Annotated in this window: 102 protein-coding genes, 1 tRNA gene and 1 pseudogene (1 of these 104 running past the window's edge); 37 read left to right on the forward strand and 67 right to left on the reverse strand. The window is 38.0% G+C overall.

The window, feature by feature from the left end; all coding sequences use genetic code 11:
* Positions 1 to 295: 295 nt before the first annotated feature.
* The 5 genes from BFP77_RS00005 to BFP77_RS16870 form a co-directional block, all read right to left on the reverse strand.
* On the reverse strand, positions 296 to 2,350 hold the full coding sequence (locus BFP77_RS00005) for a hypothetical protein (protein WP_143751800.1): 2,055 nt from the start codon (positions 2,348 to 2,350) through the stop codon (positions 296 to 298).
* Positions 2,351 to 2,663: 313 nt separating this feature from the next.
* Positions 2,664 to 3,191, reverse strand: coding sequence for a hypothetical protein (locus BFP77_RS00010; RefSeq protein WP_099572042.1), 528 nt, complete (start codon positions 3,189 to 3,191; stop codon positions 2,664 to 2,666).
* A gap of 148 nt (positions 3,192 to 3,339) precedes the next feature.
* Positions 3,340 to 4,224 (reverse strand): hypothetical protein, encoded by an 885-nt coding sequence (locus BFP77_RS00015; RefSeq protein WP_099572043.1) that lies wholly within the window; start codon positions 4,222 to 4,224, stop codon positions 3,340 to 3,342.
* A 33-nt stretch (positions 4,225 to 4,257) separates the two neighbouring features.
* Positions 4,258 to 5,343 carry a hypothetical protein gene (locus BFP77_RS00020; protein WP_143751801.1) on the reverse strand — a complete coding sequence of 362 codons (1,086 nt, stop codon included), beginning with the start codon at positions 5,341 to 5,343 and terminating at the stop codon, positions 4,258 to 4,260.
* A 103-nt stretch (positions 5,344 to 5,446) separates the two neighbouring features.
* Entirely contained in the window at positions 5,447 to 5,605 is a 159-nt protein-coding gene (locus BFP77_RS16870; protein WP_180272270.1) for a hypothetical protein, read from the reverse strand.
* Between the two features lie 275 nt (positions 5,606 to 5,880).
* Between BFP77_RS16870 and BFP77_RS00025 the strand changes: the two genes are divergently transcribed.
* The gene (locus BFP77_RS00025; RefSeq protein WP_099572045.1) at positions 5,881 to 6,948 is read left to right on the forward strand and encodes a tyrosine-type recombinase/integrase; all 1,068 of its coding nucleotides are present in this window, start codon (positions 5,881 to 5,883) and stop codon (positions 6,946 to 6,948) included.
* Between the two features lie 15 nt (positions 6,949 to 6,963).
* Here the strand turns inward: BFP77_RS00025 and BFP77_RS00030 are convergent, their stop codons facing one another.
* Entirely contained in the window at positions 6,964 to 7,578 is a 615-nt protein-coding gene (locus BFP77_RS00030; protein ID WP_099572046.1) for a hypothetical protein, read from the reverse strand.
* Positions 7,579 to 7,617: 39 nt separating this feature from the next.
* A complete protein-coding gene (gene dcm / locus BFP77_RS00035) occupies positions 7,618 to 8,844 on the reverse strand; it encodes a DNA (cytosine-5-)-methyltransferase (protein WP_099572047.1) in 1,227 nt (408 codons plus the stop codon).
* A gap of 129 nt (positions 8,845 to 8,973) precedes the next feature.
* Between dcm and BFP77_RS00040 the strand changes: the two genes are divergently transcribed.
* Positions 8,974 to 10,158: a C40 family peptidase gene (locus tag BFP77_RS00040; RefSeq protein WP_099572048.1), complete on the forward strand. Its 1,185-nt coding sequence runs from the start codon at positions 8,974 to 8,976 to the stop codon at positions 10,156 to 10,158.
* Positions 10,159 to 10,250: 92 nt separating this feature from the next.
* Here the strand turns inward: BFP77_RS00040 and BFP77_RS00045 are convergent, their stop codons facing one another.
* Both BFP77_RS00045 and BFP77_RS00050 read right to left on the reverse strand, forming a co-directional pair.
* Entirely contained in the window at positions 10,251 to 11,231 is a 981-nt protein-coding gene (locus tag BFP77_RS00045; RefSeq protein ID WP_099572049.1) for an MBL fold metallo-hydrolase, read from the reverse strand.
* Positions 11,231 to 12,745 carry a S10 family peptidase gene (locus tag BFP77_RS00050; RefSeq protein ID WP_099572050.1) on the reverse strand — a complete coding sequence of 505 codons (1,515 nt, stop codon included), beginning with the start codon at positions 12,743 to 12,745 and terminating at the stop codon, positions 11,231 to 11,233. Before BFP77_RS00050 ends, BFP77_RS00045 begins: the two co-directional genes overlap by 1 nt.
* An 88-nt stretch (positions 12,746 to 12,833) precedes the next feature.
* On the opposite strand from BFP77_RS00050, the gene BFP77_RS17075 reads away from it, so the two are divergent.
* The 6 genes and pseudogenes from BFP77_RS17075 (at position 12,834) to BFP77_RS00075 (ending at position 15,975) form a co-directional block, all read left to right on the forward strand.
* Positions 12,834 to 13,187: a DUF5009 domain-containing protein gene (locus BFP77_RS17075; RefSeq protein WP_218963436.1), complete on the forward strand. Its 354-nt coding sequence runs from the start codon at positions 12,834 to 12,836 to the stop codon at positions 13,185 to 13,187.
* A 7-nt stretch (positions 13,188 to 13,194) separates the two neighbouring features.
* Positions 13,195 to 13,941, forward strand: a complete 747-nt coding sequence (locus BFP77_RS00055) for a DUF5009 domain-containing protein (protein ID WP_218963437.1) — start codon at positions 13,195 to 13,197, stop codon at positions 13,939 to 13,941.
* Positions 13,942 to 14,054: 113 nt separating this feature from the next.
* Positions 14,055 to 14,813, forward strand: a pseudogene (locus tag BFP77_RS00060) (3-keto-disaccharide hydrolase); the annotation flags it as partial.
* 19 nt (positions 14,814 to 14,832) lie between these two features.
* Positions 14,833 to 15,378, forward strand: coding sequence for a DinB family protein (locus BFP77_RS00065; RefSeq protein ID WP_180272271.1), 546 nt, complete (start codon positions 14,833 to 14,835; stop codon positions 15,376 to 15,378).
* Positions 15,379 to 15,436: 58 nt separating this feature from the next.
* A complete protein-coding gene (locus BFP77_RS00070) occupies positions 15,437 to 15,679 on the forward strand; it encodes a hypothetical protein (RefSeq protein WP_099572052.1) in 243 nt (80 codons plus the stop codon).
* Positions 15,661 to 15,975, forward strand: a complete 315-nt coding sequence (locus BFP77_RS00075) for a type II toxin-antitoxin system RelE/ParE family toxin (protein ID WP_099572053.1) — start codon at positions 15,661 to 15,663, stop codon at positions 15,973 to 15,975. The genes BFP77_RS00070 and BFP77_RS00075 overlap by 19 nt, the downstream gene beginning before the upstream one ends.
* A gap of 121 nt (positions 15,976 to 16,096) precedes the next feature.
* Here BFP77_RS00075 and BFP77_RS00080 read toward each other — a convergent pair whose 3' ends face one another.
* Genes BFP77_RS00080 through BFP77_RS00100 form a run of 5 tightly spaced genes read right to left on the reverse strand, consistent with a single transcriptional unit; the run spans position 16,097 to position 22,525 of the window.
* Complete coding sequence (locus tag BFP77_RS00080) at positions 16,097 to 17,725, reverse strand: S41 family peptidase (protein WP_099572054.1); 1,629 nt, start codon at positions 17,723 to 17,725, stop codon at positions 16,097 to 16,099.
* Positions 17,706 to 18,098 (reverse strand): ribonuclease P protein component, encoded by a 393-nt coding sequence (gene rnpA, locus BFP77_RS00085; protein WP_099572055.1) that lies wholly within the window; start codon positions 18,096 to 18,098, stop codon positions 17,706 to 17,708. Before rnpA ends, BFP77_RS00080 begins: the two co-directional genes overlap by 20 nt.
* A complete protein-coding gene (locus tag BFP77_RS00090; protein WP_373604809.1) occupies positions 18,099 to 19,964 on the reverse strand; it encodes a M1 family metallopeptidase in 1,866 nt (621 codons plus the stop codon).
* Positions 19,965 to 19,973: 9 nt separating this feature from the next.
* Positions 19,974 to 21,608, reverse strand: coding sequence for a S8 family peptidase (locus BFP77_RS00095; RefSeq protein ID WP_099572057.1), 1,635 nt, complete (start codon positions 21,606 to 21,608; stop codon positions 19,974 to 19,976).
* A gap of 44 nt (positions 21,609 to 21,652) precedes the next feature.
* Positions 21,653 to 22,525, reverse strand: coding sequence for an MBL fold metallo-hydrolase (locus BFP77_RS00100; protein WP_099572058.1), 873 nt, complete (start codon positions 22,523 to 22,525; stop codon positions 21,653 to 21,655).
* 109 nt (positions 22,526 to 22,634) lie between these two features.
* Here BFP77_RS00100 and BFP77_RS00105 point away from each other — a divergent pair, with 109 nt between their 5' ends.
* Entirely contained in the window at positions 22,635 to 24,839 is a 2,205-nt protein-coding gene (locus tag BFP77_RS00105; RefSeq protein WP_218963438.1) for an amino acid permease, read from the forward strand.
* Between the two features lie 103 nt (positions 24,840 to 24,942).
* A complete protein-coding gene (locus BFP77_RS00110; protein WP_099572060.1) occupies positions 24,943 to 26,778 on the forward strand; it encodes a cation:proton antiporter in 1,836 nt (611 codons plus the stop codon).
* 69 nt (positions 26,779 to 26,847) lie between these two features.
* On the opposite strand, the gene lepA is transcribed toward BFP77_RS00110, so the two are convergent.
* A complete protein-coding gene (lepA, locus tag BFP77_RS00115; RefSeq protein WP_099572061.1) occupies positions 26,848 to 28,644 on the reverse strand; it encodes a translation elongation factor 4 in 1,797 nt (598 codons plus the stop codon).
* A 211-nt stretch (positions 28,645 to 28,855) separates the two neighbouring features.
* On the opposite strand from lepA, the gene BFP77_RS00120 reads away from it, so the two are divergent.
* Entirely contained in the window at positions 28,856 to 31,267 is a 2,412-nt protein-coding gene (locus tag BFP77_RS00120; RefSeq protein WP_257212805.1) for an outer membrane beta-barrel family protein, read from the forward strand.
* 85 nt (positions 31,268 to 31,352) lie between these two features.
* On the forward strand, positions 31,353 to 33,758 hold the full coding sequence (locus BFP77_RS00125) for an outer membrane beta-barrel family protein (RefSeq protein ID WP_099572062.1): 2,406 nt from the start codon (positions 31,353 to 31,355) through the stop codon (positions 33,756 to 33,758).
* Here BFP77_RS00125 and BFP77_RS00130 read toward each other — a convergent pair whose 3' ends face one another.
* Genes BFP77_RS00130 through BFP77_RS00145 form a run of 4 tightly spaced genes read right to left on the reverse strand, consistent with a single transcriptional unit; the run spans position 33,759 to position 37,264 of the window.
* Positions 33,759 to 33,962, reverse strand: coding sequence for a hypothetical protein (locus BFP77_RS00130; RefSeq protein ID WP_099572063.1), 204 nt, complete (start codon positions 33,960 to 33,962; stop codon positions 33,759 to 33,761).
* A gap of 27 nt (positions 33,963 to 33,989) precedes the next feature.
* A complete protein-coding gene (locus BFP77_RS00135; RefSeq protein WP_099572064.1) occupies positions 33,990 to 35,384 on the reverse strand; it encodes a radical SAM protein in 1,395 nt (464 codons plus the stop codon).
* Positions 35,356 to 36,207 (reverse strand): prolipoprotein diacylglyceryl transferase, encoded by an 852-nt coding sequence (locus BFP77_RS00140; RefSeq protein ID WP_099572065.1) that lies wholly within the window; start codon positions 36,205 to 36,207, stop codon positions 35,356 to 35,358. The genes BFP77_RS00135 and BFP77_RS00140 overlap by 29 nt, the downstream gene beginning before the upstream one ends.
* The gene (locus tag BFP77_RS00145; RefSeq protein WP_099572162.1) at positions 36,128 to 37,264 is read right to left on the reverse strand and encodes a TolB family protein; all 1,137 of its coding nucleotides are present in this window, start codon (positions 37,262 to 37,264) and stop codon (positions 36,128 to 36,130) included. Before BFP77_RS00145 ends, BFP77_RS00140 begins: the two co-directional genes overlap by 80 nt.
* A gap of 31 nt (positions 37,265 to 37,295) precedes the next feature.
* On the opposite strand from BFP77_RS00145, the gene BFP77_RS00150 reads away from it, so the two are divergent.
* Together BFP77_RS00150 and dusB are read left to right on the forward strand one after the other, a co-directional pair.
* Positions 37,296 to 38,522 (forward strand): M28 family peptidase, encoded by a 1,227-nt coding sequence (locus BFP77_RS00150; protein WP_099572066.1) that lies wholly within the window; start codon positions 37,296 to 37,298, stop codon positions 38,520 to 38,522.
* 35 nt (positions 38,523 to 38,557) lie between these two features.
* Positions 38,558 to 39,556 carry a tRNA dihydrouridine synthase DusB gene (gene dusB, locus BFP77_RS00155; RefSeq protein WP_099572067.1) on the forward strand — a complete coding sequence of 333 codons (999 nt, stop codon included), beginning with the start codon at positions 38,558 to 38,560 and terminating at the stop codon, positions 39,554 to 39,556.
* Here dusB and BFP77_RS00160 read toward each other — a convergent pair.
* On the reverse strand, positions 39,548 to 40,753 hold the full coding sequence (locus tag BFP77_RS00160) for an ABC transporter permease (RefSeq protein WP_099572068.1): 1,206 nt from the start codon (positions 40,751 to 40,753) through the stop codon (positions 39,548 to 39,550). The genes dusB and BFP77_RS00160 overlap by 9 nt on opposite strands.
* Positions 40,754 to 40,756: 3 nt before the next feature.
* Positions 40,757 to 41,149, reverse strand: coding sequence for a 30S ribosome-binding factor RbfA (gene rbfA, locus BFP77_RS00165; protein WP_099572069.1), 393 nt, complete (start codon positions 41,147 to 41,149; stop codon positions 40,757 to 40,759).
* A 64-nt stretch (positions 41,150 to 41,213) separates the two neighbouring features.
* Here rbfA and mce point away from each other — a divergent pair, with 64 nt between their 5' ends.
* Positions 41,214 to 41,618, forward strand: a complete 405-nt coding sequence (gene mce / locus BFP77_RS00170) for a methylmalonyl-CoA epimerase (protein WP_099572070.1) — start codon at positions 41,214 to 41,216, stop codon at positions 41,616 to 41,618.
* Between the two features lie 58 nt (positions 41,619 to 41,676).
* Positions 41,677 to 41,750: transfer RNA gene (locus BFP77_RS00175), tRNA-Ile, on the forward strand.
* Between the two features lie 89 nt (positions 41,751 to 41,839).
* Here BFP77_RS00175 and BFP77_RS00180 read toward each other — a convergent pair.
* Complete coding sequence (locus BFP77_RS00180; RefSeq protein WP_099572071.1) at positions 41,840 to 42,931, reverse strand: Fic family protein; 1,092 nt, start codon at positions 42,929 to 42,931, stop codon at positions 41,840 to 41,842.
* A 150-nt stretch (positions 42,932 to 43,081) separates the two neighbouring features.
* On the opposite strand from BFP77_RS00180, the gene BFP77_RS00185 reads away from it, so the two are divergent.
* Positions 43,082 to 43,894 carry an endonuclease/exonuclease/phosphatase family protein gene (locus BFP77_RS00185; protein WP_099572072.1) on the forward strand — a complete coding sequence of 271 codons (813 nt, stop codon included), beginning with the start codon at positions 43,082 to 43,084 and terminating at the stop codon, positions 43,892 to 43,894.
* A gap of 3 nt (positions 43,895 to 43,897) precedes the next feature.
* Here BFP77_RS00185 and BFP77_RS00190 read toward each other — a convergent pair whose 3' ends face one another.
* The 11 genes from BFP77_RS00190 to BFP77_RS16880 form a co-directional block, all read right to left on the reverse strand.
* Positions 43,898 to 45,034: a DUF4236 domain-containing protein gene (locus tag BFP77_RS00190; protein ID WP_099572073.1), complete on the reverse strand. Its 1,137-nt coding sequence runs from the start codon at positions 45,032 to 45,034 to the stop codon at positions 43,898 to 43,900.
* 119 nt (positions 45,035 to 45,153) lie between these two features.
* Positions 45,154 to 46,179 (reverse strand): MBL fold metallo-hydrolase, encoded by a 1,026-nt coding sequence (locus tag BFP77_RS00195; RefSeq protein ID WP_099572074.1) that lies wholly within the window; start codon positions 46,177 to 46,179, stop codon positions 45,154 to 45,156.
* A gap of 5 nt (positions 46,180 to 46,184) precedes the next feature.
* Positions 46,185 to 46,877, reverse strand: coding sequence for a hypothetical protein (locus BFP77_RS00200; RefSeq protein ID WP_099572075.1), 693 nt, complete (start codon positions 46,875 to 46,877; stop codon positions 46,185 to 46,187).
* Between the two features lie 60 nt (positions 46,878 to 46,937).
* Positions 46,938 to 47,849, reverse strand: coding sequence for a hypothetical protein (locus tag BFP77_RS00205; RefSeq protein WP_099572076.1), 912 nt, complete (start codon positions 47,847 to 47,849; stop codon positions 46,938 to 46,940).
* Between the two features lie 6 nt (positions 47,850 to 47,855).
* Entirely contained in the window at positions 47,856 to 49,118 is a 1,263-nt protein-coding gene (locus BFP77_RS00210; protein WP_099572077.1) for an ABC transporter permease, read from the reverse strand.
* 1 nt (position 49,119) lies between these two features.
* Positions 49,120 to 49,524 (reverse strand): hypothetical protein, encoded by a 405-nt coding sequence (locus BFP77_RS00215; protein WP_099572078.1) that lies wholly within the window; start codon positions 49,522 to 49,524, stop codon positions 49,120 to 49,122.
* A gap of 47 nt (positions 49,525 to 49,571) precedes the next feature.
* Entirely contained in the window at positions 49,572 to 49,832 is a 261-nt protein-coding gene (locus BFP77_RS00220) for a hypothetical protein (RefSeq protein ID WP_099572079.1), read from the reverse strand.
* A 352-nt stretch (positions 49,833 to 50,184) separates the two neighbouring features.
* Entirely contained in the window at positions 50,185 to 50,328 is a 144-nt protein-coding gene (locus tag BFP77_RS16875) for a hypothetical protein (protein ID WP_099572081.1), read from the reverse strand.
* Positions 50,329 to 50,450: 122 nt separating this feature from the next.
* Complete coding sequence (locus BFP77_RS00235; RefSeq protein WP_099572082.1) at positions 50,451 to 51,116, reverse strand: response regulator transcription factor; 666 nt, start codon at positions 51,114 to 51,116, stop codon at positions 50,451 to 50,453.
* A gap of 11 nt (positions 51,117 to 51,127) precedes the next feature.
* Positions 51,128 to 52,720 (reverse strand): tetratricopeptide repeat-containing sensor histidine kinase, encoded by a 1,593-nt coding sequence (locus BFP77_RS00240; RefSeq protein ID WP_180272272.1) that lies wholly within the window; start codon positions 52,718 to 52,720, stop codon positions 51,128 to 51,130.
* Positions 52,721 to 53,155: 435 nt separating this feature from the next.
* Complete coding sequence (locus BFP77_RS16880) at positions 53,156 to 53,311, reverse strand: hypothetical protein (RefSeq protein ID WP_180272273.1); 156 nt, start codon at positions 53,309 to 53,311, stop codon at positions 53,156 to 53,158.
* A gap of 374 nt (positions 53,312 to 53,685) precedes the next feature.
* Between BFP77_RS16880 and BFP77_RS00245 the strand changes: the two genes are divergently transcribed.
* The 3 genes from BFP77_RS00245 to BFP77_RS00255 all read left to right on the forward strand — a co-directional run bounded on the left by BFP77_RS00245 (position 53,686) and on the right by BFP77_RS00255 (position 57,579).
* Positions 53,686 to 54,435: a hypothetical protein gene (locus tag BFP77_RS00245; RefSeq protein ID WP_099572084.1), complete on the forward strand. Its 750-nt coding sequence runs from the start codon at positions 53,686 to 53,688 to the stop codon at positions 54,433 to 54,435.
* Positions 54,436 to 54,908: 473 nt separating this feature from the next.
* Complete coding sequence (gene mobC, locus BFP77_RS00250; protein WP_099572085.1) at positions 54,909 to 55,292, forward strand: plasmid mobilization relaxosome protein MobC; 384 nt, start codon at positions 54,909 to 54,911, stop codon at positions 55,290 to 55,292.
* A gap of 1 nt (position 55,293) precedes the next feature.
* Positions 55,294 to 57,579, forward strand: coding sequence for a relaxase/mobilization nuclease domain-containing protein (locus tag BFP77_RS00255; protein ID WP_099572086.1), 2,286 nt, complete (start codon positions 55,294 to 55,296; stop codon positions 57,577 to 57,579).
* Positions 57,580 to 57,843: 264 nt separating this feature from the next.
* Here the strand turns inward: BFP77_RS00255 and BFP77_RS00260 are convergent, their stop codons facing one another.
* The 14 genes from BFP77_RS00260 to BFP77_RS00325 all read right to left on the reverse strand — a co-directional run bounded on the left by BFP77_RS00260 (position 57,844) and on the right by BFP77_RS00325 (position 75,250).
* Positions 57,844 to 58,827 (reverse strand): hypothetical protein, encoded by a 984-nt coding sequence (locus BFP77_RS00260; protein WP_257212806.1) that lies wholly within the window; start codon positions 58,825 to 58,827, stop codon positions 57,844 to 57,846.
* 3 nt (positions 58,828 to 58,830) lie between these two features.
* Positions 58,831 to 60,318 carry a serine hydrolase domain-containing protein gene (locus BFP77_RS00265; RefSeq protein ID WP_099572088.1) on the reverse strand — a complete coding sequence of 496 codons (1,488 nt, stop codon included), beginning with the start codon at positions 60,316 to 60,318 and terminating at the stop codon, positions 58,831 to 58,833.
* Positions 60,319 to 60,433: 115 nt separating this feature from the next.
* On the reverse strand, positions 60,434 to 61,759 hold the full coding sequence (locus BFP77_RS00270; RefSeq protein ID WP_218963439.1) for a serine hydrolase domain-containing protein: 1,326 nt from the start codon (positions 61,757 to 61,759) through the stop codon (positions 60,434 to 60,436).
* A 376-nt stretch (positions 61,760 to 62,135) separates the two neighbouring features.
* Positions 62,136 to 63,863 (reverse strand): helix-turn-helix domain-containing protein, encoded by a 1,728-nt coding sequence (locus tag BFP77_RS00275; protein ID WP_099572089.1) that lies wholly within the window; start codon positions 63,861 to 63,863, stop codon positions 62,136 to 62,138.
* 293 nt (positions 63,864 to 64,156) lie between these two features.
* The gene (locus BFP77_RS00280; RefSeq protein WP_143751803.1) at positions 64,157 to 65,809 is read right to left on the reverse strand and encodes a S41 family peptidase; all 1,653 of its coding nucleotides are present in this window, start codon (positions 65,807 to 65,809) and stop codon (positions 64,157 to 64,159) included.
* A complete protein-coding gene (locus BFP77_RS00285; RefSeq protein WP_218963440.1) occupies positions 65,806 to 67,080 on the reverse strand; it encodes a M20 metallopeptidase family protein in 1,275 nt (424 codons plus the stop codon). Before BFP77_RS00285 ends, BFP77_RS00280 begins: the two co-directional genes overlap by 4 nt.
* A 217-nt stretch (positions 67,081 to 67,297) precedes the next feature.
* Positions 67,298 to 68,119 carry a LytTR family DNA-binding domain-containing protein gene (locus tag BFP77_RS00290; RefSeq protein ID WP_099572092.1) on the reverse strand — a complete coding sequence of 274 codons (822 nt, stop codon included), beginning with the start codon at positions 68,117 to 68,119 and terminating at the stop codon, positions 67,298 to 67,300.
* Between the two features lie 69 nt (positions 68,120 to 68,188).
* Positions 68,189 to 68,464 (reverse strand): hypothetical protein, encoded by a 276-nt coding sequence (locus BFP77_RS00295; RefSeq protein ID WP_099572093.1) that lies wholly within the window; start codon positions 68,462 to 68,464, stop codon positions 68,189 to 68,191.
* 117 nt (positions 68,465 to 68,581) lie between these two features.
* Positions 68,582 to 69,904, reverse strand: coding sequence for a tyrosine-type recombinase/integrase (locus BFP77_RS00300; RefSeq protein ID WP_099572094.1), 1,323 nt, complete (start codon positions 69,902 to 69,904; stop codon positions 68,582 to 68,584).
* A 389-nt stretch (positions 69,905 to 70,293) separates the two neighbouring features.
* Positions 70,294 to 70,962: a DUF6790 family protein gene (locus tag BFP77_RS00305; RefSeq protein ID WP_099572095.1), complete on the reverse strand. Its 669-nt coding sequence runs from the start codon at positions 70,960 to 70,962 to the stop codon at positions 70,294 to 70,296.
* 25 nt (positions 70,963 to 70,987) lie between these two features.
* Positions 70,988 to 72,487 (reverse strand): CRTAC1 family protein, encoded by a 1,500-nt coding sequence (locus tag BFP77_RS00310; RefSeq protein ID WP_099572096.1) that lies wholly within the window; start codon positions 72,485 to 72,487, stop codon positions 70,988 to 70,990.
* Between the two features lie 9 nt (positions 72,488 to 72,496).
* Entirely contained in the window at positions 72,497 to 73,450 is a 954-nt protein-coding gene (locus tag BFP77_RS00315; RefSeq protein WP_180272275.1) for a serine hydrolase domain-containing protein, read from the reverse strand.
* The gene (locus BFP77_RS00320; protein WP_099572098.1) at positions 73,378 to 73,992 is read right to left on the reverse strand and encodes a hypothetical protein; all 615 of its coding nucleotides are present in this window, start codon (positions 73,990 to 73,992) and stop codon (positions 73,378 to 73,380) included. Before BFP77_RS00320 ends, BFP77_RS00315 begins: the two co-directional genes overlap by 73 nt.
* 133 nt (positions 73,993 to 74,125) lie before the next feature.
* Positions 74,126 to 75,250 (reverse strand): helix-turn-helix domain-containing protein, encoded by a 1,125-nt coding sequence (locus BFP77_RS00325; RefSeq protein ID WP_099572099.1) that lies wholly within the window; start codon positions 75,248 to 75,250, stop codon positions 74,126 to 74,128.
* Positions 75,251 to 75,468: 218 nt separating this feature from the next.
* Between BFP77_RS00325 and BFP77_RS00330 the strand changes: the two genes are divergently transcribed.
* Both BFP77_RS00330 and BFP77_RS00335 read left to right on the forward strand, forming a co-directional pair.
* Positions 75,469 to 76,575, forward strand: a complete 1,107-nt coding sequence (locus tag BFP77_RS00330) for a helix-turn-helix domain-containing protein (RefSeq protein WP_099572100.1) — start codon at positions 75,469 to 75,471, stop codon at positions 76,573 to 76,575.
* 116 nt (positions 76,576 to 76,691) lie between these two features.
* Positions 76,692 to 77,447, forward strand: coding sequence for a CPBP family intramembrane glutamic endopeptidase (locus tag BFP77_RS00335; protein ID WP_099572101.1), 756 nt, complete (start codon positions 76,692 to 76,694; stop codon positions 77,445 to 77,447).
* Positions 77,448 to 77,995: 548 nt separating this feature from the next.
* On the opposite strand, the gene BFP77_RS00340 is transcribed toward BFP77_RS00335, so the two are convergent.
* Entirely contained in the window at positions 77,996 to 79,339 is a 1,344-nt protein-coding gene (locus BFP77_RS00340) for a sugar porter family MFS transporter (protein ID WP_099572102.1), read from the reverse strand.
* Between the two features lie 62 nt (positions 79,340 to 79,401).
* Between BFP77_RS00340 and BFP77_RS00345 the strand changes: the two genes are divergently transcribed.
* Positions 79,402 to 80,154 (forward strand): SDR family oxidoreductase, encoded by a 753-nt coding sequence (locus BFP77_RS00345; RefSeq protein WP_257212807.1) that lies wholly within the window; start codon positions 79,402 to 79,404, stop codon positions 80,152 to 80,154.
* Positions 80,155 to 80,156: 2 nt separating this feature from the next.
* Here the strand turns inward: BFP77_RS00345 and BFP77_RS00350 are convergent, their stop codons facing one another.
* The 4 genes from BFP77_RS00350 to BFP77_RS00365 all read right to left on the reverse strand — a co-directional run bounded on the left by BFP77_RS00350 (position 80,157) and on the right by BFP77_RS00365 (position 88,726).
* Positions 80,157 to 82,901: a PD-(D/E)XK nuclease family protein gene (locus BFP77_RS00350; protein WP_099572103.1), complete on the reverse strand. Its 2,745-nt coding sequence runs from the start codon at positions 82,899 to 82,901 to the stop codon at positions 80,157 to 80,159.
* Positions 82,902 to 82,973: 72 nt separating this feature from the next.
* Complete coding sequence (locus tag BFP77_RS00355) at positions 82,974 to 84,317, reverse strand: OmpA family protein (protein WP_099572104.1); 1,344 nt, start codon at positions 84,315 to 84,317, stop codon at positions 82,974 to 82,976.
* Between the two features lie 113 nt (positions 84,318 to 84,430).
* Positions 84,431 to 85,624, reverse strand: a complete 1,194-nt coding sequence (gene kbl, locus BFP77_RS00360; protein WP_099572105.1) for a glycine C-acetyltransferase — start codon at positions 85,622 to 85,624, stop codon at positions 84,431 to 84,433.
* A 3-nt stretch (positions 85,625 to 85,627) separates the two neighbouring features.
* Entirely contained in the window at positions 85,628 to 88,726 is a 3,099-nt protein-coding gene (locus BFP77_RS00365; RefSeq protein ID WP_099572106.1) for a UvrD-helicase domain-containing protein, read from the reverse strand.
* Between the two features lie 120 nt (positions 88,727 to 88,846).
* Here BFP77_RS00365 and BFP77_RS00370 point away from each other — a divergent pair, with 120 nt between their 5' ends.
* A complete protein-coding gene (locus tag BFP77_RS00370; protein ID WP_099572107.1) occupies positions 88,847 to 89,455 on the forward strand; it encodes a superoxide dismutase in 609 nt (202 codons plus the stop codon).
* 571 nt (positions 89,456 to 90,026) lie between these two features.
* Here BFP77_RS00370 and BFP77_RS00375 read toward each other — a convergent pair.
* Both BFP77_RS00375 and BFP77_RS00380 read right to left on the reverse strand, forming a co-directional pair.
* A complete protein-coding gene (locus tag BFP77_RS00375) occupies positions 90,027 to 91,925 on the reverse strand; it encodes an amidophosphoribosyltransferase (RefSeq protein ID WP_099572108.1) in 1,899 nt (632 codons plus the stop codon).
* Between the two features lie 41 nt (positions 91,926 to 91,966).
* Entirely contained in the window at positions 91,967 to 92,893 is a 927-nt protein-coding gene (locus tag BFP77_RS00380; RefSeq protein WP_099572109.1) for a PfkB family carbohydrate kinase, read from the reverse strand.
* A 306-nt stretch (positions 92,894 to 93,199) separates the two neighbouring features.
* On the opposite strand from BFP77_RS00380, the gene BFP77_RS00385 reads away from it, so the two are divergent.
* Genes BFP77_RS00385 through BFP77_RS00395 form a run of 3 tightly spaced genes read left to right on the forward strand, consistent with a single transcriptional unit; the run spans position 93,200 to position 96,251 of the window.
* Positions 93,200 to 94,906: a hypothetical protein gene (locus BFP77_RS00385; protein WP_099572110.1), complete on the forward strand. Its 1,707-nt coding sequence runs from the start codon at positions 93,200 to 93,202 to the stop codon at positions 94,904 to 94,906.
* Entirely contained in the window at positions 94,903 to 95,337 is a 435-nt protein-coding gene (locus BFP77_RS00390) for a hypothetical protein (protein WP_099572111.1), read from the forward strand. Before BFP77_RS00385 ends, BFP77_RS00390 begins: the two co-directional genes overlap by 4 nt.
* Before the next feature lie 8 nt (positions 95,338 to 95,345).
* A complete protein-coding gene (locus tag BFP77_RS00395; RefSeq protein ID WP_143751804.1) occupies positions 95,346 to 96,251 on the forward strand; it encodes a hypothetical protein in 906 nt (301 codons plus the stop codon).
* A 5-nt stretch (positions 96,252 to 96,256) separates the two neighbouring features.
* Here BFP77_RS00395 and BFP77_RS00400 read toward each other — a convergent pair whose 3' ends face one another.
* Positions 96,257 to 96,892 carry a ribonuclease H1 domain-containing protein gene (locus BFP77_RS00400; protein ID WP_099572113.1) on the reverse strand — a complete coding sequence of 212 codons (636 nt, stop codon included), beginning with the start codon at positions 96,890 to 96,892 and terminating at the stop codon, positions 96,257 to 96,259.
* Between the two features lie 27 nt (positions 96,893 to 96,919).
* Positions 96,920 to 97,537 carry a phosphoribosylglycinamide formyltransferase gene (gene purN / locus BFP77_RS00405; RefSeq protein WP_099572114.1) on the reverse strand — a complete coding sequence of 206 codons (618 nt, stop codon included), beginning with the start codon at positions 97,535 to 97,537 and terminating at the stop codon, positions 96,920 to 96,922.
* A gap of 295 nt (positions 97,538 to 97,832) precedes the next feature.
* Between purN and BFP77_RS00410 the strand changes: the two genes are divergently transcribed.
* From BFP77_RS00410 to pyk, 5 genes are all read left to right on the forward strand, one after another.
* Complete coding sequence (locus tag BFP77_RS00410) at positions 97,833 to 98,066, forward strand: acyl carrier protein (RefSeq protein WP_008269813.1); 234 nt, start codon at positions 97,833 to 97,835, stop codon at positions 98,064 to 98,066.
* Positions 98,067 to 98,174: 108 nt separating this feature from the next.
* Complete coding sequence (gene fabF, locus BFP77_RS00415) at positions 98,175 to 99,425, forward strand: beta-ketoacyl-ACP synthase II (protein WP_099572115.1); 1,251 nt, start codon at positions 98,175 to 98,177, stop codon at positions 99,423 to 99,425.
* A 12-nt stretch (positions 99,426 to 99,437) separates the two neighbouring features.
* Positions 99,438 to 100,175, forward strand: coding sequence for a ribonuclease III (gene rnc / locus BFP77_RS00420; RefSeq protein WP_099572116.1), 738 nt, complete (start codon positions 99,438 to 99,440; stop codon positions 100,173 to 100,175).
* Between the two features lie 111 nt (positions 100,176 to 100,286).
* Positions 100,287 to 100,751, forward strand: a complete 465-nt coding sequence (locus tag BFP77_RS00425; protein ID WP_099572117.1) for an IPExxxVDY family protein — start codon at positions 100,287 to 100,289, stop codon at positions 100,749 to 100,751.
* 2 nt (positions 100,752 to 100,753) lie between these two features.
* Positions 100,754 to 102,196 (forward strand): pyruvate kinase, encoded by a 1,443-nt coding sequence (gene pyk / locus BFP77_RS00430; RefSeq protein WP_099572118.1) that lies wholly within the window; start codon positions 100,754 to 100,756, stop codon positions 102,194 to 102,196.
* 67 nt (positions 102,197 to 102,263) lie between these two features.
* Here the strand turns inward: pyk and BFP77_RS00435 are convergent, their stop codons facing one another.
* On the reverse strand, positions 102,264 to 102,788 hold the full coding sequence (locus BFP77_RS00435; RefSeq protein WP_099572119.1) for a PAS domain-containing protein: 525 nt from the start codon (positions 102,786 to 102,788) through the stop codon (positions 102,264 to 102,266).
* A 187-nt stretch (positions 102,789 to 102,975) separates the two neighbouring features.
* Here BFP77_RS00435 and BFP77_RS00440 point away from each other — a divergent pair, with 187 nt between their 5' ends.
* The 3 genes from BFP77_RS00440 (at position 102,976) to BFP77_RS00450 (ending at position 105,168) form a co-directional block, all read left to right on the forward strand.
* Positions 102,976 to 103,824, forward strand: coding sequence for a helix-turn-helix domain-containing protein (locus tag BFP77_RS00440; RefSeq protein ID WP_099572120.1), 849 nt, complete (start codon positions 102,976 to 102,978; stop codon positions 103,822 to 103,824).
* Between the two features lie 276 nt (positions 103,825 to 104,100).
* On the forward strand, positions 104,101 to 104,649 hold the full coding sequence (locus tag BFP77_RS00445; RefSeq protein WP_099572121.1) for a carboxymuconolactone decarboxylase family protein: 549 nt from the start codon (positions 104,101 to 104,103) through the stop codon (positions 104,647 to 104,649).
* Between the two features lie 96 nt (positions 104,650 to 104,745).
* Positions 104,746 to 105,168 (forward strand): plastocyanin/azurin family copper-binding protein, encoded by a 423-nt coding sequence (locus tag BFP77_RS00450; protein ID WP_099572165.1) that lies wholly within the window; start codon positions 104,746 to 104,748, stop codon positions 105,166 to 105,168.
* A gap of 56 nt (positions 105,169 to 105,224) precedes the next feature.
* On the opposite strand, the gene dinB is transcribed toward BFP77_RS00450, so the two are convergent.
* On the reverse strand, positions 105,225 to 106,328 hold the full coding sequence (gene dinB / locus BFP77_RS00455) for a DNA polymerase IV (protein WP_099572122.1): 1,104 nt from the start codon (positions 106,326 to 106,328) through the stop codon (positions 105,225 to 105,227).
* Between the two features lie 49 nt (positions 106,329 to 106,377).
* Between dinB and BFP77_RS00460 the strand changes: the two genes are divergently transcribed.
* Positions 106,378 to 106,854: a CYTH domain-containing protein gene (locus tag BFP77_RS00460; RefSeq protein WP_099572123.1), complete on the forward strand. Its 477-nt coding sequence runs from the start codon at positions 106,378 to 106,380 to the stop codon at positions 106,852 to 106,854.
* On the opposite strand, the gene BFP77_RS00465 is transcribed toward BFP77_RS00460, so the two are convergent.
* Together BFP77_RS00465 and BFP77_RS00470 are read right to left on the reverse strand one after the other, a co-directional pair.
* Positions 106,847 to 107,335: a hypothetical protein gene (locus BFP77_RS00465; protein WP_099572124.1), complete on the reverse strand. Its 489-nt coding sequence runs from the start codon at positions 107,333 to 107,335 to the stop codon at positions 106,847 to 106,849. The genes BFP77_RS00460 and BFP77_RS00465 overlap by 8 nt on opposite strands.
* A gap of 47 nt (positions 107,336 to 107,382) precedes the next feature.
* Positions 107,383 to 107,844: a hypothetical protein gene (locus tag BFP77_RS00470; RefSeq protein WP_180272276.1), complete on the reverse strand. Its 462-nt coding sequence runs from the start codon at positions 107,842 to 107,844 to the stop codon at positions 107,383 to 107,385.
* 128 nt (positions 107,845 to 107,972) lie between these two features.
* Between BFP77_RS00470 and BFP77_RS17155 the strand changes: the two genes are divergently transcribed.
* The gene (locus BFP77_RS17155; protein WP_257212808.1) at positions 107,973 to 108,215 is read left to right on the forward strand and encodes a hypothetical protein; all 243 of its coding nucleotides are present in this window, start codon (positions 107,973 to 107,975) and stop codon (positions 108,213 to 108,215) included.
* On the opposite strand, the gene BFP77_RS17160 is transcribed toward BFP77_RS17155, so the two are convergent.
* The 7 genes from BFP77_RS17160 to BFP77_RS00505 form a co-directional block, all read right to left on the reverse strand.
* Complete coding sequence (locus BFP77_RS17160; RefSeq protein WP_257212809.1) at positions 108,204 to 108,731, reverse strand: hypothetical protein; 528 nt, start codon at positions 108,729 to 108,731, stop codon at positions 108,204 to 108,206. The genes BFP77_RS17155 and BFP77_RS17160 overlap by 12 nt on opposite strands.
* A gap of 1 nt (position 108,732) precedes the next feature.
* Positions 108,733 to 109,926, reverse strand: a complete 1,194-nt coding sequence (locus tag BFP77_RS00480; protein WP_099572126.1) for a pyridoxal phosphate-dependent aminotransferase — start codon at positions 109,924 to 109,926, stop codon at positions 108,733 to 108,735.
* Positions 109,927 to 110,193: 267 nt separating this feature from the next.
* Positions 110,194 to 111,852 carry a SulP family inorganic anion transporter gene (locus BFP77_RS00485; protein ID WP_099572127.1) on the reverse strand — a complete coding sequence of 553 codons (1,659 nt, stop codon included), beginning with the start codon at positions 111,850 to 111,852 and terminating at the stop codon, positions 110,194 to 110,196.
* Positions 111,853 to 112,128: 276 nt separating this feature from the next.
* Positions 112,129 to 112,524, reverse strand: coding sequence for a hypothetical protein (locus tag BFP77_RS00490; RefSeq protein ID WP_099572128.1), 396 nt, complete (start codon positions 112,522 to 112,524; stop codon positions 112,129 to 112,131).
* An 18-nt stretch (positions 112,525 to 112,542) separates the two neighbouring features.
* Positions 112,543 to 113,562: a phenylalanine--tRNA ligase subunit alpha gene (pheS, locus tag BFP77_RS00495; protein ID WP_099572129.1), complete on the reverse strand. Its 1,020-nt coding sequence runs from the start codon at positions 113,560 to 113,562 to the stop codon at positions 112,543 to 112,545.
* Positions 113,563 to 113,831: 269 nt separating this feature from the next.
* Positions 113,832 to 114,461, reverse strand: coding sequence for a carbonic anhydrase family protein (locus tag BFP77_RS00500; RefSeq protein WP_099572130.1), 630 nt, complete (start codon positions 114,459 to 114,461; stop codon positions 113,832 to 113,834).
* Between the two features lie 178 nt (positions 114,462 to 114,639).
* Positions 114,640 to 115,343, reverse strand: partial view of a SulP family inorganic anion transporter gene (locus BFP77_RS00505; protein WP_099572131.1) — the 3' portion only. It continues 892 nt past the right edge of the window; only the last 704 of its 1,596 coding nucleotides appear in the window; its start codon lies beyond the right edge, outside the window — the gene reads right to left on this strand; the stop codon is at positions 114,640 to 114,642.

Consider the following 115,343-nt stretch of genomic DNA (forward strand, 5'->3'; position numbering starts at 1 on the left):
TTGTCTATAATCCTTACGGAATTCTCATCGGAGATCATATCCTCCAGACAAGTGGTGTAGAGGGTAAGTTGGGTGCGGGATTGTTTATGTCGATAGTCCATGACATAAAGATCGGATCAAAAAATGAATCCCACAAGATCAAGTCGAAATAATTCGGGGTTTTGAGACAGTCTGACGGTCTAGTATAAGAATAGTAGCGGATTTACACGCGCTAACTTTTCAGTTTAACACAGATTTTTTTTATATTCACTTACTTTGATTTTAGCGATTAAACCGCTATTATTTTTATACATTGTTAGCTACTGGGCTTTTTTAGTTCTTTTAATTCATCAGGTACATTTAATTCAGACTTAAAACTCTTTACATTACTGTGATTCCAGTATTTGTCTTTAATTAGGTACAGCACTATGGCGATAAATATAAAGGACAAAATGGAAAGAATATTTCCAATTATAAAGTCAGATTGCCAATTCTTAAACCTTTGTATCGCTCCATCAATATCCCAATTTGATTGATATAATAGGAAAATTCCAATACATACAAATATTACAAGGCTAATGAAAAATAGTATCCAACTTTTTCTACGCCATTTTTTAACCTCATTAACAATCCAAGCCTCTCTTTTTATTCGTCTTGTCTCGTTTTTTTCGTCAAACAATTGATTTTTTAATTTATCTGCCTGGGAAGTTTTTTCTGCTATTATCGAATCAATTGACTTACTTTTATCATCATACTCTTTCTTACTTTTTTCAAGATTATCAGTTCTTAATGATAAATTATTAAAAACCTTTTCTAAGTTTTTAATTCTTGATTCTTCAATCTCCTTTTGTTTTCTCGCCTCGTCCTCTAATCGCTTTATGAACTCTTCTTTATTCTGTTCTGCAAGCAAGTTTAGGGATTCAATATCTTTTAGTTGTTTGTTTGTAATTCTAGTTGCCACACGAACAATGTCTTCATCGCTGATTTTTTCTTCTGCATACTTATGAATATTGTCATCTAGCTCCCTTAGAATCTTCGCTTTTGGAAGATTTTGACTCAAGGTAAGAGCAATTGTAGAAGTAAGCCCAATTTCAGCTAAGTCTTCTCCATCAATCGAATTGGTTATTTGAGGATTACTTAACCAAAGAATGTTTAGTAAGTCGTCCGCCTTTATGGTTTCAGGCTGAAAACCTTCTCTTAAATGAAAATTTTCGCCTTCTAAAGTCGCAGTATTATTAACAAACCAAGCATTAACTTTATCGAAATCTTTAATTCTCTTATTCTTTCGTTCTTTCCTTATGAAAAGTACAGCCATAGCATCGTGAAGTGCTGCAATTTTTGCTGACCTATATTCTAAAAGGTTTTTGTAATCATCAGTAAACTTTGCTTCATTCTTCAATTTCTCAGTATATGGAATTGTTGAAATACCAAATTCTTTAAGTGATGCTTCAACATTATCTGCAATTCTTTCTAGGTCGGCTTTAGAGAGATTGCGTCTTTCACAAGCATTGTAAACGTCTTCCGTATTTACCTTTTTCTGTAGAAATGATTTGTCAAAATACTCTGCTTTTTTCTCTAGCAGGTTGGTTGTTTCGTTAATGGTATCTATTAGTACCATAACTTTGAACCCTTGTTGTTTTGCTATTTTTATTAAGGTTCTACAAGTGTGAGTTGATTCAGGTGTATTTAAGTCTAGTAAGCCAACAATAAAATTAGTGTCTAGTAATAATGTTACTTCACGTTTAGCTTCGTCAGGCGCGTATTCTATGTAACCAGAAATAATTGAACCTAAATATATATTCTTAATTTTCTCGTAGACTTGGGGAATTCGCTTGAAGAAATCTATAAACTGTGCCTCGGCTGTAAAATCTTCTCCATTATTGTCTTGGCTGTGAGAGAGATATTTGGAAAGATTAAACTTGTTCTTTTCAATGAAATTGAATATAGATTCACTATTATTTATCTCTAAATCAGAATTTTTACAAAATTGTTCAAAGAGTTTCTCTAATTCTTCAATGTCTTGTTCCTGTTCTTCTAATACTTCATCAAATTCATCAAAAGTGTACTCGTTAACACTAAAGGAAAGGTCTTTATGAAGAACGAAACGAGTTGTATCTTCATCATTTACTTCGGCACATATAGCATCGAGTATTTTTTTTAATGCCGGAACAGGGAAGTCAAGTCCATAAAGTTCATCCGTTACATTTTTGATTTCGAGTATGCTTTTACCTTTATGAATTCCCTTAGAGTTCATATATGATAAAGCTCTTTTTACTAACGGAATAAAAATATCAATTGGTCCTTTGGCCAAAGTCCCTGTGTTTCTGATATGGGCTAGAAGACTATATGTTGTTGCTCTTTCTTTGTTCATTAATGATTTTATGAGTTTTGTTTTCTGCCTTGTAGCTAACGGTTGGGCTAAGCGTAGTGCGGTGGTAAGGAAACTTTTCGTTTGCGTCTGCGCACAAAGCTAAAGCTTTTGGTTTTGCTTTTTCTTTTTTTGTCCAAAGCTAAATCCCAAAGATTTAGCGACTTCATAAATATAGACAGACCCTTCGGTTTTGCCCTGAAGTCCGCATTACGTTTAGGTTTTGTTGGCGTTAGTTTTTTTCGTTCGAGTAAGCCGATTCTCTTGCATTTCGCTTTTTTGTTTCATTTGAGTGAAAAGTCCATCTGTGCAACGGTTACGCTCGATTCCTGTCCAAAAGGGTTTTGTTTATTTGGTTGTTGGATGTTTTCAGTCCTTTTGCAAGCTTTTTTAGTGTCCGATAATTTTCTGCGTTATCTGGTAAAAAACCAAGGATATTTTTCTCGATTTCCATTACGATATAGTTTTGAGTTTTGTTTACTGTGAGTATTGAATCCAGAAATTTTCGCTCGATTTGAATTTTCAAAGTATTCTCTGTTCTATCAAGAATTTTTAGTTTCGCAAATGGATTTTTAATCAATTCATTTATTTTATTCCAGTTTTCGTTACTGTTCTCTACCATTATAGAATGTCTTGATTCCAAAAAGTCCACGTACTCAATTTCGTTATACTTTTCATAATCGAATAGTTGCCAAAACACGATTCCAAACGAGCCGACAAATCCAGCAATTACTGGTACGACCCAATTATTCAGGTCAAATCCGTTTATGAGGGCCCAAAAACCAAATCCGATTGGGAAAAGTAGAATGGTTTTTAAAATGAATTTTGTTGTCTTGTTTTCCATTTTTTCAAAATTAACGCCAACGTGTTTGTGTATGATTTCGTTGCGTGAGACCTAAGATAGCAAATAAAGAGAAACCCATTATTCAGCAGCAATGGTTTTCCGAAAGGAAAATCAGACGCAATGAATTATACACGTTGTTGTGGGTAGTTTATTGTTTCTGCTGCTGAAACTTTTTTACTTTACTCATATATTCCTCATCATCAACATCAATTAATTCGATTTTTCCACTATTTTTCAGGGTGTCGTATAATTCTACAAAAAGAGCAATGTCTTCATCACTAAAATTACTTTCTTCTTTTAATTGTTCAGGATTTACCTTTGCGATAGTTGCAACGGATAACCAATCTGCTAAAATAAAATGTGGATGTTCTTTAGCATCCTTGAAACTTTTCAAATCTTCACTATAATCTGCGAGATTGGCGATGTGAAATTCGAAGCCATATTTGAGATTATTTTCCCACATAGTAGCGATGTTGGAATTATCAGCTATTTGGTTCATTAATTGCATACTTTCTTCTGTATTTCCGGGAAGAAAATCAAGTGCAAATATTATTCTTTCATTTCCACCTTGTTTTTTAGCGAAATTGCAGAAGCGGAGTCCTATTAGGGCAAGCATATTCGCATATACACTGAGTCCTAGGGCATGTTTCAAATCAAATGTGTAATCTTTCCAGATAAATTTTTTAGGCTGTTTATCAACCAGTTCCCATTCAGCACCAATTTTTGGTCTAGCAACATTTATTGAGTTACAAGCCCAGTGAACAAAATTGCCTTTCATTTTTCCAATTATTGAAACTGAATAAATGTCAATTAAGTTATTCTTTATTTCATTAGTTAACTTTATTACACTTTGAATTTTTCTTTTCCTTCTGGTTTTTTTGTACTGTTTGTATTTGAATTCACCTTTTATTTCAGCAACAATTCCTGTAAAACTTAAACATAAGTCTTTAGTCACATCAATTGATTCAGATGGTTTTGAATCAAGGAATACAACTAAATCCTTATCACTTAAGTGTACTAATTCTGTTTTCATTCAAATTACTTAGAACGGTTGGTGTATGGGTAGTTATTTTTCAGAATTTAATTCAATTATTTTTATAAATTCTTTCATATAGTCAAAGAAATCTATGGTTTCACCATTAGCTTGAGCAGCAACAAAAGCAATTCCACTACTATCTAATTCTATTGATTTTGGCCAAGAAAGACGATAAACTTCTCCTTTGGTATCTTTCTTTATACATTTAACATTGATTTTGTCGTCATGATTTCTACCAATTCCGTACCAACCAAAATCAGCAATTTCTTTTGGTTCAGGGATTTCTTCTGGTTTTCCGAACCTTACTAACTCCATGCCTCCTCGATATACAGAGTTTATACCTATTGTACCTTTAATTTCTTTTATGTTTTTAAATAAAGTTGAAATAGGAACACCTTTTTTTGGTGTATGTTTTTCGCAGGTAACATATGAACAAAGACGGACAAATTTTATCAAATCAAATTTGAACCCTTCTTTTACATTACCTCCAACCGGAGGACTAAAAGGTATAGCTTGTTCAGTCAGTAACGATTCAAATAAAACTTTTATTCTATGCCCTGCTTCGAATAAAAATATAAGAGGAAGCGCTTTTGCTCGCATATTTAAAAGCTTGTCTTTATCGCTATTGTTTTCAATAATTATTCCATCTAGTTTGCTAGCGTGAGCAAAATATTGACTAATCATATCATAGAATAGTTCAAATTCACTGTCCATTGAGTTTGCAAATTCAGTAAACTTTTGAGTTGCACCTTTTCTAGTATTTAGGTTATTTGAACTTAACTCTGTAATTAAATCTTCAATTCCGTGTGGAGATGTAGAATGCAAAGTCCAAATTAGTGAGACTCTTTCCAAAATTGCTCGGAGTGAATATAGCGAAAAATAGGCTCTGTTATTTCCCGCAATTACTAGAGCAGTTTTGTATAAATTCACCATGTTAGTTAGAAATGGTCTAACATCGTCTGAACACTTAATTAGAGTTTGATGTTTGTCAATCCATTCCCCTTGAATATTAATTACTTCTGGAAGGAGACCAAACCATTTAGATTTATATGGTTCTTTATTGAAAAATGCAAAAAGAGGTAATTCTAATAATGGAAGGATTTTAGATTTAGACATTGAATTTGTGTTCGCCTTTTTCCTTAGCTGCTTTCGTTTATTCTTTCTTCTTCTATTTCTATTTCTATTTCGACTCATTAAGATTCTGCGATTGCTGCTCTAATTACCCACAACGGTTGGAGTATTTGTTCAGTTCGGCGTTAGCCGTATTGTATGAATACTCCTGTTGTGTGCAGTAAATATAACGCATTGCCTTGAAGCCTTCAAATGGCATATGCGCCGTATTTACGGAGTCACTTCTCTTCCACAGTGTAACTCTCATACGATTCATCGAAAAACTTGGCCCCCTGGAACACCAGGGTCCACCATCCTTTTTTACCTTCTCCTTAAAACCACCTTAGCAAAAGAACGATGACCTTTGTAAAGAGAAGTTATTGCACAGCAACTCGTTTATAAGTCTGTATATCTAATAATTTCCCAAAAGGTACAAAATATATCAAATAGCCCGTAAATAATAGTTTAATATTAAATAAACGTACATGCATTTTGTATAAGTTATTATGTATATTTAATGCACGATTTATATAAAATGAACGTATGATATTATCCAACTATATATACCAAACATATGAACACAAGGGTAAAAACGTAATCTTAGTTCAATTTGCTTTCGACAATGCCTTAAAACAGGCTTTAAAAAAACGCTTTCCATCTGCCAGATGGAGCGCTAGTAAAAAATCATGGTACCTACCCGATCTGCCAGCGGTAAGAAGGGAATTGCAAATGCAAGAAAAAAATACAGTCCTAGGTAAAGCCCTTAGTATACACCCGGTAAACCAAGATGCGTACCGTGCGCTAAACGAGCAGTTAATGCTCAAGGACTATAGTAAGAGCACCATTACCATTTATTTGGCGGAGTTTTACCATTTGCTCAAACTTTTAGACGATTATCCGGTCCAGGACTTGAACCCTAAGCGGCTTAAGGATTATTTTTTATACTGTATCCGTGTAGAAAAAATGGGAGAACGCAAGCTTAACGGTAAAATCAACGCTGTAAAGTTCTATTTTGAACAGGTGTTGCACAGACCAAAGATGTTCTTTGATATACCCCGCCCTAAAAAAGCCGCTAGTTTACCAATAATGCTGAGTAAGACCGAGGTAAAAAAACTTTTTAATGTCACCCAAAACCTAAAACATAAAATAGCCCTTCAACTATGTTACGGTATGGGACTTCGGGTTTCTGAAGTGGTCAATTTAAAAATTGAACATATAGATAGTAAAAGAATGGTGGTGCATGTAGTTGGCGCAAAAGGTAAAAAAGATAGGTACGTACCCCTGCCAAAATCTATTCTGCCCAAGTTGCGCGAGTATTATTTAACCTTTAAACCCAAAACGTATCTGTTCGAAGGGCAATACGGTGGACCATATGGAAAATCTAGCTTACAGCAAGTTTTTAGACTTGCTATGAGAAAAGCGAACATTCATAAAAAAATCGGTATTCATGGCCTGCGCCACAGTTACGCAACACATTTATTGGAGGCCGGCGCGGATATGCGTTTTATTCAAGAGCTGTTAGGGCATAATAGCATAAAGACCACACAGGTATATACCAAGGTATCTCCGCGTAGCCTATCTAAAGTACAAAGTCCGCTAGATACCATGTAACATAACGGGTACCGTTCAGACCAATCGTTTGGCAATGCCGTTGACCGTTAAAAAATCTAGTTTTAGGATAAGGTTTATGGGCTTTTCCGCTTTTTGCAGATTAGAAAAATAGAGATAGCCTTCCTTTTTAGCATGCAGTTGCGCTAGTGTTTGCTTGGCACTCTTACCTGGATGCTTTTTTATTACTTGGTCCAACGACTGCCTTGTAATGCCTTTGGATGCTAAGAAAGCAAGTAACTTTTTCCGGTTCACCAAAGTAATTTTACAAGAGGTAAAGGTATTGGGGCTATCCTCGTAAATTGCTGTGACCAGTGCATAGAAATCGGTTTTCTTGGCAGTATCAAAAAGCCAACCCTCCCTTACCCGTTCTTTTTTTTGATATTCGATTTCAAAGGCAAAAGTGGGTAGGTCATCATTAATATAATCTAGCTGTGCCTTCTCATCAATGCCATACTTTTCGCCAGTGGTCTTATGGGTAAAAACAACATCAATGCCCTTTAATTGCAAGTCGTAAGAGGAAATACGCTTAAAGCGGTAATGCTTTAGGTGTATGGTATACATGCGGTCTAGCAGCGGAAACAACTGCTGTTCCTTTTTTAAATCTGCCTTAAAAGTGCTTTTCAACGCCATGTTTTGAGTTTCCTGCCAAAGACTGTTATCGTATGAAGACTATTGGCCGATTTTTTCGTAGAGCGATTTTCCAAGTCGTTCCACGACCCCTACCACAAGGGCATTGCCCATAAAGAAAGCCCGCTTTGCATCACTAATTCCTTCCAAATAAGTGTGATGGTCCGGAAACATGTTCAACCGCTCCAGTTCCAAAGGGGTTAGTCTTCGCAATCCCTTTGACGTTTGCACCACATGCTTAAACCGTGAAGGGCTTTTACCCCCCTCTCCCGTTATAATGGTCCGTGATGGCCTGTCTAACGCATCCGGAAACTGCATACTCCCTTCGCTGTAGTTGTAAGAGAATCCGTTTTTGGCGGTACGCAATTCTTTTTTGGACCCTTTTAAATAGGCCCATTTTTCAATGTCCTCTGGAGCAATATAAAATTCTGGTGGCACTTGGTCACGTGTTAAGATATCGGCCAGTACGGTATGTTCCCCATCAAATTCCGGAAAGGTTTTACCGGTAAAGACCTGTCCGTTGATGCACATGCCCGAATTTTGGAAAGGGGATAGTTTTTCACCGGCATTGAACTGCTCTGAAAGTTGTACCAAGTCCGGCTCTAGTGCAAACCTTTTTTGGTTTTCTATAACTGCACTAATAGGAAAAGCACTGGCAACGGTACCCTCCGAGCTTAGCCATGCTTTGGGGTCCGTTACTTGCAGGCGGTCATAAACCACACCGGTCCTGTGGTAACCCAGTAGAAAGACACGTCTTCTACGTTGGGGCATACCGTAGTCCGCCGCATTGATAACCCGCCACTCTACCGCATAGCCCAAGCTATCCAAACTCCGCAGCATTACGGCAAAATCCCTGCCCCGCTGGCTAGAGGGCGACTTTAGCAGGCGGTCTACATTTTCCAGAAAGAGGTATTTAGGCGGATGTTTTTTCTCGGACAGGATACGGTGTATGCTCCACCACAAGACCCCTTTTTTTCCCAAAAGTCCTTTGGAGTTCTGCAAGGTGGTGGCCACGGAGTAGTCTTGGCAGGGAAAACCGCCTACCAGAAAATCCGCATCGGGAATTTTGTCCGTGGGAACTTCTTCGATAGACGTATTACTGTGGTTTTTGGGCCCGAACCTAGCTTCATAGACCATGGACGCATGCTGTGTTTTGGTGCTGGGTTCCCACTGGTTGCTCCATACCACCTCGTAACCGCCGGTTTGTTCCAGACCCAACCGAAAACCCCCAACACCCGCAAAAAGCTCTATGACCTTTAATTTTTTCATGGAACGCTAATTTAGCTAAATTGGGTTTCATATCCCCTATTACATCTTAAGGCAGCACTACCGCAAACTAATTATTATGACCAATGGTAGCTAACGGCCTATTACTTATTTTTACTAAAAATTTACGGCATGTACTATAAATCGGTCTTACTGCTCTTAACGGTAATTTTTCTATTTGGATGTAATCCGGAACCAGAAAAAAACAATGTAGCGCAAGAACATATAGAAGCTATCAAAAGGGAGGTCGCTCCAGATAAAAGAGTCGCCCTGTTCGCCGTGGAGGCCCTAAAGAAGAATGATAAGTTTATTTTGAAAGGGGAAAGCAACTTGCCGGGAGCGGTAAAAACACTTACCAATACCCTAACGGACAAGAATATTTCCTTCGTGGATAGCATCCGTCTACTTCCGTCAAAAGAATTGGGAGATAGCACAAGGGCAGTAATCAATATATCGGTCGCAAACTTACGGAGTAACCCAAAGCATTCGGCGGAATTGGCTACACAGGCTACCTTGGGTACGCCGGTAAAAGTGCTCAAAAAACAGGGAGATTGGTATTACATACAAACGCCGGACAATTATCTGTCATGGGTAGATAGGGGAGGCATTCGCTTAATGAACGCAGAACGTTTTGCACAATGGAAAGCTACGGACAAGGTGGTCTATACCAAAACCTATGGTCATGCCTATAATGCGGTAGACGAGAAGGAAATAATTTCGGATTTGGTCGCAGGAAATATACTTGAATTCGTTAAGTTAATGGATGGCTATTTTGTAGCGTCCTATCCTGATGGGCGTATTGCCCTGATTCGGTTAGATGAAGCCGAAAGTTATTTTGGATGGATAAAGGACAGGGTGCCGGATGCCGATAAATTGGTGGCTACTTCTAAAACGCTCATGGGTGTACCCTATTTATGGGGCGGTACCTCTACCAAAGGAATGGATTGCAGCGGCTTTACCAAAACCGTGTATTTTCTTAATGGCATGGTTATTCCACGCGATGCTTCACAACAAGTGCATACCGGAAAGCCCGTAGATTCGGTTCAGGATTTTAGTGCACTGCAACGGGGAGATTTATTGTTTTTTGGACGAAAAGCTACGGATACTACCGCAGAGAAAGTGGTACACGTAGGAATGTGGATAGGAAACAATGAGTTTATTCATGCGTCGGATATGGTACGCGTTAGTAGTATGGACCCCGAGGCTGATAATTTTGACGCACACAACAAAAACAGGTATTTGAGAACAAAGAGACTGTTGCGGGAAGAGGATGATGCCTTGGTTCGCCTGGCGCAGACGCCTTTGTTCAAAAATTGATGCGGTTCAACCTCAGGTTTCTTATAGTTGGTAAATTAGGATAGAGGACCAAGGCAAGGTCTAGCTGCCAATGTTTTAAATCATGGAATAAACTATAGCGGCAGCACCATACCTTTTCGGGCTACTTGGAAACCGCTTTGCAAAACTTCTTTGGTTTGCGGACTGTCTTCTCGCAGCAGCGGATTGGTGTGGTTAAAGTGGATAAAGAACACTTTCTTTTTATCCGAAGGGCTTAGGGACCGGAACAAATCCATACTTTCAATAACAAAAGGATGTGGAATCTCGGCGATGTCACGGGTATTGATTTCTTTTCCATCATAAAAAGTGGCATCCAAGAAAGCGTAGTCTACCTCAGCGATAAGTTTTTCTATTGGCGTTTCCCATACAGACCATTTATTAATATCCGGGATGAACAACGCAGTTTTGTTAGGGCCAACTATCCTATATCCCACGGTTTCCGAATACTCATCTCTGTGCGGCACCGTAAAGGGAATCACTTTTAATTGCGGGGTCAAGGACACTTCCTCTTGATGCGTTAAGGGACTAATTGAAATATTCCCGTCTTTGACCAATTGACTCCACGGGCCGTTATTTTCCAGATAGGATTTCATTTTGGGCATCGCAAAAACAGGAATTTGAGCCGCGTTCGTGGCTTCTTTTCCCAAATACATAAGGCCTGTATAATGCCCAATATGTGCATGGGTCAAAAAAATACCGTTTGGAAGTTCAGGGCTTGAAACATCCATAGCTGTTTTCAGAGCCTTGGTCTGTGCGGTAATATCCGGCGTAGCTTCAAAAAGGTAGGTTTTTTCGTTGTCCTGATCTAAGACGCCTAGAGAAACCACCTTTCTTCTACTGTTCTTATTTTCGAAAAGAGCGGCGCAACAATCTTTTTTGCAGGCAATATGTGGCGAGCCTGCATCCTGGGCAGTTCCTAGCACCATAACCGAAACACCTTCAGCTTTAGTATTTTTTTCAGCTGGTTCATTTGTTGTTACTGCAGCGCTATTTTCTGAATCCTTACACGCATACAGATAGAACAAGGCCAGGAATATCAAGGAGGCTAGACGCATTAGTCCCGGGTTAAAAATTTTCGGATGTCCTTGGCAAGCTTTTCCAAATCTGGCTGATGGGTATACATCATATGACCTCCTTCGTAATAGGTCATTTGTACACGGTCACTGACAATACCGTTTCTGGAGAAGGTGTATTCCGCATCAAAAAACGGAGTGATCAAATCGTAATATCCACTCGCGACCAATACCTTTAAATCGGTGTTCCTGCGCATGGCCTCGCCCAAATCACTAGCGGTGTTTACAGGGGTAGGTTCCCAATAACTCCCGTCCGGAACCGTTCTCCAGCGCCATTTCTGACCTATTTTTCCGTTAGAAGTAAGGTAGGGCCTGTCCATTGTTATGTTTAAATCGGATGCATAATAGTGGTTCAAAGCAGTAGTGTACGCTGCGCCAATCTGATAGCTTGCGGGATCCCCTAGCGTGGGCCTATCCGCCACCAAATCTGATTCTTCTCCCATAAAACGACCGTCTAACCTTCCAATGGTAAGTCCCTCATCGTATAACAATCGTTTCTGAAAACGGGGGACGAGAATCCTTAGGTTAGATTTTAGGATATAGGACTTGTCCAGACCGGTGAAATACACCAACTTATCCGCTATGGTTTCCCGTTCCGTTTTCGATAACAAATTACCTTTATAAAGGGCTGCCGCATAGCTATCGTATGTAAATTGCCGTGCTTTTTCAACAAATTGCTCCAAGCTTTTTCCCTGCCCCGCTTTTTTATGGTACCATGCCGTGGCCGCCATACTGGGGAGGTAGGTAAGGTAGGATGTAATATTATAATGGTCAGATGTAGAGCCCGCATAGTCCAAGGCCTGTGAAATCAATATCAAACCGTTGAGGGCCATGTTTTGGCCGTTACCTTCCAGTTCTTTAGCAACGGCTGCCGCCCTGGTAGTGCCAAAACTTTCACCGGCAATATATTTTGGGGACATCCATCGTTTGTTGTCCGTTATCCATTTGCGGATAAACTGGGTTACGGATTTGGCATCCTCCTTAAGACCCCAGTAGTCTTTTTCTTTACCCTTACCAATGACCCTACTATACCCTGTTCCCACAGGGTCTATGAAAACGAGGTCGGTGAGGTCCAAGAGTCCGTTTTCATTATTCTTCAAAAGGTAAGGTGCTGCGCCATCATCTTTCTTCGCTTCGGAATCCACGGACACCAATTTTGGACCAAAAAGCCCCATATGTAACCATACCGAGGCAGAACCAGGACCTCCGTTGAACACAAAAGTGACAGGACGTAAGGAGACACTATTTTTCAGCTCCTTTTGGGTATAGGCAACGGACCAAAAAGAGGCAACGGAATCTCCTTTTTCATTGGTCAGATACGTTTCTTTGGCAGTAGCTTTATAGGTAATGGACTTTCCTCCAAACACCCCTTGGTGATTCGTGATAAACGAGGCCGCTTTGGGAATGGGTTTTATGGGCTCCTCTTTTTTAGTTTGTTGCGAAAAAACAATAGTCGTAAAAAGAAGTAGATATAAAATAAGCGTACAATTTTTCATTTTAAAGGTATTTAAGGCCTGCTAAGGCAAGGCTTAAAAGTAATGATTTATCAGTATATTTAGCGGAAACCAATAAACCATTAGTAGGGTGTCACAGTTTGCGGAGAACGTATCCAAACGATTATGTTCTTTAGATGTTTTTCGGGGAATGACCATGTTCTTGTTAATTGCCGAGGCTGCTGGCTTTCATGAGCATTTTTCAACGGTAACCGAAGGAACGGTATTTTCCGGAATTGCACTGCAACTACATCACCATCCTTGGAACGGCCTACGGTTTTGGGACTTGATACAACCGTTCTTTATGTTCATCGTAGGGGTGGCCATGCCCTTCTCCCTCCGAAAAAGACTGGCCGCAGGAAACCAAAAAAAGGTAACCCTGCACATTCTCAGGCGCTGTGCGTTGCTTTTTTGTTTTGGGGGTCTTATTGCACTGTGTCTATAACCAAGCTTTGGTCTGGGAGCTATGGAACGTATTGGTGCAACTGGCTTTCACCATTCTTATAGCTTATGCCTTGATGAGGTTTCCCATGAAAACACAACTACTGGTATCGGTAGGGCTATTGGTTTTGACCGAGGTGCTTTACAGAATGTACAATCCGGCAGCACCTTACGTACAGGGGCACGATAGTTTTGGCGCTTTTATAGATATTTTGGTTATGGGCAAAGTAGACAGTGGGTATTGGGTGTTCGTTAATTTTATACCCACGGCGGCACACACCATATGGGGCGTGGTATGCGGCCAACTATTACTTTCCCACAGACCCGTAAAAGAAAAACTAAAGCTGTTCTTGGTCTTCGGTACGGTAGCACTGGTTTTGGGATTTGCACTGGACATATTGCAGATAACACCTATCGTTAAACGCATAGCAACCACATCCTTTTCCTTGGCTTCAGGAGGTTTTGCCATTTTGGTGCTTGCCTTTTTCTATTGGATGATAGATGTGAAGCATCGAAAGGGTAAATGGCTTTCTGTTTTTTCTGTTGTTGGCACCAATGCTATCTTTATCTATCTGTTTTCTGAAACGGTAGGCGTTCAGTGGTTTCGGGATTTTGGAGCGATATGGGCAGAGGGGCTTTTGAGCCCCATAGGAGTTCCTACAGATTGGATGGCCCTTATCAATGCCCTTTTGGTGTTATTCATTTTTTGGTATATCACCTACTTTTTAGACAGGCACAAGATTTATTTTAAAGTTTGATGAACATGAGAACAAAGAAAATTTTGGCTTGTTTGCTTTTGAGCATTCTGTTTTTAAGTTTTGGGTCTAGCAAGAAGTTGTATGTAGAAGAGGATTGAGAAGCACTTTTTAACGGAGAAAACTTAACTGGCTGGACGACCAACATTCAACATTATGAGGTAGGCGATAATCATGGCAACACTTTTCGTGCGGAGGACGGTATGATAAAAGTGCGTTACGACGAATATGAGGCTGACTTTAATGATCGATTTGGTCATCTTTATTATGATGAGCCCTACGCCTATTTTCACTTGTCCATGGAATACCGCTTTGTAGGAGACGTTCATCCTGGGGCTCCCATATTTGTGAAGAAGAACGGTGGCGTCATGTTCCATTCCCAAGACCCAAGGACCATGCCTAAGGAACAGAATTGGCCCATATCGGTAGAAATGCAGTTTTTGGCAGGCTTGGATGACGGAAAAGAACGACCCACAGGAAATATGTGTTCTTCAGGTGCCGATGTGGTTTTTAAAGGAAAAATAGACGACAGACACTGCATAAGGTCCAGTTCTGCAACTTTCTATGGCAATGATTGGGTAAAAGCGGAACTTGTAGTTTTAGGTGATTCATTGGTGATCCATTATATAAGTGGCAAGAAAGTACTAGAGTATACCCAACCGCAGATAGGTGGTGAGGTGGTAGAAAGGCACGACCCTAATATGAAAAAGGACGGCACCTTGTTAAAAAATGGATTTATTGCATTGCAGAGTACAGGTAAGCCTATAGATTTTAGGAACATTAAAATAAAGAACCTAGAAAGGTGCATGAATCCCAAAGCCAAGAACTATGGTCGGCACTATATCAAATCGAATGAAGACCGCTGTGTCTTTTAAACAACATCAAAGCAATATTATGAAAAGAATAGGTGAGCTAATGATATGTGGCATTGCCCTTTTACTCTGCCACACGGTCATGGGGCAGCAGGAGCAAGTGCCCAAAACTGCTTTTACCAAGATGTATCTTCCGGTATGGTTAGCGGCTAGATCGCACTGTCTAGAGGTGGCCCAGGCAATGCCAGAAGAGATGTACGGCTATCAACCTACGGGAGAAAGTAAAACCTTTGGCGAGCAAATAGTTCATATTGGTTATACGATTGAGTTACTGACAAGGAGGTACGTACAAGGGCAAGAAGTAAAACCCAATATGCCGGATGCCAGTAAAATGAGCAAGAAAGAAATAATAGCTCTTTTGGAACAAGGATTTGATTACACGGAAAATGTAGTACGTACTATTGAACAAGAAACGCTGGACGAGACCTGCAAAATGTACCATAGCGGCAATACGGTAAGTCGTGCTTTTGCTTTGTTCTACGTGCAGGACCATCTCACGAACCATAGGGCCAAAGCCAATCTCTATCTGAGAATGAAGGGTATTGAACCTCCAGCATATACTTGGTAGTTGTACAACATTATGCGAATTCATCAAATTTTAAGATATTTACATAAAGGGAAATTAAATGGCAACTGTAGATAAAATACGGAATGGATTAATTGACAAAATCCTAACCATACGTAACAAAGAGTTTTTAAAGGCACTTGATCAGATTATTTCTTCAAGTTCATCTGAGACTGAAATCGTTGAACTTTCGGATGAGCAAAAGCAAATGTTGGAAATGAGTGAGGATGACATTGCAAACGGAAGACTGATTTCGCAGAACGAAATGGACAAACGGAATCTTGAATGGCTAAACGCAATGTAATCTGGACAAAAACAGCTGACCTTCAATTTGTTGGAATTCTTGAATATTGGGCAAAGAGAAATAAGTCCCCCATATATTCGAAGAAATTAATTCTATTGGTTGCTCAGCGTACAAATCAAATCGCTAAATCACCTTTAACCTATAAATCTACTAACTTCAATGATATTAGGGTGGCCTCATTAGGTAATTTCAGTATCTATTACAAAATAACGGAAGAGTCAATTATAATAAGCGCTTTTTGGGATAATCGACAGGACCCAAAAAAATTATTGGAGATTCTACGTAGTGGAAAATAACATTGCTAAACACAACCTATAAACAAGACCAAAAGAATTTGCTAAGTACGTGGCCGAAGCCAATCTCTATCTGAGAATGAACGGTATTGAACCTCCAGCATATACTTGGTAGTAAGCGGTATCAGTTTAAAATTTCAGTGTATTTGCTCGTATTGTTTAGTAGCTCTGTAGCAGCGAGAATGGCATCATCATTATTCAGGTAATATTTGTAGAGTCCATCTCTATAAAAATAACGCTTAACGATTTCATCCTCTAGATTCTTCTGTATCTCACCTTGGAATTTGTCCAGGGCGTTTATTTTGCCCTTTTCAATATTTGCCAAAAGGGTTTTGTAACTATCCTTGACCTCCGCGCCCAAGAAGTCGTTTTCTTCTCCTGTAAGTGCTTTTTTAATCGCCTCTTCCGCTTTGGTCTCAAAAGAAAAGTCACTCTTCCTTACGTAGGCTTTAAAATCGTTAAAGTCAGCGTTGCTGAACTTAAAGTCCGATATATCACTCAGATTATGCTGGTAATGATAGTCCGTGGCGTAATCAAAAATTACATTATTTTGAAGCAATGCCATGGTGAGGTCATTGGTTTTGACGGCAGCCACTTCTACATCTGGAAGTACACCGCCCCCATCCTGTACCTTGCGGCCATTTCGGGTTGTAAAGTCATTGAATTTCGTGTTTCGCACCGCTAGTCCGTTATCGTCCCTGTTCCAATAGTCCAACGCTTGGATACATCGTCCAGAAGATGTGTAATATCTAGAAATGGTTACTTTGAGCTGTGTTCCGTAAGTAAGCTTTAACGGACGCTGAACCAGACCTTTTCCAAAACTCCTGGCCCCCATGATTACCGCTCTGTCCAGATCTTGAAGACTACCGGATACGATTTCACTGGCAGAAGCACTGCTTCCGTTTACAAGAACGACCAAGGGTATTTCCGTATCTACCGCCTTGTTGGTGGTTCGGTATTCTCTGTTGAATTTTTTCACCTTGGATTTTGTAGTAACGACCAGCTCTCCCTTAGGCACAAAAAGATTGGTTACGTTAATGGCCTCTGATAGCAAGCCTCCCGGATTATCACGCAAATCAAACACGATTTTTTCGGCACCTTTTCCCTTTAAATCCAACAAGGCAGATTTTGTCTGGGAAGAAGCTTTGGCGTTAAATTTGGCGAGCACAATGTAGCCTGTTTTGTCATCGATCATACTATAGAAAGGTACTGCGTCTACTGTTATACCTTCTCGTTCAATAGTGGTACTGCTTAGTTTTCCTTGTCTTTTATAGATAATGGAAACAGATGTGCCGTTGGCACCTTTTAAGAGTTCACTGGCGTTGTCATCAAAATCGGCCACTTTAATATCACCGATCTGGATAATTTGGTCTCCTGCTTTTAGGCCCGCCTTATCCGCCGGATAACCCTCATGAGGTTCAATAATCAGCAACTTGTCCTTGTAGGAACGAACCAAGGCACCAATACCCGAGTATTCCCCTGCATTGTTGATACGATAGGCCTCAACGTCCTGCTCATTTAAAAATTTAGTGTAGGGGTCCAGACCTTCGAGCATATTTTTAATGGCAGTATCCATTAATTCTGCAGGATTGGTCTCATCCACATAATTCATATTAAGCTCCTTGAAGAGCGTAGTAAAAATTTCTATTTGTTTGGCAATCTCAAAAAAGTCGCTTTTAAAACTACTTCCAAAAAAGAGAAAGGCGATGGCTATAACGGGAATTATAACTTTTTTATGTAGTGCTTTTTTCATGATTTTGGACGTTAAATTTATTCAAAAGAAGCTCCATTCGCGGCGCTATTTGATCAAAAGAGGGCATTTCTTTCCCAAGGTATAAAAATAGAAACGCAAAGTTCCCCTGAGTATTGTTAAAAACGATGGCTTTATTGAGCCTATAGGCCTCCCGCATCAGTCTTTTGATACGATTCCGTTTTACCGCACTTTTAAAACTTCTTTTAGGAACGGCAACGCCCACTTTTATGGCCACCTCTTGTTCGTCAACACTTAAATAGATGAGTTTTAAGGGGTAGGCCTTTAAGGTTTTTCCTTCCTCGAACAATTGCGTAATACGCTCCTTGTTTTTTAGCTTTTCTTTTCTACCGAACGAGTGGGCCTGCTTTATCATTTATTTCTGAAGCTGCCAAACATTGTTATCTATGTTCACATCGGCCATGAGCTGAGATGGGTCCAGGACTATTGCTTTGATACTAGAGAGCGGCTTGCCGATTCTAAACTCATAGGTCGGGAATGCCCAAGGCCAATCTGGCAACACGGTTCTTTGGATCGGGGCATAAGGATTGTCCTTTTCACCGCGCATCATCCGTAGCGGGGCATAGAAGGTTTCCTGGGTATCATCATGATACACCACCAAAATGTCCTGTGGCATAGGCATGAGCCCAATACGTTCCAAGGTTATTTTTGTTTCTTCCCCATCTGCCACAACTTCCTTAATGCCGTAGTCTATGGTATTCGTGGTTTGGGTCCAATCGGTAAGGTACCAATCCAGTTCCATACCCGATACCTTTTCCGCAGTACGCTTGATGTCATTTGGCACCGGGTGCTTGAATTTGAAATCGGCATAGTATTTTCTAAGGGTTTCCATTAGTTTATCCTGACCAATGAGATAACCGAGCTGTGCTAGAAAGACAGAACCTTTGCTGTAAGCGGATATACCATAGGCATAATTTAGCGCGTAGCGGTCTGCATGGGTAGTTTGCGGTTGTTCTTTCCCGGATAGCGCTAGATTAAAATAACCTTTGTAGGAGTTTAAAAAAGGATTGTCCTTGTTTTGGTCCATTATCTCGTTCATACATAGACTGGAGATAAAAGAAGTAAAACCCTCATCCATCCACTCGTGCTTGGCTTCATTGGTCGCCAGAATGTGCTGAAACCAAGAATGGGCCATCTCATGTGCCATCACACCGACAAGGCTACTAAATTTCCGTTCTCCGGTAATCAAGGTACTCATAGCGTATTCCATGCCGCCATCCCCGCCTTGTATAACGGAATACTGATCGTAGGGGTAAGCCCCTATGTTCTTATTGAAAAACTGCATGGCCGCTGCCGTCTTAGGCTGAAGGTTTTTCCAGTTCTCAATGATCTCTGGATTGTTCTTGTAAAGGAAGTGAAGCATAGGTCCGTTTTCTACCTGTAAGGTATCATGTAGGTACTCGGGGTCTGCGGCCCACATGAAATCATGGACCATGGGAGCTTTAAAATGCCAAGTAAGGGTTTTTCCTTTCTGTTTTTTCACCTTGCTGCCAGGAGCTTCATAGCCATGTCCTATGTCTTGCGGATTTTGCAAATAGCCCGTACCTCCTACCATATAGGTTTTATCCAAGGTCAATTTTACATCAAAATCACCCCAGACACCATGGAATTCCCTTGCGATGTAAGGGTCTGCGTGCCAGCCTTCAAAATCGTATTCTGCTAATTTTGGATACCATTGGCTCATGGAAAGGGCCACCCCTTCGTTATTATTTCTTCCGGATCTTCTGATCTGTAAAGGAACCTGCCCGTTGAAGGTCATTTCAAAGGTCGACTTAGTTCCAGGAGGTATTGGTTTTGCCAAATCTACGACCAGAACGGTACCTTCTTCGTTGAAGGTTACTTTTGAACCATCTTGGGTCAATGCGGTAACATGTAGGTATCCCATTTCGCTTTCGGAAAGCGCGGCAATTCTGCTCGTTTTTTCGCTGGTCGTCATCCTATCATCTGGATCGGCTATGTTCTGTAAACGCACGTCCATCTCACTTCCTGGTTGAAAAGCATTGAAATAGAGATGATAAAAAACACGATTTAACGACTCCGGTGAATTATTGGTATAGACTAATTTTTGGGTGCCACTATATTGGTAGTTTTCCACATCCATAGCTACCTCCATGGTGTAGTCTACGTGTTGTTGCCAATAGTTGGTTTGATTCTGTGCCGTTAAGGATAGTAATCCTGCTTGGAAAAATAGCAGTGTTACCACTATGTTTATGTTTTTCATTTTCATTGGTTATAATTGAATTTGACCTTTACTTACTTGACCAGCCATAATAAGGGCGTTATAGGCATTTGCAATTTTCCCCGAAGTGGAGATGTCCCTTAAGTTAGCACTTTTTGATGCGTCACCGCCCAAAATCACTTTTGCTTTAATCGGCAATCCGGATTTCAAAATAATTTTTTTGACCTGAGCTGCAGATAAGTTAGGATATTGGGAAAATAACAGAGCGGCCAATCCCGCTACTGCAGGGGCGGCCATAGAAGTCCCTGGAGAGTACTCGTAAGTGTTATTGGGATAAGAAGAATAAATATCCGTTCCGGGAGCGAAAATATCAACGTTTATTTTCCCGTAATTGGAATAAGAAGCTAACAATTCCGAACCGTATTTTGGGTCTAGGGCACCTACGGTAATAACGTTATCCGAAATTTCCGGACCGTTGTTCACTTGATCGTTAGGGTAGTTTGGATTGGAAGGGTCATCTAGATTGGCACCATCGTTACCGGCCGCATGCACAAAGAGCACATCATTTTTTGCAGCGTATTTTATGGCATCGTAAACCCACGCTGCGTTTGGAGAAAACGACTTTCCAAAGCTACCATTGATGACCTTGGCCCCATTATCCACCGCGTAACGAATGCCAAGGGCAATGTCCTTGTCATACTCGTCCCCGTTGGGTACGGCACGTATACTCATTATGGCCACATTATTCGTAATACCGTTGGCACCTTTGCCATTATTTCTTTCCGCCGCAATAATACCGGCTACATGGGTACCATGACTTTCATCTGCTACGCGATTGTTTGGATTTCCGTTACCGTAATTGGTATCGTTCCGGTTATAGGGGTCGTCTCCGACTACTTTTCTACCATCAAAATCTTTGTTGAGGTTGTAATTAAGCTGTTCCGTAAAATATTTCAACCCGTCACCAAGCTCTTCAAGTACTTCCGGAATCGTTTCTTTTATAGTGAACATCTGCGCAAGAATGGCTTTGTTGCGCTGCATAGTTTCGTCTTTGGCTTCAATTGCCGATACCTCGGCCTTGGTATAGCTTTCTTTACCCAAATGCTTTTTAACGGCGGCATCCGCTCCTTTTACGGCCTGTAAAATCTGCTCATATTGTTGTTTGTTCTGTAGGGCCTCATTGTATTCCTTGTCCAATTTTGCCTTTGCTTTGGCAAGCGTTGCTTGGTCGCCAATGTTTAAGCGGAGCATACGAACATATTCTAGCTGTTCGTTATAGGATTCCCCTAGGAAATTATAACCGTGAATGTCATCTATGTATCCATTCCCATCATCATCTTTATTGTTCCCAGGTCTTTCCTTGGTATTGGTCCAAAGTACACCATCTAAATCTTCGTGGTCTAAGTCTATTCCTGAATCCAATACTGCAACAATGACTTTACTACCTTTCTTATTTTTAATGATATCCTTATAGGCCTTATCCACACTCATTCCAGGAATGGTGTCGGTTATTAAATCTAGATGTCCCCAATTTTGCTTTTCGGCTTTGGTAAGCTCAGCGATTTTAAGGGGTGTAGTATCAATATTTTCTACAGGGGTGAGAATCAAACCTCCGGTACTACCGCAACTCATCATTAGCGTTGTGGCAGCAATAAAGAAGACCGATTTAGAAAATGTTCGTTTCATAAGATGTGTATTTTAATTAGTGTTTTTATAGTTTATTACTGATGTTAATGGAAAATTTCTTCAAAGGTATAAGTGCTATCCAATCGCACACCTTTTTCCGTTTGTTTAAGGGTACAGAGCTCATTATGGGCATCGTGTTCAAAGAACAGGTAAATCTCATTTTCCACGGCCTTATTTAGGAATAGTTCCTTCTCAGAAAGGGTTAATAATGGGCGTGTGTCGTAGCCGATGACGTAAGGTAATGGAATGTGCCCTACCGTTGGAATTAAATCCGCTACGAACACTATGATTTTTCCTTTATATTTAATTTGAGGTAACATTTGCTTTTCGGTATGCCCATCAACAAATCGAATTCCAAAATTAAGTTCCGATTGTTCTTTAAAAGCTAGGTCACTGTTTGTGTTTGGCAACCCGATAAATTTTAACTGGCCGCTCTCCTCCATAGGTAAAAGGTTTTCCTTTAGAAAGGAAGCTTTTTCCCTAGCGTTGGGTTCTGTGGCCCATTTCCAATGATTTTCATTGGTCCAAAAACGGGCATTTTTAAAGGCAGGTTCATAACCCGTTCTGTCGCTGTTCCACTGAATACAGCCGCCACAGTGATCAAAATGTAGATGTGTCATAAAAACGTCGGTAATATCGTCTCTATGAAATCCAAGCTTTTTCAGGGAATTGTCCAATGAAAAATGGCCCCAGCGGTAATAATAGCTGAAAAATTTGTCAGATTGTTTGTTTCCCATACCGGTATCGATAAGAATAAGACGCTTGCCGTCTTCTATCAAAAGACTTCTTGCAGCGATATCGATAAGGTTATTAGCATCTGCTGGGTTAGTTTTTTGCCAAATAGTCTTAGGAACTACGCCGAACATAGCCCCACCGTCCAATTTAAAATTACCAGTTTCTACGGGAAAAATTTCCATGAAGGGCAAAATAATAAAACCTTATGAAAACTTAAGATTATTAAGAATATATTATCATTTAGCGTTTGCTTTAAAAAGGCTATTTTTATCCCCCAACCAACTAAAGGATTTGAAAAAATTAGAACGTAGTTTATCGCTTACCTCTGTAATTGCCATAAGTATAGGAGGTATGCTGGGTAGCGGAATTTTTGTGCTCCCAGGCTTGGCGGCCGCCAAAACAGGTTCTTCTGTATGGCTTGCCTATTTATTGGCAGCTGTCTGTATATTGCCTGCGGCACTATCAAAATCAGAGTTGGCTACTGCAATGCCTTCTTCAGGAGGCACATATGTATACATTGAACGGGCTTTTGGACCACTTCTTGGCACCATAGCCGGTATAGGGCTTTGGTTATCCCTCCTCTTTAAAAGTGCCTTTGCCTTGGTGGGTTTTGGAGCATATTTATCTATTTTAGTACATATAGCCCCGGGCTTAACAAAGTACATTGCCTTGATTTTTTTGGCAATAATTCTTTTTCTGAATATTCTGGGTGTTAAAAAGGTAGGCAAGGTTCAAATCGTTATTGTGACCATTAGCCTTGTTACGCTGGCTCTAATTTTAATTTTTGGCCTACCAAAAACATCACCTGAACTTTTAGAGCCTTTTTTATTGGAAGGGAATATGGGTCTGTTTTCTACAGTGGCATTTGTCTACATCTCCTATGCCGGGGTCACCAAGGTCGCTGCGATCGCTGGTGAGATAAAGAATCCAAGCACAAATTTGCCTAGGGCAATGATTCTCTCCCTACTTATCATGACTTCGATTTATGTGTTCATGGCCTTTGTTTTGGTAGGTAATATTCCTTTGGACTCCTTGGGTTCCGATATTAAACCGATATACACCATATCTCATCTCTTAGGAGGAAAATATGTGGGTTATGCTGCGGCCATTATAGGAATCGTAACCTTAATTTCCATGGCAAATTCCGGGGTTTTGGCCTCATCTAGATTTCCCTTTGCGATGGCGATAGACAAGCTACTGCCAAGCTTTATGGCGAAGATTCATTCGCGTTACTTAACACCTGTTGTAACGATTGTCATGACCTGTTTAGCCATGGCCTTGGTCATCCTATTTTTAGACGTGGAGAAGATCGCAAAATTGGCCAGTGCATTTATGGTAATGATGTTCATATTGGTCAACGCCTGCGTCATTGTCCTTAGGGAAACGGCCGCGCAATGGTACAATCCGCCTTATCGTTCGCCGTTTTATCCCGTGTTACAGCTTTTTGGAATAGGCACGGGAATAGCCTTGCTCGTGTTTTTGGGATTGGGCCCAATGCTTGCTATAATCGCCATATTCGTTATTGGAATACTTATTTATCTCAAGTTTGGGAAAAATGCCACTCGTACAGGAATTCTAAGGAAATATGGACATCGACCCGCATTATATCTTTTTTACAAGCGAAAGAAGAGAGAACAGTTCGCCTACAGAAAGAATCAGCCCATATCCGAACAAAATCTAGACGGACAATTAGTTTCCGATGCCGGTGTGGTAGTACCGCTTTTAGGGAATGAGAAATCTGCAGAGATGTTAGTGGAAATTGCGGCGGCTATCAATAAAAAGGAAAAAATACAGGCCGTAAATATCACTGAGGTACCGAACCAGACTTTTTTAGACGCCTTTGAGGAAGAAGAGAATCCGCAGGTAACCTCGCTTGACAGAAGAATTGCCAGTTTGGCGGTATCTAAGAATATCGAAATAGATTTTGAGGCCGTCGTTACCCATGAAATGTCAGATACCATACACGAACTTAGTAACCAAACTCATTGCGATTGGTTGGTCATGGGTTGGAACGGCAGGGCACACAGCGGCATTCTTGTGAGCAACCCTGTAGGATGGCTGCTGACCCATATCAATTCTGATTTTGCCCTTTTCAAGGACAATGGTGTTCGGTATATTAGTAAAGTATTGTTGCCGTTGAGGCCAGGCCGAAAAGAGAAAAATTTTGTTGCTGTTGCCGATAGAATATGTAAGTTTTATGGCGCCTCGTTGACCCTATTGCACGTAGTGCCAGAAAATACCACAGAGGAAGCCATCACCGGCATGAAGAAAAAATCTCAAAAACTTTTGACCAAGGTAGAAACGAAAGGTATGGTTTTCGTTCAAAAAAGTGATGACTCTATCGCTGCGATATCCAAAGCCTCGGCCAGTTTTGATTTACTGATTCTTGGCACCCCACAAAAGGACAATTGGATCAGTGTGCTGTTCGGAACTGGAAAAGATAAGTTTACGGAAAAGTCGGCCTGTTCGGTCTTACGTCTTACCATGCGAGACTAATGATTTTTAGTTTTGATTAAGATTGCAGCGTAGATGAAACGAGGCATACTCCATTTTAAGACAACTCTCTTTATATTTACTATTTTTACCAAAAACAGTTTTAATGCTAGAACTAGCGGGAATCATAATTTTAGGTATTATAGCACAGTGGGTAGCTTGGCGCCTAAAATTACCGGCAATATTACCATTGATCTTAATAGGCCTCTTGGTAGGGCCTATAGCCACACTATTTACTGAAGATGGAGGTAAACTGATAGAACCTATTTGGGATGGTGAAAAAGGTCTTTTCCCAGGCGAAGGGCTGTACTATTTTGTTTCGCTTGCCATTAGCATTATTCTTTTTGAGGGAGGTCTTACGCTGAAACGATCAGAAATTAGAAACGTAGGTCCTATGATCACTAAGTTGATTACCATAGGAAGTGTGGTAACTTTCTTTGGTGCCGGTGTTGCCGCCCACTATATTTTTGGTCTTAATTGGCAGATTTCATTTTTGTTTTCTGCACTGATCATTGTGACTGGACCAACGGTAATTACACCGATTTTAAGAAACATTCCACTGAAAAAGGATGTTTCTGCGGTATTGAAGTGGGAAGGAATCCTTATTGACCCCATAGGCGCATTGGCCGCCGTTTTGGTCTTTGAATTTATAAGTGTTGGGGAGGGCCAAGGCTATACGTTGACCGCACTCATAGAATTTGGAAAAATACTCTTATTCGGATTCACTTTTGGATTCACCTTTGCGCACGCCTTGGCATTTGCCATTAAAAAGAATTTTATTCCACATTATCTTTTGAATGTGGTTTCACTTTCCGTGGTGCTTTTGGTCTTTGTAGAGTCCGATATTTTTGCTCATGAGTCCGGGCTTTTGGCCGTGGTAGTTATGGGAATGGTCATGGGTAATATGAATTTGCCCAACATCAAGGAACTTCTTTACTTCAAGGAGTCCTTGAGCGTTCTTTTGATATCCATACTTTTCATACTGTTAGCGGCCAATATCAACATATCCGATTTGGAGCTTATTTATAATTGGAAAACAGTAGCGCTTTTTGTGGTTATTGTTTTCTTGATAAGGCCTATAGGAGTATTCCTCAGTGCCCAAGGCTCCAATCTAAAATTCAACGAAAAATTATTTATAAGTTGGGTGGGTCCCAGAGGTATTGTTGCGGCCGGTATAGCCTCACTTTTTGGGTCTAAGCTGTTATCAAGGGGAGAGCCAGGTGCGGAATACATCACCCCATTGGTATTTATGATTGTACTGGGTACCGTTTTACTGAATGCAACTACAGCCAGGATATTTGCAAAATTAGTAGGTGTTTTTCTAAAGAAGTCCGAAGGCATCTTAATTGTTGGGGCGTGCAAGGTTTCTCGTTTAATTGGTAGTTATTTACAACAGAATAACCGTCATGTAGTATTGATAGATAGTAACCGGGATAATATAGAAAAGGCAAAGAAAAAAGGATTGGAAGCATTTAATGCCAATATTTATTCTGATTCGCTTTCCAATAATATAGAACTGAACGATGTTGGTTTTCTAATGGCACTAACGGGCAATGTGGATATCAATAAATTTGCTTTGAACAAGTTCAAAAATCAATTTGGTGAAAACGGCTCTTTTAGGTTAGTGACACCAGATGAGATGAAAGACCCGGAAAATAATCCCAAAGAGGGACTTTTTTCCCATACGGACGATTATATACGTTTATCGCAAGCGGCAAGAAATAATCCTACCATTCATGAGATAGAATTAAAGGATGCTGCGCATTATAAAGAACTTATAGAGATTACCAAGGCGGATGACGCAATAATTCCTTTATTTTTAAGAAGTCCAGAAGGGGATATTGAAATTATACCGGCCTTTAGCGAAGATTTTACTGAAATTCAAGAAGGATTTAGATTGGCGTATTTAGGGAAGATGTTTCCTATTGAAAAGAATGCATAAGTCTTCTCTTTTAAAAGAATTTTCAATTAGCACCAAACTTAAAGTATAGGAGGATAGCTACCTCTAATACTAATCGTTCAATTTTAAAACGGCCATAAAGGCTTCTTGGGGCACTTCTACGTTCCCCACTTGGCGCATACGTTTTTTACCTTTCTTTTGTTTCTCCAAAAGCTTTCTTTTTCTAGAAATATCACCACCGTAACATTTGGCGGTAACGTCTTTACGGAGTGCCTTCGTGGTTTCCCTAGAAATAATTTTTGCCCCTATTGCGGCTTGAATGGGAATATCAAACTGTTGTCTAGGGATAAGTTCCTTCAATTTTTCACACATCTTTTTACCTATGGTAACGGCGTTATCGGCATGTATAAGAGCAGATAGGGCATCTACGGGCTGTGAGTTCAATAAAATATCTACACGTACCAATTTGGAAGTTCGCATTCCTATTGGCGCATAGTCAAATGAAGCGTACCCTTTGGAAACCGTTTTTAGACGGTCATAGAAATCAAACACAATTTCCGCCAGTGGCATATCAAAATTGAGCTCAACACGTTCGGTTGTTAAGTACGTTTGATTGGTAATCTGGCCTCTTTTTTCGATACAGAGCGACATGACATTACCCACAAAATCGGACTTTGTAATAATGGTTGCCTTGATATAGGGCTCTTCTACCCGGTCAATTGTGGAAGGGTCCGGTAAATCGGAAGGATTGTTAACGATGATAGGTTTGTCAGGGTCCCTGCGTGTAAAAGCATTATAACTAACATTGGGTACGGTCGTAATTACCGTCATATTAAATTCGCGCTCCAAGCGTTCCTGAATGATTTCCATATGAAGCATACCCAAAAAACCGCAACGGAAACCAAAACCTAGGGCCGCACTACTTTCTGGCGCAAAAACTAAAGAAGCATCATTTAATTGCAATTTTTCCATGGAAGTCCTAAGCTCCTCAAAATCTTCGGTATCAACAGGGTAAATACCTGCAAATACCATAGGCTTTACATCCTCAAAACCGGCGATTGCATTTTCCGTTGGTTTTGCCGCATCCGTAATGGTATCTCCTACCTTTACTTCCCTCGCGTCCTTGATGCCTGTAATCAAGTACCCCACATCTCCTGCCTTTATACTTTTCTTGGGATGCTGTTCTAGCTTAAGCGTGCCTACTTCGTCGGCAAAATAATCTTTATCGGTGGCAACAAATTTAATTTTTTGTCCTTTCTTAATTTCACCATTGATTACCCTAAAATAGGTTTCTACGCCTCGGAACGGATTATAAACAGAGTCGAACACCAATGCTTGTAACGACTCATCCAAGTTTCCTTCTGGAGCAGGAACCCGCTCAATAATAGCGGCAAGTATTTCCTCGATGCCGATTCCGGTCTTTGCACTCGCCGGGATAACCTCTTCGGCATCACAACCTAGAAGATCTACAATATCATCCGTAACTTCTTCCGGACTTGCACTGGGTAAGTCTACCTTATTGAGTACCGGAATAATTTCCAAGTCGTTTTCTAAGGCCAAGTATAAATTACTAATGGTTTGTGCTTGAATACTTTGGGCGGCATCAACCACTAACAATGCTCCCTCACAAGCAGCAATTGACCTAGAGACCTCATAAGAAAAATCTACATGGCCTGGAGTATCGATTAAATTCAGAACATATTCTTCCCCCTTATAGGTGTATTCCATCTGAATGGCGTGACTCTTTATGGTAATACCACGTTCACGTTCCAAATCCATACTGTCTAGCAGCTGTTCTTTCTTCTCCCTCTCGGTAACGGAGCCGGTAAAGTCCAAAAGCCTATCGGCCAAAGTACTTTTGCCATGGTCTATATGGGCAATGATGCAAAAATTTCGAATGTTTTTCATAGCGTATGAACAAGTGATGTCGCCACTAAAAACCGTGTTTGATGTAGTCTCTAGAAGCAATTGCAAATATAATCTAATTTAAGGCGAAACTTTAGCCTGAAACATGCAAAATAAGATGTTGGCGAAGAATCATAAAAACCCTATAGGATTACCTATTTTGAAAGAAAAGAGGTATTAATTTGTTAGCTTTGATATTCAATCCAAACATAAAGTGAAACCGCTACTACTTTTTCTTATGGTATTCCTTGGAGTTTCCCAAGGGGTTTTATCCCAAACGTATACTCTATCGGGAGAAGTTAAGGATGACACTGCTGCTGCTATTCCCTTTGCGTCGGTCTTTTTATTGGCCACCACAGATTCTACTTTAGTCAAAGGCACATCCGCAGATGAGAACGGTTTTTTTGCCATAGACGGAATAACCGAAGGACTTTATTTTTTAAAGGCAAGTTATATTGGCCAAACTTCGGAAAATCTGACTCTGGACATTATCAAGGATGTTAAGATAGGTGCGTTGATGATCGCGCAAAGTTCGCAGGTATTGGATGAGGTAGTGGTTACGGCAGGGAGGCCCGTGGTAGAACGAAAAGTAGATAGGTTGGTGTTCAATGTAGAAAACACGGTATTATCCCAGAGCAGTTCATGGGAAATTCTACAACAGACCCCAGGGGTAATCTCCATGCAAGATGAACTTCAAATACGAAACCAAGCCGCCACAATTTATATAAACGACCGAAAAGTGCAACTTAGCTCAGAGGAGGTTAGGAATTTATTGGAAAACTACCAGGGAGAAAATATAAAGTCCATAGAGGTCCTTAGCAATCCACCGGCGAGATATGATGCAGAAGGCGGCCCAGTACTGAATATCGTTACCAGTAATAATATTTCATTGGGCTACAAGGGAAATATCAACACTAGGTACACCCAAGGAGTTTTTGCTAAATACAATATAGGCACATCGCACTTCTATAAGACCGAAAAACTGAATTTAAACGCCAGTTATTCCTTTGCACCCAGAAAGGTTTTTAAAGATGTGGAAAGCATAACTAATTTTAACGATGACACGGGTATTTTTTCGCGCTGGGAGACAGATTTTGACCAAACCAACCGGTTTGAAACGCATAACATTGGGCTGGTTTTGGACTACACTTTTGACGATAGAAATGAACTAAGCCTAACCTCTAATGCGCAATTGTCCCCAGAGAGAACCTATGATTATTTTCAAGATACGCGTATTGAAAATGGGCAAGGAACTCTGGATTCTACCTTTACCACTGCCAGTTTTTTAGACGAGACCAAGAACAATATTTCCGCGGACCTTACATTTAAACATACTTTTGAAGAAAAAGGTTCCTTAACACTAAACGGGCATTATACCCATTTTGACCTGCAGCGGTCTCAAGAAGTGAACTCCGATTATTTTCTGCCCAGTGGCGATTTTATAAGGGATTTTGATTTTTTTACCAATGCCCGGCAAGATATAGAGATCGGTACGGCACAGTTGGATTATAGCACACTTTTTGGCACCGTCAGTTTTGAATCCGGTATTAAGGCATCCTTTATTGACTCCCAAAGCAAACTGGATTTTTTTGATTTGAACAACGGGCAGGTACCGGTCGCGGAGCTTTCCGACGATTACCTGTACGACGAACAAGTCTATGCAGGTTATTTTAGCCTTTCCAAGGATTGGGAAAAATGGAGCTTAAAGGCCGGTCTAAGGGCAGAGCAAACGGAAAGTTCCGGTAATTCGGTGGCACTCTCCACCATTAATGAGTTATCGTATTTTGAGCTGTTCCCAACACTCTATGTGCTGCATAACGTGAACGAAAATCATAGCTTTGCTTTTGATTATTCCAGAAAACTGACCAGACCCCGATATGAGGATTTAAATCCGTTTAGAACATTTGTAAACGAGAATCTTTTTTTTGACGGGAACCCCAACCTGCTTCCAAACTTTAGCAACAATTTCAATTTAAATTATACGCTGAAACAAGAATTCTTTTTTGATTTTTACTATAGGGACAATGGTAATTATATTTCCACGCTTACTTTTCAGAATAATGAAAACCAGACCTTAAGGGACGTTACCCAGAATGTTTTAGAAAGTACTTCTTACGGATTTGATTTTAACTACGGAAAATCCATTACGAACAACTGGTATCTCTATAGCTATATTTCCATTTTTCATGAAGATGAGACGTTTTTAGCTCTGGAAAGTAACAACGTTCCCGCAAGGAATGAGTTTGACGGGTTTTATGCGGACCTTACCAATTATTTGACGTTATCCAAGGACGGAACGCTTAAAGGGGAATTGGGGCTTACCTATTTATCTGGCTTTCTGCAGGGGTCTAGCATACAGGCGGAGACTACGAATCTTACCTTTGGATTGCGAAAATCGTTTTGGAAGCGCAGGGCATTAGTAAGTCTTGCCGTTAACGATATTCTCGGAAAAGCCAACGGCAGGGTCACCTCAAAATACTTGAACCAGGACAACAATTTCCTGGCCATTCCTGAAACGCAGTATGTGCGTTTTGGCTTTACCTATAATTTTGGAAATTACAGATTAGAGGATAATGACAGGGAGATAGACAAAATAGAAAGGGAGCGTCTTAGCAGCGAGGAATGATATCCCGATCTCATTTCAATATTCTTTTAACGCGTAGGATAATTCCGAATAACTTCATTATATTTGAGATACACCTACACCATTAATGAAGAGGGATTTTTATTTGCTTTCCATTTTTGTGTTACTTGTTTCCCTCACAAGTGCACAGGATTATAAAATTAGCGGCATCGTATTAGATACGGAAGGCAACGCCTTAGTCTATGCCAACGTAGTTTTAGAGTCTAATGATGGCAACCCCATTAAAGGCACGGCTACGGATGAAAACGGTCAATTTCTTTTAGAGGGTATCGTTTCTGGAGACTACAGGTTATACGCCAGCTATATTAAGAGTACATCCGAAGTACGAGCACTCTCCGTAAAGTCGGATACGGATGTTGGAAACTTGCTCATTAATCAAAATACGCAGGAATTAGAAGAGGTCGTAGTCACTTACGAGAAGCCCACATTAGTGCAGAAAGCGGACAGGTATGTTTTTAATATAGAAAACAGTGCCCTAGCCGATAGCGATATTTGGGATGTGTTAAAAAATACTCCCGGTGTGGTTATCATTAATGATAAAATTACCGTTCAAAATACCGGCAACATTAGTGTTCTTATAAACGGACGCAGGGTAAATATACCCGAAAGCGATATCATAAACCTACTTTCTGGTAGCTCTGCGAGTAATGTAGAAGCGATTGAGGTCATTACCAATCCGCCTGCAAAATATAGTGCCGAAGGCGGACTTTTGATAGACATTAAAATGAAGAAAAATATTATTGCCGGGTATAACGGTTCTATCTATAACCGGTATTCCCAAGGTGTTTTTCCAAAGCATACCCTGGGGACAGACCACTTTTTTAAGGGTAAGCGAACGGATTTCTCCGTGAACTATTCTTTTAGGAAGAACAAAAACTTAAGACGCTACACCGATATCACTAACTTTTTTGAAGGCAACAGTGTAGATGAGACCTGGCAAGCAGAACAGCAAAATATTTCAAGGACAGAGCAGCACAATGTTAATCTATTTTTCGATTATCAACCAAACGACAAGAACACCCTAAGTTTTTCCTCTATTAATTCCTTAAGACCGTTCGGCGATACATTTTTGAATTCTGAAACACAAATAACGGATATCCAAGGCCAACCGAACGCCAGCTTTAACACAATTAATAATTCGGATGCCAATTACTACAACACTTCCTATTATTTAGACTGGAAACATGAGATAGATGAGGATGGCCAGCAGTTAGCGTTCAATACGCATTACACTTTCTACAACTACGGGAGAGAGCAGGATATTGCTACCGATTTCTTTGATAATGATAGGAACCTCGCCGGTGAGAACGACTTTGTCACCCAGTCCGACCAACGAACAAACCTGTTCAGTCTTCAACTAGATTATACAAAGCCATTAGGAAAGACAACCACTTTTGAAACAGGGTTGCGCTATGCCACCATTAACAGCGATAATGCCATAGAACAGTTGGGTTTTACCAGCGATCAGCCCGGTGTTAGCCCAACGGAAATCGGAAATTTTGTCTATGACGAACGTATTTCCGCAGGGTACCTGAGCATGGACCATAGTTTGGAGCAATGGAAGCTCAAAGCAGGACTACGAACGGAATATACCGAAACGGTAGGAGATTTGGATGCCGGTACCAACAGAACAAAAAACTCCTATCTGGAATTTTTCCCCTCCTTTTCCGCTTTGTATACCCCGAACAAGAAGAACTCCTTTAAACTTAATTATTACAGACGTATTTCACGACCTCGGTACGATTGGCTTAATCCCTTTCAGTATTTCCAAAGTAACAATACTACGGTAGAGGGCAATCCCGATCTCATACCCTCCACAAGAAACTCCATATCCCTGGCCTACACCTACGATAAGACCTATACCTTTACCGCATTTTATTATAGGCGCAAGAACGAGTTTCTGCAGCAGGTATTTCAGGATAACGAGGCCAATCTCTTACGGTTTATCGCTACAAATCTAGATAGCAATAGAAATTACGGTGCAGATATTGTCTTTAACAAAAAGCTGACAAGTTACTGGTCTTCCTATGCGCTTCTGAGCTATTTTAATAGGGAAAACACTTTCCGTGATTTTGATACGGGAGAATTGTTCGTGAATTCTATATGGTCCGGATTATTGCGTTTACGGAATAGCTTTACATTATTGGAGGACAAATCATTTTTTGCTGATGTAAATTACAGTTATTACGCTCCAACATTTCAAGGAAACGCTAGGCAAGATGAAGTAAGCACTTTGGGATTGGCCTTTAGAAAAACCCTATGGGACAAAAATGCCAGTGTTTCGTTGGCTGTTGAGGATATTTTTAACGGGGGAAACTATTTTTATACGAGGAGATTTGCAAATCAAAATAACACCACTTCTTCGAGAAGGGAAACACGACTCTTCGTTTTTGGGTTTAGGTATAAGTTCGGTGACACCAGGATTAAGGACAACTATAAGAGAAAACGGGTGGATGAACGCAGTAGGATTTAATTAAAACCCGCCCAACATGGTTCCACAAATACCAAAGCTCACCAGAAGGTAGACCCCAGCTAATATCAGCAGTATTTTTCCCGCTTTTTTCTTTCCCTTGGATAAAAGGATGATACCAATGATACCTAAAACTAAGGCGGGCCCTAACAGGATCAAAAAAATCAAGGCTACAAGGCCATCTAAATTACCGACTTCTAAAAACATGGGCTTTTTAAATTTTGATTAATGATGTTACATATGTTCATTTTGAAGCTCTTTTAAGCGCTCAATCTTATCGTCCCTGTAGAACAAGTTCATGGTCTCAAAAGGTATGATCTTATAATCCTTGTTTACGATATGCACACAAGACTTCTTTATGGCCCTAACATCAAAATTATGGGCATCTATAAATTGCATGACAATAATACGGAACAGGTTGTCATAGCCTAACTCGGGAGCATCTATTTCCGGAAGACAACACATAATGCTCTTTAAGTTCTCCGAAGCCTTCTCCACAGAATTGCCGGTACTAAAGAGGTCTATCATCTTACCATGCAGTTGTTCGTCTTGCTCATAGATGATGGTGTTCTTGCCCTCGTTCAGCAAATCTTCAGGGTTAATGTACCGTGTAAGCGGACTCACGTCATCTCCCAATTTCAGGGCGTAGGCCATTACCAATGCATCAGGATTACAGGGAACGGGAATCAAGTCGTCCGGTTCAAATATGGGAGATTGTTCCAATATTTTTCTTCGTACCTCGGTCAAGGTTATTCTGTTCTCATCCACCTCAAAATTATCCAACCTGCCAGCGATCTGCGTAGGCTGAAAGGTAACTCCGCGTATACATTTTTGTTTTAGGGCAAAATCTATTGTGGCCCCCATCTCGTGGTCGTTCAATCCTTTCTGTAGTGTAACGACCAAGGTTGTAGAGAGGTTAAGTTGGTTCAAATGTTCAATGGCCTTTAATCGAATATCCGCCAAATCGGCTCCGCGCAAGGTTTGCAATACCTTGTTGTCCAAGGAATCGAACTGAAGGTAAATCTCAAAATCCGGTGCGTAGCTGGCCAATCGCTTTGCAAAATCAAAATCCCTCGCAATCTTAATACCGTTGGTATTCAGCATTAAGTGAAGGATAGGAAGCGTTTTGGCATAGTCCATTATTTCAAAAAACTGCGGATGTATGGTGGGCTCGCCACCGCTAAGTTGCACCACATCGGGTTCGCCTTCGTTCTTTACGATGACATCAAGCATTTTTTTAACTTCCTCCAAGGTCCTGTGCCGCCCGTAGGAAGGGGAGGACCCTGCATAACAGGTAGGACAGGTAAGGTTGCAACGGTCCGTAAGCTCTACAACGGTAAGACAAGAATGCTGTTCATGGTCCGGGCAAAGTCCGCAGTCGTAAGGACACCCGTAATGGGTCTGGGTATTGAAGGTTTTGGGGTATTCCGAAGCTTTGTTATAGTTACGGATGTTTTTATAGTATTCAATATCATCCGCAATAAGCACTTTAGAACGGCCGTGTTCTTTACAGTTTTTAAGCATGTAGACGTTTTCGTTCTCAAAGACGATCTTCGCATCTACCCTTCTCAGACATTCCGGACACAGGCTTAAGGTAAAATCATAATAGGTATAGTTTTTTTGCGACATAGGAAATTCCTCTAAGGATAAATTTACGGTAGTACAACAGACAAATTAAGCATAAATATTGGATGCTGCTTAAACCTAAAATGAAATAGGAATTGGGTTTTAAAAATTCCATGAAAAAGCGAAAGCTAAAATAACTGACCATGAACAGTTTAAAGAAGCTGCCCTTGGGCCAACATTTTTCACGCTGCTGTAACTGGCGTATAAGAAGGAACAACAGCAAAAGAAATACCATTTCATACAGCGCTATAGGATGTCTGGGAACCCCATCCCCTACATCCATACCTAAGAAAAAGGCAGTTTCTTTCCCATAGGTAAACTCCTTGGTTCCTGCTAAAAAACAGCCCAAACGTCCAATGCCAATTCCTAAAATTATTGGGAGCGTAAAAAGGTCTCCGGACGATTGCTTTTCGCCAATGATTTTCTTTGCCAGTTCTACCCCTAGCAGCCCACCGAAAAGCCCACCCATGATGGTTTTATTATTCAGGAGATACAACCAACCCTGTTCCAAGTGCAACACAGGGTTTTCTAAAAATGCTACGACCCTAGATAGCAGCAAAGCACCGAATATGGCACCGATGATAATGGAGAGTCGGTTGTTAGCCGAGATTGTATCCGTGCTTTTGTTCCGTAAATAAACGTAGTACCTAAAAGCGATAAAAAAAGCCAGATATTCCAGCACTAAATGCGCATTGATTTTTATGCCGAATACAACAGGCTCATAGGGAATGGTCAGCAATAACACCTTATTTACTTCCTTTAGAGGACTCAGGGGAGGCCTCTTGCCACTCCGCAATAAATAGGTTGGTATCTCGTGTTCCCCCATTATTTCGGTTGCTGGAGAATGCTAAATACTTCCCGTCGTTAGAAAAGACGGGGAAAGCATCAAAGGTTTCCCCATGGGTAACGCGCTCCAAATTTTTACCGTCGATGTCGATAAAGTAGAGATTGAAAGGGAAACCCTTTTCAGCCTCGAAATTGCTGGAAAACAGTATTTTTTTTCCAGAGGGATGAAAGAACGGACTCCAATTGGCATTACCAAGGAACGTTAATTGTTTTAGGTCGCTTCCATCGGCATTGCAGATAAACAGTTCCATTTCCGTGGGTTCCACTAAACCTTCCGCCAGTAGATCTTTATATTTCTTGATGGCTTCCGGTGTTTTAGGACGTGAGGCCCTAAATATTAATTGAGTCCCGTCCGGTGAGAAAAAGGCACCTCCGTCGTAGCCCAGTTCATTCGTTATCTGCTGTACGTCCGTGCCATCAATGTTCATGGTATAAAGCTCTAAATCGCCACTGCGGGTAGAGGTAAAGACAATTTTATCCCCCTTGGGAGAAACTGTGGCTTCCGCATCGTAACCAGGTTCGTCGGTAAGTTGTGCTGTTATATTTCCTTCCAAATCGGAAACGAAAATATCAAAGGAGTCATATACGGGCCACACATAATTTCCGTTTTTCCGTAAAGGCACTTCAGGGCATTCTTTGTTCGCCAAATGCGTAGAGCCATACACGAAATGTTTGTTGTCCGGCAGAAAATAGGCACAGGTGGTACGTCCCATCCCGGTGCTTACCATAGGCGGAATAGTATCCTTGAAATTATCTTCAATATTCATTAGGAACATCTGGTCACAGTTCATGCCCCATCCTTTATTGTTAGACTGAAAAATCATTTGGGTATCGTCCCAGTTCCAGTAAGCCTCGGCATTGTCTCCGCCAAAGGTAATCTGTCGGATACTTTTAAAATATTTCTCTTCCGGATAGATAAGCGTATCGTTCCCGGCCATTAAGGAAATTGTTTTTTCGGCTTTGGACTGCGTTTCTTTCGGGTCTGGCTTACAACTACCCAATAGGAATAGGAAACTCAAAACAAATAGAATTCTCATAGGATGCGTATTTTTGTCAAAAATAAACGCTATGCTAGGTAAATGCTCCATTTTACTCCTGTTTTTTCTTGTTTTCGGCTCCTGTAAAAAAGAAATCCCGAAGACTGTAAGCCTGGAAGAAGATGTCGCTTTTCTGGCCTCGGACAGTTTAAAGGGCAGGGAAACGGGCACGCCGGAGGAGTTGATAGCTGCAGATTACATAAGGACGCGTATGGAGAACATAGGATTGCAGCCCAAAGGGAATGCGGGCACCTATTTCCAGACCTTTACCTTTAAGCCCAAGACCGATCCACATTCTGAAGTACAGTTCGTTAACGGAGATAGCACTATTACGGGAACGAATGTAATAGGTTATATTGATAATAAGGCCGATAAAACGGTAATCATCGGCGCGCATTATGACCATTTGGGAATGGGCGGCGAAGGTTCGTTGTACGCAGAAGGAGAGGCCATACATAATGGAGCGGACGATAACGCGAGTGGCGTTGGAATACTACTGCGGCTTGCCCAAAAATTAAGGGACACGCTTACGGGCAGCAACTATACCTTTATTGCTTTTTCAGGAGAGGAAATGGGCCTGTTGGGCAGCAACTACTTTTCAAAAAACCCCACTATCGATTTTACGAAAGCCAATTATATGATCAATATGGATATGGTGGGGAGGCTACGTGCGAATAAGACGCTTTCCATTAGTGGCACGGGAACCGCGCCTGTTTGGGGACAGGTGCTAAACGCCACCAATCCAGGATTTAAGCTGGTTTTGAACGCATCTGGCGTTGGACCAAGCGACCACACTTCGTTCTATCTTCAGAATATTCCCGCGCTTCATTTTTTTACGGGTCAGCATAAGGATTACCACAAGCCCTCCGATGATTCGGAAAAATTGAATTACGAGGGGATGGAAATGATCGGCGACTATATACTCAAGATAATTGCGGAGTTGGATGATGCTAGCAAATTGTCCTTTAGAACGACCAAGAACGAAAGTGAAGACGTGCCTCGGTTTAAGGTGGCCCTTGGCGTTATGCCAGATTATCTATTTGATGGAAAAGGGATGCGTATCGATGGCGTTACCGAAGGAAGACCGGCGGCCAGGGCCGGACTTCTAAAAGGTGATGTGGTCATACAACTGGGTGATAGTACCGTGGTTGATATGATGAGTTATATGCGCGCACTGTCCGCCTTTGAAGAAGGAGATACGACCGAGGTTAGGGTCCATAGAAACGGTGAACAGAAGAAGGCGACCATCACTTTTTAAATTTGATGTAATTTTGCAGACCAAAGCACACGAAGATGCCTAAAATAGGAGACATACAATTACCCGATTTTCCGTTGTTGCTTGCTCCGATGGAAGATGTAAGCGACCCGCCGTTCCGTGCGCTGTGCAAGGAGCAGGGAGCCGATGTGGTGTATACGGAATTCATCTCTTCGGAAGGTCTTATCAGGGACGCCGCCAAGAGCGTTATGAAACTGGATATCTATGAGAAGGAAAGACCTGTGGGCATTCAGATTTTCGGCGCTAATCTAGGGTCCATGTTACGGTCGGTAGAAATTGTAGAGAAATCCGCTCCGGATATCATTGACATTAATTTTGGTTGCCCCGTAAAGAAAGTGGTTTCTAAAGGTGCCGGTGCCGGTATTCTAAAGGATATCGATTTAATGGTATCCTTGACCAAGGCCATGGTGGAACACACGAAGCTTCCTGTAACGGTAAAGACCCGTTTGGGGTGGGACGAGGAATCCATAAAAATAGTTGAGGTGGCCGAAAGGCTGCAGGATGTAGGCTGTAAGGCCATAGCTATTCATGGTAGAACGCGGGCACAGATGTATAAAGGAAATGCGGATTGGCATCCCATTGCGGCGGTAAAGAACAACCCCAGGATGCACATACCCGTCTTTGGAAACGGTGACGTGGATTCTCCGGAGTCCGCGATGAAAATGCGCGATGAATTTGGTCTCGACGGTGCTATGATAGGCAGGGCCAGCATAGGATATCCATGGTTTTTCAGAGAGGTAAAACACTACTTTGAAACCGGCACACATTTAGCGCCGCCAACTATGCAAGAACGCGTAGATGCCGCTAGGAGACACTTACAAATGTCCATTGCCTGGAAAGGTGAAAAACTGGGCGTTTTTGAAACCCGTAGGCACTACACCAATTATTTCAAGGGCATTCCCAATTTTAAGGAATACCGCATGAAGATGGTTACCAGTGATGAATCCGTAGATGTTTTCGCCGCTTTTGACGAGGTATTACAGAAATTCGGAGACCACGAATTTAGTTTAGGCTGAGATTAATTTCTTATTGATCCGACTACTGGCAATTTTTGAAGCGATGACCCCAAGAACCAATATGGTTCCTAGGACTATAAAAACATTTATGAGTCTATATTCTACCGGATAGGCCAGCGATGGGGTAATCCGGAGCCATCCAAAGAGCAGTTGCGACCATATCAGTAAGGAGCCTATTAAAATACCTATAATTCCGCCCAGACCTGTGACCAAGACCCCTTGCACAAAATAGATGCGCCGAAGTTCCTTGATGGTCGTCCCTAAACTGAACAGGGTTTTGGAGTTCTGTTGTTTGTCCAGTATCATCATAATAATGGCGCCGACTACGTTAAAAAGGGCAATAATTAGTACAAGTGTAAAGATGAGGTAGGTCGCAACATTTTCCGTATTCAGCATTTTGTAGAGCGTGCTGTTCAGTTCTTCCCTGTTTTTTAGTGCTATCCCATCACCCAAAATGCTATTTAAAGAGGCTCTAACCTCTTGAGTATTTGCATCATCATCAAGCTTAAAATTAATACCTGAATATTGGGTTTCGTCCTTTTCCAGCAAAGCCTGTGTAAGCGCTAGGTCGGCAAAGACATATTTATTGTCCAGATCCGCTTCCACGGCGTACACACCGGCAATGACCATTGGTGCCTGATTGTATAAAGACCGTATGCTCTGTTGGGAAATAGAGCCGGTTCCGGGTTTAAACGCATAGATCTGCATGGGGCTGCGAAACTGGTTGATGGTAACCCCAAGAATATTCGCAATCCCGATACCGGATACCACCTGTTTTTCGTTTAGGGCCCAATCGCCGATGTAGAGCGTGCTATCAACTGGGATTACTTTGATGTAGTTGGAATCTATTCCTTTGATATAGGCGATATGGTTCTTGCCTTTATGCTCCAGATACACCTTTTCCTCGATTTCTTTCGCATAGTGTGCCAGTCCTTCTACGCTGGATAGCTTTTGTTCCTGTGCGGGTGTCAGCCTGAAAAATTTTCCGGCAACGGGCAGGGCTTTCAATTCCGGGTCAAATGAATTGGTAAAGGAGAGGCTAAAGGTCTTTAGTCCGGCAAAACCGGACAGCACTATAAAAAGTGCGGCAGAACCGATGACGATAACTAGAAAAGTAATAAAGTTTATGATATTTACCGCATTCTGGCTGCTCTTGGAACGCACATATCGTTTGGCTATGTAGAGCGGAAAGTTCAAGGTCTAGGACTTTTTTCGTTTCTCCAGCAAATCTCTGTTCTCAATTGGGTTTTCATCCCCTTTTAAGGAATTTTCAATCTTTTCAATATAGTCTAGGGAATCGTCCAAATAGAATAACAACTCCGGCACACGGCGCAGTTGGTTACGGGTACGTTGCGCCAGTTCGTGTTTTATAAGGGGCTGGTTAGACTTAATTCCTTCCAGAAGTTCCTGTGCTTGGGTATTCGGAAAAATACTGATGTACACCTTAGCGATAGACAGGTCCGTGGTAACCACAACCTTAGAAACAGAGATCAAGGTGCCCTTTAATCCACCATCAATGGCCGCTTTCTGTAGAATATCTACGATATCCTTTTGGATCAATCCCCCTATCTTTCGCTGTCTTTGCGTTTCCATAGGGCAAAAGTACGTAGAATTATGTGTAATTTAGGTGTTTATAGTCTAGGTAAATAGCGAATCGTTGAAGAAAATAGAACATTTAGGAATTGCGGTAAAGGACTTGGCGGCCTCTAACCAGTTGTTTGAAAAATTACTCGGTGTTGGTCCCTATAGGGAAGAAGAAGTAGCTTCGGAAGGCGTACGCACTTCTTTTTTTAAGAACGGCCCAAATAAGATAGAGCTTTTGGAGGCAATGACCGAGGATGGGCCTATAGCAAAATTCTTGGCGAAGAAGGGCGAAGGGGTGCACCACGTGGCTTTTGCCGTAGAAGATATCAAGGCAGAAATTAAGCGGCTTAAGAAAGAAGGTTTTACTATTTTGAACGAAACCCCAAAACGGGGAGCGGATAATAAATGGGTGGCATTTGTACATCCTAAAACCACCAATGGGGTACTGGTAGAATTATGTCAAGAAATAGGGAAGTAGGTGTTATTTTGCTTGTGCCGATTAAAAATAAATGGTAATATTGCAACCGCAAATTGCGGGTCCTATAGCTCAGCTGGTTAGAGCACCTGACTCATAATCAGGGGGTCCCTGGTTCGAGCCCAGGTGGGACCACTAGTAAAATCAAGCAGTTACAATAAAATGTAGCTGCTTGATTTGTTCAATGGCGTGCTTTTGGCGTGCTTTTTTCAAATGGGTTCTTATTAAAATTGGATTTCATATCTGGCACTGCGTCCACCGCCAATAGGTTTAAAAATACCCTTTTGGACCAAATCCTGAAGATCTCTAGTAGCGGTCGCTTTCGAAGCACTTGTGAGAGAAATATATTTTCTAGCGTTCATTCCCCCTTCAAAACCTTGATAGCCTTCTTCCAAGATTCTGCGAACCACTTTTTGTTGTCTTTCATTTAACGTGTCTTTATGATGGTCATAGAACTTGGTCTTTTTTAAGGTAAACTCTATTTCTTGTTCGGCATCGATTTGTGCATCTAAAACGGTTTTCACAAAATAGTTGATCCATTCCGTAATTTCATTGGAACGTTGTGCGGTCTTTAATGTATTGTAGTACGCACTTTTATTTGCCTCTATAGATTTGGACAGACTGAACAATACAGGTCTTCCTATGCTTTGGGAAAGCGCTTTTTCCGCAATAGCACGCCCAATTCTTCCATTTCCGTCTTCAAAGGGGTGAATGGATTCAAAATATAGGTGTGCAATGGCGGACCGAATAATGGGTTTTTTAATTTTACTATAGGACCTGTTGAACCAAAGGATGAACTTTTCCATTTCAGCAGGAATAGTTTTTGAAGGAGGAGCTTCAAAATGAACGATTTCCCTGCCTATTGCACCAGAAACAATCTGCATTGGTTCTTCATGCGAACGCCATTGGCCTATTTGAATTCCTTTGCTACCTCTCATGAGCATGGTATGCCATTGGTATAACACCTTTTCTGAAAGAGGCTCATTAAAATGCCTTCTGATGGCCAGCATTAATTCTGAAACCCCTTCCACTCTTTTATCTCTGAAAATTGGAAGTTCGGGATTCAGTCCGAGATTTCTTCTAATCGAAGACATCACATCTTTTCGGCTCAAATACTCTCCTTCTATCTCCGAGGTTTTGATTGCTTCCGACACCATAAGATTAATCATGGCCTCTGCTTGTTCTGTTTCAGAAAGACCTTGTAAAACTCCACCGATACGACCTGTCCGTTGAAAAAAATCATAAAGCAAATTTTCAATAGCCTCTATGCTGTATTGAAAATTAGGCCAATCTTTTTGTTGCCAATTGTATTTCATGAGCCGATTAGTAGCATTATTCGGCTCAAATATACTATTTTTATGAGTTGTTTAAGTAGTCTATTTAACTCACTCAAGTATTGATTACAGATTTACGTAAACCAATAACCTTAACTTTCAATAGCTTTGCATTTCATTGAACGCAAACTTATGTTTCAGAAAATACTACTCTTATTCATTCTATTAATTTCAGTCCAAATTTTTTCACAGCAGAATGAAATCACCATTGTCTCATGGAACATTCAAGATTTTGGAAAGACCAAAAGCAATCATGAATTGGAACAAATTGCAGAGGTTGTAAGAGATGTAGACATTGTAGCCATACAAGAAGTAGTTTCAGGATATGGAGGTGCACAGGCTGTTGCCAAACTCTCTGATCTATTAAATAGAAAAGGTGCTAAATGGGATTATGTAATCAGCGACCCCACGAACGGGACTAAATATGCATCAGAGCGTTATGCGTTTGTTTGGAAAACCGAACATATTAAAATTAAGAATAGAGGCAGGTTATTAAAAGAACTGGATGCCCTAATTGACAGGGAACCGTTTTTCTTAGATTTTTATATTGCTGATAAAAAATTGATTCTCATCAACTTTCACTCCAGGCCTTATAACAAAAACCCAGAGGCCGAAATTATCGCACTTACCCAATACATGAACAACAATATTACAGGATTTGTCATTTTAGCAGGCGACTTTAATGTTGATGATGCAAACCCAATATTTGACCCTTTAAAGAAACAAGGCTACTCATCTGCCGTTACCAACCAAAAAACGACCTTAAAAAGAGCTTGTGATGGTTTTGACTATCGCAATCATGCTATAGATAATATATTCTACTCCAATACCATTGCTAAAACCGAAAACGGCGTCATTGATTTTGTAAGGGAATGTGAAAACCTGGAAATGGCGAGAAAAATATCGGACCACTTACCGGTTTATTTGGGGTTTAAATTGAGATGAAAATCATGATTTACCAGAAGCCTTTAATAAGTTTTGATAATCCATGAAAGCATTGGCAAAATCTTCAGAAAATTCATAATTACTAAATTCATATTCTTCATTGACACCACTAACTGTTGATATTTGAATCTCCCCATATTTGACAACAGGAATCTGGTAATTACCCTTAAACCGTTTATCTGGAGTGCCGTTTTTATTGACTTTTGCCCAAGTTCTGTCAATTACCCTAGAATCATTGGGGATTTTACCTGTCTCAGTAAAACGAACACTACGATGATAAAAATCCAACTCTTCGAAACTTATAATAGCAAATTTTTGCTTGGAAGAAAACATTACAATAAAATTGGGGTAAAAATATAGGTCTGCTCCATTGGCATTTTTAAAGAACATAGCATCAAAATTGTATTTTACATCAGGTAGCTTTTTAAACCCAAATCGCACCTCTTTTTTATCAACTAATGTTCCCGCAGATGATCTTGACTTAACTGTATCTTGAAGGCTTGCGCTGGTAACGTCCCAAATTTTTTGACAGTTACATAAGTTTTTAAAGGTCGAAACAAGTTTTTTGTACTTCAAATCAAATTCCTCATCAAAATCTATTTCTAGATTAACAAAGCAATTTTCTATTTGATTCTGAAGTTCTAAAATCGCTTGTTTCTGTGCTGAAATATCAGCTTTAATCCTCTTTGGAATTCCTTTGCTAACAAGGCCATATAGCAATAAGTAGCTTGTTGTTAATTTTAATTTTGTTGACGCCAACTTGGACCTAACTTTTTGAAGGTCCCGGTTAAGTTCGATTCTTTGTTGATGTGCCAATAAAATGGAATCTTTAATTCCTTGCATATCTTGACTTGTAATCTCCTTAACATCTGCACTTATGATTTCCTTTTCCGCATAAATATGTTGTTCAGAATGTTCTACTGGAACAAATTGATTTTTTTCATTGTCCGGCCTATTGTCAGACAATTTTTGTCTATGATACATTCCAGTCCCTGGAATTCCTGTATTCAAATAAGCACCCGTTTTCCCCAGCGTAACATTTGCACCTCTTATACCGATAGAAGTGCTAATACCACTTTTACTAAGGTTTAAATGCACTCCAGGAATGATTTTAATTCTTCTTCTAAATCCCCAAGCCATGATATTATTAATGTTTATAGATTGTACAAAAGTTCTTTAATAGATAAAAACATTATATTTTATCTCCAGGTAATAGTTTAGCCAAAATTGAATGATGATATAATTTTTTTCATCAACTTTTATAACGGCTCCGCTGCACTCCAATTCCTCTCAGGGAAAAGATTGACTTTAGAATTAATATGTATAGTTCCTGTTTTATGAGTACTATATATTTTACAGTCAGGTAAGTTCTTCTTTATACAACTGATAACAGCTTTTCTAGGGTGTTTTTTGCTTCCATTTGCGGAAACCCAAAATCGTTTAGGATTGAAATTACTAATCCAATTCGTACTTACATTTCTTCTACTTCCGTGATGCGGTAATTGGCAAAAATGTAAATCTTTAATATTATATCCATTACTCACTGCTGACTCAAAAGCATCAACTCCAGCATCTGCTGTAAATAAGTACTTTCGATTACTGGAATCAATAAATTTTGTCAAGACTGATGTCAAATTCTCTGCGGAAGCATCATTTTTTTCATCAACTATATCGCAAGAATTTAATCCTTCTAGAACTTCATTAATGACGCTTTGAGGTTGAATGTTAGAACCTGATGTTTTTAGATTGTCAATGTTTGTAAAATATCCAAGCTGCTCTAAATAAAATGTTTTTGAAGGACCAACAAATTCAAATAAATTATGGTCTAGATTATTGTCTGAAAAGGCTTCTAATTTGGAAATTCCATATTGTGCTAGAATATCACTTAGGTCATCAGACTGTTGTAATGAGGCAAAAAGCTTTTTAACTCTTTGGTTCGAATACAAAAATGATTCATTTAAGCTTTTTATTTCATTTCTTTTTACTTCTTCGATGTAGTCTGTTGGGTCATTGTAATAGAATCGAACAATCTTATTTTTAAAATAATGAACTAAATCTACCAAGCCACCGATATGGTCGGAATGAGGATGGGTATTAATTATTAATATTGGACTATCATTAGAGATGTGTGGTTTTATATAGCTTTCATAATGCTCAATAATTGTTTTTGCGTCTTTTGGGTTACCACCATCAATTATTGTTACAAAGTCAGCGTTTTCTGCTTTTGTCCATATTATATTGCAATCTGCATTGCCAAGTGATAGCATATCAATACTAAAATCCATTTCATTTATTTTTTTAAATATTGTTCGAATAAAATCTTTGCGTAGTATATACCATATTTGTTAATCAAAAACTTACTCAAAATAATTGGCAAAATGTAGATACTTAGAAAGACAAAATTAAGTTTGAATGCAAAAGGATTTGGAAAAGTATATTGAAACAAAAAGATATTAATTATTGAAATTACAACAGCTAAAACGCTACCGCCAGTCAGATTTCTTAAAAAGCCATATTCAATATTGTGCTGAAGTAGGATTGAATTATTTCTAGTAACATTTCTGACTTGAGCCACTGCACTTGAAATAGTTTTTCTAGCTTCTTCTTCGTTCTCGTTTTCAGAAGTTGAATCTAGTAAGTGAATGTTAAAGTCAGCAGCTATTTTTTGGGCTAATTGAGATTTTATTGATTTTGCTAAAGAGGTATCTGAATTAAGAAGAAAATTGGTTGTTGGCATATTTAATTCTTCTTTGAAGAATATATTTTGGAATAGTTCTTTTGAAATTAGTCGATTGATTTGCACAAGTAAATAGATTATTGCAATCGAAAGAGTTATGTCGCTAGCCCATTCATAACCCTCCAAAAAAGTCGTAAATTCTATTAGTTTTTCGCTAAAGCCAAAATAATACAAGCTGAGAACTGGAATAGAAATTAATATTGTCGGAAACAATCTAGCTTTGATGTAATATTCGTTTATTTTCATATTATGGAATCTAAATAACCTTACTTCATCTAATTAATACTGACTTTGAGTATTCCATAATTAATCTATTTTCAAAATAAAATCTTGTATCACCTTCTTCATGTTTGAAGGTAAGTCCGCTTGTTTTATTTCAAAGTTTTTGACATTCATTTCAGTTAGCCACTTGGTCCAATAGGCTCTGATAACATCTTCCTCGTAGGGGTTTTTATCATCTGGGTTAATACCCAAGACCAATACTTCAAGATTATTGAGGTCATTATTGGCAGCCACAAAACCAAAATCTTGCTGTTCAAACTTGTCTTTCCAACCTGGTTTGTTAAACCCAAAATCCCTAATTTCCTTAGGAGTTAAATAGGTAGTTCTATTTTCTTCCTTTATTTTGGTGTCCTTATGGTACATGTAGCCATCTGTTAAAACCACCAGAATATTTCTATAGCCCTCTTCAATACAGTAATCATTTACCTTGTTCCTAAAAAAACGCCACGTATCTGAGCCTACATAGTGGTCATCTTTTATGGCAGCTTCATATATAAGTGAAGAAATACTATCATATTTAATACAGGTTGCTAAGATTGCTTCCTTAGAAACGGTACTTTTGTCAAAAGAAATCTTAAGAGCTTCCAGTTTTTGGTTTAGGTTTTTATCAGACGGTTCTGGATCAATGAATACCTGAATTTTGTCGTCTATTTTTATCAACCTCTTATTCATGATATGGGACTCAAAATTCTCTGCAACCGCCTTTAAATAACCAATATCCCTTTGAAAAAAATCCATTGCCGGTGAAGGATATTTCTCAGGATTTATCCTATCCGACAAATCCAAAAGCACACTTATATTTAAGTTAGAATTTACGGCCACTTTAGGAAAATCATGCTCATGAATAAATTCCTCTGTCTTTGGCTCTTCTTTACACGAAAGAAGTGTAAGATTTAAAAATATCAAGGCTAAGAAATACTGGATGTACTTTTTCATATTTTATTAGTTAATTAATTTGTACAAACGCCCTTCATAACTTTCATCGGCAATATCATGTTCCTCTAAATGCTTTTTTTCCTCAGTAGTACAAAGGTTTAATAATTGGTCTTTTCTTTTTAAATCATCAAAATTATCAGCAATGCCTAAAAACCAACCTTTCACATATTCAGCATGATAGGTGAGATACTTTTTGTTGGAAAAAACAAACCCATCTATAGTTCTTTGTAGGTCGCTTATTTTTCCTTCTATACCTGAAATCTCCTCTTTTATAGGCCCAAGCTTTTCCGTTTGTTCTGTAATTTCTTGTTCATAGTTTTTAATTTCTTCGCGCTTAGATTTAATAAAAGTTTTGATTTTATCGAAGTTGTCATATTCCTTCATTATAAAATCGAACACCAAACCCCAAATAATATAAACTACAAAACCGGCAAAGATGATCCCCCAAAACTCAACCTTTGTAAAAGCTATCCGTACATTAAATTCAGATGAATTAAGGGTTTTCTCTATATCATAAATCTTCTTTTCAATTTGATAGGCCAGTATGGCATCGAAAATAAAAGTGACCACAAATAAGGTTGCTATCTTCACGTAAGACAACCAATTCTTATGTTTTTGAAACATGTGTATCAAATAACCTAACCCCATAAATGCAAAGGGAATGGTTGCAACAAAAATACCTTCTTGCCAACCATCATTTATTGCCTTGGTCAAGGCATTGGCATCAAAAATTGCATTTGTAAGCTGCTCTGTGTCAAAATTTTTAAAGAAAGCGGAGTAAGAGGCGGAAATGTAGAATACCAGCAAATAAAATGTTATCGGAATCAACACAAACAAACCAATATAAAATTGAGCCTTAGGTTTTTTGTCAGCATCCTCCACATATTTTTCAGGATTATGCTTTACATCGGCTATTTCATTCTTGAAAGTTCTTATTTTTTCTTCCAAATTCACTATAACCTCCTCAATAATGCCTTTTACCGTTTTCCTTTTCTTTAGTTCAATTTCATACTTACCTCTTTCCTGCACATAGGGTTCCTTTAATTCTTTCTGCAACTTTTCATCTTCCCTACATTTACCCTTATAATCCATATAGACATCTTGCAAACATGCCTTAAATATGATATGATTACCAGATGCTTGCTTAGATGAACCATAACCACTTTCAAAAAATGAAAGTTTTATTTTTTTAACATCTTCCTCAATAGGTTTTTCAACTTCCTGCGGAGTACTCTTTTTAATAGAGAATATATTTTTTAAAGATCCCATATCAGTCTTGCATTTTGTCTATTAGTTCTTTTAAAGAAACTTTCACTTTTGCATTTTTAAGAAGAAATTCACATATATCATTAATATTTTCCTCTAAAAATTGAAATTTTAAACAGTACTTTTTCAGGGTATTGGTTTCATCTTCAGTAACAATTCCGTCAGCCCAAATCATAAGTGCCAAGTCATACAAGTACTCTATTTTCTCTTCTAAAGAATCCGGAACAAATGACTCTTGGGAAGGGTTTAATAGAATTTCATTTAACTGATCTTTACTAATCCCCCTTTCCTCTGCGAACTTGTAAAGCATTTTTAATTCTAGCAAGTCAAAATTATCGTCTGCAAATGCCATTTGATATAGCCTAAGAAAATGGCTCTTTAACCCTACTGATATATTTACTTTCTCCATATTTTAGTAATTGCCGTTTTCACAGGCTATGTTATCATTGTCTCGATCTAAATTTGAATAACAACTTTATCCCCTTCAAAAGCGGCTTGGGCTTTTGCCTGGTTGGCAAAATCTGCACAATTCCTAGACTGGCAAGTAGATTCCGTTTCACAGGAGAAACTAAAAAAAGTAACCAGTAACAATAGCAAAACTCCCAAACATCCCTTTTTGTTAGTGTTCTTTCGTCTTTTTCCTCCGTGATCCTTGCTTACAAAATGACCTTGAACATACGTGCCATCTTTTTTATAATATCCTCTTCTGTACCCCATTTTTTCAAGATTAGATTTCTAGTTCTTCAAACCTAATCCCATTATTTTTCAATTCTTTACAGATATCCGTAAGGCATAAAAAAAAGAACAGCTATCGACTGTTCTTTTTTATAAATTTGATTCAAAAATCAATCCTCCCAACCACAAAGAGTTCTACCCATTTCTCGGGCTTTGGATAATGATACCAGATACACATTCGTTGAACAGTTGGAGAGGCCTCTGCATGATTTTACGTAGTGATATTTCTTGCTTCCTTTTCCTTTGCAGATGTAAACATTTGTTTTTAAATCGATATTGAAAATAGAAAAAATCACTGTTATAAAAAAGAATAGAACTATTTTCATTACATAAGTTAATTTTTACATCCGTTTCTATCACAGGTGATTGCCGCTGTCGAACTTACCCAATGACTAGCTGATGTATCTAAACCACATCCTGTTTCTCCACCTTTATAACCTACATGGACTTCTCCTGTTTCTGTGTTTTTTACTGCCATAATATTTTATTTAAAATTATTAATCTTCAAACCTAAACCTATTAAAAGACAATCCCTTACAGATATCTGTAAGGGATTAAAATTTGTTTAACTTTTATGAAGTTTATAAGAAACGTTAGGAGTTAAATTCTGCCCTCCTTCGCAAGCTTAAATAGCAAATTTGTAGTATTCTTGGCCTCATACTCATCATAGAGCCTGCTTATTCGTTTATCAATCGTGCTTTCACTGTTAGGGGTAATCTTCTCTTTTTTAAACTTTTCAGATACCTCTTTTTTTGTAAGGCCGTTAGCGAGTTCTTTTAATATAGCACGGTCAAAATCATCCAATTCTACCACATTGTGGGGAACGTTCAAATTTAGCTGCGGGGACACATAGGTTCTATTATGGTACACTTCGTTAATGGCATTGACCAGCTCCACCATACCATTACGACCCTTGCATACATAACCATTAATTTTTTGCTCTTTAAAAAGCGTATTGATTCGTATGGGATTGTTTTCCATAGAGTGCACAATAATATTTAAACTAGGCTGCAAGGTTCTTGCTGCTGAAATAAGCTCAAAACCTGATGTCAACTTTCGGTCTATGTGGTCTTCCTCAAAAAACAAATCGGTAATCAATAACTCATACGCATCGTTATTTTTAAAGGCTACTTTTAGCCGAGTAATCGTCTTATCGCAATACAGTTCACTTTGTAATTCTTTAATGGCCAATTTTTCACGCAAGGCCTCAGCGATACCTTGGTTTTCTCCTTGAAAATCTTCTGCTAAGACTACTTTTTTGAACATGTTGCACTATATTAATTAGGAATTCGGATTTCGGCCCGAAAGCCTTTTCCATCTTCTGAATCAAAAATAATACTTCCCCCTATGGCGTGAATACGCTTTTCCGTATTCTGAAGTCCATTTTTTCTATACAAGGCTTCTTTTGAAGCTCCCACCCCGTCATCCACGTAATATACATGGAGTGTTTTGTTTTGGTCTTTAAAGATAATTATTGTTTGTTGGGCTTTACTATGTCTTGCCATGTTGATGACTAGTTCTTGCAGCACTTTAAAAAGAATGGTTTTTGACTGATTACTTACCGTTGACCAATTTAATTCTTTGCCTCCGTTAAACATCATTTCAACCTCTGCGGGTTTTGCAAATTCTAAAGTGGCTTTAAGAATGTTCCAAAAATCTGGACCCGTATCTACCGAATTTAAGGTTCTAGAAAAGTCTCTGGTATGATTATAAAGTTCTTCTGTTTTATCTAAAATCAGGTCTTTGTCCGCGTCTCGCTGTATGAGTGACATTAACTGATTTAATTTGCCTCCATGGTCATCATGTAACTTTCGAGAGAGTTCCGCTTCTGTGTCGTGAATCGCGGCTAGCTTCTCCGCTTTGCTTTCCTCCTTTAGTCTTTTGTTGCGTTGTTTGAAACCAAAGAGGGAAAGACCAAGAACTGAAATCGTAAATATAAAACCTCCTAGATATATAATCTTTTGAGTTCTTTGATTATTTGCCTCCAATTCTTTTTCTGCATTTTCCTTTTCAAGACGCAAATTTTCTTCTTGTGTTACCTTATCATCATATTTGTATTTGGCAAATTGAGTCTTCACTTTTAGCTCCTGTTGATATAAACTATCTTGTAATAAGACATAACGATTTCGTACTTTGATATTCTTTGAATCAAGTTTCATTAAGAACATTAATGCGTCCTTTTCCGCTCTTGGTACATTAAGAATTTTAGAAAGTTGAATTACTGAATCAAAATAGGATGTCGCTTTTCTTGGATTGTTCTCGCTGTAGAATTCTCCTAGGTGAGTATAGCTTGCAATTTGGCCCCTTTTATCATTATTTTGAATTCTTATTTGCAAAGGTTTTTGAAATTCACTCTCTTTTATTTTATCGCCTGAAAGCCATTTTGCATAGGCAAGATTGTCTAAAACTCTTGCGTATTCTTTTTGACTACTAATGGACATTTTTGCACTAGATATAGAATCTAAAATGTCAACGGCTAATTCAAATTGTTGGTTGTCAATGTAAGTTGCGGCTAAATTATTTAGGAAAATAAGCTTATCAGTTGGTGAATCTGTCATTCTAATGGCTTTAGCATAATATTTCAAAGCATCATCAAAATTTAAAAGCTTTCTATGATTCGTCGCTAAAAGATTATAGCACTGAACAATATAAGTATAGTCTTTTTTAGTACTTAAATAATTTAAGGATTCTGTCAGCGTCTCTTTACTACCAAAAAAATCATTTTTATCTTTCTGAATGGTGCCCATATTTAAAAGATTTTTTCCTATTCGGCTACTATCCATTAGCCTCTCAAAATAATTCTTTGAACGATTGTAATTATTGAAAGCACTATCAGGAATGTTGACAACTTCACTATAATAATAACCCATTAAATAATACTGCTTTCCTAAAACAAATTGAGATTTAGTTTCATTGGTGGTTTTTAATAAGAGTTTATTGAAAATCAAAAGACTATCGTACTCTTTCAACGAAAAATGCATTGAGTTTTTCTGATAAAGAACTTCAAAATAAATAGTGTCCTTACTATCTTTATCTACATATTGAAATGATTTATTAATTGCTTTTTGACGCTGTTCCAAAGGAAAAGTTTTGTCTTTGGAGATATAATAATAAAACAAGACAGTATCCCTTAAATCGATATGGGCAATAACGTTTTTGCCCTTGTTTATGTCGCAAGAAATAAACAACGCAATAAAAAGAAAACAATAAAAGATTTTCAAAATCAATTTTTTCTTAAAAATATCCAAAAAAAAAGCTACACCTAAAGGCATAGCTTAAATAAATGCGAAAATATTCGCACACATCTAGTTATCTGGTGGAGGTGGAGGTGGATTACCATCATCTCCTTCTGTAGCATTAACCTTATAAAGACCATCTACTTCTGCAATAGTATCATCTGTGCAAGAAATCAAAAACATATTAAAAACTAGTGCCATTACGGCTATGATTACTTTTTTCATAATATTTGTTTTAAAAAATTAGACATAGGTGCGGCTATCCGGGACTTCCCCAGTTTTATTTTTACCAACCCTGTTAGAGTTTGGAGTACTCCTTTTTTTGGAAAGTGGAAATCTTATGCGGCAGTCTCTTGCTACTTTCCAATTGGCCAAATACCAACCGCATTATAGATTTCCGAAAGAATGATTTTCTAGAAATAATATGTTAGCTAAACACAGCTGTAAATCATCCTCACAGCAAAGTAAAATGAAGATGTAATTTTTTTTGCAGACACAGAATCGACTTATTATAGACATCTTATAGACTCCAGTTAAATCAATAAATAAGAAGGTCTTAGGTCTAAAATTTGTCTATTGAAAATTGTATTTTTAATCCAATGGATGAAAACACAATAGCTGAAATTGTTCGGATGGTATTTGAGAAGGCAAAGAAGGAACATGCGTCTCATTCAAGATTTGCTTTATCTAAGCATGTTAGTGACCACAGCGATTTAAGTTCAAAAACCCTCGAAAGGGCTTATGATAGATATGTCAATCAGAAAAGAAAGCATGGTATTCCTCAAGCGGAAAGTGTGGAGTTATTCTGTAAGTATTTGGGTTTTGAAAGTTATTCGGACTTTGTGAGAAGAAATCCAACTGGTATTCCTAAAAACGGAAAACCGCAAAAAAACAAAAGGAATGTAAATAGAGAGGGTTGGAAAAAATTGATAGTAATAATTAGTATTGCTTCAGGATTAATTATAATGATTAGTGACTTTCAAAAATGGTATGCCAATTCCAAGAATAGATTAGAATATCTAGAATGCATGACTTGGGCAGATTCACTTTATGTAACTATTTCCTGCGACAGAAGCCCATTATCCGAATATGGAACACAAGTCAAGCCATTGGATCCTTTGGAATTAAAAAATATGAGAAAAGTAAAAGTGAACGCTGCATATCAATTTTTTTCAGATGAGGGAAAACCTTTGATTTGGTATTATAGGAATGAAGAAGATGAACATGAATTTTTCACCTCCCCTGGACTACATCCAGTAAATGGGGAAACCTTACGTAAAATAACGCCATATATCATTCAAAAATATGTTCCATTTCATACAAATAATAGGAATTCTTTTGCTCAATAAAATTTTAATTTCTAGTAAGAAATAAGCCCAAGTTCCGGCGGAAGTCTTACGACCCTTCGTTTCAATCCTTCCCTTGCGGACACGCTCCGCCGTCCCGCTTGGAAAGTCTTTCTCCTCCTGTTTCGCAGGACCCCCTCGAAACGCCCGAAAGTCCGAACGGCGCAACGACCGTCCGCCCTTTCCTTCCCCTACCCATAAAAATATTGTAATATTTCATTGATTTCTTTCATTTCCGTTACACCATATTAGACCAGTTAAATGTTTTGATTGGTCTCAAATGGTTTCTATTGGTCCTACATGGTTTTACGATTTAAAATATTGATAATTAGATTGTTATAATCCGATTCGATTATATATATTTATCCACGAAGGTGGATAGCAAGTGATGTTTTGCGCACCGCAAAACGCCTACTTCTGACGAAGTGAAAACCTTGCTTCTGGCGGGCACGGGATAAACAAAATCGTATCAAAAAATGGCCAGGAACAAAGGCGGCAGAAAACGTTTGGGAGACAGGAAAAGGGAGCATGCCATAACGTTAAGGTTCAACGGTACGGAACTGGAAAAGGTAAGGACCATCCTGCAATCCTATAACCTTGATTTCAATAAAAGGGGAACGGTCGGCCCCTTCTTAAGAAAGCTCATTCTAAACGGAAAAACTACAAAAGAAAAACAAATTCCCGATAGCCTCTCCAACCTCAGTTACCAGATAAACAGGATAGGCACCAACATCAACCAATTGGTCAAGGTGGCTAACTACAAGAACATGCGCAGCCCGAACGCCGATCTCGAAAGGGAGATACGCACGGCCAGTGAACTGATGCTCGAACTCATTGAAACCATCAACGCCAAAAAATAAAATGATAGCCAGGGTACTTTATCGGAAAAGCGTGCAGGGCGTACTGAAGTACGTCCTTGAGAAAGAAGAACGTACCGTACTCGGTTTCCAGAACACCTATTCGGATACGGATACGGACCTGGAGTTTTTCGGTAGGGTACTGTACCATCTTGGCAACCGGCACGGTTCCGAAAAACGGTACGTACACATCTCCCTAAACCTTCCCCATGGCGAACATCTGGACGATAGGGAGTTCTTCCAACTCTCCAAAAAGTATATGGAACATATGGGCTATGGCGGACAGCCCTTTGTCGTTATCCGCCATCACGATACCAAGCACGAGCATGTGCATATCGTTTCGTCCACCATCAAGGAAGACTGTTTACAGATAAACCTGTCCAACGATATCAGAAGGAGTATCGCCACCCAGAAACATCTCGAAAAAGAGTTCAATCTTTCCCCGTCGCCCGATACGAAACGGACTAAGGAACTTCCGAAATATGAAATGCCCGAATTCCGGCACCGGGACGAGAACGGGGTCAGGTTCTACATACAGGACATCGTGAACATCGCCCTGCAAAAGTATAAGGTTAGAAGCTTTGAGGAACTTGCCCAACATCTTAAGAACCATCATATTGAGCTAAGGACGGTCGAGCGAAACGGTAGGATAGGGGTATCCTATGGCGTAAAGGTAGAGGATGGCTACAAATCAAGGTTCATCAACGGCTCTACCGTACATCCACAGTTGAGCGGCCCGAAAGTGCAAAAGGTTTTTGAGAAGAACCAAAGCTCGAAACTATTGCCGCTGGTCAAAAAGCGACTTGAAAAACAACTGCATACAACCTACCAGCTTTTTAAGACCATAAACCCGGAACACCTTCCGGACATCCTGAAATCCTATCAAAAACTGGATTGCAAACTTGATTACAATGAAGAAGGCGACCCCATGAATTTTACCGTCTATGACAAATCAGGCCATGTCTTCAGGGCAGAGGAAATAGCACCTCATATCGGAATCCGACAAAACCCTGAATTGTTCAAAAGCGAATATACCCAGATGAACGGGGAAAGTGAACAGCTAAAACTGGAGCTTCAAAAGTGCATCAAGGAAGCCTATAGGGACGCCTATCAAAATTTGGGTAGAAAACTACTTTTCTCCGAACATATCGAAAGTATGCCCATAAAACTTATAGTTGAAGAAATTGCCAAATCTGAACGTTTTCAATTTCTCAAAAAGTACCTGCATATGGGAAATAGAGAATTGAGCGAACTATTGGAAAAACAATTCCATGTTGTAAAGGACAGGTTAAATGTTACCGAAAAACTCAGGGAGGAAAAGGAACTGAATCGGAAGGTGGCACTGATAAAGCAGGCAAGCGACAAACGTTTGTTCGATGCACCGAATCAAAGAGCGGTACTTTACGAGTTTATGCAGAGTGTAGGGGTCAAACATGAAAAGGGAAGTCTGACCTATTCAAATTCCCGTCGACATAGTGTCAAACTGAACTTGGGTCAAGTACAGGTACCCAAGCAAATCGATTTTTACCCTTCCCCATTCTTTATCAAGGAGAACGAAAGAATATTGGACAGACTTTTAAACTATAAGTCTGAAAAGGAAATCCGTCCAGACCCGACGGCGATATTCCTGCCGTTGATGTTCCCGAACGTTTACGGGGCCATGGCACAGAAATACAGGCAAAGGTTCGAACGTTCGGCCTTGAAATCCTATCATAAATATACGGAGCGCATGCTGGTATCCTTTGAAAAATCCCCAAAAGATTATGTTGAATTTTTCAATGCCAAGGGTTTTTATTTTGAGAAAATAGAAGAAAAACTGTATGTCGCTTCCATATATTCCAAGTATACGGTAAGCGTTCCGATTGCCCCGAAAACCCAGGCCTATTTGGAATCGTCAAAAGACTTTAACATAGTGCTGAAAGGACAATCGGAAATCTTGAAAGACATTAAAACCTCTGGGCGCGACAATTTAAGAAACCTCTGGGCTACACATTTAATAGAGCGGGGGCAGTACAAAAAGGCTTCCTATCTCTTCGTGTTGGACGGGGTAAGGCCAAATCTCCCATTGCAGCAATTAGAATACCATATGCAGAACGGGTTGAAGCAAGCCTTGGTTTCTGTTTCCCAAAAACAGATGGCCAACAAAAAAGCACGTCTTCTACGTAATGGTGTCTATGCCCTTGGAAATATATTGGGAGGCAAAGGCTATAAAGAGGAAGAACCGTTTAACGGGTTCAAGGACGAGTTCACGGATTTTACTAAATATAAGGGTAGGGAACTTTCGAAATAAATCCAAATTAGGTCAGTTTGATGACATATCACGCAACTCATTTAGTCTCAATAAACCTTCATTCAATGGATCCAAGAAATTCTCCTGTTCGAATTGCCCCATAACCCCATTCAAAATTGAAATTACGGCAATTCCAAAAACTAAATGTTCAGTCTTTTTCTCCATTTAATTTTTAGTTTTCAGGTACCTACTGCATTGTCAATTTGAAGCAGGTCCTAAACAAAAATGTAGATATAACTCCTATTGATAATTATTGCTTTTAGTTTATTTCTTGGTATGGGCATAAATCCAATCCATAAGGTTGTTTTTATCAATGGCATTCCAAGTAGATTGGGTATTCTTTTCTTGTGTTAGATTGTTTTCGGGGTATAAAACTATCAGCTCGGTGTTTTCATTTCCAACCAATTCCAGTTCGGCTAAAAAACCTACCATATCCGTGGAATTGTTTTCATATAAGGTCCTAAAATATTTTTTAAGTCTATATTTTATGGCAGGTTCTATATAGACCCTTACCGCATAGTCTTTGTAAAATCCAATGTTTCTATTTTTATCGTCCGAATAGCTGTAAGATGAGAAATCGTGATAGGCTTCAGGCGCAGTATCTGGCGTACCTTTCATATGTGTTTCCAACATAAAGTTGATAAATCTAGGTTCCCAAAGATTGATACGATTTATTCTGATGTCCCGTTTATGTTGATGCCACTTTCTTGTCCAATCCATAGTAAGGTTACAAATGACCAATCCTTTTAAATTGAGTGTAAAATCATAATCCCCGGCTTGAATAAACTCTATATATTTCATTGCTCTATGTCCTACCAAACCGGCCCCAATGAAATAAATATTTTTGTTTGGCAGGGTATGTTCGATAAAGACCTCTTGAAGTAGATTATGTGTAGACAGTATTGATGACTTGGAAAAGTAGAAGTCGAAAGGAATACTCGTTGATACCGAAATTACTGCAAAGCCCTTAGCGGAGGCTTGATCGTAAATCTGCTTTGAATTTTTGTTCTTCTTGTCATACCCGGAATCTTCCAAGAAAATAAGCACGCCATTAACTTCCTGATTCTTTGGGAGCATTAGCGTATACCCCTTGGCGATAAAGGGTAAGAAGTCCTTTTCTTCTTTTCCGATTCTTAGGCTGTCATTTTTTATAGGGTCGTAACTTTCAACAACGTTTTGGGCCACGGATTTGAAATGATAGCCTACCATCAAAAGAAATACTATTGTCAAATTGAGAATTTTCTTCATTTGCTATTTTTTCAACTCGTTTATTTTGTCTTTCATCAGTTCGTTATAATCATACTCATTCTTTTCATTCAACATTAGGGCTTGTTGATAGTATTTAATTGCATTTAGACTGTCATTCTGTATTTCATAAATTTCAGCTAAACCTGCCATGGCAATCCACCACTCTGGATTGGCTTCCGCATTCAATTCGAAGACTTTTAGTGCTTTCTTTGGCTCTTCGTTCCATACATAGGAATTGGCAACACCATTAATATTTAACCTTAAATTGTCAAAAAGTGAGTTGGGGTTTTGTTCCCTTAATTTAGTGAAATATCGCAAAGACTCTTCATAGTCGCCGTTTAAGACCGTTTGCATTATCTTCTCTTCAAGCACCAAATCTTTTTTTCTTAACTCAGGCAAAGCAATTCTGGCTATATCGTTTATGATGATATCGTAGGCTTCGATTTGATAACCATTGGATAAAAGTATGATGCTTGTATTGTCCTTCGGAAAATATCTATACGCTGCTAAATTTCCACCGGAAAAACCATATGAGTCTAGATTATTTACTTGATAATTGTGCCAACCATGTAAAAAATTGTCTTTTTGATACCTGAAATTCTGTTCGAAGCTGAATGGTGACCACATCATAGACTTTGTTCTTTCATTCAGTAGCTTATTGTTTTTCAGTTGTTTGTCCCAGTCTATGAGCTTATTGAGGGTTATGTTCAAGCCGTTGCCTGAATGACCTCTAATACCGCTGTTGTTAGTATCTTTTTCGAATGATTTGGATTTACCATTATAGTGATATCGAGTTGCCTTGTTGGGAATTGTTTCATTGGAATTTGAAGAAAATAAAACACCCTTGCTAGCATTAGCAAACTGGTTTTTTAGAATATATTCATCAAATGTCAATCCTGTAATTTTTTCAATGATTTGGGCTAACAACCAGTAATTTGTCTGGTTATAACGAAATTGAGTTCCCGTAGCAAATTCCATCCCATCCTTAGATAATTTTTCCATCAATTCTTGATCGGTTAGCGTACTTTCATACCGAATAATATCTGGCAAACCGGAGGAGTGACTTAGTAGATTTTTAATTTTGACATCTCGCCATGCAGATGGCAAACTATCCAGGTATTTGGATATCCTGTCTTCCAAGTTTAGTTCTCCATTTTCAACAAGCTGAAATATTCCGGTAGTGGTAATAAGCTTTGTTGCGGAGTAAACCCTGAAAAGGGTGTTTTCTTTGACCAGATTACTGTCTTTCAGAGAGGCTACTCCAAAGTATTTTTCATAGATAATCTCGTCCCCCTCCACAACTGCCAAGGCCAAACCGGGTATGTTGTGCAATTCCATTGCTTTTTTGAGATAGCGGTCGATATCATTTGCAATTTCGGCCGAGTCGTTTTCTTTTTTCGGACTGGAACAAGAGAAGCAAATAATCGAAATCAGTAAAGAAAAGAGTTTCAATAACGTCGTTTTATTCTGGTTGGATTCAAATAATTTCATTTTGATTTATTTTAGGTTTTTACTTAAAAGAGTTGATATTTTTCAATAAGATAATTTCATTTGCTAGAGGGACAATTCTTGTTTCTAATAATATTCAAAAGGCATAAAAATTGTACTATTCCCGCATCCACATGGCTGGCCAGTTATAAGTTTTGGAAATTGCCCTTACAATTTCATGATTTAAGGGAAATCCATTATCTGAATTTGTCATGATTACTACACCTCTTCCCATGTTTGCAAAAGAAACAGCGTAACAATTAAAACCTGCATTTCCACCAGAGTGTCTAAAACGGAAAGCTTCTCCTTTTCCATCAATCCCTATACCCGTTCCGCCAGCATTAGGGACTCTTTCTAACATTTTTATCGCTGAACTTTGTGTTAAAACCCCACCACTTTCCCCTCTGTAAGATTTACCCAGTGCAATCATAAATTTGGCTAGGTCAGATGATGTAGTCCAAAGACCTGCAGCAGCTTTCTCAGGGTAAATATGATACCCGCCATCAATGACCTTACCATTAGAATCATACCCATTTGAAGTCAATGCACTCAATTTTCTTGGCAATGGATAGTTAAAGGAACTATTTTTCATTTTGAGGGGTTCAAAAATTAATTTTTCTGTCAATTTTGGGAATTTTTGTCCACTAACGTCTTCAATCAACAATTGCAGTACTTCCATTCCACCACCAGAGTATAGCTCGGATTCTCCAGGTGTTTGGATTACTCTTACTGGTTCTGAATTGGTTATTTCACTACCTTCCAAAACCTGCACTAATGAAGGGATTGAACTCTTTCTATTATAACCTTGAAATCCCGATGTTCCCAAGCCGGAAGTGTGACTCATGATTCGACTGGCAGTCACTTTTTCTTTTGTTGTAAAGAGGTTTTCAGGAATTTTCCAATTTTCCAATTTTAAATTAACATCTTCGTCTAATGAAATTTTCCCTTGTTCTACGAGTTTGAATGTGGTAACACTTGCGACTGGTTTAGAGATGGAGGCAGCTTGAAAAAGGGTGTTCTCTTGTACTTTTTCCTGTGTTTTTTTATTTTTTATTCCGAAACCTTTTGCCCAAATAATTTTATTGTTATCAAAAACCGCAATACTGATACCTGGAACGTTCAATTCCTCCATACGGGTTTCAATAGTAATTGGTAAGGAATCGCTTTTACCATTTTTATCGATTCGATAGATATTTTTTTCAACTATATTTTGAAGTGAACCAAACGTTTTAGATGAAGAATTAAATTTTGTAGTTTTTTTACCTGATTTACAAGATGCTAAAGTGAATATTAAGATGATGAGTACTGTTAATTTGGATTTCATTTTGTTATTTATGTTTATGTAGATACTTTTACCCATAATTGGATTCATAATAAAAACGACAGGTTTAATAATTAGATGGAGAGATTCAGCTAGGTTTAAGAAAAAATGGCCTTTTTTCATTTTTAAGACTGGTAATGAAAATCAGCTAGCACCCATATAGGATAATTACTTTTGTATTTGAGTTTTCATTTTTTTATTAATTCCAATACTTTCTATCAAACTTTTCACTAACTAGATTTTAAATATTTAAAAATTGTTAACCATTACTCCACAATATTTTTAAGCATTTGTAAAAAGCTCAATGGGCAGCAATTACCAATAAAAATTTCTTTAAGTAAAAAGGTTGTTGCTTAAATTTATAAAATCAAGCATCTAAAAAAGGAATAATCTAACTGTGGAAATATTAAGTGCTATATAATGCTTATCCTAGTAAAGGAACTTTAAAAATAAAAGGTTAAATGATTTTAAAAATAGGGGAAAGGGGGTATCTTCAATTTCAACCAATTTCTTTTTCAGCTTCCTTTGCAAGTTCTTTTATTAATGTTGAAGGCAAAACTCCCATTCTTTTTTTAAAAGCATAATTAAAGGTCTCCTTACTTTTAAACCCAATTTCATTGGCCATGGATTGAATGGTATATTTTCTAAAAAGTTTATCCTTTTTAAGTCTTTCCAAAACGTACTCTATTCTGAAATCATTAATATAATTTGTAAAATTTTTGTGATAATGCACATTAATTATTTTGGAGAGATAAGTGGTATTGGTTTTTAGTTTCTTAGCGACATTGGAAGCTGTACAGTCAATTCTTAAAAAATATTCTTTTTTCTCCAACTCGTTAAGTCTTTCTGTTATTCTCTTAATTTCATTGGTTTTAATATTTAAAATAATGGATTTTGATTTGGTTTTATTTTCTTTATTTTTTAGTATCTCTACTAGGTTTCTTAACTTTTTCTTATTTGTATCTTGCTTGTTTTTAAAATAAAGAAGCATAAGAACAATAGTGATTAATGATGTGAAAAAAATTATTACTATGTAAAAACGTTGTTTGGATTTTTGATTTCTCAGCTCTTTTACCTCTTCATTGTATTTGGCTATTTCAGTACTTCTGAAATTGGAATTTACAGAATTATTAACCTTTATTTGTTCGTTCAAAGTAGTTAAATGTTTTTCAAAATAATAATCCGATTTTTTGAGATTCCCAGTTTTTAAATAGGATTTATATAAATATTTATAAAGGTCACCTTTATAAAACCCAGCACGTTGATTAATGTCAATACGAGTCGTATCAATTGCCTCAAAGCTATAAATGGCTGATTCATAATCTCCATCATGAAAATTGATCAGTCCAGAGTAATATAATTTGGAATATTTTTGAAAGGTTTTCTTGATGGTTTTCGGTACTATTTCTGCAGCATCACTAAGATTTTTTTTTGCCAATACAATATTGTTTTCAATTATGTTTAGTTCTAAATCATTAATGATATTTCTATATCTAAAAACTCCTGAATAATTTTCTCCAATAGAGTCCAACACAGATTTAGCCATTTGGTTATAAATTCTAGCGGAATCTATTTCTTTTAAGTCAATATGTATATCAGCAAGTTCCAAACATGTTTTTTCGATACTTCCACCCCATATTTTAAACTCTTTATAGTCTTTTGAACTGGCTATCCCTTTTAAGATAGTTAGGTTCTTTTTGTAAAAATGGAGAGCTTTTTCAAAATCACCAGTTAATTTATAGTATCCTGCAATGTCATCGTAATACTTACATTGCCAAACAACACTTTTTATTTCTTTTGCTATTTCTAATGCCTCATATATATTTTCAAAAATTCTTGGATCATCAAGCCCGAATTTCATTTTTATGTAATTATTTTTCAAATGAAAACCTTTGAGTAATTGAACCTTTAAATTATTGTCTTTGGCAACTGCAAATAGTTTATCTGTATATTTAATTTGTTGTAGAGTATCATTGTGTTGATAATAAAACGATTCTAGGGCGTGGTAAGCATCAAATAGGTCTGCCTTGTTGTTTTTATATCTTGCTTGCTTGATATAATTATTAATAAATGATATGGTCTTAGTACTATCAGTTAAAAAGTATTTGTTTATTGAATCAGGGTACGATAAGCCACTATTCGTTTTCTCTTGAGCAGAGAGGAGGTAAACCGAAAAGATTATTATGGATAAAAAAGCTATTCTCTTTGATATTCTAAAAAAATACAATTGATAATAATTTTTTAGTTTTCTTTAACTTATAAAATTACTATTCTTATTACTTCTAAATGCTTAAAGAAGACTATTAATTCAAATGATTTTTTTGTTGTTTCCACAAGAATTAAGACTGTAGAATAGAACTAAAATTATTATGTAAGTGAGTTTGTATGTTTAAACGAGTACGTAGTATGTGGAAATCATGTCAATTTCATTTTAGAAACTATTTTATTTATACGTAATACAAAACTCTATTTTTTTGCCACAAGTAATTTATACACTCTTAATATCTGTATGTAACATTGTTAATTAGATATTTCCTTTAGCATCTCTGTAGCACGTATTTTTGCCTCACCCTCCAAACCTAGAGTCATACCTTTATTTATAGATGATTTAGCATTTGCCATTTGACCCGCTCTCATTTGACCAAAAGCTAAATTTAACCAGGCACTTGCTGAATTTGGAAACAATCGGGTAACAAAGGAATAAACGCCAATTCCGGCCTGAATGGCCGGTGGTCTGCCACTATCGACCAAATGATGCCCTGCTTTACTGATTTCTTTTTCAAAGTCAAAAAAGTCATACTTGGAGTCCTTAATCATTTTAGGGACCTCTTCATCCAAACGTTGTATTTCGCCCCTAACAAAAAGGTCGGTGATGTACCTCATAGGGTTGGGTTTAAAATCGGTATCCGAAAAAGCTAAGGCAGCTTCCAACATGGGATCCCTATTCGTTGCATATTGCTCAAAGCTCATTTCAATTGGAATGGAGGGTGCCAGCCATTCCGCATTCTGCCAAGCCGGTTTATCTTGCCACCATGCAAATGATAAATACACGGGATGACCGGTGTTCGGTAAAATTACCGGTCTACTATCCCCATAAAAATTGATGTTCTCTGCAGTTGGCTCCCCTAGAAAGATGACATTCGTATAGTTATCCAATTCATTCACAAGATTTTGACAAGCCGAAAATGTTCTTCTACCAATAATTACGAAGAGACTTCCAATCGTATTTATCTTCTTGTTTTCAATAATTTTTGTGATCAGGGTTCTATTTTTAAAGTTGTTCCCACCTCCGTTTAACCTCACATCTAAAATCAATTTTTCAACTTCTTCTTTTTCAATAACGTCGAATAAACGCGTATAAAAGGTTTCCATCTTTTCTGTAGGGTCGTCCTCTATTTGACTAATCCTGACGAAAACTGCTTTTTCCTTGGGCAGATATTTGAAGAAATACATTTTTTCAAGTTTATCTAGATATAGTGGAAGGGTATCCTGTTCCCTGGCTTCCGACCAGTTTTCATCTTCGAAAACAAATCCATATTGGCGAGGTACGGTTTGACCCGTTGGCATGGCATCAAAAACCTTTTTGACGATTTTTCCATTTTTCTCCAGAGTAAACTCTATTGAACTTTCAAGGTTGTTGGTAATCCCTTGGGCATGAAGTACCTCCATAATGGTCAGATAATTAATACCGTAACTTTTAAAGTATTGGGAGTTCTCGGCACTGACTGCAGGGTATACCATGTCCAGAGCTGTTTGTACAGGAATCCCATTAATTTCAATAACTTTTGAACCCACTACATCTCGGTAGTCTTTATGTACCCCTTGCAAATAGATTCCATCGGAAAATTGATATAGATTGAGCGGGAGATAGTGAAACTTGAAGGGTTCAATATTATATCCAACGGCCATATGCCCATACTTAAATAGTGCAATGATTCTGGAAAACCCAATTATAATTTCATGTGGTTCCAAAGTTGGTATGAGACGGTGCAGCTTTTCTACTTCTGTATCAAAAGCTTCTTTGGTAGTTTTTACGAATAAAAATGGATACTCATTATGTACTGTCTTGTGTAGATACTCTAGGTCATTTTGCCAATCTTTTGCCGTTGGCATTTCTTGAGCCGATATCTGTAAACAGAATAAAACAAATAGTATTAAGCTAATCTTTTTCACGATTTATTAGTATTGATTTTTTTGGTTAAAAAATTTGAGAAATAATTGACCCCGACCCTGATTACTTCCTCATCGACTTCGAATTCCGAAGTATGGGGCAAAGCATAGATTCCTTTTTTCTTATTCGATGCTCCTAACAGAAACATAACTCCTGGCACTTCATATTGATAGTAAATAAAGTCTTCGTTGGAATACGGCATCTGACCGTAAAAGGGTCTCACATCGTCTTCACCATATAAATCCTTTAATATGTTCAGGCTTTCGCCTGTCAACTTTGGGTCATTGATAACTGTTGGCCTCTCAGCCGTAAATGATGTTTTGATGTAAAACTCACCATATTTTGAATCGATGACGTTATTGGTAATTCGTTTTGAAATGGTATTCAGTCTTGCAAAGTCTGTCTCGTAATACGTACATTCAAATGAAATGGTTTTATCGTCGTACAGCCTATAAATATGTGGTTCTACGATAAAGTAGTCCTCATAAACGGTATTCGGATTCATCAATCCATGTTCGGTATGGGTCAAATACTCTAGAGACCAGGGTTTACCGTCAGTTTTGTTGCGAACAAATCGTCGCATTGTTTCTTTGAAGAACTCTTCGAAGTTTTCTTCATCTATGGTATCGTCGAATGTCAACCTGATTATTCGCTGATAGGCGAACAGTTCATTGGGTTTGGAACTAACAGTTCCTATCTCAGTAGGAAAGACGTGAAGGCCAAAAATTTCATCTGGACGGATTTCTTGGAACAATCCATCTCCGATCATTGATTTCGCCCCCTCAAAAGACTCTTCAGCAGGTTGAAAAATAAAATACACCGTACCATTAATGCTATCTTTCATTTTTGAAAGCACATTGGCAATACCAAGTCCTATGACGGTATGCACGTCATGCCCACAAATGTGGGCTATTTGAGTTTTAGAGTTGGGGTTGTCGTCAAATACATGCATGGCGGCATCCATATCAGCTCGCCAAGCTATTTTTTTACCTTCTTTATGTCCATTTAATATTCCTACAATCCCGTTTCCCCCGAAACCCTTTTTGACTTCCAAACCTAAATCCAGTAAATAATTTTCCACTATTTTGGATGTTCTTTTTTCTTGGCCTGCTAATTCGGGATGTGAGTGCAAATCTTCCTTAATACCGACCAGTTCGTTATACAGCAAATCGGTGACCAACTCCTTACTGGCAAAAACTGAATTTTGTGAATGCAAATGATGGGATAGCCAGAAAAGTAATAACCAGAATAAAATAGCTGGTTTAGACTTCATCTTCATTTTATCGATGGTTTGATTTAGATGACTAATAGAGTGATGATTTAATTAGTAATGGTATTGACCTATCTCATTGTGAACTATTATTTCAGTTCTAAAAACGAAACGATACCCCAAAGAAAACCCAAAGATTATAGGGAGGAAAAGAAGAGTGACGAATTGGTAATCCTTTTGATTAAGCCACAATATTTGGGCTGAAATCAGAGAATTTGGGCTAAATGGATAAAGAAGATTTTAACCTTTTATAGTATGTGGTAGACAATGGAACCTCTAAATCTTTATAATGAAATTCAATTTTTGCGTTTTGTGAGTTCCCTGTTATTCCTTTTATATTGGAAACATTCACCAAATAAGATCGATGACATTGTTTCATGAAGGGAGCCTGCTTTTTGATCGCTCCTAAAGTATTCCTATAGGTTTCGTTATGAATACTTTGATTTTTATCATAAAAAATCTCAACATAGTTTTCTGACGACTTGACAAACATTAGTTGGTTCTTTTGAAGCACCAATTTCTCTCCTTTGTTTACGCCATACAGTTCTATTTCGTTAAGGGATTCTGGAGTAATTATTTTTCCGAGTCTATTTCTGAGATAGATGAAAAAAGGAAAGAGCATCACCATTACAGGCAATAGGGATTTGCGAAAAAACCATAGCCCGTGTTTTGTATAATCGCTTGCTACGAAATCCTGATTGAGCAAATCGTTGAGAAAAATTTGGTTATAAAAATGAATCGGTATGCTTGATATGAATATTAATAAAATGAAAGTGACTATTTCGTTTTTAACTGTCCATGATTCTCCATGGGACTTATACCACGAGGTTTCCAACCTTGCATTTATAACGTAGAGGATGGAAAATAGAATTCCGAATCCCCCAAGAATTAAGTTCTTATGATTCGACTCAAAACGGTATGTGTCAAATGGTTCTAAAAAAACCATAATCAAAGCCAGAAGAAAACCCAATGTAATGGCAGTAATCAATTGATTTTTAATACCCGAAATAAAGGGTATCTGTTTATTTAATAATTTAACCATTTAAAGAAAAAATAGAATAGGCACAAAATCAGTTAATGAAATTACTTTTATTTTATCCGACTGATAAATTTAAGATTTTAATAAAAAAGTCTTTAAAATAGGCCATTTTTCGGCACGGCGAAGATTAGCATTTTTGAAATCAATTACAGTACCATTTACCGTTCTTTTTAATAGTTCCGTTAATTCACCTTTTGCGGGACCAAAATCTTTAACAGAAAAATTTGAGTTCCCTCTTTGAATCTTGCGCCCTGTCGGGCGTTTTTCTGTGGATAGGGGGAAAGAAGACAAAAGTGAATTTAAGGGAGGAGAGCGCAAAAAAGTTTTCTTATGCGGCAAATCAGCCAAAAAAAAATCAAAATGTTTTAGGTATGTTTTAGGAAGGGAATCAAAAAAGGCTCCCGATCTCTCGAAAGCCCTTTGATTGCTAGTGGCGGGGACTGGACTCGAACCAGCGACCTTCGGTTATGAGTTTTTGACGCGCGTGATTTTAGCATTGATTTCATCCAGTATTTTTTCGGACACGCTTTTTCCATAATGTTTTTCAGTTACCTGAACACTCGAATGCCCAAGCCCCGAGGAAATTTTTCGAATGTCGATGCCCATATCCAGACCAATGTTTGTCCATGTATCTCGAAGGGTATAGGTGGTTATTCTTTTTTCGATTCCTGCAAGGGCAGCAATTTGAGCTGCATATTTGTTGAAGGTTTTAACCTTTCCCTTATTTACTTTATGAAGGCGTTCAGGAGAAGTTAAGTTGGGTATAATAGGAAAAAGATAATCATTGTCGCCTTGCCCATTCAAATAGTGATTAATGATTTCCAAAGATTCCTCGTTCTGAAGTACACTAAAATAATCGCCTTCATAATGTGTTTTTTGTCGGAAATATTTGATGCGATTGTCTGCGAATTGGAATCGTTTCAAAATTGCCATATCAAAGAAATTCATACCCATATTATTGAACATGAAAAGCATATAATTACGATTGTCCCAAATAGGCGTGTGGGGTACTAATTCCAGAGTCCGAATTTTGTGGATATCATTTAAGTCAATCGGTGCTGGGGCATTTGCATGACTTTTCTTCTTGATATTTGACAAGGGCTTATGGTCTTTTAAATCATCATAGGTTTTACTCGCATCGTTCATGATGGCCTGTAAACTGCGGAGATAGATAGCTGGTGTGTTTTTAGAGGCATAACGGTTCATTAAATGAGCTTTGAAATCCTTAGAAAACCCATAGTCTATGGCCTTGATTTCCATATCCAAATCCTTGAATTCATCCAGCGGAATCATTTTGTCCTCTTTGATTTCAAATAGAGTTTTGATTTTATTATCCTCCATGCCCTTTAAGTGCCTCCTGTATTTAATGAAAGACTTTAAAGCATCTTCATAAGAACTGGCCGTAGAAAACCTTCCTTCCATGCGCAATCGATAAAGATATTTGGCTCCGTGATTGAGAATCGTTCTGGATGGAGCTTTTTTAAAAAATCGTTGTTCGATTTCTGATTTAAGCCGATTCATTTCCCAATTTTTGATTTCTCCCGCGTGTTCGTCAAGCCATAGATCCACATCAGAATAGACCTTGCGAGTACGCTTGGTATGGCGCACAGCGTTCATTATCCCCTTTATTTTACCTGTGGCAAAATCATACTGATTTTCTTTCAAATGTAAGTTGAAAGGAATATCTCGTGTTTTTCTGGCGTGCCCTAAGCGTAAAACTAGAGGAAATTTTTTGTCTTTTGTTTTGTGATCCGCCCGTTTATCGAAGGTTATCTTGATTGTTGCCATAATTTGATGCTTTAAAAAGTGGCGTGCTTTTGGCGTGCTTTTTTTGGTTTCACATGGTTTATATTGAATTTAAATATAATCAAAATCCCCATAAAATGGGCTTTTCAAGACATATGAAATCATATGAAACCATAATTAGACTGACTCATAATCAGGGGGTCCATGGTTCGAGCCCATGTGGGACCACAGGAATAGTAAAAAAGTCTTAGTGAAAGCTAGGACTTTTTTTTGTAGAACAAACTTTAGGCGAGAAGCCTGTCCTGAGCAAAGCGAACTAACCTATGGTGGTTTGCTTTTAAATTCATTAAGTCATTGATATAAATGAGTTCATTTTAGATAAGAGTGAAGAATTGTACTAATCTAAAAGTATTTTTTTCATAGCATATGGATTAAAATGATAGTTTATTGAAAGCTTCAAGATTATCCTTTAGAATTAATATAAGAATGGTAATGAAAACACTTGGAAAAACAAGATCACCTAGTAACGTAAGACCAACATTATATGGCTCATAATTATTATTAATAATCATATCCTTTATATGAACATATGCCGCTCCATACCAAAAAACTGATTTAGAAATGACTAATGCGGTTATCATATGTCCTCTTAGCCAAATGCTGATAAATGCGGCTATAGAAGTGCCCAACGTATAAAATGCTAGTTCGGTTTGAAATGGACTTCCTATCGGCCACCCGATTTTTGTAGCCACCATATCGGCCATAAAAGTATGTCCAATAAAACTCCAAACACCACCAAAACCAAACAGAATGACCACATAATACCAGAGTAAAATTTTTAGCTTATCTGTTTTCTCTTTAATTCTATTTTCTATGAAATGCTGGCGGATGCTTAAAGGAATAAACGAAAGAATATATACAAGAGTTCCTGCCACGGGAATAAGTGAAAATATCCAGTAAATAAAAAATGTTTGTGGAACTAACCTTATTAAAACTTCCACCCACCTTTTGAAAGGCCTATCAGGGTCGACATTTCTTAGAAACGCTCCAAAAGGAACAATAAAGTCTATAAGAATTTTAAATATTTTTGAATGATTCATTGTGAAATTTTATAATTGAAAACTGCTACCTAATTACTCTAATACTCTTTCCCTCTGTTGCTTGGAAATGTTTATTTACAACTATGTTTTGGTAGATATCCACTTTCCCTAAGGTCCAATGGATTTTAAGTGAATCTATTTCATTGGCATCCCCTAATCCAAAATGAAGTTCATAGTCATTTTGACTTGCATATCCAGTGTTGGGGAATAACCACCTATGTAAAACGTTATTTTTTGTGTAAATAGATACCTGTGTTCCAACCCCAAACGTATTTGATGTAGTTCCTTTTAGTCTCATTGTTATCCAATTTCCTTTGGCACCAATGTTTTTATATAAAGTGTTAACCTGATCTCTACTGCCCCAATTAGCAACAAAGACATCTAAATCTCCGTCTCTATCTATATCAGCATGAGCAGCCCCTGCAGAAGTATCAGCAGATTTTTCTAAGGCTTTTTGAATTGTCTTTTCAAAAACTCCTTTACCTCTATTCATAAAAAGAAAGTTTCTCATGTCTGGAGCATATGTACCATTGGCAACAAAAAGGTCTAAATTTCCATCATGGTCAAAATCTCCCCAGGTGTGACCTTTAGAAGCACCTCCTTGTTGGATAGTTAAAATACTATCCGTAAAGGGTAAAAGAGACCCAAGACCATCATTTTGATATAGAAAGTTTTCCCTATCAAAATTTGCTACAAACAAATCTAAATCACCATCATTATCATAGTCCGCCCATGATGCACCGTAGGAATAACCAATATTTTTTTCTTCATGAACATTTTTTACCAGGTTAAATTTCCAATCACCCAAATTTTTGAAATATTGATTTGATTTTCTTGCATTGGCTATGTACAATTCTGGAAGCCCATCATTGTTGGAATCTCCACATGAGCAAGCTCTTGAACGACCCTCTTCGTTTTCTGAAATAACCGTATCATAGATAGGTTGGAAGTTTTCATTTCCATCATTTCTGAATAGTAGGTTAGGATGGCTATACCCTGCTAGAAAAACATCTAAATCCCCATCGTTATCAAAGTCTGCCCAGCAAGCCATTGAGGCGCTTATTCCTTTTTTTGTGAGTTCACTCTCCTCAATTTTTGTAAACCTTACTAGACTATCATTTCTGAACAAGAGATTTTTTTCTTCACCACGACTCACAATAAACAAATCCAAATCGCCATCATTATCGTAATCTACCCAATTAACACCTTGTGAATTACTCCCAAATGAAATAGTTGCTGATTCACTATTTCTTTCCGCTGTCATTTTTTGAAATTGACCTTTACCATCATTTTTATAAAATGCATTCCATTGTCCATTGGAATTAGCTACATACAAATCTGGGTCACCGTCATTATCAAAATCTCCCCATGCTACTCCTCTAGATAGTCCACCATCTGTTGATATTCTACCCTTTTTTGATAGCCGAAAGATTTGATGATTTGTTTCAGGGTCATTTATTTTCTTTTTGCAGCTGACAAAAATTATTGTAGAAATAATTAATGTGATTTTTATGTTACTTCTCATTTTTTATATCTAAAAAAATTCAACCAAGTTTGAAAGGTGATTTGCAACCATATTTGCACTTCCATTGTAATTAGAAATTACAATAATGTAGATATCTTGTTCTGGATAATATTCGCAACGTGAACTAACTCCAGGAATCCCACCTGCATGTCCAAAATTTAGGTTTCCATTCCTTTCGTTTATATAGAATCCGTAGCCATACCATGATTTATAAATTGGAATATCGAGATTTGGTACTTTCTTAGAGGTAAATTTCCTTTTGATTAAATTAGTAGTGAGTTTTTCTTTGTTTACCCCATACATAAACTTATACATATCTTTCGCTGTGCTCTTGAAGGAACCTGCCGGCCTACTCATGACAAGATTACTATAAGGCATGGCATCTCTGAAGCCCTCATCAAGCTTCCCTTCTCGTTGTCTATTAATTTGATAAGGAATAGCAAGGTCGCTCTGATTTTGTTTTAAGTCTATGGGACTTGTTTTTTTCATTCCAAGTGGTGAAAATATATGGTCTTGTAAATACTCATAGTAATTTTTACCAGATGCAACTTCAATCAATTTTCCTAAGAAATCAAAATTTTCATTTGAGTAATTAAATTCTTCATTAGTCCTAAATTCTTCGAAATTTGGAAGTTTAGGTAGGTATTTAAGATTCGTACGGTAAAATTCGCTGACTGACGTATCTTTTTCAATTTCTTCCATAAATCCTTCTATATCATCTAATTCTATACCGGAGGTGTGTGTCAACAAGTTTTCTATCGTTACACTACTCCCTATTTGTTCGGGAGTGTTAGGCAGATAATTGGATATCGGAGTATGTAAGTCAAGTTTTTCTTGTTCGACCAATTGGGCAATAGCTATAGCAGTAAACATTTTAGTGGTTGAGGCAATTACCATTTCACTATTTGAAGTGATTGGTTTATTTTGCTCTTTATTTTCTTGTCCCCCGTAGTATTCATGCAAAATAGAATCTCCTTTGGCAATAAGACCATTCCTGAGAACAAATCTTGTTCAATTAGTTTACTGAAATAGAAATGGAGGTTTTTACTTTGTACTCTTAAAGAATCACTATTTAATAGTGCAGCCGAATTAGTAGGTAAACAGCTTCGTAACACATTGGTTCCTGTAATTTTATTTTCATTATTAAAATCGAATTCTAAGCCTATCCAGTCTTTTGTAAAATCACCTTGAAACCAAGATACAGGGTTCCCATTGTAGCTATCTATTGCATAATTTATAAAAGTTAAATCGCCAAATTCTTTGTTTGTTGCCAACCAATAATTCATATCAGTGCGTAACCAACGATTTTCTTTCCCAATCAAAGTGTCAGACCAATGTTTTATAATTTTTGATTTGATAATATTGGAATCACTTGTATTTAGAGCATTTATAAATTCGCGATATATCGCTTCTCTTTCTATAATTTTTGCCTCTTTATTTAGACTTAAATTACAGGATGACAGAAAAATGGAAGCTACCACTATTAGAAAATAAAGTTTCTTCATGAAAACCGATTTTGATATTTTTTTGCCTAATCTGAGTACAAAGAAAAATGCTGGAAAGCCAGGAATCGTTCGTTCTAATTAACACGAACATATTTTTGATTTTAAAAAACCTAAAACAACTTTATTTCAAGAATTACTTTCTAAAATATTCTCTAGGAGTCTTATGGGTAAATTTTTTAAAGTATTTGTTGAAACTGGTTTTGGAATTAAACCCCGCTTCTAGTGCCAATGAATAATAAGTGTAACGCTCATTGTCTTTAAGATTAGCCAAGCGAATAAATTCATCTACGCGATATTTATTGAGAAGATCATAAAAACCAACTTGAAAGTGAAGGTTTATAGTTTTTGATAATAACACATTATTTATATTTAATAAACTGGAAAGACTAAGTAGTGAAATTTCAGGATTAAGGTATATTTTATCATTTTCAAGAGCAAATTTTAATTTTTTTGCGGTTTTGTCAATCAGTTCTTTTTCTTTGGAGCTAGTTGGTTTTTTCTCAATAAAATCAACTAGAAAATCCCCAAAAGTTTCAGGACGATAAATCAAAAAATACCCAATGCCATAAACACCCAAAGAAATTCCAATCCATGTAATATGATAAATAATGAGGTTAAGTTTACCTGAAACAGCAAAAATTGTGATAACGGTTCCCAATAAAACTATTGCAATTAAGTACCACCACTTGAAATATTGGACAAATGAAGCGGAAAACTTAATTTTTTTATCGCCAAACTGAGAACTTAACTGTTGTAATAATCGGTTGCCTTTAAACCAGTAATATATGTTATGAATCCAACCTAATATTAAAATAAATACAAAGGATGTGAATATAAGTTTTGAGTCATATACTTGATTCACTAAGTTTTTTATAAAATCAGCTCCTGACCAAAAAAGAATAATCAGCGCTATTGAGTGAATGTATAATGGGGTAAAAGCCAAAAGAATCGAACTTAAGGAGAAAGTTCTTTTTTCATTTGAAAAAACAGATTTCAAAAAAAAGTAATAGCAAGGTCCAAAGAAAAAAAGAATCATATCGGGGAAGATGAGATATTTTGTATCTGGCGTCTCACTCACTAGGTGAGCTACTCTTGAGACCGACGTGATTGTGACACCCCCAACTAAAATCAACAACCATTTTCTATCAACTTTTTTAGTAACGAATAACTTATTAAGTGCTAGCAGTAAAATAACCCCATGTAAACCGGCCGACAGGCTAATAATGACAGATGTTATTTTAAGTGTTTCGATATCCAATGATAAGATTTATGTCTATTTACTTTGTAGACTAAAAATAGAGTGTTTCAAGAAAATATAATGGTTTTACCATAAATATATAGGTGACATCCCTTTATATAAGGTAAAATGGGTTTGGCATGGTAATTATTACTTTTTCTAGAAGAACTTGAGTTAGTTAATAAGATAATCTAAGTATTCATTAAATTGGTTGTTTACTTGTTCTTAAGAAAGAAGTTATGAATTTAATTTACGGCCTTTCAATTGTATGCGGTACCCTTTTTAGTCTTTTGGGTTTATATCTCATTATGACCTCTAAAGGGAATAAGTTTGTCAATCGTATTCTAGGGGTCTTTTTTTTGTTGTGGGCAATTGACATACTTGACGGAGCCCTAATGATTAACGGTTTTTATTTTAACTATCCAAACTTGGCACTATGGACGGAATCCTTTCTGTTTCTTTATGGACCATTAATATACTTCTACACGTTATACACCCTAGATGAATCAAGAAACAACAAATTAAAAGACCTTATTCATTTCCTCCCGTTTATTGTAGTGTTTATTGTTTTTTTGAGAATCTACCATTTTAATCCTCTGGACTTCAAACTTGAAATTTTAAAGGAAATTAATTCTCTTAACCAACCAATTGAATCTTTACCAATTTATGTGCTTGTTTATGCTCATTTCTTCTTTTACCTATTTTGTTCTTATCGAAAAGTAAAACAAGAAATACGGAACTTGAAGGAATTTTACTCACAACCGGTTTTGCAATGGTTACGTAGTTTATTGACTACTGTAGCCTTAGTTTTGATATTGGCTTTGGCAAGTAGTTTTTTTCAGTTCTTAGGCTTACAATTATATTTCAACATAAGTATTTTTATTATCCTATTAATCATAGGTCTTCTTATGGGAAGGTTGATTTTCAAAACGTTAGAAGAAAAATCCCCCATTTACACAGCGCTGACAGATAGAAAATATTCTGGTAGTAACCTCCAAGATTGTGAAGCAACACAAATCAAGGCAAAAATAATAGCAACCCTAAAGAATGAAGAACTTTACCTCAATCCTGAACTTACATTAAAACAACTTTCTGAAAAACTTGGAGTTTCTAGTAAAAAAGTATCTCAAGTGATTAATGAAAGGATTGGGAAAAGCTTTTTTGATTTGATAAATACTTTCAGAATCGAACATGCAAAAAGAATCTTTAAAGAAAATAAAGATTCAAAACTTACAGTTCTTGAAGTACTTTATGCTGTTGGTTTTAACTCGAAATCATCTTTCAATACTGAATTTAAAAAAAGGACAGGTTTAACACCATCGGAATTCCAAAAAATTCAATCTTAAGGTTTGAGTTTGAGCTTACCGAAAGTCATACGGTTTTAATTTAGTATGACATTGTGTAATCGGTCGAATAAGAAACCTTTTTTAATGATGTTTGTTTTTTAAATAAAGCAAGCAAAATGAAAACTCAATTCAGTATCTCAGAAAATCAATTAACCCTTAAAAAGCAATTATGGTATCATTTCTACCCTGGACTAGCCATTTTGATGGGCTATATTTTGGTAAGTAATTACCTGATTGATCTAGGTTATCCTGGCTTAACGGCATTATTGTTTGTAGAGCTTTTTATTCTTGCCCCTATTGGAGTGTCTCATTTGCTTTTTCAGGGAAAACGTTTGAATGGCAAATTATCATTAAAAAATGTTATTCCTTTTGTGAACAGATTGTCCTTTAAGCAATATTTAAAATGGACATTAATAGGTATAATAGCGTGTATTATTATATATATTCCACTTTATCCTATTGGTCTTTTATTTCGTGAAACTATATTTAGTTGGTTGCCTGAATGGTATTTTGACCCAAGTTTTGGAACTTCCGATACCAGTCTTATTGCAATGGTATACCTAGCTGCAATTTTCATTGATGGTATATTAGGGCCTGTGGTCGAAGAATTATTTTTTAGAGGTTATTTACTACCTAGAATGGCATTTCTCAAAAAATGGGCGCCAATCGTTAATGGATTACTTTTTGGCTTGTATCATTTTTGGCAACCTCACAATTACTTGGCAATTATTGGATTAGGTATTATAATTAGTTATATCGTTTGGAGAACAAAAAATGTATACTTGGGTATTCTTATTCATTGTATTCTTAACATACTTGGAGCTTTAAGCGGATTTATAGCGGCTAATGCAGGCGAAATTATTGTGAGATAGATACGTTAATTCAAATCAAGAAGGTCAAAAAAAATTCAATTGTTCTTATCATGTTTATACCTTATAGCTGTACTATAAGAAGAAATTAGAGCTCCTTATCGTTCCAACCAACTTTGGAAGTATGATATGGTAAACGAATCATTCTCGGTTTGATATGATAGACTCGTAATACAATCGGGAAAAGCTCCGAATTAGAACTTTTCGATGATTTTCGAGTATCTAAAATGAGCCTAACTTTTGCCAATTTTGATGCTTTATTTATATCAAGTTAGGAATAAAAATGCACAGTTTGTGCACACTTTTTGTTGGAATCAGATGATATTAAATGATTTCAAAGTTTATGAAAAAAGATGTAACACATTGAAAATAAGACAAATAAAATGATTTTTTGATTTTAGAAGAATGCTTATTCGGAAACTGGCGGGAAAGAGGTCAGCGGTTCGAATCCGGTATTCTCCACCAAGTATAACAGGGCTTCCAAGAAATTGGAAGCTTTTTTTATTTGCACGGCGTCGACCTAGCTTTCACTTGTCCTTAAGGGTTGTAATCTATGCTTTATTCAACAGTTTTTTGCTCAATTCTTCTAGAGACATACCCTTGGTCTCTGGCATTACAGTAATTGCCCAAATGAGTTGCAGTACCATCATCACGCCAAAGAAATAATAAATATACCATACTGCATTTCTCAGGAGTCCTTCACTTGCATCCAGAAAAAATGGAGTGATCAAGGTTATGATCGCCGCGAAGACCCAATGTATACTAACGCCCCAGGACTGACCATAAGCGCGCACGCTGTTTGGATATATTTCCGAAATGAACACCCAGATTACAGCACCTTGGCCGATGGCATGTGCAGCCACAAAAGAGCATATAAATGTGAGGGTCAGGGTAGAACCCAAATCGAACTGAAAGCAGAGACCTACCATGAGTAAACTAATGATATAGCCAAAAGAACCTATTATAATTAACTGTTTCCGGCCTAGTTTGTCCAACAAACGCACCCCAATAATGGTAAAGATTAGATTTACAATTCCAATGGCGATTGAATTGAAGAGCGATTCTTTTCCTCCTAAACCTGCTTGTTCCAAAATTTCTGGAGCATAATAGAGCACGAAATTAATGCCGGATAGTTGATTGAAGAGCGCAATAAAAAAGCCAAGCCAAATGACTCGGGAAAACTTCTTTTGAAAAAGGTTTTCGTTTTTATCGGACTCGACTAAATCTAATTTTATCTCATCCAGATGTTGCTGCGCGGTCTCTTTGGAATAAATGAGTTCTAAGACCCTGAGGGCACCCTCATCATCCTTTTTTTGCAGCGCCAACCATCTAGGACTATTCGGAACTTTAAGTACCATAATGGTATAGATCAATGCAGGGATGGCTTCCACGCCTAACATCCAGCGCCAATCGTTAGCACCATCGAAACCTTTTAGCAACCAATTGGATACAAAGGCAATCAGTATTCCAAAGACCAACCAGAACTGATAGAGTCCTCCAAGCTTACCTCTATTCTCTTTGGACGTGATTTCAGAGATATATATCGGGGCCGCTACGGAAGAGATTCCTACGCCAGCGCCTCCTATAAACCTAAAGGCGGAGAAAGCATAGGGGTCTTGTGCCAGGGCACAACCAACAGCCGATACAAAGAAGAGGGTACCAATCCAGAAAAGGGTCTTTTTACGACCTAGTTTTTTTGTTGGAATACCTCCGAAGAGCGATCCAAAAACTGTTCCCCAAAGTGCCATACTCATAATGAATGTTCCGTGGAATAACGGAGAGGTCTCCCAAAGTTGCTTTATGGGATCATTTGCTCCGCTGATTACAACGGTATCAAAACCAAATAAGAAACCGGCTAAAGCAACGGTTATGGACCAAATTAGTATTCTATTCATATAATGAGTTTAACAACTTCTAAATATAAGAAAACAAAACTTTAACATACACCATATTTTAGATGAGTACCTTTGTAAAAGGTATCGAGGTAAAATTTAAAATAGAAAATATGAAAGGAAAAGTGGCCTATATAACCGGAGGTTCTAAAGGTATAGGATTAGGCGTTGCAGCTGCTCTTTTAAAAGAAGGCGTGAAGGTTGCTATAAGTGGAAGAGACACTAAGAGTTTGGAAAATGCCAAAAAAGTTTTGGATGCTTCAGAAGATTTGATTTGCATTCAGTCTGACGTCACTAATTTTGATAATGAAAAAAATGCCGTTACTCAGATTTTAGAAAAGTGGGGAACTTTGGATATTGTCTTGGCCAATGCAGGAGTAGGGCGTTTTGCGCCTGTAGACGAGCTTTCTCTGTCGGATTGGAACACCATGGTGAACACCAACCTTACAGGGGCGTTCCACACACTAAAAGCGTCCATGGAAGGATTAAAGGTGTCACAAGGATATTACATTACGTTGGCGAGTTTGGCCGGAACCAATTTCTTTGCTTCAGGTGCGGGGTATAATGCCACTAAATTTGGAGTGGTCGGTTTTACCCAAGCGGTAATGTTAGACCTTAGAAAACATGGGATAAAAGTGTCTACAATTATGCCAGGTTCCGTTGCTACACATTTTAATGGGAATGAACCTAACGAAAAAGATGCTTGGAAAATTCAACCAGAGGACATTGGGGAACTTGTTATTGACTTACTAAGAATGAACCCCAGAACGTTACCAAGTAAAATAGAGGTAAGACCTACCAGGCCAGATTTAAAATAGCATTATACTTCTTTTTCCAGAAAGTCTATTTCCGGATTGGTAATTTCAGAAATAAGGTGAAACAAACAGCGTTCAAATTCTGATATAATTTCGGAATCTATGCGCTGTTGCTCTTTCGTAGCCCTACCGGAAGATTCTTTTTTCGCAAAGAATTGTGTTCCGGCTTTTAAATTTTTAAGCGATATGATACCTGCTTGTATGGAATTGCTCGGGTGTATGTGATTGTACATGTAGGAGTAACATAATAGTTGAAAGGCCTTGCTGTATTGGTAGTCTTCGACGAGCGAATCCCATTCCTTGATTTCTACATTGCTTTTTTGGACTCTTCCCGTTTTGTAGTCGATAATTCTTACGACCCCGTCAACCTCGTCTATACGGTCTAGCTTACCTTTTAATACAACTGGAAAATCTATGCCCGGGATTTTGAGTGTTACGGATAGATTTTGTTCTAGTGCTATTACTTTGGTGGTGCATTTGCTTAGTCCCTCGATTTCTATCTCAATGAAATTCTGAATGTACTTGATGATAACGTAATAGGAAATAAGATTTTTACCGGTACTGAAATCACCGTCGAGATGTGTTTTCTTAAAGTTCTTTTGTACAGTATCTTCAATTTGTGATTTGGCCTTTTCCAGACCTTCCTTTGATAGTTCTTGACCAATAAAGGGCGTATATAGTTCTTCTAATGTATCGTGAGCTATGGTCCCAAATGTGTTTGCGGCTACAGTTTCTTCTACCGTAGCAATATCGTTAATACCCAAAAGATTTTGTTTATAAAAATCCACTGGATTTCTAATGTAATTGCTTAATGAGCTAGGAGAGAATCCCTTTGTCGCATAGGTACGGATAAGGGATATTAAGTCGTCGGTTTTTCTTATGCTTTCAACATTCTCCTGTAGAATAGTTACTTTAGGAGAGGCTATAATTTCAGTTACGTCTTTTCTATTAGGGTCTGTCAAGATTTGTGTAATGAGTCTACTTTTCTCACCTCCTTCTAACACGTCCGGTTCTGTATTGTAAATTAGATGGATGTTTTTCGCACGTTGCAGTAACCTGTAGAAGTGATAGGTGTAAATGGCGTCTTTCTCTTTATAGATAGGTAGACCGTGGGCTATTTTTAAATCGAAGGGAATAAAGGAATTATTGGACTTTCCAGAGGGTAAGATACCTTCGTTTACGGAAGTAAGGATAACTGTTTCAAAATCTAAATTTCTAGATTCCAACATGCCCATTACCTGTAGACCTTCTAATGGATCCCCTTTAAAATCCAGAGTTTCTGAGGCTAATAGTTGTAAGTATAGGGTTTTTAGACCTTTTAAATTGGTAATATAATCGTACTTAAACAGAAGGTCTTGCAGCTGGTTGAAGAGCGTATGAAATTTATACAACTGCTCTAGTGCCAAATTATTCCCGTTTTGGGTATAGATATCTTTCAGTTCTAATATTAAAACATGGCTATTAGCAATAAATTGTTTTGGTTCCATAAAGGCTTGACTAAAGAGTAGCGGTATAGTAGCCATCTTGAAATCAAGAACAGATGCTATGTGGTCTTTTGTTATGTAAGCCCAGTTTTTGGTCTTAAGGGTAGTAATGACCTCATTAGTTGAAAAGCCTGATGTATTTAACAGGATTGAAGTAACAGGATGGGATAGCAAACGTATAAAGTCTTTATAAAACCAGCCTTTCGTAGTCCGTTGCTCGTGAATTGCAAAAAGACTTTCAAAGAAACTCGCAATAGGGCTATTTCCTAATTGTTGCCCCATGGTTATGTTCACCTTGTCAATGGTCTCAGGGATAGAATTTAATATGGGATTCAGAAGATTTTCATCAGCTAGAATTAAAGCAGTATTTCTTAATTTATCAGGAGAATATTCCTGGATTTCTTTGAGAATATTTCCCACGTATTTAGATTGGGATATATTTTTTGGCACTCCAACTGCCTTGATTTTCTTTTTGGACAAATAATAATTACTTAAACCTTTCAGCGAATTCTTTTTTAAGTAATTCCAACAGGAGGTATGCTTTCTAATAAAAAGACCTGCATCATGAACGGGGTCTTCTAAGAAATAAGAATCTATATCAAAATAAATAGTTGATTTCGTTGTATCTAGGATGGTCTGAATAATTTCACTTTCCGCATTATTTAAAGCATTAAAACCTATAAACACATGGTTTTTGGAATTATGGCTCAAATAGGTTCCTATGTTTTCGGCCGCCTTACGGTATACTAAGCCTTGATGACCTACATTTTCTTGAAGGAGTTTAGAATTAAATAAGGAATATATTGGGCCTAAATGATTCCAAAAATGAAGATAGTTTTTCATTAACTCTGTCTTTTCATTAGTTAAGGACCAATGGTTGAGTTCTTGAATGGAGGATAGGTTGGAAAAAAGTTCTGGACCATCGATGAGATAGCGATCTATTTCATTAAAATCCTGTAGTAAAGTCTGCCCCCATTTTAAGAAGGATTCAAAGGACTCTTTTTCGAAATCACCAACAGTGAGATAGGTCTCATAAAGTTTAAATAACTGTTCAGTATTATTGATGTAGGTTAATCCGGAAACTTGTTCTATAAATTCTTCAATACTAAAAATAGAAGGCGAGATGATGGTTTTTGCAATGCTTTTAGAAATTGCTTTTTTAAGAAACGTACCTGCTCGTTTACTGGGAAGAATAAAAACAAGATGTTCAAAGTCATCAACCGTTAAATTTAAGTCATCTATTACTTCCGCTATGAAACTTCGCATATGGTAAAAATAAAAAAGCTCCGCAAATTGCGGAGCTTTTTGTTTATTAAAACACTTATGTTTATTAGAAACTTATTTTACCAAGTTGATTTCTACCCTTCTGTTCTGAGTTCTACCAGATCTAGTATTGTTAGTAGCAATTGGCTTATCTTCTCCGTAACCTACGGCAGATAATCTGAATTCTTCAATTCCTTTGTCTACTAAGAATTCTTTTACGGAAAGAGCTCTTGACTCAGAAAGACTCTGGTTCAATTTAGCACTACCAACACTGTCAGTATGTCCTTCTACAGTAAACTTAGCGTTAGGATATTCTTTTAAGATTGTAATGATGTCTACCATTACAGAAGTAGACTCAGCTTTAATAGAAGACTTACCAGTGTCGAACAAGATAGTTCTTGCATAGTCGTTCAATTGTTTTTGAACCTCTTCAGTTACTTCTGGACAACCAGCGTTAGCTACAGTACCAGCAACATCTGGACATTGATCGTCTTTATCTAATACGCTATCACCATCCTTATCTGGCCATGGGCATCCTTTGTTCTCAGCAGGACCTGCTTCGTTAGGACACTCATCATCTTTATCAGCAACACCGTCACCGTCAGCATCTGGGCAACCAGCTAAAGCGGCAAGACCAGCTTCATTAGGACAAGCATCGTCTTTATCGGCAACACCGTCACCGTCAGCATCTGGACAACCGTTCATCTCGGCAGAACCAGCTTCGTTAGGACAGCTATCTTTACTATCTTCTATGCCGTCACCGTCAGCATCAGGACATCCGTTGAAAGCTTCTAAACCAGCAACTTCTGGACAAGCATCGTCTTTATCGTATATACCGTCACCGTCAGTGTCAGTACCACCAAACTTAACAGAGATACCTGCTAAATGTTGGAAATGTTTTACTCCGTAATCCTCGAAAGCGTGCTTGTAAGTAGATTGTAAAGTAAGACCAAGGTTTTCAGAGAACCAGATGTTCAAACCAAGACCACCGTTTACCGTACCAGCACCAATTTCATCAACCCAAGTATAACCACCACCGATTTCGATAAAAGGATCGATAACGCTTTCTCTTTTGATGAAGTCATATTTAATGGTACCATCTATAGCATAGTGAGATAGGTCATCAACTGAAACGTCACCTAATTTGCTGATTTTGTTTAAGGAACCTCTTGCTCCAATAGAGAATCCGTCACCAACAGATTTAGATACTCCTACAAAAGAAATTGATGGAAGAATGTTCCAATGATCGTTCGCATTAAAGAATTCATTACCGAAAGAACTTACATCCCCAGTAGGATATACGTCAATGGCATTAACCCCGAACTGTACTTGCCAAGGATTATTCTCGTCTTGCGCTTGTATGCTGTTAAAACCTACAAAAAGTAGGGCAACAACCAATAATTTGCTAAGATGTTTCATGTTCAAATTTTTAAGTTTAAGTGTTTATTAGCTGCAAATGTAAGTTGTTAAATATTATTAACAAAATCAATTTCCTATTTTTTTTAACGCATTTGATAGAATAAAATCAGCATTTAAACGATTTTTAATTCTTTGCCAACCTCAATAAAAGCCCTGATTGCGAAATCTAAATGCTCTTTTGTATGCGCTGCTGATAGCTGCACTCTTATCCTAGCCTTATCTTTTGGAACTACGGGATAAAAGAAACCTATTACGTATATACCTTTCTCTAAAAGCATATTCGCCATGTCTTGTGAGAGTTTAGCGTCATAAAGCATTACAGGAACAATTGCGGAATCCCCGTCTATAATATCAAAACCTGCCTCTTTCATTCCTTTTTTAAAGTATTCTGTGTTTTGTTGCAACTTATCTCTTAACGAGGTGTCGTTCTCCAACATTTCAAAAACCTTAATAGAGGCCCCGACTATAGCAGGTGCTAATGAGTTGGAGAACAGATAAGGTCTGGAACGCTGTCTTAGAAGCTCTATGATTTCCTTTTTTGCCGTTGTATAACCGCCCATGGCCCCGCCTAATGCTTTTCCCAAGGTTCCCGTTATGATGTCAATGCGGCCCATTACGCCCTTTTCTTCCAAGGTACCTTTTCCTTTTGGCCCTATAAAACCAGTAGCGTGGCATTCATCTATCATGACCATGGCATCATATTTGTTGGCAAGGTCACAGATTTCATCTAGTGGAGCAACAAGGCCGTCCATGGAAAATACACCATCGGTCACTATAATTTTAAATCTAGCCTTATCCTCGTTGGCCTGCTGTAATTGTTTCTCTAGGTCTCCCATATCACTATTAGCGTAGCGGTAACGTTTGGCTTTACAAAGTCTGATACCATCTATGATGGAGGCATGATTTAGAGAATCGGAGATTATGGCATCTTCCGCAGTTAATAGCGGTTCAAAAACACCACCGTTCGCATCAAAAGCGGCCGCATATAGAATGGTATCTTCTGTACCATAAAATTCGGCTATTTTTTTCTCTAAAGTTTTGTGGATGTCTTGAGTGCCACAAATAAACCGAACCGAAGACATGCCAAAACCATGAGAGTCCAAAGTGTCCTTCGCGGCCTGAACTACCTCCGGATGGGAAGAAAGACCTAGATAATTGTTTGCACAAAAGTTAATGACCTCTTCTCCTGTGGAGATTTTTATTACCGCATCTTGTGGAGTAACTATAATCCGTTCTTCTTTAAAGAGACCATCTTCTTTGATTTGGTTTAATTCTTTTTCTAAGTGTTCTTTAATTTTTCCGTACATCTTTTAGGGTATAAATTCTATATCTATGTTATCGTTAATATAAACAATGATTTTATGTGTTACCGCATATTCCATTTCTAAAAAGGCATCGGCGTAAGTGTTTAACTGATTTTTATATTTGGAATTTTTTGCACCTGTTTTATAGTCTATGATATAAACTTCTTTATTTTTAATTACCACCCTGTCCGGCCTCTGAATCGTTCCGTCCGCCATCAGGATATCCGTCTCGTTGAGAACTGTTGTTCCGGTCTTGAACAAGTCCCTCAAGTCATTATGGTCTATAACTTGTCGTAGGGTCCGTTTAATCTGTTCTATTTCACCTGCTACGATAATCCCTTTTTGTAGGCCAATTTTCAACGCAGTTTCCAAATCATTTGCAAACTTAATAAGCCCTAAGAGATAATGGATGGTATTTCCTTTCTTGATCGCTTTTTCTTGTTCCGTATCCCATAACATGCCAGCGCTGGTCAAAATGCTGAAATTGGGTCTGTCTTTATGAGTATATATATAAGGTATTGTTGTAATGTGAGTTTCTTTGCCTAAATCTTCTATTTTTTTGGGAACTGTGCCAAATTCATATTCGAATGTTTCATCGCGCCAAAGTTGCTGTTCTTTTAAAAAATGAATGAATAGGCCAGAAAAATAATCCGTTTTATAGGTGTGCTCTTTTTTAAAATCATATGCGCTAACGATATACAAAGTAGAGACCGCCCTGGTTAGGGCTACGTAGAGAAGGTTAAAGGAGTCTAGCTGCAGTTTGCCCTGCTCTTCATTAAAAATGTGGGCTTCTTTGTTGCCATAATCCAAGACTTCTTGTTTTTTGCTTATCAACACTTCGCTAAAACCTGAGAAAGTTTCGGTATCTACGGGTATCCAGAGTTTAGGGTCAATTTCTTCATATATATTGGTATTGGCGTAGGGGAATATGACTACAGGAAATTCCAATCCTTTTGCCTTATGTATGGTCATTATCTGAACCGCCGAAGTACTTTCTGGAATAACGATGCTTAATGTATCTTCCTTTTTATCCCAGTAATTTAAGAAGGATTGTTTGTCTGCACCATCCTTTTGTTCTACCTCAAAAACGGTATCCATAAAAGCGTTTAGATAGGCGTCTTGAGATTGCGACAAATTAAACGTCCTAATCACATATTCCATACCATCATAAACGGAAAGCTGAGAAAATAGATGGCTATTAAAATTGAATTCATGCAGTAGTCCATTGGCCAGGTCGTTAAGATGTTCAATTATAAAATCGTGCTTATGTTCACGGAGCTCGGCAAGAAAATTCAGTATAGCAAAGGCAAGCGCCTGTTCCTCTGGTTGCAGGGACCATCGTATTAGGCTTACCATAAAATGTATCTTGGGACTTGAGGCAAGCAAAAGTGATTCTGATGAAATCACGGGGACATGCTCCTTCATTAAATAATCTGCCAAAGAAACACCATGTTTTTTCTTGCGGACAATAATACAAATATTCTCAAAAGCATAACCATTGGACAAGGCATGGTTAATGGACTCCAAGGTTTTTTGTCCATAATTTTCCTCAGTGTCTTCTTCCAAAAAAGAGAGTTTTACATACCCGCCTTTCTTACTATTAGTTTCCTGTTTATTTCCTTCCTTAAAAAAGTGCTTATAACTATCGTTTTCTAAAAATTGACTAGCACTTTGAAAAAAGCGATTGTTAAAATTGATTATTTCCTCATGACTGCGGTAATTCTTCGGAAGCAAATAAGTGTCTGCGGATACGGAAAAAGGATTGCTTTGAGCGGTAGCTAAATCTAGAAATTGTTCTGCCTTTCCTCCGCGCCATCTATAAATTGCCTGTTTTACATCACCGACCACAAATAACGAGCCTGTTTTTCCAAAATCGTCTTGACCTTCCAGAGCACTTCCTATTAAGGGAATTAGATTGGTCCATTGCATCTCTGAAGTGTCTTGAAACTCATCGATAAAATAATGACGGTACTTTTCGCCTAAGCGCTCATATATGAAAGGGGCAGGCTGGTTTTTTATTTCCTTAGAAATGATGGAGTTAAACTCTGAAATTGATAGTTGGTCCTTTTCTTTTTGAATGGCGGCCACCTCTTGCTGTATAGCATTTAGTAAAGTAAGTGGCACAAGATTTCTGTACACGTTTTGTAGAAAACTTCTTTGATATATTAATTCTTTTATGCCCAAATACCGCTGCAAAAGCTGAATTGGTATTTCGGCAGACGGTAAAACAACGTTTACCTTAACTATTTTTCCGTTAATCAAATTTTCCTCTAGCTTGTTTTTATACAATGAAGCAGGTGAAAAAATACCATTTTTAACTTTTTTAAAATGATCAGGCAAAGTCTGTCTAGGAAAATCTTCCATCTCAAGACCACTCTGTGCAATGTAGTTAAGCGTTTCAGTTGCCATTGCAGACAATTTTTTTTCTAGATTCTTTAGTTGACGGATGACCGCTTCCTTTAAAACTTTGAAGCTTTGAAGGTCCTTGTCCTTCAATAATTCTAAATGAGAAATGTTACTCTCATTAAAGAGTAATGCTCCAATCTTGAGAAGATCGTAGCCAATGTCCCAACTCCGGTCGTCATCGATTTTTTCTAGGGCAAAGTCTAAAAGTACTTTGGTAAGTTCCTTGTCTTCCCCTGCTTTAGATAGGATTCTGGCCACTGACTCGTCCAAAAGTAAATCAGTATCTAACACAACTTCAAAATTTTGCGGGATTTTCAGGTCCCTTGCAAATGTTCGTATTAGCCTATGTGTAAATTTATCTATGGTGGAAATATCGAAAAAAGCATAATTATGAAGAATTTCTTTTAAGCGCAGTTCGCTAAGTTTCTGAAGTTCTGGCACTGTTAGATTCAGCGCTTGCATCATCTCTAAAAATAGAGGAGGAGTATTATCTTCCGAGGTAACCTCGCTAAAGCTAAAAAGACTCTCCAAAATTCTCCCCTTCATCTCATTAACCGCTTTATTGGTAAATGTGATGGCCAATATTCTCTTGAAACCAAAAGGCCTAGAAAGAATAATTTTTAGATAGGCGCTGGACAAGGTATAGGTCTTGCCGGAGCCAGCGGATGCATTATAAATTTTAAAGGAACTACTGTCCACCTATTTTTACTTGCAAAATAAGGATTATAGAACAGTTCTTAACAAATAATTATAGGAATATAAATGTTAAAACCTGTAAATTTGAAAAGCAATTAATATTAATCTTTTAAACTAAAAATTATGGCTTTTGAATTACCAAAATTGCCTTATGCATATGATGCTTTAGAACCGCATATTGATGCAAGGACAATGGAAATACATCATACGAAACATCATAACGGATATACTACTAAGTTGAACGGTGCAATAGAAGGCACGGGTTTGGAGGGTAAATCTATTGAAGATATCTTGTCTAGCTTAGACATGGGTAATGGTGCCGTACGCAATAATGGTGGCGGTTTTTACAATCACTCTCTTTTCTGGAGCGTTATGTCCCCTAACGGAGGAGGCGCTCCCTCAGGTGAATTTTCAGATGCAATAAATAGTGCGTTTGGTTCTTTTGATGGATTTAAAGAAAAATTCAGCACCGCCGCAGGTACCAGATTTGGCTCGGGATGGGCATGGTTATGTGTACACAAAGGAGGTAAATTAGAGATTTGCTCTAGCCCTAACCAGGACAACCCTTTAATGCCAAATGTTGGCTGTGGAGGGCAACCAATTCTTGGTTTAGACGTTTGGGAGCATGCTTATTACCTAAACTACCAGAACAGAAGACCAGACTATGTAAGTGCTTTTTTCAACGTTATCGATTGGAAAAAAGTAGCTGAACTATATGCTGCAGGGAAGTAAAATACATTAGGGAAATTCTTGTTAAATAGAAGACTGACAACCACTTAGAGAGAAATCTTTAGGTGGTTTTTTTGATTTTTACGCATAGAAAAGGGCGGAGAAGTCTCCGCCCTTTTCGTCCCAAATCTTACCATAAACTTAACCTACTTATGCTATGGCGATACTAAATTACTGGTATTGTGGGAAATAAAAAAAGAAATTTTAAGAAATTTTTAATTATAACCTCATTAAGTAGATTGCTTAAGGAACATTGATGAGAATTAAAAAATGGGTCTGTTTTTAAAATGTGGTCAAATAAAAAAGGCAGAGCACAGCTCTACCTTTTTTCCCCAAATCTTACCATGAACTTAACCTACTTAAACTATGGTTCTTCAAAGGTATAAGCTTTAAGTCTTGTGAAAAAAGGTATTTGTTTAAAGTCTTATTTTAAGGTTGAAATACCTTCTGTGTATTATTGTCTTACAGAAGACGAAAGAAGTTGTTCGCGTATTAAATAAATAGCAATAAAAAGGCGGAGCATTGCCCCGCCTTTTCCCCAAATCTAAAACGAGATAATTTCTTACTAAAAGGCTTAATACGCTCTTTCGTTTTTGCCTTCGTAAAAGTTGATAAAAGCCTTGTTTACCACTCTGTTTCCTCCTGGGGTAGGATAGTTTCCCGTAAAGTACCAATCTCCTAAATTTTTTGGACAGGCCTTATGTAAATTTGATATGGTCTGGTAGATTATTTGAACTTCGGCATTGATGCCTTTTGGACTAAGAAGTTCGCCAGTTTTCTTGGATATTTGTTCGGCGGTGAACGGTGCGTAGAATTGCTTTACATAATTAATTACGTCTTTATCCTTGGAGTTAATTTGCTCAACACATTTTTTATAAATATCGTCAACTACATGCATGGTATTATTGTCCTTATGGAGGTCTAGAGCAGCTCTGAAGGCAATAAAGTCTTCTAGCTTGGCCATGTCAATACCATAACAGTCTGGATATCTAATCTGTGGAGCAGAGGAGACTACTATTATTTTTTTAGGCGAAAGACGGTCAAGGATGCGAAGTATACTTTTCTTTAACGTGGTGCCTCTGACAATACTATCATCTATGATGACCAAATTGTCACCTTTCTTTACAGACCCATAAGAAATGTCGTATACGTGAGCTACAAGGTCATCTCTACTGTCATCTTGCGTGATAAAGGTTCTCAATTTGGCATCCTTAATAGCTACTTTTTCAATTCTTGGTCTTACCTCAAGTATATCATGGAGTTCCTTACTGGTAATTTCGGAGCCTATGGCAAGAATCTGTTCTTCTTTCTTTTTGTTAAGATAGTTCTGCGCTTCTTTAACCATACCAAAGAAAGATGTTTCTGCGGTGTTCGGAATATAGGAGAATACCGTTCTCTTTATATCATGGTTAATAGACTTTAAGATTTGCGGAAAAACCAACTTACCCAGTTTCTTTCGTTCTTGGTAAATCTCCTTATCGCTACCTCTAGAAAAATAGATTCGCTCAAAAGAACACGCCTTTCTTTCCTTAGGTTCTAATATTTGTTTTATGGCCGTTGTGCCACTTTTCTTAACAATTATAGCGTGTCCGGGGTCCAGTTCTTGAACACTTTCATAAGGTACGTTGAATACGGTCTGTATAGCAGGACGCTCAGAAGCCACTACAACAATCTCATCGTCCTTATAATAATATGCGGGCCTTATACCTGCGGGATCACGAAGCACAAAGGCGTCACCATGTCCCAGTAGACCGGCCATGGCATAGCCGCCGTCAAAATTTTTGGCAGCTCTCCTCAATATTTTGGAAACTTTTAGACGTTCTGCTATAATGGCGGAAGCTTCTTGTTTTGTATACCCTTCCTTCTTTATTTCCTTATATAGTTTGGCAACGGCATCATCTAAAAAGTGGCCTATCTTTTCCATTACGGTAACGGTGTCCGCCATTTCCTTAGGGTGCTGCCCTAACTGTACTAAATTATCGAACAGTTCATGAACATTGGTCATGTTAAAATTACCGGCAACGATAAGGTTACGATGCATCCAATTGTTCTGTCTTAAAAACGGATGTACACTTTCTATACTATTTTTACCAAAAGTTCCATAGCGTACGTGACCTAAGAGTAACTCGCCAATATAGGGTATATTCTTTTTTTGTAACGCTACATCATCTTCATATTCTGGATGTTCCTTAAGCTCCTTGTTTATACGCTCATTTATTTGAGCAAAGATATCCTGTATGGGTTGTTGTTGGCAAGAACGAACCCTACTCATATAACGTTGCCCTGCATCTACATCTAACTTAATGCTAGCAAAACCTGCACCATCCTGACCGCGATTGTGCTGTTTTTCCATCATGAGGTACATTTTATTTACACCATAAAACGCGGACCCATATTTTTCCTTGTAGTATTCAAGGGGCTTAAGCAATCGGATTACAGAGATGCCACACTCGTGCTTAATAGCGTCACTCATTACTTCTTTGTATTAAAAAAGCCCCGAATATGGGACGTGGGTTATTGTAATTCAATTTCAAATTGTGTTAATGCTTTAAATTGATGCAATCTTTTATTGACTTCCTTTTTATCCAAATCAATCATTCGTTCCGTACCAAAACGTTCCACGGAGAATGATGCCAAATTAGAACCATGAATTACGGCTTTCTTCAGGTTTTCAAAAGAGGTGTCGTTCGTAGCTGCCAAATATCCAGCGAAACCACCTGCAAAAGTATCGCCTGCGCCAGTTGGATCAAAAACTTCTTCTAGAGGTAATGCGGGAGCAAAGAAAACCTGATCTTGGTGAAACAATAGCGCACCGTGCTCTCCTTTTTTAATGACCACATATCTAGGTCCCATGCCATATATCTTGTGTGCTGCCTTTACCAGGGAGTATTCTCCCGTTAGCTGTCTGGCCTCCTCATCGTTAATGGTGAGAACGTCTATATACTTATTGGTTTCCAATAATTCCGGCAAAGCGTTGTCCATCCAAAAATTCATCGTATCTAGAATGATGAGTTTTGGTCGTTTTTCCATCTGATTAATTACACTGAGCTGAACTCCTGGGTGTAAGTTGCCCAACATGACTACATCCGCATCGGTATAACCAGTAGGGACAACAGGGTTAAAATCGGCCAAAGTATTTAATTCCGTGACTAAGGTATCCCTAGAATTTAGGTCGTTATGGTATTTTCCTTTCCAATAGAAGGTTTTCTCGCCCTTTACAATTTCTAGACCGGTTAGATCAATATTTCTGTCGGAAAGTAAATCTAAATATGCCTTGGGCATATCATCACCTACGATAGATACAATGGCCGCATCCACATTAAACTGTGATGCCGCCAACCCGATAAATGTGGCCGCGCCACCTAGAATTTTATCGGTTTTACCAAAAGGGGTTTCAATCTCATCAAAAGCAACGGTCCCTACGATAACAAGTTTACCCATTTTGTTGGTTAAAATTAAGCTGCAAATATACGGTTTTGTGCTACTAATTTAAACTTGAGTTGTGGGGTAATCGGGAATAGTTATTAAGAAAAACTCTAGCCAAAAAGTAGTACAATGCAGAACATACGGGGTGTAACCGGTGTATTTTATATTTTTTAAGGAAAAACCCTACGGTTTTAATCCTTGAAAACCAGTATTTCATCGAAAAAACACAAAAACCTCCATTTTTATAAGGTTTTCCTAGTGGGGGGGGGGCTAAAATAATTTGCTAAGTTGGCCTCAACTAATCATAAATATCCCACTAAAATGAAAAACCAGACCTTTTTAAAACTCACCTTACTCGTATTATGTTTTGTCTTCAGTTGCCAACAGGACGAAATTCTTCAAATAGAAGAGATACAAAAACAAACCACTAACGTTAACACTACATTGTTTACTTTCAGTAGTGCTTCTAAAGACAAAAACAACTCGTTATCCAAAAGGATAGCAACTAGATACAATCAAGATATTAGCGGTAATTATGCTAAAAACGAAAATGGCACTGCATTTTTTAATTGGGAAGAGATTAAACAGACGACTGATTCCCTTGGTAATAACGCATATGCCATCAACTTTTCATTTGCGAAAAGTAAAGATAATGAGTTTTTTAATTTGATAATTATAGAGGATGCAGATGGCAAAGAATTAGACTCCTATATATTGAGATATGTTTGCGATAAGGAACAGAATGAAAAGTTCATAGAAAATGATATGGATTTATCTTTTTTTAAAGGAAGCATTGGGATGCACCAAACGGAGGATTATTTTCCTAATGGATTGAACGCTAAAGGGGGCTGTCCTATAAAGAATGATCAATACGGAGATCCCGTACCATGTAATATTATTCACGTTGATACAGGAGGGAATTCTAGAAGTGGGGGTAATGGAGGTAGTGCTGGTGGCCCTCCATCTTATAACGCTCCAAGAGGCTGCACCCTTGATCGTTTTTGGTATGAGTGTGGAGGGACAAATACCAATGTACCGCATTCTGCCGCCGTATGTAAAGGTCCAAGAAGAACAGGTTCAGGTTGGATTGTACAAATTAATTGTGGTAGCGGGGAAGGGAATAATAAGGACCAGAGGAAAACAGCAGATTGTAAAAGTTGTTATCGGACCAGTTCTTCCGGTGTAAATACGCACAGCCGGACGACGCAGTTGATTAGTAGATGGAAATCTACGTTAGGATTAACAAACAGTCAAGCCATTTATTTGAAGGGTAAACCGGAATTGGTTAATCAAATCGATAACTATCTAAGAAAGAATTCAAGTACGGCTCAAGCTAGTAAATATATAGGATGGGTGATTTCCATAGAATCTGAGAAAATAAGTTCAAATAACATTCATGACTATGAAAAATCCTTAAAAGTAATGTCTGAAGGGCTTAAAAAATTTGGTGGTGATGAAGGGCTGGAGTTTGCCAAATTTATTGATGGCTCATTAACGGTTTTGGATGATATGACCGTTGGTGAAGTCAAGACTTTTCATTCATTTATAAAAAGTAGGGTAATTGAATTTAATATGCAAATGTCAATCTCAGTAGTTAAGGCCTATGTAGAAGGCATTGTAGTTCCTGTAGTTGAATTTGTATTAGCAGAGGTGGGAGCTTCAATTGCTGTTAGGTTAATTCAGAAAATCCCCATTTCTTGGGTCTATCGTGGGGCCAGATTGAATAATGTCATTAAAAAAGTCGGATTAATGGGTGAGATGGGAGCTAACAATACAATTCGAATTGTTAGAACGAATGCACCCATTTCTACATCTAAGGAGCTTTTCAACTCTTTAACAAAAAATAAAATCGGAAATTTAATTACCGAATCAAATGGCGCTCTTAAGGCCAATATGGGGAATAATAATTTTATCATTTATCGCCCTGCGTCTGCTTCACAAAGTGGATTTCCAGCCACAATTACTTTAGATTTAAGAGCTGCCGGAATATGGACTAAAGTTAGAAATGTTAAATTTGTTTCACCATGACAAATAAAGAATTGTTCGATAATATTCACTTGTTTATGCCTGACGGTGTCGAATTCATTCATGATATTCTGGAAAATATTGGGCACATTAGTTTTAGGACCGAGGAAGTCAAAAGAGATGGTTTAGAAATTATTCGAAAGCTTCTTGAATTAAATTTAATTGAAGTATTTCATTGGGGAGAACATCATAAAATTATTTACAATCTCGATTTTACTCTTGAGCAAACTGTTAAATATGTTGATAACATATGGTTTATTGGTGCTGACGTTTCTGACTTTTATGGAATGGTAATGTTCAAGTATAAGGATTGGTATTTACAAGCATTAGAAAAAGAAGGGTTGACTCATACAACCTATTGGAAGGTGTTCGTTCAGGAAAAAATAGGAGATTTAGAAAAATGGATTGAGAAAAATAGACCTTCCACAATATAGATAGAGTAATGAATTATTTTATCTTGTTTGTGTTTTTACTAGGACCATTTTTAATGGCCCAAAATTATAGCGCGGAACAATCACTTTTCGATTGTATAAATCAAGGCTATTCTAAAAAAGGAGTGGATTTGAAAAAGCTAATTATATCCTTTGAGGAAACCTTGATAAATGAAAATATTTTAGAATGTAAAACCGGGGAGTGTTATCAGAAACTCTTAACTAAGATGGTAAATAATCCTATGCTAGACTATAACGCTTCAAAGTTATTTGTCCCCCATAAAGCTAGATTTGAGAATGAAGATTCTTTACCTTTTAATAAATGCTTGGAAAATTTGCGATTTAAAAAAACATTTAGTTTTGCAAAAATCGATAAGTTTAAAATTATGTTCGATTCTATAATGAGAGTTGAAGATAGTAATGCAACTAATTTTGCAAATGAAATTTTATCCGTTTTAGTAGAGAACGATTTCGAGCAGGAATACTATAAATATAAAATATTCCCTCTTTTTAATATGATAAATTTCACGCCCTTATTGGATGAAATTTTTCCTGGGCAGAAGGTGTCCGATGAACTTTTGGATAAGAAAATTGATTTATCAAACGCATTTACTATTTGTATTGATAGTATTAATTCAATAAGAACAAAATCATTGAAGATTTCGTTAAATCAATTGAAATCATTGGTAAGAGATTATTTAACCCAAAATGAATATAAGTCAATATTCGTTATAAAAGCAGATACGGCTGCTCTTTTTAGAAATTATTTAAGTGTTCGAGAAGTAATTATTAATGAAATCAACCACCTGAGAAAACAGTATGCTTGGAGAAATTTCGGTAAGGATATAAATGAACTGACAAAAACACAAGTTTCGATAATTAAATCTAAATTTCCAGAACAAATAATTATCGAATAAAGAATTTACTTCCTCCCAAAATCCGCAGGAATTTCTCCCCAAGCCTTGGTTTCCCATTTTACAATGGGTGTATTGTAGGTATTGGATTTTAACCATGCTTCTGCCCTACGTACCAAATGGAACATTTCTTTATTCTTTTCGTTCTCCGTTAATTTGGTATTACATTTTTTTTTGCGCACCCAACTCATTGCGGTACGGGAATCCGTATAGATAATACGGTCGCTGCCGCGCTCCTTTAAAAAAGCAAGCCCGTGGACAAGGGCCAAGAATTCGCCAATGTTGTTGGTGCCTTGAGGAAATGGCCCTTGCTTAAATAATTTCTTTCCGGTTTTAGTATCCACTCCTTGGTATTCCATAACCCCAGGATTGCCGCTAGAAGCTGCATCAACGGATATGGAATGGTAATTGGGTTGGCCAATTTTTAATAGTTCAGTTGGGGATAAGGTGGTTTCTCCTTTTTTCTTACCCTTGAAATCTTCATAATTGCCGTTAAAGGCCTTCTGAGCCATGGCAAAACTCTCAAAAGATTTGTATTCTGCTCCCTTATAGCCTTCAATGGCCTTTTTACAAGCTGCCCAAGTTTTATGTATGCCAGGTTGCTTTCCCTTCCAAACCACATAAAACTTTGCTTTTTTAGCCATGATAGTAAAATTAAATTGAAGTTATAGTTACACCTCGCCTTTGGATGGGTCAACATTGCCTAGGCCAATGCGGGAGGAGGCTAAAAGTTCTTCAATTACCTTAGGAAAGTGCACATACTCTAATTCATGAATCTTTGTAGCTATTTCCTCTGGGCTGTCTTTTGGTAAAACTGATGTTTTGGCCTGTTTAATGATGGCACCCTCATCATAATTGGCTTTTACATAGTGTATCGTAATACCGGTCTCTTTTTCCTTATTTTCTTTCACTGCTCGGTGTACGTGCATTCCGTACATACCTTTACCGCCGTATTTAGGCAATAGTGCCGGATGAATATTTATGATTTTGTTGGGGAAAGCATCGATAAGGTTTTTTGGAATTTTCCATAGGAAACCAGCAAGTACGATCAAGTCAGGCTTTAAGGATAGTAATATGTTCAGTACACAATCACTACCAGTAAAGGCATGTTTGTTAAAATATAAGACATTAATATTCAATCTATTACATCTTTCAATAACTTTGGCATCCCTTTTGTTGGTAAGTACGGCGGTGACCGTAATAGGACTCTTATCACTAAAATAGTTTACAATGTTCTCAACATTAGAACCAGAACCGGATGCAAAAAGAACAATTCGTTTAGTGTTCAACAGAAATAGATTTTAAGTTTAGTAGTACCATTTACCTCCCAAAAGAAAGTAAGGCAAAAATAATATAAACTAAAGAGACCTGCCTGGCGGCAGACTAGGAATTGAGTAATTGGCACAGGTTCGCAATAAAAGAACAAATAAAACCTTGTGGGCTAAAGGCTTAATTTTAGATTGAAAAGATTCTTGAATGTGTATAATTTTCTTAAATTACAGCACATTTTAACGACAATTAGTGTTATTCAACCAAAGTTTTTTATTTTTGCCATCAATTTAAATTTTTAAAACCAATATTATTATGTCAGACATTGCATCAAGAGTTAAAGCTATCATCGTTGATAAATTAGGAGTTGATGAAAACGAAGTGGTAACAGAAGCTAGCTTTACTAACGATTTAGGGGCAGATTCATTGGACACAGTAGAGTTGATTATGGAATTCGAAAAAGAATTTGATATTCAAATCCCAGATGATCAAGCCGAGAATATCGCAACAGTTGGCCAAGCCATTAGCTATATAGAAGAAGCAAAGTAATTTGATGATTTCTTAAATAGAATTCAAATTATCCATGTGGTAAATGCTCCGCATGGATAATTTTTTTTAATTTACATTCGGTTTATATCTAAACGAAAAACAAGTTCAATGCAATTAAAGCGAGTTGTGGTTACCGGATTAGGGGCACTAACACCTATAGGTAATAATATTGAGGAATATTGGGAAGGTCTTGTAAATGGTAAAAGTGGCTCCGCGCCGATTACATATTACGATACGGAAAAATTCAAGGTAAAATTCGCCTGCGAACTAAAAAACTACAAAACTGAGGACCATTTTGACCGCAAGGAAGGGCGAAAACTAGATAAGTTTGCACAATATGCCCTAGTTTCCTCGGACGAAGCTATACTGGATTCTAAATTGGATTTGGACAAGGTGGATAAATTTCGTGTAGGAGTTATCTGGGGTGCCGGTATCGGCGGTCTGGAGACCTTCCAAAACGAGGTGATGAATTTTGCCGAAGGTGATGGCACACCACGTTTTAATCCCTTCTTTATACCTAAAATGATAGCCGATATTGCCCCTGGTAATATTTCTATCAAGCACGGGTTTATGGGTCCAAATTATACAACGGTATCTGCTTGTGCATCGTCGGCCAACGCCATGATAGATGCACTGAACTATATTAGATTAGGACATTGTGATGTTGTGGTTACTGGCGGAAGCGAAGCTGCAGTTACAATTGCAGGTATGGGTGGCTTTGGAGCAATGCATGCACTTTCTACAAGGAATGATAGTCCGGAAACTGCTTCTAGACCCTTTGACGGAACTAGGGATGGTTTTGTTCTAGGCGAAGGTGCAGGGGCGTTGATACTGGAAGAATATGAACACGCCAAAGCACGTGGTGCAAAAATATATGCCGAGGTTTCCGGTGGTGGTCTTTCAAGTGATGCATACCATATGACGGCACCACATCCTGACGGTATTGGAGTTGTGCGTGTTATGCAAAACTGCCTCAAAGACGCTGGCATTGCCATAGAAGAAGTAGACGCTATTAATACACACGGTACTTCTACACCATTGGGAGATGTTGCCGAATTGAAAGCCATTTCGGAAGTGTTTGGAGATCATGCCAAAAACATTAATATCAATTCTACAAAATCAATGACCGGTCATTTGCTCGGTGCAGCAGGTGCAATAGAAGCTATCGCAAGTATTTTGGCAATGGAACATGGTATAGTGCCCCCGACAATAAACCATACGACAATAGATGAGAATATTGACCCAAGTTTAAATTTAACACTGAACAAGGCTCAGAAGAGAGACGTTAAGGTTGCCATGAGTAACACCTTTGGTTTTGGAGGACACAACGCCTGTGTAGTATTCAAAAAAATAAGTTAATACACGTACTGTATGACTTTTCCCAAAAATATTTTTAATTCCCATCCGAAAGCGGATGGGGATTTTTTTTTAGGGATGAAAAGAATATTAGGGTTTAAGCCAAAGAACATTAAATTTTACAAAAAGGCCTTTTTGCACAGGTCAATGAATAAAAAGGATGATAAGGGTAACCCAATGAACTATGAACGCCTTGAGTTTTTAGGTGATTCCATGTTGGGCACTATCATTTCTAAGCATCTTTATACAGAAGTCCCGAACGGAGACGAAGGCTACCTTACCAAAATGCGTTCAAAAATTGTTAGTAGGGAACATTTGAACGAACTAGGAAAAGATTTACAGCTCATAAAATATGTAGAGAGCAGAATTCCCAAGACCCACTTTGGAGAGAATATCCATGGCAATGTATTCGAAGCACTTGTTGGAGCTATTTATTTAGATAGAGGCTACTCTTATTGCCAGAAGTTCATAGACAAACGTGTTATTGAACCCTACGTGGATATAGAGCAGCTAGAGGGTCGTGTTATTAGTTATAAGAGTTTGGTAATAGAATGGTGCCAAAAGCAAAAGAAAACATTTGATTATAATGTGTACGAGGATACGGGAAATGATTCCCTAAAACATTTTGCGGTTAAACTGTCCATCGCCGGTAGCGTTATTGCCAAAGCAAGGGCAACTTCTAAAAAGAAAGCGGAGGAAAGAGCCTCTAAAAGAGCCTTTTTTGCGCTACAGGATAAAATGGAGCAACTCTAGTTATAAATACAACAAAGGATTAACGTAATCGTAACTTTCACAACATCTTAAACCCATTTGCTTTTTAGGCTTTAAAGTGTAATAGTCCTATATTTGACGTTTTGTGCGCATATGACAGCAATACACAAAATTGACGATGATTTTTACGATGATTCATTTCTTTTAATTGCGATGCATAGCACTATGGCGGACTATGCAATGGCGTATGAATTGAATATAACCCTGAAGGCAAATTTCAAAAGAACCAGAAAAGATTTTGATTTGTCCGAAAACAGTGTTTTTCCCTGTTTTGAATGGCAAGATACCTATCATGACCGGTACTGGGTGTTAGTGGCTAACCAAAGTCTAAAACGAGAGCTGCTAGCGAATAATGATTTATTTCAGAACGAATCTACCTACAGCGTACCGCGGCTTGTTCCAGAATTAAAGGATGTAGATTATTTTTTGAAGATAGAAGAAGACATGACGGGTAGCAGTGACAAAATAATTAAAAATGTGCTGACAATGCCAAAAGTAATGGCGGCATATGAAGTAGACAGCAACAAACTAAAATCTAAGAACAATTTAATATTTTAAGAATGCCAACTAAAAAGAAGACAAAGGTAGTAGCCACCTTAGGGCCGGCTACGAGCAAGAAAGATGTGCTAAGAGATATGATTTTGGCAGGAGTAGATGTCTTTAGAATTAATTTCTCTCACGCTGACTATGATGATGTAAAGCAACGCGTAACCATGATTCGTGAATTGAACGAAGAATTGGAGACCAATGTGTCTATTTTGGGAGACTTACAGGGACCTAAACTTCGAGTAGGGGTAATGGCCGGGGAAGTTGTGGTTGACCCTGGAGATGAAATAACCTTTGTAACGGGCGAACCCTTTGAAGGTACGGCCGAAAGGGTGTATATGAACTATAAGGAGTTTCCAAGAGATGTCAAGGCGGGTGAGCGTATCTTATTGGACGATGGTAAGCTTATGTTCGAGGTAGTCGCTACAAATGGCGAAAATGAAGTAAAGGCCAAGGTAATTCAAGGGGGGCCTTTAAAATCTAAAAAGGGGGTAAACCTTCCAAATACGAATATTTCCTTACCTGCGCTCACTAAAAAAGATGTCAAGGATGCGGAGTTTGCTATTTCATTAGAAGTAGATTGGATCGCACTCTCTTTCGTGAGGTTCAGTCAGGATTTAATAGACCTCCAGAATATCATACAAAAACATTCGGAGCATAAAATTCCCATTATAGCTAAAATAGAAAAGCCAGAGGCCGTAGAGAACATAGATAAGATTGTTGCTTACTGTGACGGTTTAATGGTAGCTCGGGGTGATCTAGGTGTAGAAGTACCGGCCCATGAGGTTCCGTTGATTCAGAAACAATTGGTCCTAAGAGCCAAAAAGGCCAGGATTCCTGTAATCATAGCTACCCAAATGATGGAAACTATGATCACTAGCCTTACCCCGACAAGAGCAGAGGTCAACGATGTTGCAAATTCGGTGATGGACGGTGCAGACGCGGTAATGTTGTCCGGTGAAACTTCCGTAGGGAATTATCCGGTACAGGTTATTGAGAAAATGGCTAGTATTTTGAAAAGTGTGGAAGCATCGGACCTTATTCATGTTCCTCATGATCCACCACACATTAGAACAAACAGATATATTACCAAATCAGTCTGTTACCATGCCGCGCTCATGGCAAATGAAATAAAGGCGAAAGCAATATCTACCTTAACCAATAGCGGATATACGGCTTTTCAAATTTCTGCGTGGAGACCTAGTGCTCATATTTTGGTGTTTACATCAAATAGAAGAATACTTACCCAGCTTAATCTCTTGTGGGGGGTAAAAGCTTTTTACTATGATAAATTCGTTTCTACGGATGAAACTATCGAAGATGTAAACGGCATAGCTTGCAAGAAGGGATTTTTAGAAGTGGGAGATATGCTTATAAGTTTGGCCGCGATGCCCATAAAGGCAAAAGGTATGGTAAATACCCTTCGTGTAACAGAGATAGAGAGCTGTAATTTTTAGAAAAATACGGTTATCAAAAAAAGGCCCGCTTATAACAAGCGGGCCTTTCTTTTTCAGTAGGTAAAGATTACGCTACTTCCCTTTCAAAGGCTATAAAATTCACAACTTCCCCTTCTTTGTTGAACAGGGGTTGCCCAAGTATCCAGCAATTATAGGTAGACCCATCTTTACGGTAATTCAAGATGGTGGCTTCAAAGCGCTCCTTCTTTTTAACAGCGTTAGAAATTACCTTGAGAGCGGCTTTACAAGTCTTTTCTCCTTGGAACATTTTTGGTTGTTGCCCAATTATTTCTTCAGGATGGTATCTGTTCATTTCCCATATATTCTGTGAAGCGTACACAATACGCAATTCTGCATCGGTTACTACAATGGTATGTTCTTTATCAATCAATTCTTGTTCTAGGACAGCTTCGTTGAAAACCCATGCGTTATTTTTTGCGAGCTGTAAAAGTGTTTTAACATCACTACTAGACTTACAATGTTTATCAAAAAATGTACTATAAAAATCCCACGAAGAAATGGGTAAACTAGTAAGCTTTAGTGTTTTGTAAAACTTATTTAGGGCGTTATCGTAATTTAGTAAATTCGTCATAAAAACTCTTCTTTTTCGTAGCACTTTTTGTTAAAGCTAAAAAAATCAGGTTTCAGGTTAAAATATATAACAACGATTAACACTATTGTTTAAAGAATGATTGGTTTAAAGCCCCGTCTACTTGTAAAGAATGAACAAGAATTAAGACTAAATGTAGTAAATAAGGGAACTTAAAGCAGAAAAATGTATGAAGTTTGAATTTCATGATACCAAATTGGCTTCACTTTTTGGGTTTACGGATGATATCAAAAAAAATAAAAATAACTTTTCTAGTAACTCGGGTAACATACAAATTCTTTGGAACCGAAATGAGATACCTATTTTACTCTGCATTGATGGTCTTACGATAACACTACTACCCAATCAGCTCGTAACCACAGCCTATTTACAACATGTTAGTTTTAGTAAGACTAAGGCTTCTTTAACCGCCTTTCTATTTAATAGGCCATTCTATTGTATCAATGATCATGATAGTGAAGTTTCCTGTAATGGTATACTTTTCTTTGGCACCCAGGATTTACCTATTATTACAATTCCAGTGGAACAAGAGCGAAAGTTCAATGTATTGTTTGAGGTCTTTGAAGAGGAGTTCTCTACCTCGGATAAAATACAGGGAGATATGCTACAAATGCTGTTAAAGCGTTTGATCATAATGTGCACGCGCTTGGCCAAGGAACAACTTATTGTACGAACTCTTGATAACGAACAGATTGATGTGGTACGTAAGTTCAACGTTTTGGTAGATACTCATTTCAAGACCAAACGTAAAGTAAGTGACTATGCGGAGCTCCTTTTTAAAAGTCCAAAAACCTTATCCAATCTTTTTGCTATTTATAATCAGAAATCTCCACAACAGATAATTCTGGAGAGCCTGGCCTTGGAGGCAAAAAGATTGATTAGCTTTACGGACAAGCAAAATCAAGAAATTGCCTTTGAACTTGGTTTTAACGATCCTGCACATTTTAGTAGGTTCTTTAAGAAAATGACAGGTCATTCCCCATCTAGATTTCGAGAAACAGTGGTCTTGTCTAATTAAAGGGAAATATGTGCAAGTAGTCGGGCAATAGCTCCTAACAAATACCCTTCTGCTGTTCGCATCTTTGTAGTGTAATTAAAAACAATACAAGATGAAGACACAAATAAAATCACTTTTCAATTTAATCGAAATTTTCGGACAAGCTAAAAGGCCAACGCTAAATACCGTGAGCCCTAAAACTCACTGTGAACAAAAACACCATCACGATTTCTATTGTGATGTCGAGAAACCATTTGTATCATTTTAAAATCGTTAAAAATTATAAAAACAAAAATTATGAGCACATTTAACGTACCAAAAAGAGAAGAAGTTTCAGAAGGGAATCAAGCTATTTTTGACAACTTGGAAAAAGCATTAGGGTTTGTCCCGAACCTTTACGCCACCTACGCACACTCCGAGAATGCTTTAGGAAACTATTTGGCATTAAGCGGCGCCAAAACATCGCTTAATGCAAAACAGAAAGAAGTCGTAAATCTTGCTGTGAGTCAAGTAAACAACTGTAGTTATTGCTTAGCCGCACATACCGCAATAGGAAAAATGAACGGTTTTATAGAAGCGCAAATCTTAGAATTGAGAGCTGGTGAAGCTTCGTTCGACTCTAAATTGGATGCATTGGCCAAACTCGCTAAGAACATCACTGAAAATAGGGGAGCTACCGACGAAGAAGTCGTAACCGACTTCCTAAAGGCCGGTTGGACCAAAGAGAATTTAGTGGATACCATAGTTTTGGTAGGCGATAAGACCATATCCAATTACTTACATAGGACAACTGGTGTGCCTATAGATTTTCCTGCGGTACAGTCTTTAGAAACAGTACAATTATAAAAAGCGAAGACTGGCCGCTCAAGTTCAGTAAATCAATATAATTAATATAAACAACAAGCTTCCATTGATATGGAACCGAATTTAAAATTAGAAAACATGAAAAAAGTAATCGCAGTATTAGTATTAGCAGTAGGAACAGTATTCTCCATGAACGCTCAAGACAAAATGATGAAGGAGGATAAGATGATGAAATCTACCACGAAAACAATTGCCTTGGAGCAAACAAGTGGAGAATTTACGCAAAAACAAATCACCGTATCGGAAGGGACCTATGTTTTTGAAATCGCCAATAACAATGTTGGACATAACGTAGGCTTTGTATTAGTGAAAAAAGGTGAAGATGTATCTAAACCTGAAAACCACATCAAAACCGCATACGTAACCGAGCAGGTTGTAACCGGTGAGAAACAAACCTCAAAACCAACAACGTTGACTAAAGGAGCGTATGTATATTTCTGTCCTTTGAACCCAACCTCTACGGATAACACCTTGATAGTAGATAGTACAGGAATTTTTTAAGTTTAGTGTTTGTAAGGGCCTCTAATGGAATTTTAATTTCATTGGCGGCTTTTTCGTTAAAAATCAAACTTCAATTGTACTTGTATGGCCTCTGCTTCTTGTTTGGTTTTTTCCTTTTTGTCCGTATTTAGATTTGCTAGGGAAATACCTAATAAGCGTACGGAATTTTGAAGTTCTTCTTGGTATAACAATTCTTTTGCCGTTTCAAGAATCAAGGTTTTGTCAGCTATAAAATAGGGAAGGGTTTTACTTCTTGTATTCAAAGTAAAATCACTATACTTAATTTTCAAGGTTACTGTTTTACCGGCGATATCCGATTTTTTCAAGCGTTTTTCCAACTCGTTGGAAATATGCTCTAACCGTTCTAACATGAAAATCTCACTGCTTAGATTTTCATTGAAAGTACGTTCTGCACCCACGGATTTTGGAATCCGATGTGGTTTAACTTCGCTCTGGTGCACTCCCCGCACCACATTATAGTAATAGCTTCCACTTTTTCCAAATTTCTCCTCCAAAAAGGCCTTAGATTTAGACTTTAAATCTTTTCCCGTAAAAATGCCCAATTGATACATTTTTTCTGCGGTAACTTTTCCAACTCCATAAAACTTTCGAATTTCCAAGTCTTCCAAAAATTCGATGACCTCTTCGGGATTTACGGTTTTTTGTCCGTTCGGTTTATTGATGTCGCTAGCCACCTTGGCAATGAATTTATTTATTGAAATTCCTGCGGAGGCATTTAAACCCGTTTCCTCGTAAATCCTGTTTCGTATTTCTTTCGCTATTAGCGTAGCAGAAGGGTTTCCCTTCTTGTTTATAGTAACGTCTAAATACGCTTCGTCTAAAGATAAGGGCTCCACCAAGTCTGTATATTCATAGAATACGGCCCTTATTTTTTGGGAAATCTCTTTATAACGGTCAAACCTTGCTTTTACAAAAATAAGCTCCGGGCAGTTCCTTTTTGCGAGAACACTGCTCATTGCGCTGCGCACACCAAACTTACGAGCCTCGTAACTGGCTGCTGCTACGACACCTCGCTGTGAGCTTCCTCCTACGGCGATAGGTTTACCTCTTAATTCGGGATTGTCCAATTGTTCTACCGAAGCATAGAAGGCATCCATATCTACATGAATAATTTTTCGCAATGGCAAATCGGATATCATATTGTAAATTTATGACAACTTAAATCAGTTCGTAATACTAGTTTATAGAATGATTGAAATTGAACGGAAGTTTTTGGTAACATCAGCTATTTTTAAGAAGGAAGCAATTTCAAAAACTAGAATAGTCCAAGGTTTTTTGAACACGGACCCTGATAGGACAGTTCGGATTCGATTAAAGGGAGAAGAGGGTTTTATCACAATAAAAGGCAGGTCCAATAAAACGGGCATTTCACGTTTTGAGTGGGAAAAAGAAATAAGCCCGGAAGAAGCAGAAGCTTTGTTGAAGTTATGTGAAGAAGGTACTTTGAAGAAAACCAGATATGAAATACCTTACGGCAAGCATGTCTTTGAGGTCGACGAGTTTTATGGCCCCAATACAGGTTTAATTGTTGCGGAGGTTGAACTAGATTTCGAAAACGAGGTCTTTACGAAGCCAAAATGGCTGGGAAGGGAAGTCACCGGAGAAACCAAATATTATAATTCTCAATTAAGCAAGATGCCATTTAGCGAATGGCGAACTACTTAACTACGCGTATACGCTCCAATGCAGATTCTTTGCGAATTATTTCTATGTCTGTTTCATTATAGGTGGCTTTTTCAATAGTAAATGGCGGACTACAACAATCACTACCTGAACTATTTTTTCTAAGGTTTAATACCAAAATATCGGTTTCGGAATCGTTCAAGAAAACTTCATAGGTGTTACTACCTTCCATACCAGAAATAAAAATTATAATAGTTTCCGTTGAGGAGTTTCCAGAGTCGTTGACCTGAATATCATCTTTGGAAACAACGATGTTTTCTAAGGAATACGTTTCGTTCGTGATTAAGTTGACGCCTTCTTCATTGACCAGTTCAATAAGTAATAGCTGTTGGGCACATACTACTGTAGCGCAGTCAGTACGCGAATTGTTGTCACAACTAAAGATAAATAATAACGTAAGCCCGAGGAAAGAAAGTTTTGTTTTTAAGTTTTTTATAAGGGGATGTGCTATATAATGGGTCATGATTGATGGTTTTAAGATTTGTATTAATTTGAAGGAACGAATATTACTTATGGCTTTACAATGGTGATTTTTTCAATAAAGGAATTCTGACCTTCTGCAATTTCGATTGTTTCGTCATTGTAGGTGGAGCTATTTACAGTGAAATACGGACCACAGCATTCTAGGTCGGATTTTATTCTAGATAAGTCGAGAATTAATTCGTCCGTTTCCGTATCGTTTAGCTTTATGTTATAGGTATTACTGCCGTTAGTTCCCGCAACAAAAAAGTAGACCACTTCGTCACCTTGTTGTTGGCCAAAATTAAGCTGCTCACCATCCTTCGTAATAGTGATATTCTCTAATGAATAGTAGTTATTGGCAATAAGATTGTTTCCGTCAACATCAATATATTCAAGGGCAAAAGTTTGAGCGGCACAATCTATAAGAGCACATTCACCAAGTCCTTCATCGTCCTTACAAGAAAATAGCAGTATAATTAGGCAAAGAGCCACTTTACTTTTTAGCATCATATCTTTCATAAGATGCCAAGAAACGTTAAGGGTTGCGTTACTAAAGACTCTCTGTATACGATGTCTTAAAGATTACCCATTGCATTTTTTCCTTGGCCGCTTTTCTTCGTATCGCTTTAATGTTTTTTATGATAAAGGGCAGTATTCCCAAGCTCATAAGAATTGCTCCCAGTAAGAAAACCGGAGTTGCGCTTGAAAATAAGCTTCCACTGGAAAGAATTCCTAAAATTAATACCGTTGATAATGGGAAGGAAAGTGCCAGAATATTTACAGCAAAGTTGGAGTTAAACGTACGTTTGCTTTTGGCAATTCTGTTCTCTTGGGCATCAACCAGTGCAATATGCGAAAACGGCCAAAAGCTACAGTTCTGAAATCATTGCCAATACCAAAGATTTAATTTTTTTAGTGTTTGATGTTGTTTTCACAGCTCTTTTACGATAGTACCAGTTCATTGCTACTAGATAAAGGATAATCAGCACAAAAACCTTATTCCCCAAATCTGCCATGGCGGCCTTAGCCAGATAATCATCGCCCAAAAATTCTATGACAAAAGGAAAACAGGAGAGTCCAGGTGCCAATGAGGGAACGAGTAGTCTAGCAGTTCTATATTGCGGACTATTCTTGGCAATACCCGTAAGGGGAATTAGGTATGGAAACACTAGGAATAGAATCATATTTAGCATCAGAGCTAAAAATGGAAGGGATAGTAGTGCGCTATCGATTTTAACCCCTATTAGTGCTAAGAAAATAGTAGCGGGCAGCGCTAGGTTTAGAATAATCTTCTTAATGCCGGTCAACTCTTCCTTAGACTTGAATTTCAGTTTTAAGAGTATGCCGATACCAATAAATAGTACAAATGTTATGGTCTTTTGTAAAGTTAAGTCCATCCTACGCAATTACATCTTTTAGGGCTGAGGTAAAGATTTTCATTTCTTCCATAGTACCCATACTTACGCGACACCAATTTTTTCCTATAAAGTTAAAAGCACGTACGCCGACCTTTAAATCGGTCATTTTTTGAAGGAAATCCTTGCCTTCCATTTCAATCGGGAAAATCATAAAACTGGTGTGCGAAGGCACATATGCTATGCCCATGGCATCAAGACTTTGGTAAACATACTCCCTACATGCTGCATTAAGTGCTCTAGATCGGTCCAAAAATTCGACATCATCCATTGCCGCCATTGCCGCAAATACCGATGGATATGATATGCCCATCCCGGCACGAGTAATTATTTGAAGTCTGTCTAAAGTAGCTTTCTGCGCAACGGCGTACCCTACTCTTAAACCAGCCATACCATGAATTTTTGAAAAGGTGCGCGCAATGATGACGTCTTTTCCTTTGTTGACCAGGGAGACCATGCTCTTTTTGGCACCATCTTCAAGAAAACCTAGATAAGCTTCATCTATAAAAACGGGCACTTTTTCGGAGACCCTAGAGCAAAAATCCAAGAGTTCATTGTAGTCCGTAATAGTTCCCGTAGGGTTATTAGGATTACAGATATATATCAACTTGGTATCTTTATCTATAGCGGCTTCCATGGCTTTTAGGTCATGGGACCAGTCCTCTTTTAAAGGAACGGCTTTCCAGGTGCCACCTGCGGCCTTTGCCACGCGTATTAGGGACATATAAGCTGGGTCTGCAGATACAACGTTTCCTCCGTTCATGAATAGCGTAACAGCGGTTTTTTCCAAAAGGTCAGAGGACCCGGGCCCCATCATTATATTTTCACGTTGAACCCCTTCAACTTCGGCAATTTTGTCCATGAGTTCAAATAGTTCCTTCCATGCATAACGGTTACCTTTAAAAGCGTTAGTTTTTAATGCTTCAAGTGCTTTTGGAGAGGGGCCATAAGGATTTTCGTTGGCGTTTAATTTTGCGGATAGAACGGGGAACTCCCTTTCAGTATCTAGTAAATATTCCTTAAAAAAAGGACTATAGATTGCGTCTCCATTAAGGTCTAGGGTAATGGGTGTTCGGGATGTCTCCGCAAAACTTAAATAGGGTGCAGCGATGACTCCACCAGCAGTTAAAACACCTTTTTTTAACCAATTTCTACGGTTTATTTTTTCTGTTCTCATGAGAAGTTTTTTTGTTGGATTAGCTATGGTTACTAAGTTAGAATTGAGCTAATAAAAAACCTATCGCAATACCATAAAAATCAGAGGGTTAAAATAGATATAATGAAAATTGAACACCCGTAAAAAGCGAAATTCACAGTTAGGCCGTGTCAAATAGTAGGTTTTTTGTGTATATCGCAGCCATTTTTGGACGCACTTTACGGATAAGACATATTATAAATTATTGAAAATAAGAATAGTAGAACTACACCGCCTTTTGACTGGCTATCATTCAAATCCTTTTAAATGGGTCCTTAACCACTCAAAACTACCTTCAATATCCTCAAAAAGCTGCTCTTCGGGCACAAGGTCCGGTACAATATCAATTGAGGAAAGTAAATCCATTGGTTGGGTCTGTAAGCCGGTCAGCAAAACTTTGATACCTTTTTTGTCAAGCTCTAAAAGGGCATCTTCCAGGGCATATAATCCGGATTGGTCTATATAGGGAACCTGGTCAAAACGAATGATTAGCGCATCTACTTCTGAGATTTCCTGTAATTGATCTTTAAAATGTGAGGTAAACCCGAAAAAAAGTGGTCCATAAAGGTGTTTTATCGCAACCCTATCTTTGTACTTATTGTAGAATTCTTCCTCGTCTTTCCAAGGTTTTTCCCCATCAAAACCAGCCAACAGACCCACCTCAATGCCTTCTTCACCAAGATCACTGGCTTTCTTCATAAAAAGTAAGGAGGCAAGAATAAGACCAATACCTACTGCTTGTATTAAACTACCGAAGGTCGTAAAAAGAAGTACAACAATAAGCACTACAGCATCGGCCCGTGGCACACTTGTCAAGTGTTTTAGTCCCTTGGTGTCCACTATTTTAAATCCTATTGGAATTAGTATTCCTGCGAGTACGGCGAGTGGAATATGCGCTGCCAAAGAGCCTAGACCCAATAAAACGGCTAAAAGAAACAGACCATGGAACATGCCAGATAACCTTGTTCTACCTCCAGAGTTGATGTTTACAACAGTACCCTTTGTAGCACCTGCTCCTGGAATACCGCCGAACATCGCCGCAACGGCATTACCAATACCTTGCCCAATTAGTTCACGATTACTATTGTGTTTGGTCTTGGTCATATTATCTGCAATGACCGATGTCAACAACGAATCAATGGAACCTAAAACTGCCAGTACCAAAGCATATTCCGCAATAAGATAATAAGCCGAACTATCTATGGATAAGATGCCATCTAGTTGTAAACTGGGAAGACCAGAAGGAATTTCCCCTATGACCGGCACGTCCCATTTTAGGAAAAAAGCTGCCAAAGAAGCAACGATTAGCGCCACTAAGGGGCTTGGCACCGCTTTGGTTATTTTCGGAAAAACATAGTAAATAAGCACGGTTAATGCTCCAAGTGCTAGTGCCTGCCAGTTAAAATCCGTAAACAGTCGGGGTAAATCCTGCATTACTCCTACCGTAGATTTAGCAGAATCCAATCCTGCAAACGGGAATAGTTGTAGAATAACGATAATTAAACCTACGCCACTCATAAATCCAGAAACAACCGGATAGGGAAAGTATTTGATATATCCGGCAATATTAATAAGCCCAAAAAGTATCTGTAGTACGCCACCCAATAAAAAAGCGAGTATTATAATACCCATAGCGCTTTCTAAACTTCCGGCAATATCTATAGCACTTGCTACCAAGGCTGCCGATACTACGGTCATGGGGCCCGTAGGTCCGCTGGCCTGTGTTAATGTGCCCCCAAAAAGAGCTGCCAAAATACCTACCGCAATGGCACCGTAAAGTCCTGAGATTGCTCCTAGCCCAGACTGTACACCAAAGGCCAATGCCAAAGGTAACGCTACCACTCCGGCAACGAGGCCACCAGTTAAATCTCCTTTGATATTACTAAAATCAAAAATATTTTTCAGCATTGACGTAGTTTAAGGTTAGTTATAATTTTGTTTTGACGGCCAGTACTATTCGTATTTCTTTTTTCAGTCTAAAAGGCAACCCCTGACCCCATCTTGGGCAGTTAAGTTGAACACTTTTACTTTTAAGGCCTAAGCACCATTAAAAATAAGCTTGTAAAGGCTAAGTTGAAAATTTAAAGTATAATAAATGATTACGATTTCTATAAGAACGAATAGAATTTGGCTAAAAACTGAAAATCTCTAGAACTGAGTACAGTTTTATATTGAATAACCCTCTTACTGGGCCATAATACCTTCCTGACCGAGTATTGGTAATGGAGTTAGGGCAGACTCCGAAACACTGCCTTTTTTGAAGGTAAATCTTTTTTCGAACAGTGTGCTCCCTATATAGTAGGTGACGAAAAATTCGTTAGTCAAGGCCAAAACCTCTTCTTTTACCACTTCAATCTTTTCAAAAGAATTTGCCGCGACAACGGCTATGGCGTGTCGCATCACAGAGGTTTTTGTTTCTCCGTCAAAACCCTTGGATACGATAAGAACCATTTCTATGGGAGTACTACCGCCATTGAGGATGTAGGCGTTCCAATCTTTGGAAAGAAACTCCTTGTTCCATTCATGGGCAATGGCAACGTAAACATCTTTAACTAAGGGAATTTCAATATCTTTTTTCACTGCTCAGAATCAATGTTTTTACAATACACTTCTAAACTGCTCTAGGAAACGAAGATCGTTTTCACTTAAAAGGCGAATATCAGAAATCTGATGAAGAAGAAGGGCAATACGGTCAATTCCCATTCCAAATGCAAATCCCGAGTATTCATCAGAATCGATACCACAATTTTTAAGAACATTGGGGTCTACCATACCGCAGCCCATAATTTCTAACCAACCTGTCCCTTTCGTCATTTTATAATCCGTCTCAGTCTCTAAACCCCAGTACACATCGACCTCTGCACTTGGTTCGGTAAAAGGGAAATACGATGGTCTTAGACGTATTTTGGATTTACCAAAAAGCTCCGTTGTAAAATACTGCAAGGTTTGTTTTAAATCGGCAAAAGATACATCCTTATCTATGTAAAGTCCTTCCACCTGATGAAAAAAACAATGAGACCTTGCCGAAATGGCCTCGTTTCTATATACCCTTCCCGGAGATATGGTACGTATTGGAGGCTGATTGTTTTCCATATAACGTACTTGTACCGAGGAGGTGTGGGTGCGCAACAATACATCTGGATCGGTCTGCACGAAGAAGGTATCCTGCATATCCCTTGCCGGGTGATACTCCGGAAGGTTCAAGGCTGTAAAATTATGCCAGTCGTCTTCTATTTCCGGTCCTTCGGAAACATTGAAACCTATACGGGAAAATATTTCAATAATTCTATTTTTTACAATAGAAATGGGATGTCTTGCACCAAGTTCGATTGGTTCGCCCGGGCGAGTTAAATCTCCAAAGACACCTTCTTGTTCTGAATTATGCTCTAAGGTTTTAGTAAGGCTGTCAACTTTATGTAGTGCTGCTTGTTTTAATTGATTGATACTTTGACCAAATTCCTTTTTTTGTTCGTTGGGAACATTTTTAAATTCTGCAAAAAAGTCGTTCAATAATCCTTTCTTTCCCAAATATTTAATTCGAAAAGCTTCCACGGCCGCTTTATCCTTGGCGGTGAAATTTTCTACCTGTAAAATATGTTCCCTAATCGTCTCGATCATAATGGTCTTATAAAGCGGCAAATTTAAAACTTTTATATGATTATGCCTGTTTTGGAGTAGGGTAAGTTGACGATAACAGGGTTGATTGCTCTTTAATAGGTCAGAACGATATTATTCAGATTAGAAGTTCCGATACTTGGTGCTAAAATCATCCAAGTGTTAGCTTGGATAACAAATGATGGTGACCAAATTTTCTAGAGGAGTATATAATGCCTTGGTCAACTAAAAAAGCCAATACAATCGTATTGGCTTTTTTAAACTTTAAACGGCTAGTCTAGAAAGCTTACTTTGCCCGTTTTTATATCGTACATAGCGCCAATAATCTTAATTTCACCATTGTCCTCCATTTCCTGAAGGATAGGACTGAGACTACGGGTATCTTCTATGGTTAATTCAATATTCTTGAGGACCACTTCGTTCACAAAATCGATGTTCTTTGAATTTCGCTGACTTTTATCCGCTGGCTCTTTTACAGCTCTTACGGCATGTTTAATTTTATGCAAAAGAATAGTAAGATTACCCATTTTAGCATCGTCACAAGCTCCTTTTACCGCACCACAAGCGGTATGCCCTAATATTACTACTACTTTAGTTCCTGCTAATTTACACGCGAATTCCATACTTCCAAGTAGGTCTTCATTAACAATGTTCCCTGCTACTCGTGCACTAAAGATGTCACCGACACCTTGATCAAATATAAGTTCTGCGGATACTCTAGAGTCAATACAACTTAGCACAGTGGCAAATGGGTATTGTCCTTGAGCTGTATCGTTTACTTGATCCAATAGATTACGGGGTACCATATCGTTGGCAACAAATCTATCATTCCCCTCCTTTAACAATTGTATGGCGGCATCTGGGGTTATCGCTGCTTGGGTTTCTTTGGTATGTGCTTTCATTGTTCTTTTAGTTTTAATTAGGACCGTACTATCCTTTACTTTTGTAAAATAGGAATTTTGAGGTAATTTATGATAGTATAGGTCTTTGAATATACGCTATGTTTTTTCTGACAACTGTGCCTTTTACGACTTTTAACGTCTTAAATGTACTGTATCTTCATTTGGATAATTTTGTTCTTTATCCTTTTTCGGGTTGAGCTATTTTTGGTCTCAATTTAAAGAATTCGATAAAACTATCCGGGTTCTCTACGATACCCCTTTCAGACACTAATTTAATATCAATATTCCTTTCTTTCGCCTTAAAGGTAAAATCATCCAATATTTCAATGATATCGTTGTCGAGATACCTCGTTTTCCTCACATCTAGCTCCAAATAGGTTTCTCTTGGTAAACTATCCAGTTCCTTGAGAATGGCACCCTTATTAAAAAAGGTAACCTCCTCTGCCAGGGTCATTTTAATTTTGTGCTTACCATCACTTTTATCCTCAATATGTAGGAAATGTGAATTCTGGTAACTCTTTATCATAATGACGATAATACCTACGGCAAGTCCAAGTCCTATGCCTATTAAAAGGTCGGTAAAAATGATACCGATAACCGTTACAAAGAAGGGAACGGATTGTTTCCAGCCCAAGGCATACATTTGTTTGAACAATGAAGGCTTAGCAAGTTTAAAACCTACTATAAATAGAACAGCTGCCAAAACCGAAAGCGGAATCATATTGAGTAATCGGGGTATTAAAATAACCGATATCAAAAGAAAAAAGCCATGAATTATTGCGGACATTTTAGTTTTTCCTCCAGATTGAATGTTCGCTGAACTACGAACGATAACTTGGGTAATGGGTAACCCACCGATTAAGCCCGAAATAATATTTCCTG

It is taken from the genome of Maribacter sp. 4U21, from assembly GCF_002742365.1.
Lineage (GTDB): Bacteria > Bacteroidota > Bacteroidia > Flavobacteriales > Flavobacteriaceae > Maribacter.

Excerpts from the sequence above, each read along its gene's own strand:
- BFP77_RS00005 (WP_143751800.1), bottom strand. The coding sequence starts at position 2,350 with ATGAACAAAGAAAGAGCAACAACATATAGTCTTCTAGCCCATATCAGA.
- BFP77_RS00010 (WP_099572042.1), bottom strand. The coding sequence starts at position 3,191 with ATGGAAAACAAGACAACAAAATTCATTTTAAAAACCATTCTACTTTTC.
- BFP77_RS00015 (WP_099572043.1), bottom strand. The coding sequence starts at position 4,224 with ATGAAAACAGAATTAGTACACTTAAGTGATAAGGATTTAGTTGTATTC.
- BFP77_RS00020 (WP_143751801.1), bottom strand. The coding sequence starts at position 5,343 with ATGTCTAAATCTAAAATCCTTCCATTATTAGAATTACCTCTTTTTGCA.
- BFP77_RS16870 (WP_180272270.1), bottom strand. The coding sequence starts at position 5,605 with ATGAGAGTTACACTGTGGAAGAGAAGTGACTCCGTAAATACGGCGCAT.
- BFP77_RS00025 (WP_099572045.1), top strand. The coding sequence starts at position 5,881 with ATGATATTATCCAACTATATATACCAAACATATGAACACAAGGGTAAA.
- BFP77_RS00030 (WP_099572046.1), bottom strand. The coding sequence starts at position 7,578 with ATGGCGTTGAAAAGCACTTTTAAGGCAGATTTAAAAAAGGAACAGCAG.
- dcm (WP_099572047.1), bottom strand. The coding sequence starts at position 8,844 with ATGAAAAAATTAAAGGTCATAGAGCTTTTTGCGGGTGTTGGGGGTTTT.
- BFP77_RS00040 (WP_099572048.1), top strand. The coding sequence starts at position 8,974 with ATGTACTATAAATCGGTCTTACTGCTCTTAACGGTAATTTTTCTATTT.
- BFP77_RS00045 (WP_099572049.1), bottom strand. The coding sequence starts at position 11,231 with ATGCGTCTAGCCTCCTTGATATTCCTGGCCTTGTTCTATCTGTATGCG.
- BFP77_RS00050 (WP_099572050.1), bottom strand. The coding sequence starts at position 12,745 with ATGAAAAATTGTACGCTTATTTTATATCTACTTCTTTTTACGACTATT.
- BFP77_RS00065 (WP_180272271.1), top strand. The coding sequence starts at position 14,833 with ATGAAAAGAATAGGTGAGCTAATGATATGTGGCATTGCCCTTTTACTC.
- BFP77_RS00070 (WP_099572052.1), top strand. The coding sequence starts at position 15,437 with ATGGCAACTGTAGATAAAATACGGAATGGATTAATTGACAAAATCCTA.
- BFP77_RS00075 (WP_099572053.1), top strand. The coding sequence starts at position 15,661 with ATGGCTAAACGCAATGTAATCTGGACAAAAACAGCTGACCTTCAATTT.
- BFP77_RS00080 (WP_099572054.1), bottom strand. The coding sequence starts at position 17,725 with ATGAAAAAAGCACTACATAAAAAAGTTATAATTCCCGTTATAGCCATC.
- rnpA (WP_099572055.1), bottom strand. The coding sequence starts at position 18,098 with ATGATAAAGCAGGCCCACTCGTTCGGTAGAAAAGAAAAGCTAAAAAAC.
- BFP77_RS00090 (WP_373604809.1), bottom strand. The coding sequence starts at position 19,964 with ATGAAAAACATAAACATAGTGGTAACACTGCTATTTTTCCAAGCAGGA.
- BFP77_RS00095 (WP_099572057.1), bottom strand. The coding sequence starts at position 21,608 with ATGAAACGAACATTTTCTAAATCGGTCTTCTTTATTGCTGCCACAACG.
- BFP77_RS00100 (WP_099572058.1), bottom strand. The coding sequence starts at position 22,525 with ATGGAAATTTTTCCCGTAGAAACTGGTAATTTTAAATTGGACGGTGGG.
- BFP77_RS00110 (WP_099572060.1), top strand. The coding sequence starts at position 24,943 with ATGCTAGAACTAGCGGGAATCATAATTTTAGGTATTATAGCACAGTGG.
- lepA (WP_099572061.1), bottom strand. The coding sequence starts at position 28,644 with ATGAAAAACATTCGAAATTTTTGCATCATTGCCCATATAGACCATGGC.
- BFP77_RS00125 (WP_099572062.1), top strand. The coding sequence starts at position 31,353 with ATGAAGAGGGATTTTTATTTGCTTTCCATTTTTGTGTTACTTGTTTCC.
- BFP77_RS00130 (WP_099572063.1), bottom strand. The coding sequence starts at position 33,962 with ATGTTTTTAGAAGTCGGTAATTTAGATGGCCTTGTAGCCTTGATTTTT.
- BFP77_RS00135 (WP_099572064.1), bottom strand. The coding sequence starts at position 35,384 with ATGTCGCAAAAAAACTATACCTATTATGATTTTACCTTAAGCCTGTGT.
- BFP77_RS00140 (WP_099572065.1), bottom strand. The coding sequence starts at position 36,207 with ATGGGGGAACACGAGATACCAACCTATTTATTGCGGAGTGGCAAGAGG.
- BFP77_RS00145 (WP_099572162.1), bottom strand. The coding sequence starts at position 37,264 with ATGAGAATTCTATTTGTTTTGAGTTTCCTATTCCTATTGGGTAGTTGT.
- BFP77_RS00150 (WP_099572066.1), top strand. The coding sequence starts at position 37,296 with ATGCTAGGTAAATGCTCCATTTTACTCCTGTTTTTTCTTGTTTTCGGC.
- dusB (WP_099572067.1), top strand. The coding sequence starts at position 38,558 with ATGCCTAAAATAGGAGACATACAATTACCCGATTTTCCGTTGTTGCTT.
- rbfA (WP_099572069.1), bottom strand. The coding sequence starts at position 41,149 with ATGGAAACGCAAAGACAGCGAAAGATAGGGGGATTGATCCAAAAGGAT.
- BFP77_RS00180 (WP_099572071.1), bottom strand. The coding sequence starts at position 42,931 with ATGAAATACAATTGGCAACAAAAAGATTGGCCTAATTTTCAATACAGC.
- BFP77_RS00185 (WP_099572072.1), top strand. The coding sequence starts at position 43,082 with ATGTTTCAGAAAATACTACTCTTATTCATTCTATTAATTTCAGTCCAA.
- BFP77_RS00190 (WP_099572073.1), bottom strand. The coding sequence starts at position 45,034 with ATGGCTTGGGGATTTAGAAGAAGAATTAAAATCATTCCTGGAGTGCAT.
- BFP77_RS00195 (WP_099572074.1), bottom strand. The coding sequence starts at position 46,179 with ATGGATTTTAGTATTGATATGCTATCACTTGGCAATGCAGATTGCAAT.
- BFP77_RS00200 (WP_099572075.1), bottom strand. The coding sequence starts at position 46,877 with ATGAAAATAAACGAATATTACATCAAAGCTAGATTGTTTCCGACAATA.
- BFP77_RS00205 (WP_099572076.1), bottom strand. The coding sequence starts at position 47,849 with ATGAAAAAGTACATCCAGTATTTCTTAGCCTTGATATTTTTAAATCTT.
- BFP77_RS00210 (WP_099572077.1), bottom strand. The coding sequence starts at position 49,118 with ATGGGATCTTTAAAAAATATATTCTCTATTAAAAAGAGTACTCCGCAG.
- BFP77_RS00215 (WP_099572078.1), bottom strand. The coding sequence starts at position 49,524 with ATGGAGAAAGTAAATATATCAGTAGGGTTAAAGAGCCATTTTCTTAGG.
- BFP77_RS00220 (WP_099572079.1), bottom strand. The coding sequence starts at position 49,832 with ATGGGGTACAGAAGAGGATATTATAAAAAAGATGGCACGTATGTTCAA.
- BFP77_RS16875 (WP_099572081.1), bottom strand. The coding sequence starts at position 50,328 with ATGGCAGTAAAAAACACAGAAACAGGAGAAGTCCATGTAGGTTATAAA.
- BFP77_RS00235 (WP_099572082.1), bottom strand. The coding sequence starts at position 51,116 with ATGTTCAAAAAAGTAGTCTTAGCAGAAGATTTTCAAGGAGAAAACCAA.
- BFP77_RS00240 (WP_180272272.1), bottom strand. The coding sequence starts at position 52,720 with ATGGGTTATTATTATAGTGAAGTTGTCAACATTCCTGATAGTGCTTTC.
- BFP77_RS16880 (WP_180272273.1), bottom strand. The coding sequence starts at position 53,311 with ATGAAAAAAGTAATCATAGCCGTAATGGCACTAGTTTTTAATATGTTT.
- BFP77_RS00245 (WP_099572084.1), top strand. The coding sequence starts at position 53,686 with ATGGATGAAAACACAATAGCTGAAATTGTTCGGATGGTATTTGAGAAG.
- mobC (WP_099572085.1), top strand. The coding sequence starts at position 54,909 with ATGGCCAGGAACAAAGGCGGCAGAAAACGTTTGGGAGACAGGAAAAGG.
- BFP77_RS00255 (WP_099572086.1), top strand. The coding sequence starts at position 55,294 with ATGATAGCCAGGGTACTTTATCGGAAAAGCGTGCAGGGCGTACTGAAG.
- BFP77_RS00260 (WP_257212806.1), bottom strand. The coding sequence starts at position 58,827 with ATGAAGAAAATTCTCAATTTGACAATAGTATTTCTTTTGATGGTAGGC.
- BFP77_RS00265 (WP_099572088.1), bottom strand. The coding sequence starts at position 60,318 with ATGAAATTATTTGAATCCAACCAGAATAAAACGACGTTATTGAAACTC.
- BFP77_RS00270 (WP_218963439.1), bottom strand. The coding sequence starts at position 61,759 with ATGAAAAAAGGCCATTTTTTCTTAAACCTAGCTGAATCTCTCCATCTA.
- BFP77_RS00285 (WP_218963440.1), bottom strand. The coding sequence starts at position 67,080 with ATGAAGTCTAAACCAGCTATTTTATTCTGGTTATTACTTTTCTGGCTA.
- BFP77_RS00290 (WP_099572092.1), bottom strand. The coding sequence starts at position 68,119 with ATGGTTAAATTATTAAATAAACAGATACCCTTTATTTCGGGTATTAAA.
- BFP77_RS00300 (WP_099572094.1), bottom strand. The coding sequence starts at position 69,904 with ATGGCAACAATCAAGATAACCTTCGATAAACGGGCGGATCACAAAACA.
- BFP77_RS00305 (WP_099572095.1), bottom strand. The coding sequence starts at position 70,962 with ATGAATCATTCAAAAATATTTAAAATTCTTATAGACTTTATTGTTCCT.
- BFP77_RS00310 (WP_099572096.1), bottom strand. The coding sequence starts at position 72,487 with ATGAGAAGTAACATAAAAATCACATTAATTATTTCTACAATAATTTTT.
- BFP77_RS00320 (WP_099572098.1), bottom strand. The coding sequence starts at position 73,992 with ATGAAGAAACTTTATTTTCTAATAGTGGTAGCTTCCATTTTTCTGTCA.
- BFP77_RS00330 (WP_099572100.1), top strand. The coding sequence starts at position 75,469 with ATGAATTTAATTTACGGCCTTTCAATTGTATGCGGTACCCTTTTTAGT.
- BFP77_RS00335 (WP_099572101.1), top strand. The coding sequence starts at position 76,692 with ATGAAAACTCAATTCAGTATCTCAGAAAATCAATTAACCCTTAAAAAG.
- BFP77_RS00340 (WP_099572102.1), bottom strand. The coding sequence starts at position 79,339 with ATGAATAGAATACTAATTTGGTCCATAACCGTTGCTTTAGCCGGTTTC.
- BFP77_RS00345 (WP_257212807.1), top strand. The coding sequence starts at position 79,402 with ATGAGTACCTTTGTAAAAGGTATCGAGGTAAAATTTAAAATAGAAAAT.
- BFP77_RS00350 (WP_099572103.1), bottom strand. The coding sequence starts at position 82,901 with ATGCGAAGTTTCATAGCGGAAGTAATAGATGACTTAAATTTAACGGTT.
- BFP77_RS00355 (WP_099572104.1), bottom strand. The coding sequence starts at position 84,317 with ATGAAACATCTTAGCAAATTATTGGTTGTTGCCCTACTTTTTGTAGGT.
- kbl (WP_099572105.1), bottom strand. The coding sequence starts at position 85,624 with ATGTACGGAAAAATTAAAGAACACTTAGAAAAAGAATTAAACCAAATC.
- BFP77_RS00370 (WP_099572107.1), top strand. The coding sequence starts at position 88,847 with ATGGCTTTTGAATTACCAAAATTGCCTTATGCATATGATGCTTTAGAA.
- BFP77_RS00375 (WP_099572108.1), bottom strand. The coding sequence starts at position 91,925 with ATGAGTGACGCTATTAAGCACGAGTGTGGCATCTCTGTAATCCGATTG.
- BFP77_RS00380 (WP_099572109.1), bottom strand. The coding sequence starts at position 92,893 with ATGGGTAAACTTGTTATCGTAGGGACCGTTGCTTTTGATGAGATTGAA.
- BFP77_RS00385 (WP_099572110.1), top strand. The coding sequence starts at position 93,200 with ATGAAAAACCAGACCTTTTTAAAACTCACCTTACTCGTATTATGTTTT.
- BFP77_RS00390 (WP_099572111.1), top strand. The coding sequence starts at position 94,903 with ATGACAAATAAAGAATTGTTCGATAATATTCACTTGTTTATGCCTGAC.
- BFP77_RS00395 (WP_143751804.1), top strand. The coding sequence starts at position 95,346 with ATGAATTATTTTATCTTGTTTGTGTTTTTACTAGGACCATTTTTAATG.
- BFP77_RS00400 (WP_099572113.1), bottom strand. The coding sequence starts at position 96,892 with ATGGCTAAAAAAGCAAAGTTTTATGTGGTTTGGAAGGGAAAGCAACCT.
- BFP77_RS00410 (WP_008269813.1), top strand. The coding sequence starts at position 97,833 with ATGTCAGACATTGCATCAAGAGTTAAAGCTATCATCGTTGATAAATTA.
- fabF (WP_099572115.1), top strand. The coding sequence starts at position 98,175 with ATGCAATTAAAGCGAGTTGTGGTTACCGGATTAGGGGCACTAACACCT.
- rnc (WP_099572116.1), top strand. The coding sequence starts at position 99,438 with ATGACTTTTCCCAAAAATATTTTTAATTCCCATCCGAAAGCGGATGGG.
- BFP77_RS00425 (WP_099572117.1), top strand. The coding sequence starts at position 100,287 with ATGACAGCAATACACAAAATTGACGATGATTTTTACGATGATTCATTT.
- pyk (WP_099572118.1), top strand. The coding sequence starts at position 100,754 with ATGCCAACTAAAAAGAAGACAAAGGTAGTAGCCACCTTAGGGCCGGCT.
- BFP77_RS00435 (WP_099572119.1), bottom strand. The coding sequence starts at position 102,788 with ATGACGAATTTACTAAATTACGATAACGCCCTAAATAAGTTTTACAAA.
- BFP77_RS00440 (WP_099572120.1), top strand. The coding sequence starts at position 102,976 with ATGAAGTTTGAATTTCATGATACCAAATTGGCTTCACTTTTTGGGTTT.
- BFP77_RS00445 (WP_099572121.1), top strand. The coding sequence starts at position 104,101 with ATGAGCACATTTAACGTACCAAAAAGAGAAGAAGTTTCAGAAGGGAAT.
- BFP77_RS00450 (WP_099572165.1), top strand. The coding sequence starts at position 104,746 with ATGAAAAAAGTAATCGCAGTATTAGTATTAGCAGTAGGAACAGTATTC.
- dinB (WP_099572122.1), bottom strand. The coding sequence starts at position 106,328 with ATGATATCCGATTTGCCATTGCGAAAAATTATTCATGTAGATATGGAT.
- BFP77_RS00460 (WP_099572123.1), top strand. The coding sequence starts at position 106,378 with ATGATTGAAATTGAACGGAAGTTTTTGGTAACATCAGCTATTTTTAAG.
- BFP77_RS00465 (WP_099572124.1), bottom strand. The coding sequence starts at position 107,335 with ATGACCCATTATATAGCACATCCCCTTATAAAAAACTTAAAAACAAAA.
- BFP77_RS00470 (WP_180272276.1), bottom strand. The coding sequence starts at position 107,844 with ATGATGCTAAAAAGTAAAGTGGCTCTTTGCCTAATTATACTGCTATTT.
- BFP77_RS17155 (WP_257212808.1), top strand. The coding sequence starts at position 107,973 with ATGATAAAGGGCAGTATTCCCAAGCTCATAAGAATTGCTCCCAGTAAG.
- BFP77_RS17160 (WP_257212809.1), bottom strand. The coding sequence starts at position 108,731 with ATGGACTTAACTTTACAAAAGACCATAACATTTGTACTATTTATTGGT.
- BFP77_RS00480 (WP_099572126.1), bottom strand. The coding sequence starts at position 109,926 with ATGAGAACAGAAAAAATAAACCGTAGAAATTGGTTAAAAAAAGGTGTT.
- BFP77_RS00485 (WP_099572127.1), bottom strand. The coding sequence starts at position 111,852 with ATGCTGAAAAATATTTTTGATTTTAGTAATATCAAAGGAGATTTAACT.
- pheS (WP_099572129.1), bottom strand. The coding sequence starts at position 113,562 with ATGATCGAGACGATTAGGGAACATATTTTACAGGTAGAAAATTTCACC.
- BFP77_RS00500 (WP_099572130.1), bottom strand. The coding sequence starts at position 114,461 with ATGAAAGCACATACCAAAGAAACCCAAGCAGCGATAACCCCAGATGCC.